This is a genomic window from Sporosarcina sp. 6E9, from assembly GCF_017921835.1.
Lineage (GTDB): Bacteria > Bacillota > Bacilli > Bacillales_A > Planococcaceae > Sporosarcina.
The window spans coordinates 1670157-1785499 of record NZ_JAGEMN010000001.1 but is presented as its reverse complement, the minus strand read 5'-3'; the positions used below and the strand labels follow the sequence as shown (position 1 = coordinate 1785499).

The window sequence follows — 115343 nt, the reverse complement described above, 5'->3', positions numbered from 1 at the left end:
TTTCTCGAGAAGTGCTTTCCGGGTAGATGGGTTTATGAGGCCATTAAGTATTTTGATATGAATGGGGATGGCCGTGAGTTCCTAGTGTTGAAAAAGAAAGGTCGAATCATTGGATTTTGCAGAATGAATGATGCAGATTCACCATTCATTGCACAAAACGTCTATTGGAGCCCTTTGTTCGAAGAACCGGTCGGTGGAATCGGGCCGCTGGGGATTGATCCAGAAGAACAGAAGCAAGGTTACGGACTTGCCATCGTTCAAGCAGCCATGGCTTATTTGCAAGATAGGAAAATCGAAACCATTATTATTGACTGGACCATCTTTATAGAGTTTTATGGGAAGCTTGATTTCACACCGTGGAAAAAGTATGGGGTTTATTTGAAGGATCTAAAATAACAAAAGGTATATGGACAATAAACAGGTGAAGAAGAAATGCTTCCTCACCTGTCCCAAATTATAGTTGCGAAATCTGATATGACTTCGAAATATCTTCACTAATTTGATTGGCGGTTTCGAGTAGGAGTGGGACATAAAATTCTTCGATACTTTCTTCTGTAAATCTCCCTGCATGTGCAGAAATATTAATAGCAGCAATTACTTTTCCATCCTGATTTTTAATGGGTGCTGCAATGGAATGTAGGCCATCCTCAAGTTGTTGTTTAGAACTCGCCCATCCTTTTTTCTTAATCTCAATCAGACGCTCTTTCAACGTGTCTTTGTCCACAATTGTTTTAGTGGTGAATGCTTTCAGTTCGACAGAATCTAGATATTCCTCGAGTTCTGCAGCTGAAAGATTCGCAAGTAATACCATACCCATTGAAGTTGCATAAGCAGGGAGGCGAGAGCCGATATCCAGTGCGATTGTCATAATTCTCTTCGTAGGAATACGGGCCACATAAACGATATCCGTATGATCCAAAACAGATACTGAAGTGGATTCCTCAGTTTGTTCTACAAGTTTTCTCATATGGGGATGTGTGAACTTCCAAATATTTCTCGATGATATGTATGAATAGCCTAGTGAGAGTACACGTGCAGTTAACATATAGCGGCCATTTATTGAGTGTATAAAGCCTAATTCTTCAAGCGTTAAAAAAATGCGCCTTACAGCCGGCCGACTCAAATTGGTAATTTGTGCGGCTTCGCTAACTGTAAGGTCAGGATATTCCGGCGAAAAAGCTTGAATGACTGATAAACCCCGTTCTAGAGATTGGATGAAATCAGTTGATTTGATAGAGTTTTTAGAAATCTCACTTGACATTGAACCATCCTCCGATGATATAATATTGGTAGTGTACGATATAATTAATGATCGTACGTTTATCGTACAACGTGAGAATGATTAATACAACTAAATATATATAAATAATTAATAGGGGGATATAAATGGCTAGAGAAGTAGTGATCGTAGATGCTGTTCGGACACCAATCGGGAGATACAGGGGGCAATTTAAAAATGTTCGTCCTGATGATTTAGGGGCTATTGTTATTAAAGCGTTGCTTAATCGAAACCCTGAACTGGATCCGAAGTTAATAGATGATGTTATTTTAGGAAATGCAAACGGCGCGGGTGAAGACAATCGTAATGTTGGTAGAATGTCTTTGCTTCTAGCAGGTGTGCCGCAAGAAGTGAGCGGCACAACAGTGAATCGTTTATGCGGATCTAGTTTAGATGCCGTTAGCATGGGCGCTCGTTCGATTCTTTCAGGTGAGTGCGATGTCATCATTGCAGGTGGTACTGAAAGCATGACGCGTGCACCATTTGTGATGGGGAAACCTGAACATGAATTTCCGCGAGGTGATATAGGTTTACATGACACGACAATGGGGTGGCGGTTTATAAATCCCAAGTTGAATAAGATGTACGGAACAGAATCAATGCCACAGACAGCTGAAAATGTTGCCAAGAAATTCAATATTTCAAGGGAAGAGCAAGATTCATTCGCATACAGAAGTCAACAGTTAACGAAGACAGCAATTGAAACGAATCGGTTTGAAGATGAAATCATCCCGGTTACTCTGAAAGATAAAAAAGGAAATGAGATTATTATAGATAAAGATGAACATCCAAGACCAAACACGACCGTGGAAAAGTTAGGGAATTTACGTCCGTTGTTTGAAAACGGAACAGTCTCTGCGGGAAATGCTTCAGGCATCAATGACGGTGCTTCCGGTGTCATTTTAATGAGTGCAGAACTAGCCAAGAAATTAAAGCTAAAACCGCTTGTTAAATTTGTCGGTTCTGCAACAGCTGGTACAGAACCTTCACTCATGGGATTAGGTCCAATCTATTCCACGAAAAAAGTGATGAAGCGATATGGTCTAACCTCTCAGGACTTCGATTTGGTTGAAATTAACGAAGCATTCGCTTCGCAATCAATTGAATGTGTAAAACAACTGGAACTGGATATTGATAAGGTCAATGTTAACGGCGGCGCTATCGCATTAGGCCATCCGCTTGGCGCAAGTGGTACACGTATCTTGACGACGCTTATTTATGAAATGAAAAAAAGAGATGCGAAATTGGGATTGGCTTCGATGTGTATTGGAGTTGGGCAAGGGATATCAGTAGTTGTAGAGAATGTAAACTAATTCAAATTAATTCAAATGAAAAAACCGTTCTAACCAAGAACGGTTTTTTGTAATTAATCTCTCATTTCCAAATAGGATAGAGATACTTTTAAATTAGCGTTTCGTTCACGAATCACATTGAGCAATTCTTGATCTTTCGTGTCGACTTTACTGCGTATCGCGAACGTGTACAAAATCATCGTTCCTAGGTTTGTTGTTTCGACTTGACGAAGTTGATAGCTATCCGTTTTTTCTTGTAAAATATCATCGAATAAGTTTTCATCGTTTAAGTTCTCAGGAACAGTTATTTTTAAAATTTGCGTATCCTTGCCTGCACCATAATCAACTTTAAAGAGTAAATAAAACACAAGACTTGCAAATAGTGTTAGGACAATGGCAAGTTCGAATTGGAATAATCCAGCTGTCATACCGACACATAGGCCGAAGAAGATATACGCGATGTCTTTCGCGTTTGTCACCGCACTTCTAAAACGAATGAGGGAAAACACTGCGAATAAACCAAATGCAACACCTGCATTTCCACTAACGACATTCATAACAACCGAAACAATAACGCTCATCATTACAATCGTATGAACGAATGCTTGTGAATAACGCTCGCCTGTAAATGTAATTTGGTACACCTTCGTAATAATTAAACTCAGAATGGCTGCAATCGCCATAGCTCCGATGCTCATCCATATAGTGGGTTCGCCATCTAATCCATTAAATTGAAACAAGTTGTTTATGCTTTCCACCTTTAACGCCTCCAATTGTTGTTGTTTCCATCCACTCATTTTGTGGAAGGACTTCTCCGTATAATAATTCAGTACTTGTGCAAAACTTTGAAGCACTTCGTTGTTCGCAATTTAGTTCCTGTAAAAACCGTGTGAGCCATAAAGGCACGCTATCATTTACTTTAACTTCAAGTACGACCAGGTCTTCGTCGATAAAATTCACGCCGTAAGGACCATTTTCAAGTGCTAAATCTTCATTTCGGCATTTTAGATTCAAGTCAAACGTAATTCGTAATTCTGGATCTGTTGTCCCGTGAAATGCATGTCGGTTGTAGCTAACAATCATCTCAGGATGTAAGTTGTAGAATCTACGAAAATGATCAATCTCTCTTAATACTTGCGTGTTAGATGTTTCATATGTTGATAGATTTTCAGCTTCCTCATTGTCCAAATACCGATATGCTTCATTTAATGGTAAAACTAATCGTCGTTTATTGACTACCTTATTATGCTTTTGTTTCACTTCAAAAAATGCAGTCCCGTTTCTATCGGTATCATCGTAGACCCGTAATCTAAGTTTTTGTCTGTACTTTAATTTGTTTTTCGTTTCAAAGTAGATTTCTTTCTGAGGATTTTCAAAGTACAGACTAGTTACGGTGTATTGACCATCTACCCCGTATTTATCATGTCGCATATAAGGTGTTATCTTTTCGACAAGCTGTTCATACTGCCAGCGCGTGATTAAATACTTTTGTTCTCGCCGGCTAAAAATCTCAATAGCCACAACATCACTCCTCTATGTAATAACAACCATCCTTAATCTGGATTACTCCTATCATAGTATTTACTTATGTGATTTCACTGTGAAGTTTATTAGAATATCATGAGAGTCTGAGGGAAAATACCAAAAATATGCACATAAATATTTGTAACCGTTGGAATTCATTGTATAGTTAAAGTAGATTGTTCATTTCTTTTAAATAAAGGAGCTAATATTATGAAGAAATTTTCGCATGTTGAAAGAAAGAACATTTTAACCAGGCTTAAAGATGAGCAGTACGACGTCATTATTATTGGCGGTGGAATAACGGGGACGGGAATTGCCCTCGATTGCACGACGAGAGGGTTAAGGACTTTATTGGTAGAAATGCAGGATTTTTCAGCGGGTACTTCGAGTCGATCTACAAAACTGGTTCACGGTGGTCTCCGTTATTTAAAGCAATTTGAAGTGAAGATGGTTTCGGATGTCGGTAAAGAACGCGCGATTGTATATGAAAATGCACCCCATGTTACACATCCGCAGTGGATGCTGTTACCGATTTATAAAAAAGGCACCTTTGGCAGGTATTCAACATCGATTGGTCTCAAAGTCTATGATTATTTAGCTGGGGTGAAGCCGGAGGAAAAGCGGAAAATGCTTTCTCAGAAGGAAGTTCTGCGGCGTGAACCATTGCTAGCTAAAAAGGGGCTTTTGGGTGGCGGTGAATATGTCGAGTACCAGACGGATGATGCAAGACTTACAATTGAAGTTGCGAAAAAAGCCTTTGAATATGGCGCTGATCTTCTAAACTATGTCAAGCTAGATCAGTTTGAATACGATGCAAATGGAAAGATAGTGGGCGTATATTTACTAGATAAACTAACGGATAAACCTTACCATGCAACTGGTAGTATCGTTGTTAATGCTGCTGGCCCTTGGGTAGAGAGGGTAATCGATCTGGATGATAAAGTGTTTGGTAAAAGTTTACTTCTGACAAAAGGTGTACATATTGTACTCGACAGAAAACAGCTTCCCCTTCATCAACCCGTTTATTTTGATACCCCTGATGGCCGAATGGTTTTTGCAATTCCGCGGAATGGAAAGACCTATGTTGGGACGACGGATACAGTCTACGAAGGGAATCTGGAACATCCAACAACAACCAAGGAAGATAAGGAATACTTATTGAACTGCATCCAAACCATGTTTCCTCAGACGGCCATTGAAATGGAAAATATCGAATCGACTTGGGCCGGTATTCGTCCTTTAATTCATGAAGAGGGGAAAGGTCCATCTGAAATTTCTCGTAAAGATGAAATCTGGACTTCTAAAACAGGACTTATCACAATTGCAGGCGGGAAACTAACCGGCTATCGAAAAATGGCTGAAACCGTGACTGATTTAATCAGTGCTGAATTGGGGAAAAAAAGCAGCCAATCAATCACTAAAGATTTGAAGTTATCCGGTGGCGACTTTTCTCATCCAGGCGATTATCCGATATTTATCGGAACTAAAGCCAGGAAGCTCTCGATGTTGGGAATGTCAAAGGAAGACGGTGCATCAATTGCCGCAATTTACGGCACGAACACAGATGCAATCATTGATCTGGAAAATGAGCTATTAATAGAATTAGATTTACCGCTGCCAATCAAATTGACATTGCATTATGCAATTCAATTCGAGATGGCGATGACACCGGTGGACTTTTTTGCAAGGAGGACAGGTGCTATCTATTTCGATATTCCTTGGGTGCAAACTTGGAAGCAACCAGTGATAGATTATATGGATCGTTTATTTGAATGGTCTCCGGAAAGAAAAGAACATATGAGAGAAGAACTAGAATTACGTATACAGGAAGCAACTAGCTAACTACCTAAAAAGAACCTAAAACGGTTCTTTTTTTGGTTGGTATAAACTCCTTTTATGCTTGATGCTAGTGGGTTTAGTCACATGAATTAGCAATCAACTTATTTAAATAATATTATTTGTTAATATTTAGGAATAGTACTATGATTATGAATATTAAAATGATATAATAATACTGAATTTAACCCACAATATGGATAATTAAATTCACTAGGTTTTATGAAAACAGATACTGTGGAAAGGAGATCTTATATGGAAAAAAAGTCTCATATTATTTGTGGTGTGACTTCACATACCCCTAGAACAATTAATATGTTGAAATTGGGTGGTGAGAAAAAAATATTTGTACTTGATTACAATCAGACAAGTAAAGTTAGAGAAGAAAACGGCGTTACTTATATCTCAAAAGAAGGGGCTTCGCAATTGGTGATGAATGACCCGAACACGGTTTACCATCACTTTATCTATAAACGTCCTGATCAACCATCAAAAGTAAAAGTTCGTCAATAGCATGCAAACTACCCCGAATTGAATGTTATACTTAGTGATAAGGTAACTACAAAAAAGGGTGGAGTGATAGGTGTGAAGACATTTTTATATGAAAAAGAAGAGGAAATGTTGACGTTCTTAGAAAAGTTAGTAAATATGGATAGTGGGTCAACAGATAAGGAATGCATAGACGCTGTTAGCAACATCTTACAAAAAGAGTATGAAAAACTTGGATTTTTAGTTGAAACTGATTTACAAGAGGTCCAAGGAAACCATCTCGTGATTCGGCACAAAAACGCGAAAAATCCGGAAATAATGTCGGTTGCGCATATGGATACTGTTTTTGCAAAAGGGACCGCTTTAAACCGCCCATTTACCATACGAGAAGGTCGTGCGTATGGTCCAGGTGTGATTGATATGCAAGCAAGTCATGTTTCTCTTTTATATGCATTAAAATCGCTTCAAAAAACAGGGAGAGCTGGCCTTGAAAATATATTAATCATTTTAACGAGTGATGAAGAAATTGGTTCGCCAACTTCAAAAAATCTTATTGAAGAACATACCGTTGGTAAAAAGTATGCACTCATTATGGAGCCTGCACGACAAGATGGATCGCTAGTTACAGCTCGTCGCGGTGCAGGTGAGGTAACGCTTCAGGTTACGGGGAAAGCTGCGCACGCCGGCATTGAGCCACAAGCAGGTAACAGTGCCATAGAAGAACTCGCGCAGAAAATTATTAAATTACATAAGTTAACTGATTATGAAAAAGGGATTAGTGTTAACGTCGGGGTTATAAATGGTGGCAATACCGTTAACACAATCGCTCCATCCGCAGTTGCTCATGTTGATCTTCGTATTAGTAAAATGGAGCAGGCGGATTGGCTTGAACGTGAGATCAAGGAAATTTGTGCGGTTCCAGATGTTAAGGGCACGACAATCAAGGTGACAGGCGGGATTGAAAGACCACCGATGGTGAAAAATCAACAAACAATAGAATTGCTTAATGTGATTAAGTCGATTGGGAGCGAACTCGGAATTGAAATTAAAGACATGGCGACTGGGGGAGGCTCGGATGCATCGTTCACATCTGCGATGGGTGTTGCGACGATTGATGGATTAGGTCCAATCGGCGGAAATGCGCATAGTGAAGATGAATACTTAGAAGTGGATAGTCTTGTAGAACGAACGAATTTGTTAGCACATGTTATCCATCGATTAACAATCGAAAAAGATTAATGAAAAACCGCGGCCCATGGGTCGCGGTTTTTCTATGTTTAAAGAACTTTATCTAGTAATTCAAGATCTCGATCTTCCACCCAAACCATTTGCGTAAATCGTAATCCGAGTGCTGTAGGGTGCATGTGAATATATTCAATCTGTGCTGTTAACGCATTGCTTTCAATCTCTTCATTTTCCTTGGGCTCTTCAGATTTTGCATTAGGTTTGATATCTTGGACGGGAGGCGTTGCAACAGGTTTTGCAACTGCGGCCTTTTCTGACTTTGGTTTTGCAACTACAACTAACGGCTTTTCTGCCTTCGGTTTCTCAGCGGCTTTTTGCATTACTGCAGGTTTGCTAGTTTGTTTAACTTCTTTTTTCACTTCAGCTTTTGGATTTTCAGGTTTCTTCTCGACTTTTTCTTCAGTATTTTCTTCAGTTTTCGGGTTTACGACCGGTTGTGCGTTTGGACGTCGTGCGCCGATATACCGGCTTCCCCAATAATGAGGGTCATAAATTGATGAAATCATAACGCCTTTACTTGTCGAAGCGTGAATAAAGTTAGTGGATCCGATGTAGATGCCCACATGCGAGACGTTTTTTCCGTTCGTGTTGAAAAATACGAGATCCCCTGGTTGTAAATTATCTTTAGATACGGATGCACCCACATTAAATTGCCCGCCCGTCGTTCTAGGAAGTGAACTACCGCCGTCGCTAAATACGCGTTGCGTAAAGCCGGAACAATCGAATCCGGCAGCGGACGTACCGCCGTATACATAGGGGGATCCGATGTAACCTTGTGCAATAGAAATCATTGTAGATGATGAGCTTGCAGCGGCAATCGCTGGAGTAGCCATAGTTAAAAGTAGACACCCAAAAATACCAAAAAAGAATCGCTTCATGTTATTCCCTTTTCCCCTTTCAGTTACCTGTTTATATATTTCATATTTTCCGACTATTTATCTATGATTCATCTTATCAAAAATAAGGAAGGGGACAGTTACAGTTATATTACAACTTAATAACATATAAATCATAGAGAATTCAAGACGAGTACTTGTTGTAACATTATTAATCAAAATAAAAAGAAAGACTGCCAGTTGTAATGGACAATCTTTCTTTTATTATATTACATAAAGAAATTCTCTTCTCCAATCTTATCGTATAAGCCGCCTTTTTTGAACAAAGCCAATTTTTCTTTCGGTAACTTTTTAATAATAACTTGAATATCTTTAGTACGGGCGTCGTCAATAAAAGTGGATAAAGCAGCTTCTCCGGTCGCATCGATCACGGATGTCTGTTCCATGTCGAGGATAATGGTTTTTACATCGCCCGTAAGAATAACTGGATATGCATCTTCAAATATTTTAGCAGTACCAAAAAATAACGGTCCCTCTAGCAGGTATTTCTTCAAGGTAGCAGGATCCTCTTTACCAAACTTGACGATTTCAACGTCAGACGTCTTTGCCACTTTTAAATGAAGTTTATTTACCATTTTACGTAGAAATGAAATCACAGCAATCAAAATACCAACTTGAACTGCAACCGTTAAGTTCACGAATATTGTTAGTAGAAAAGTAGTTAATAAGACGATGGAATCGGCAGAGCGAATCGACAAAATATGGAGAAACGCTTTTCGTGCACTCATATTCCAAGCTACAAACATTAGAATAGGCGCCATGGCCGCGAGGGGTATATGTGATGCATAAGGCGCAAACAACAGCAGGAACCCTAGCACAAACATACTTTGTACGAACCCGGAAACCGGACTTACCGCGCCAGCACGAATATTTGTTGCGGTTCGTGCAATTGCACCTGTAGCAGGTATTCCGCCAAATAAAGGTGTAATAATATTTGCGATTCCTTGTCCGAATAACTCGCGTTTTGAATTGTGGTTTTCTGTTTTTTCCGGTTTCATCCCGTCCGCAACGACAGCGGATAAAAGGGATTCAATTGAGCCAAGTGCCGCAATAACCAGGGCGGGTTGCCAAAGTGCGACTAACTTGGATAATGTAATTTCGGGAAAGCGAAACGTTGGAAGAGAATTTGGAATGCCACCGAAAGCGGTGCCAATTGTTTCAATCTTTCCTTGAAAAAAGAAGAAAGAAATTAGTGTTGGGATGAGGAGCGCGACAAGAAGAACCGGAACGCGCGGTGCAACTTTCGGCAATATGAAAATTACAGCAAGACCGATAACTGCGATAAGAATGCTAAACGGATTGACTGTATGAAACTGTTTGATCAGACCGAGCATATTTTCATGGAAAAATTCTTGTTGTTTCAAACCAGTTAATCCGAAAAAATTACCCAATTGACCAGTGAAGATTATGATGGCAATTCCGGCAGTAAAACCGATTGTGACCGACTTTGGAACGAAATGAATTAAACTGCTAACGCCTGCGTAACTCATGATAACGAGGATAACACCAGCTAGAAATCCAGCGATTAACAGGTCCTCATAACCATATTGAAGAACAATCGCAAGTAAAATAGGGATAAATGCGCCAGTAGGTCCAGCAATTTGAAACCGTGATCCTCCAAGAAGCGCAACTAGAAATCCTGCGATAATCGTTGTATAAATCCCGTACTCCGGTTTTACGCCAGATGCGATTGCGAATGCCATACCAAGCGGTATTGCAACAATTCCCACAGTGATACCCGCAATAAGGTCTTTTCTGAAGCCGTCTGCATTATAATGTAAATATCGATTGTCTTTGAACAAATGGTTCACTCCGTTGAAATAATCTATTATTATTGAAACTTCCATCTATATTATAACTTAAAAACGTTGTAGCTCCAAGGGTTCGGTTTAATATAATAAAACCAGCATCCTACCTTATGAGGATGCCGGTTTCATAGATTCAAAATGAATATTTTTTTAATAAATTTTCAAGTTCTAACGCAAGTCCCACATTACCTTTCACTTTGAGCTTCCCCATCATATAAGAAGCAACAGAGTTTAAGTTTCCACCAAGTAGTTTTTTGAAATCTTTTACACTCATTGAAAGTGCGCAGTCCGATTCATCGGGAGTCCCAATAATCGTTTCGGCATTTCCATCCGAAAATTTCAGACCGAATTGACCGCCATCTTCACCTAAAAGAACAATGGAGTAAATTGCATTCATGTTTTTATAAGGCTCAGGTTTCTCTTTCAGTCTTACATCGATTTCATTCCAAATTTCTTCAAGCGTCATATTGTCAAAATTTGATGTCATCAGGTATCCCTCCAAATGAATATTCATTCATCTGTAATTATACCATTAATTTCTATTCTTTTGGAAGAAACTAATAATTGCGCCGAGAAGTCCACCGGAAATCGCGGGTACAAGCCATCCGATTTTCTGCTCGTACAATGGAAGGTGGGCGAGTAATTTCGTCACCGGCTTCACATCAATCTCTGCTACCAGAAGTCCATCGAAAATACTGACGATAGCGGTTGCGGAAAGCGCAAGAATATAAACAATCGGTTTCCGTCCAAACGATTTATCGATGAAGGACATCAGCATGAGGACAATCGCAATCGGATAAATCATCATCAGGATCGGCAATGAAATGGCGATAAGTTCAGTCAAGCCGACATTCGCGATAATTGCGCTAAATCCAGCAAAAATCAATACATAAATCTTGTATGATAAAACTGGGAAAATCTCATTGAAAAATTGAGCACATGCGGACACGAGTCCGATTGATGTCGTTAAACATGCAAAAATGATTGTGACGGCCAGAATTGTTGTTCCAGCAGAACCGTATAAAACGGTAGATGCCAAAGATAGAATTGCGCCTCCATTTTCTTGCATGCCAATCACATCAACACTTGTCGCTCCGATATAACTTAAGGAAACATAGACGAAAGTTAATCCTGCTGCGGCGACAAGACCAGCTACCATCATAGCTTTTAAAATCGGTCCTTTTTTTGTTACGCCTTCAACTTTTAGTGCGTTAACAATGACGATACCGAAAACGAGCGCTGCAATAACGTCCATCGTCAGGTAACCTTCTACGAAACTACGAAAAAAGGGATGTGTAGCGTAAGCTTCTTTCGCTTGTCCAATCGTTCCAATCGGCGTGAGAATGCTTTTAATCGCCAATGAACTAATGACGATAAATAACACGGGCGTTAGCACTTTACCAATTCTATCGACAAGTTTTGCCGGGTTTAATGCTAAAGCAATCGTCATTAGGAAAAAGAAAATCGTGAATAAAGCAAGCGGCCAATCTGATAAAACGGCCCGGTCAGAAAGAAATGGAACGACTCCGATTTCATACGATACCGTAGCTGTTCGTGGAATCCCGAAAAAGGGGCCAATTGCCATATAAATAATCATTGTGAAAACGATTCCGAAGACTGGGTGGACTCTTCCTGCTATCGTTTGTAAACCTGAATGGCCTCCCGCATTTGCAATTGCGAGGACTGCGATGAGGGGAAGGCCGACAGCTGTAATGAGGAAACCTGCCATCGCAATGAGTAGATTTTCACCAGCCAGTTGTCCGAGTGAAGGGGGGAATATTATATTTCCTGCACCAAGAAATAATGCGAATAGCATTAGTCCAATGAGGAAATTTTTTCGTAAGGTCAATGTAAACACTCCTTGAAATAGTATGAATCTTTATGCCGCATTCTATTATAACAATTACAACGTAAAAGTGGTGAAAAAATGAGGAGTATTATTATTCCGAATTATATAACTTCGATTGTGGCTTAATTCGTGAATGGAAGACTCGGATATGTATAAATATCATCGTTATATACTAATTCAATTTACTGAAGTGCTAAATAGGTGTAAAATGAAATTAGTATTCAAAATTGTGGAGGTCTGAAAATGGAAACAGGCGAATTTATGCGTAATTTAATTATTGAAACCCCGTCTTTACCCGGTAATTTTGCAAAGGTTGCGTTGGCAATTGGAACACTCGAAGGGGATATAGGGGATATCCAAACGATAAAGATTGGTACATTATCAACGATTCGCGATGTTGCGATTCATTGTAGAAATGAAGACCACTTACATACAATTGTTGAAGCAGTGAATGCCATTGGCGATGGCATTGTTGTGCACGCTGTAACGGATGACGTTCTCCAAGCGCATGAAGGTGGAAAAATCCACATGAAGAGTCGAATGGAAATTCGTTCACTCGGTGATTTGCGAAGAGTTTATACGCCTGGCGTGGCCAATGTTTGTGAAGTAATAAAGGAAGATCCCGAACAGGCGAACTATTTTACTGGAATCTCAAATACGGTTGCAATCGTAACCGATGGGACGGCTATTTTAGGGCTCGGAGACATTGGCCCGGTTGCGGGAATGCCTGTTATGGAAGGTAAGGCTGTCTTATTGGATCAATTTGCAGGCATTAGCGGTGTTCCGATATTACTTGGCACGAGTGATCCGGATGAGGTTGTGAATACTGTTAAAAATATTTATCAAGGGTTCGGCGGGATTCTCCTCGAAGATATTGGATCGCCACATTGTTTTGAAATTGAAAGAAGACTAAAGGAAGAACTTCCAATACCAGTCATGCATGATGACCAACATGGAACAGCTGTCGTCACGCTAGCTTCAGTGATATCCGCATGTAAAGCGGCAGGGGTTAAGCTTTCGGATTCCACTGTAGGCCAAATCGGATTGGGGGCAGCCGGTTTAGCAATTAGCCGCATGCTCATGGAATACGGCGTTAAAGAGGTGCGCGGCATTGATCGTAACGAAGTAGCATGCGAACGTCTTAAAGAACATGGTGGAACCGTAGCGGAGTCGTTAGAAGAGGTAATGTCAAGTTGTGATATTATTGTTGCGACAACGGGGGTTGCCGATTTAATCAAACCGGAAATGGTTCAAAAAGGTCAAATCATTTTAGCACTATCGAATCCAAACGCTGAGATTAAACCAGATGTTGCTTTGAAGGCTGGCGCGGCATTTGCAGCAGATGGCCGACTTGTCAACAATGTTCTTGGTTTTCCTGGAATATTCCGCGGTGCTTTAAATGCGAATGCAAAAGAAATTACGTATCCGATGCTTCTTGCGGCTGCAATTGCCATCGTTGAGAGCACTAAATCCGGGGATCTCGTTCCGCATCCGCTAGATCCTTCTGTTCACGAAAATGTAGCAGCAGCTGTTGAACGCGTTGCTTCCAATCAATAATATAAAAGTGCACCGGATTAAAATCCAGTGCACTCTTTTTTTGTTGTTATTTACCAATTGGCCAATCAAATGGCGGTGAACCTGGCGGTGAGTGCTTTAAAATTTCGAACACTGGGATTGTATACGCGAAAAGGATTAAGGCAACCGTAATCGCAATCCAGAGAATCCAGTTTTCTAATAGTTTTGGTGTTGGCTCCGCATCGTCTTCTTCCTCGGCAATCGGATATTCCTCGACGCCGCGCGGTGCAAAGAATGCTAATTGGATGAAGATATAGACCATCAAGATGATGGCGATGAAAAGAATCGATCCGCCAATTGCTTGTGCCATTTGATAACTAATCCATGTGTCCACTTGCGCTCCGCCTGCATATTCAGAGAAATTGGAACGACGTGGTCCCCCCAATAGCCCTTGGATATGCATTGAAGTAGACATGATCAGCATACCGACAGTCCAAGTGAGCGACTGAATAATACCTAACTTGTTTAACTTTGGTGTCAAACGACGTCCCGTTAAATGAGGGACAAGCCAATACGTAATCCCGAAGAAGGTGAGGACGGATGTCATTGCCGCCGTTAGATGGAAATGCCCCGTTACCCAAATGGTATTATGGATTAATGCGTTCATTTGGTGTGATGCGTTAATAATTCCGCCAGCCCCTCCAGGAATGAAAGCAACCATACCGATGAAAGGCGCTAAGAAACGAACATCTTTCCACGGGAGTTTTCTGAACCAACCGAATAGCGTCGTAAATCCTTTCTTACGTCCCGTTGCTTCAAATGTAGCGAAAATCGAAAAGGCTGTCATAAGGGTTGGAATTACAACCATAAATGTCAGGACGACTTGAATGAATTTCCATGTCGGATCGATTCCTGGTTCTGTCAGCTGATGGTGGAATCCGACAGGAATCGAAAACATTAGCAACAGTATGAATGAAAGTCTGGCTAGCGAATCACTGAATATTTTCCCGCCGATTATTTTAGGAACAATCGCATACCATGCCATATAAGCTGGCAGTAACCAGAAATAAACGAGTGGGTGACCGAAATACCAGAATAGGGTACGACTTAACAACACATTAATGGTTGCCGTATAGCCAAGAGACCATGGAATGAATAGAACAAGTACGGAAACCGCGACGCCGAGAGATGCAATTACCCACATAATCATATTGATTGTTACCATATATGCGAGAAGCGGAGATTTCTGTCCTTTATTAGCTTTTTTCCATAGGTATAGCTGACGGAAGTTTATGAATGCTGCAACCCAGCTTCCGATAATGACCAATGCCAATCCGAAATAAAAAATAGGATGCGCACGTAACGGTGCGTAAAAAGTATAGAGTACGGAAGCTTGCCCTGTTAATACCATGACCGAAGCCATTATTGTTCCTGTAAGCATAATCCAGAATGACCACCATGCTGCTTTTCGTTGTTTATCGGTCATTCCAACTGTTTTTCCCATAAGAGAAAATTGGAAACCGATAATGAAAAATGTTGTCATGACTAAACCTAGAATAACGCCGTGAACAGTAAGTATTGTGTAATAATCAATGCCGAACGGTAGTGTATATTTACCTGATCGAACGAAAGTCTGTAACAGTCCCATTAATCCGCCGACTAAAAGAGAAGTGAAAGTTACGTACATAAACGCCATGTACAATGTAGATTCTTTTTTAGAAAAAGTTAGTAGTTTCATGGTTATTCATACACCTCCACTTTCCCAAACATTAAGTGGTGACCGATACCACAATATTCATTACATACAATTGTAAATTCACCATTGTTTTTCATCACTGTTTCGTAACGACTAATATGTCCAGGTTCAACCATCATATTGACGTTCGTTCCGGCAATTTGGAAGCCGTGCACGACATCCGTTGTCGTCACTTGAAAAAGAACAGTAGAACCTTTTGGTATGCGAAGTGTGTCAACGCGGTCCCCATTTTCATCTTTTCCCAAATCATAATTGAATGCGGAAGCAACGATGTTCACTGTGTATTTCCCCTCCGCTTCTTCATTCAATCCAAGATTTTCCGGCTTAAAAGCTTCATGCGCTTCAACATTTTGCGGATCAATCGTTTCGATATGACTTTGTGGATGCGTTCCTTTCCAAAAGGCTGCGAAACCAATAATGACTAAAAATAGGGCAAGTGAACCAATTCCGAAAATCAACCATATTTTTTCATATTTATGCAAATTCATTGTATATCCCCCAATCATTCATTATCTAGATAAAAAGAGTGCGTAGATTCCAAACCAAGATGCCACCATAAACAAACCAAGCAACATGACTGCAATAAATGTGCCTTTAAAATGAATCGTAGAGTCGTTGTTTTTTGTGTGTTGCTGTTTTGAATTTTTGTCTTTCATATCGTCACTTCCTTTCGTCATGCAGTGTTTAGTACCGCTTACCTCTATAATAGGCGGTAGATGTTAAATCGGAATTAGGGATTACCCTAGGTTTAAAGATAACCCGGAATCCTTCACACTTTGTTCACGATTCATTCATAAAGTTGCCATATGCGGATTAGTTTGGTATGCCATTTTTTAGTTGACATGATGCCTAAAAAAAAAATACAATTAATACAAAAAAAAAATTAGTGAAGGTCGGATGAACAAAGTGGAAAATATGAAATTTATTAAAGTTGATAATGCGGAACTGGGCTCAGAAACTACTTTTCAAGTAATTAAAGAAGAGCTTGAAAACAATCGTCTACATTCAATCGGTCTTGCGACTGGAAACACAATGATTCCGGTCTATGAAAAATGGGTAAATTCAGATCTTGATTTTTCAAACGTGATTACGTTTAATTTAGATGAGTATGTGGGGATTTCTGCGGATAGCCCGAATAGTTATGCTTATTTCATGCATGAACATCTTTTCGATAATAAGCCATTCAAAGAAACGTTTTTGTTAAATGGTTTAGCTGAAGATTTAGAGGAAGAGTGTAAAAGGTACGAAGGTTTACTTGAAGAACATGGCCTCGATTTACAATTGCTTGGTGTTGGGGAAAATGGCCATATCGCTTTTAATGAACCAGGAACTTCGTTTGATTCAGTGACGCATGTCGCAAAATTGGCTGATTCTACATTGAATGTGAATAGCCAACTATTTGCGAACGACGAAAAAATTCCTGATACTGCTTTATCCTTAGGAATCGGTTCAATCTTGCGAGCGAAGAAAATTGTGCTGCTTGCATTTGGTGAAAGAAAACGTGCAGCACTTGAAAAGGTACTAGAAGGTAATGTGACTACTGAATGGCCAATCACTAAACTTCTTCACCACGATGACGTTACAATCATTACTGATCTTGAACTAGAACTATAAAATAAACGAATAGAAAAATGCCACACCGTCGTTTTTGAGGCGTGGCATTTTTTCTTCATTATCTATTTATTAACGTTGGTCACCGATATGTCCTCTATATTCAGACCGCAAATCCTCGATGTCTTCCATACGTTCTTCATTTTCCAATAAAACACGATTTTCTTCGTCGATTTGAACATCTATATCCTTATCAGGCACGGGTTCTGAACGGTGTTTTCTAGAATCATCTTGCTCTTTTTGCGTGCTGAAAGTGGGTGTATTTCTTTCTTCTAATGGTTCGTATTCGCCTGCAGCATGATCTCGCTGTGAATTTGAATTCCAACCCATATCCGTAGGTTTTTCGTGATTGGCCATATAGAAGTTATTATTTTCTATCCATTTTTCAACATCGTTTTTCACAGACCCTTTTGCATTATGAAAAATTTTTATCACGTCGTCCGATAAATGATCTTTCTGTTGCATGAGTATACTCCCTCCCTATTTTGTATGACATTTACTTTGATATACCCGAATCGCCAAAATTCAAACTGTTGGATTAACTGAAACATTTAAACAGAAGCTCATACACTTTTTCGAGAACAGTAGAGTCGAAGTGCAATATCTCTTTATTTGTGTTATAATAGTAAAGATTTTAAGACTAGGTTTTTTTAGGAGGAAGGACATGTTATTTCTTGCAATCGCTGTAGCGTTTGTAGCATCCATATTACTGACTCCGCTTGTGAGAAAATTAGCATTCCGTATCGGAGCGGTTGATCGCCCGAATTATCGGAAGGTACATGTGTCTATTATGCCTCGTATCGGAGGCCTTGCCATAATAGGTGGTTTTCTAGTTGGTTATCTATTACTAACACCAGCAGATGAACACGCCACTGGAATTCTCATTGGAGCCCTTATAATTGTGATTACCGGGTTTCTCGATGATATGCTCGAGATTACGGCAAAGGCGAAAATTGTCGGTCAATTAGCAGCCGCTATCGTTGTAGTGACATGGGGCGGTTTACAAATTGAGTTTATTAATTTACCTTTTGGTGGAATAATTGAATTTGGGTTTTTAAGTATCCCCGTAACAATACTTTGGATTGTCGGTATTACGAATGCTATAAATTTACTTGATGGTTTGGATGGTTTAGCAGCAGGCGTCTCAACAATCGCGCTTATATCGCTTTCAGTTATGGCGATGCTTATGGGGGACATGTTCGTTGTAGCAACCACTGCAATTTTAGCAGCAAGTTCACTAGGCTTCTTATTTTACAACTTTTATCCAGCCAAGATATTCATGGGGGATACCGGGGCATTGTTTCTCGGCTTTATGATATCGGTTCTTGCTTTGCTAGGCTTTAAAAACGTGACTTTCATTTCGTTGGTTATCCCTGTTATTATACTCGGAGTACCAATTTCTGATACATTTTTCACGATTGTTCGCCGCGTTCGGATGAAACAACCAATCTCGAAACCTGATAAATCCCATTTGCATCACAGTCTGTTAAATGCTGGATTTTCACATAGACAATCAGTATTAATCATTTATGCGTTCGCTGCGATGTTTGGCGGCGGGGCGATCTTGTTTTCCCAAGCAACCCAATGGGGCGCGCTATTGCTTATCTTTATCATGCTCGTCGCGATTGAACTGTTTGTTGAAATCATCGGACTGGCCGGCTCCAACTACAGACCAATCTTGAATCTGGTTCGGATGATAGGGAAATGATGACAGGATCTATAAACGATTAGACAATCTTCTAAATGGAGATTAGATCTAATCGTTTTTTTATTGGAAAAATGGGGGAAACGACCAAAACGACAGCTCAAACGACCAAAGCTGCTGGCGAACCGACCAAACCACCACTCAAACGACCAAAGCCGCTGGCGAACCGACCAAACCACTGCTCAAACGACCAAAGCCGCCAACGAAACGGCCAAATCCCCTCCCCACAAACCGCAAATCAACTTTAAACAACAAAAAAAGCCCGAAAGTATTTATCGGGCTTCATTCATTCAATATCATTATCTCGAAAAATTTGCATCGTCCGCGGATTCGTTCATGTCAGTAGTACTGTTAAATCCTGAGTTATCATTTACTAGTGAAGAACTTGGAGAAACTTCCAAATGGTTTTGAAGATCTATTTTTAGTTGTTCAAGACCTTCTTCATCAGGCAACCAATAATAAATACCTGTCGACATATCATCCAATCCACTAATGTTGATGGTTTCAACGTCTGGCATGCCGCCTTTTGCATACTCGAAAAATGATTTCATTTCATTGAACGTCATGTTTGTTTTCATGTTATCGCCAACTGCGTCAATTAAATCGCCATACTTTGTGATAGATTTTACTGAAGTAGCTTGACTCATGATAGATTTTAGAATCATTTGTTGTCGCTTACCACGTTCAATGTCACTGTCTAGTTTACGCGTTCTTGCAAGTGCAAGTGCTTGTTTTCCGTTCAATTCCTGTAAGCCTGGTTCCAGATGAACTGTCCGTTTATCATTTTCATCTAATTCCGTTAGTTTATAAGGAACTTCAGCTTCAATTCCGCCAAGCGCGTCAACGACTTCAATAAATGCGTTGAAATTCATCTTTACATAATAATCAATGGGAATATCGAGCATTCCCTCAACCGTTTCGATTGTCCCTGGAACTCCGCCAAAAGCGTGCGCATGCGTTATTTTATCATTGCGACCTCTGTCGGGAACATATACGTAGGAATCACGTGGGATACTGACGAGCTTCACAGACTTTTCTTTGTTGTTAAGCGTGGCGACGAGGAGAGCGTCGGAGCGGCTATTACTATCGCCTTGGTTTCGCTTTTCACTTTCATCGACACCGATAAAAAGGATAGACACATTATCTTTCAATGGCTCAACAACTTCATCGCGCAAATCGGACTTAATTCGATCATCCAACGCCTCATAGGCTCGGTCAGCTGCATCTACAGCCTTCTTTTTCAGTGCGACCGCGTATACGCCAACAACTAACACTGTTGATAATGTAACGAAAAGCGCTATTTTAATCGCAAGTTTTTTTCGGCTGCTTTGCTTTTTCTCCTGTATATACTTACTTCTATTCATACATATTTCCTCCGAACTTATTATATGATGGTGTCTATTATTAAATAAATATAGCAGACAATTAATTTAACCCTAACAATGTGACGTTTTTCTTTGAAGAAAGTTTCATATCTATAAATTTGCATTTCACATTATTATACTCTTTTTTTGTCTTATATACAATTTAATTTAGATATTAAATTCTAGGAACTTAGTAGTCATTGATGAAATCTTCGCTTGACCATTCGTAATTTCGTTCATCCATAATGTAAAGTCATCTTCATCTTCAATCGGAACATATATAAATATATCCACATCTTCCGTATAACTTATATCTTCAAGGATGTAAGTTGATTGTCTAACTTCGTTTTCTACTTTACCTAGCCAATTATACTCAACAGTAACCTTCATCAAATAGTGAAGTCTACATGCCACAATGCCAGCTGCAGCTATCCCATCAGAAGCTGCCCGGCCATAGGCGCGGATGAGACCGCCGCCCCCAAGTTTTATGCCGCCGTAATAGCGAGTCACCACAATTGCAGTATCTTTTAACTTTTGCTTTTTTAACACTTCGAGAATTGGAACGCCAGCAGTCCCAGAGGGTTCGCCATCATCGTTCGCTTTTTGTATATCATCATGTTCACCTATCATATATGCCGAACAGTTATGAGTTGCGGTGTGATGCATTTTCTTTATATTATTAATGAAGTCGAGTGCCTCTTCTTCAGTTTCAACGCGCATAACGAAAGTAATGAATCGTGACCTTTGGATAACGTATTCGCTTTCGCCATACCCTTTTACAGTGCGATAATTTGCACGCATTATTAAAACCTCCTAACTTGTAATACAAACTTAATATTCATTTCGTTGTATAATGATATAATAAATGAAGTGCGTAAGGAATTGATAGCTCTTTTGGCACTCTACATAAAGCGCATTTGTTTATTTTCTAATTGGGGGGGTAATCTATATTGGCAGACCAAAGAGTAGATATTAAAGCTTTAGACACCATCTTTTCAAATATGCTACGTGCGATGGATCAATCCAAGAACGATATATTCATTATAAGTGAACGGAGTCGTAAAAGCTTTGATGACATGAAAGCAGAGCTTGAAATGGTGGAAAATGCGGTTGCTCGTTTGCTAACAGAGAATAGCCAGTTAGAAGAAAAAAGTCGAATTTCACGAAAGCGGCTCGCAGAGGTTTCAAAAAACTTCGCGAGTTATTCAGAGTCGGAAATACGCGAAGCCTATGAAACTGCCAATAATTTACTTATTGAACTATCGGTCAATGAGATGGAAGAAAAACAATTGCAACAAAGGCGTTTCGAACTTGAAAAGCGTATGAATGACCTTCTGGAAACAATGCAAAGAGCCGATCAGCTCGTGAATCGAGTTTCATCAGTTGTGAATTATTTGATGTCTGATTTACAAAATGTCGGCGAAGCACTTCAAGATGCAAGCCTCAAACAGAATTTCGCGATAAGTATAATTGAAGCGCAAGAGGAAGAACGGAAAAGGCTATCTAGAGATATTCATGACGGGCCAGCACAGATGTTAGCCAATGTCTTGCTAAGATCTGGTCTAATTGAAAAGGTATATGCTGAGAAAGGTGCAGATTTAGCATTTCAAGAACTTAACGAATTAAAAGAGACGGTACGGGATGCACTTTCCGAAGTAAGGCGAATTATATACAACTTACGTCCGATGGCGCTTGATGATTTAGGCTTAGTTCCAACGTTGGAAAAGTACCTATCAAGCACTGAAAACTTTGAGAGGGCGACCAAAATTCATTTCATTAGTATTGGGAAACCACTTCGTCTTCCAACGAATATAGAGATATCCGTATTCAGATTGGTGCAGGAATCAGTGACCAATGCAATAAAACATGGGCATTCCAAGGATGTTTGGGTGAAAATTGAATGGCTTCGGGATATACTAAACATAGAAGTTAAAGACAATGGTAAAGGCTTTGAATTACAAGAAGTACGAGATAAATCATTTGGGTTAATTGGTATGAGAGAACGTGTCGAATTACTTAAGGGTGAAATGAAAATTAGTTCCACTCCGGGGAAATGGACGAAAGTAACATTCGGAGTGCCACTTAACAGCGCTGTAATCGACACTATAACCTAAGAATTAGAATTATTGGGAGGAAATGTTAATGACGACGATAAAAATTGTAATTGTGGATGATCACCAACTTTTTCGTGAGGGAGTAAAACGAATTCTGGATTTTGAGGATTCTTTCGAAGTAGTTGCTGAAGGTAATGATGGAAGTGAAGTGGTTGATCTTTATGAAAAACATAAACCAGATGTTATGCTAATGGATATCAATATGCCTCGAGTTAGCGGTGTGGAAGCAACGGAAGCACTTCTTAAGGACTACCCAGAAGCGAAAGTTATTATCTTATCCATTCATGATGACGGGTCATATGTTACGCATGCCCTTAAAACAGGTGCGCTTGGCTATATGTTGAAGGAAATGGATGCAGATGCAATTGTTGACGCGATTAAAGTTGTTTCATCAGGCGGCTCTTATTTACATCCTAAAGTAACACATAATCTTGTGACAGAGTTCCGTAGACTAAGCGAACGTGAACATAAAGGCGCCTTCCAACAAAACGACATTCGACGTCCATATCATTTGTTGACAAAACGCGAATGCGAAGTGCTACAATTGTTAACTGATGGACAAAGTAACCGTACAATTGGTGAGACGTTGTTTATTTCCGAAAAAACAGTGAAAAACCACGTATCAAGCATCTTGCAAAAAATGGCTGTCAATGATAGAACCCAAGCGGTAGTTTCGGCTATTAAAAATGGTTGGGTAGAAGTGAAGTAACGAATTATAATAGAAGAGGGCCATCCGATTTTGGAATGGCCCTTTTCTGTACGCAGGAGGAAAAGTAATGAAAAAGTTTTACATGGCAATAATAGTAGGGATTTTGTTTGTGCTCGGTGCATGTAGTGCAGATAAAGAAAGTTCAACGCAAACCGGTTCAGTAGATGATGGTGAAGCAATTACGAATAACGGCGCGATTGATCACGGAGTGGACGATAAGCAGGTCGGATTCAATATGTCTGGTGGGAAAATTGAGGAAGCCGCAGGTGTACCGGCTGCTGAGAAAGAGCGAATTTTAGAAGCATTTAAGATATATATCGATGCCTTTAACGAAAAAGATATCGATAAGTATATGGATACTCTTTCAAAGCACTCGAAAGTGTTTGATTTAGAGGAAGAACGTTCTTATATGGGAGAACAATTTAAAGCGTATGATTTGAAGCGCGAGGTGTCTAATACAACTATCGTTAAGTACTCTGAAGACGAGGCTCAAGTATTTGCAACGCTAAAGACAAAAGTCAAGCAAATCTCGTCTGGTTTGGAAATTGATCAATTAGGTCGGCAAGTGACGGTATTTACAAAAGATGACGGTAACTGGAAAGTATCAGCCATTCATTATATTGGCGATGAAAAAACTAAATAAAACGTGTGGAAAAACTTCTTGCTCATTGCAGCAGGAAGTTTTTTTTGTTCAACCATCTTTTACAAGTTGATATTTCCGTGTGAAAAGCATATACTAGAACAAATGTTCTATAACGGAGGGAAAAGGTATGGCTCTAATTCCAGTGGAGTCTTTGCAGTACTTCGAAAATATGATTTACTTGCCGATGGTTCTTATCGTTTTGGAACGAGATCGGCAAGAATTTGAAAAGGGTTCATTTAAACTTAAAAGACCATATGTCAACCTGGTTGAAGAAGCGCTAAAAGTTGTGCGAGCGGAACTGAAACAAACATCGATTTATTTGCGGCGAAACAATATGAAAGTCATTCGCGGTAAAACAGATGGTACTTTCACTGAGTATCTTTTTTTACACGGCGGCTATGAAGAGCGCCGCCGCTATCTGAATGTTCGCTTGCGCAATCGGACCGAAGAGCTTATTACAATTTATCTAGCCATGACAGCTACTTAATAGAAAAATAAATTAAGATTAAGACCTGGAGAGTTCCTTGTATTTTCTGATGCGCTCTTTTTCCAAGAGATTACCTAAAGCAACTTGACGATATATCGTCGTAGCAGAGACATTAACCTTGATTTTTTTGCCGTTGATCAAATGGATGATGCATGCGTTTTTCAAGGGTTGGATATTAAGAACTGCATTTAAAGCGATCCAAACGTTATCGGGAGCGCTTGGCGATAAGGTCGGAAAGAATGTGATTGGATTGCCATAATCGAAAGCGACAACAATAGGCGGTTTGTGCAGTTTTTTCAAAAACTTTTTAGAGCTTTCCATTGCGTTTTCTAACGAGTGGCCATAATGTCGACATGAATTTCTAATACTATGTAGCGGTGTTAGTGAATAAGTAAGTTCTTTATCCATTTCGATGATTCGAAACATCTTGCCAGAATCGGTCATCACCGGTTCTAGTACGAGTGTTTTTAAAGAAACAATATACGGCGAACTACGACTATTCACGTGCAAATTAAACAACTTCCTTTCCGATTGGTATATGCCTATAATATATAAAAAAAATTAATATATCAACATATTTTACGCGCAATTCTAAAAATTAATAAAAGATGAATCCTTTAGCCTATTGGCAGTAAACTAAATCTAGATATATGAGGCGTTTATGTCCGGAGGATAGAGATATAGAAAAAAAGCCCACACCGCCATTGCGGGGTGGGCTATTAGTTCTTTTGTATTATGGTTGAAAGTAACTGATTTAAGGGAATAAATCCCACAAACTATTGAAAGTAAAGGTGTTTCAAAAACACCTTATTCTTGGTAATCCAATGCCGCCGCACCTAAAATTTTCGCCGCAATCAACATCGCATTTTCATCGAAATCGAATTTTGGATGATGATGCGGATATGGATTTTCCGGCCTTGCGCCGGTAAAGAAAAATGTGCCAGGTACTTTTTCAAGATAGTAAGCGAAGTCTTCGCCGCCCATATGCGGCTCAGTTTCAACAACATTTTCAATGCCTTGAATTTTTTCCGCTATGGATTTCAAAAATTCGGTTTCATCATCATGATTGACAACGGCGGGATAGCCCCGTTCATAGGTGAATTCTATTTCACAATCATTCGCTAGCGCAGTTCCATCAACGACACGTTTCATTTCGCGTTCCATTAAATCACGTATTTTCGGATTGAAAGTTCGAACTGTGCCACCGATTTTTGCGGAATCGGCAATTACGTTGAACGCATTTTCAGCAACAAAAGAACCGACAGATAGCACTGCTGACTCGGTTGGATTTACGCGACGCGAAACGATTTGTTGCAAGTTTGTAACGAGTTGCGCACCTATTGCGATTGCATCTTTTGTTTGATGTGGCGCGGCACCGTGTCCGCCGGCGCCTTGAACCGTAATGTCGAATTTGTCGGCAGCGGCCATAGTAGGTCCGGTTCGATATTCAATCGTTCCTGCGTCAGTAAGTGACCAAAGATGCGTTCCAAAGATTACATCAACACCATTAAGACAACCATCTTCTATCATTGGTTTCGCGCCGCCTGGGGCATATTCCTCGGCGTGTTGGTGAATAAATACATATTCACCTGCTAGTTCTTCTTGCATCTCATGAATTGCTTTCGCGAGTTGGAGCAGTGTTGCAGTATGACCATCGTGGCCGCAAGCATGCATGACACCAGGAACAGTAGATTTATAGGGAACATCTTTTTCGTCTTGAATCGGAAGTGCATCAAAGTCAGCTCGAAGCGCCACTGTTTTCCCGGGTCTTCCGCCTTTAATACGCGCAACGACACCGTTACCGCCTACACCGGAACGAACATCAACGCCGAGATCTGCGTAAAAGTCAACAATATATTTAGCGGTTTTTTCCTCTTTGAACGATAACTCAGGATTCATATGTAAATAACGACGCATAACAACCATATCTTCATATGAGTTTGTTAACTTTTCAAATAACTTCTCTTTCATGAATATTCCCCCTCATGTACAAAATAGTTTGAAATCTAATTGTACCAATGATAGTGAGTCGCTTCAATGAAAATAAAAATAAAGTATAGGAAGAATTCACTCCCCCTATACTTCATATTATTCTTCGTTGTTTTCTTTCTCCGCTTTCGTTTTATAAGTTGTAACATACGGAGCGCTTAAGAAAATATGTTGCATCTTATCCAATCCGGTTTCATGTTCAATTGATGCGTGCATCTTTTTGTAAGCGGGGGAATCGAGCCAAAGGTTTAGAAACACTTTACTCGTCCACTGCGTCAAGATGATATACGTTTCCGAATTTAATGGACGAAGTAGGCGAAAGGCAACAAAACCCGGTTCCCCGGTGATATCTTGGATTTGACTTTGGAAGCGATGTTCGAAAATCGGCCGGCCTTCATCTGTGATAGGAATATTATTGAAAGCAAAAAATCCATCTTCTGTAAGTGTGCCGGAAGAGCTGATTGCTTCATATCGCCGCGGCGTTTGAAAAACAGTTTTTCCTTCAGTTTCATGAAGGAGTACAGAATTCCCACCACCATGCATGACGATCATCTGTTCATTCGCATAACGTTTTCTAACGGATTCCATAAAACTCATTGTTCCTGATGTTAAAAAAATGTTCATCATAAAACCTCCCCTTATTACTTCATATTTTCCCTTATATGCGAGATTAAAACAAAGATTGACGATTATGTGGCAAGAAATAAAGACAATTGTATGACAATGGGCCGTTCAACTATACAAAATGTCCGGAAAGCTCTACTATTTAAAAGGAGCTATACTATATGAACGATAATATAATTGAAAGTGGGAATAAAATTTATGACTAAATTTAACGACACACTTTTGCGTGCAGCACGCGGAGAAAAAATTGACCATACACCAGCTTGGTATATGAGACAGGCAGGACGATCTCAGCCCGAGTATTTAAAAATTAAAGAAGAACATGGTTCGTTGGAAGATATTGTACGCCAACCTGAACTTTGTGCATACGTAACAAAGTTGCCGGTTGACCAATATAATGTTGACGCGGCTATTTTATATAAAGATATTGTAACACCATTACCGTCAATCGGTATAGATGTGAAGATTAAAGCGGGCGTAGGTCCGGTTATCAGTAACCCGATTCGCTCCGTACAAGATGTTCATAACCTTGGTGAAATTTCACCAGAAGATGATGTACCTTATGTGTTAGAAACAATAAAAATTTTGACGCAAGAACAATTGAACGTTCCATTGATTGGTTTTGCTGGCGCACCGTTTACACTTGCGAGCTATATGATTGAAGGTGGTCCATCAAGAACATACAACTTAACGAAGTCATTCATGGTGTCAGAACCTGAAGCATGGTTTACGCTCATGGATAAGCTTGCTGATATGACAATCACGTATGTGACGGCACAAGTTAACGCTGGGGCGAAAGCAATACAAGTCTTCGATTCTTGGGTCGGCGCATTAAGTGTTTCCGACTATAGAATCTTTATCAAACCTGTTATGGAACGTATTTTCACAGAACTCCGTAAACTAAATGTTCCACTGATTACATTTGGTGTAGGTGCGAGCCATCTTGCAAATGAATGGCATGACCTTCCAGTAGATGTTGTTGGCCTTGACTGGCGTTTACCGATTAAAGAAGCGGGCGAGCGCGGTCTTACAAAAACACTTCAAGGAAACTTAGATCCGACAATACTCATCGCGGATTGGAAAGTTATTGAAGAACGTGTAAAAGTAATCATTGAACAAGGGGTAGAGCATGGTAGTCATATCTTTAACCTTGGACATGGTGTATTCCCAGATGTAAAACCTGCAACATTGAAAAAGTTAACTGAATTAGTGCACACGTACAGTGCTGAATTACGTAAACAAAAATAACTAATTATTAATGAGGTGATAAATATGACGAAAAAGAAAATGGGATTATTGGTAATGGCATACGGAACTCCATATAAGGAAGCTGATATTGAACCGTATTACACGCATATCCGACGTGGTCGTCCGCCAGCTCCAGAACAGTTGGAGGATCTTCAAAACCGCTATGCGGCAATCGGCGGAATATCCCCGCTTGCGCGAATTACCGAAGACCAAGCAAACGCGTTATGCAATCGTTTGAATGCAGTACAAGACACAATAGAGTTCAAAGTATATATCGGCTTAAAACATATCACGCCTTTCATCGAAGAAGCAGTCGAGCAAATGCATAATGACGGCATTACAGAAGCAGCTTCAATCGTTCTTGCTCCGCATTTTTCAACATTTTCCGTTAAGTCGTACAATGGACGTGCCAAAGAAGAAGCCGAGAAATACGGCATTCAAATCACTTCTGTTGAAAGCTGGTACAATCAGCCGAAATTCATTGAATACTGGGCGGATAAAATCCGAGGTACTTATGAAAGTATGAGCGATGAAGAACGCGCGAATGCATGTCTTATCGTTTCAGCTCACTCATTACCTGAAAAAATTGTTGCAAACGGAGACCCATACCCAGAACAATTGCAAGAAACAGCAGACTTAATTGCTGAAGCAGCTGGCATCGAAAATTACGAAGTCGGTTGGCAAAGTGAAGGACAGACACCAGAGCCTTGGTTAGGTCCAGACGTTCAAGATATGACGCGTGATTTGCATAATGATAAAGGGTATACAACGTTTGTTTACACGCCGGTCGGATTCGTATCTGATCATCTAGAAGTTCTTTATGACAATGATTATGAGTGCAAGGTTGTTTGTGATGAAGTCGGCGCATCTTATTACCGCCCGGCAATGCCCAACATTGATCCGCTCTTTGTAGATGCAATGGTGGATGCTGTATTCGGTAAACTTGAAGAACAGAAATAATAGTGAAAGAACGTGATGAAGGACATGAACGAACAACGTAAAAAAGTCGTCATTGTCGGTGGAGGGATTACAGGACTTGCCGCGGCTTTTTATATGCAGAAAGAGGCGCGAGAAAAAGGGCTTGCACTCGATGTACTCCTCATTGAAGCGTCGAATCGTCTTGGAGGAAAAATCCAAACAATTCGACGTGACGGTTTTATTATTGAGCGCGGTCCTGATTCGTTCCTAATACGCAAGAAAAGCATCGGAATTTTAGCAAAAGATCTAGGTATTGAAGATGAACTTGTGAAAAATGCAACAGGCCAAGCTTATATTTTCGTCAATGGTAAACTCCATCCGATTCCAGCAGGATCCGTGATGGGGATCCCTACGCAAATGGGTCCATTTTTAAAAACAGAGTTATTTTCACTAACTGGAAAACTTCGTGCTGCGGGTGATTTCTTCATGCCCCGATCCTCCAGTACCGATGATCAATCGCTTGGCAGTTTCTTCCGTAGAAGGTTGGGCGGTGAAGTTGTCGAGAACTTGATTGAACCGCTTTTGTCAGGTGTTTACTCAGGTGATATCGACCAAATGAGTTTGAAATCGACTTATCCTCAATTCTATGAAGTTGAAAAAAAGCATAGAAGTTTGATTCTTGGGATGAAAAAGTCTAGACCCAAACCAGTACCTGTGAAAGATGGACAACTTGCAAAGAGGGAAGGGGTCTTTCACACATTCAAAAATGGTCTTGAAACATTAGTTGAAGCTGTCGAGGAGAAACTTACTCCGAATTCAGTTTTAAAGGGTGTTCGCGTTGATTCGATTAAACGAGTGGACGATAAAAACGTTCTTCTACTGAACGATGGGCAAATCATAGAGACGGATGCAGTCGTCTTGACCACGGGACATAAAGCGGCAAGTGATTTATTTGCACCGCATGGTTTGTTGCAGGACTTGGGTGCAATTCCGACTACATCGACTGCGACAGTGGCGATGGCATTTCCAGACGAGGCTGTTGTGCAAGATGAGGAAGGTACTGGGTTTCTTGTTTCAAGAACCGAGGATTTCTCCATTACGGCATGTACATGGACGCACCGAAAATGGCCGACGTCGACGCCAAAAGGAAAAGTGCTGATTCGTGCATTCGTAGGCCGAATAGGTGACGAGACGATTGTTGACTTGCCGGATGCTGAAATTGAGAAAATTGTGCTGGCAGACTTGAAAAGGATTATCGATATTAAAGGAAAACCCGATTTCACAGTGATTACTCGTTGGAAAAATGATCGTCCGCAATATAGGGTAGGTCATCAAAAACGAATTGAAGCTGCGCGTGCGGAGATTCAGAGCGAATTTCCTCTCGTGAAATTAGTTGGCGCTTCTTATGACGGTGTTGGATTACCCGATTGTGTCGATCAAGGAAAAGCTGCTGTACAAGAAATAATCGAAAAGCTGTTTTAATCATAACTAAATCCATCTATTGCTTACCCTTCCGGTAGGCTATAGGTGGTTTTTTTTGTGTGCCCGGCATGGGTAATCGCTAGTGGGTGAAAGTCCATTAATGGTTAGTCTCCTACTCGATTAGTTTCTATTGGTACAGAAGGGGAATACAGAAGGTAGGAGGCGATTTCATTGAAAAGAATAATCATTGGGATTGCTAGCGTCATCTTCTGTTTGGCAGGGTGCAGCCAAGAAAAGACCGATACAGAGAGAACACCAGATGAAGATTTTCAAATTATTGCGCACCGAGGAGCATCAGCTTATGCGCCAGAAAATACGCCTGCATCTTTCCAACTCGCGGAAGAAATGAATGCCAATTACATAGAACTGGACATACATTTAACAAAAGACGGCGAAATAGTCGTTATGCATGATGAGGATGTGGCAAAGACGACAGAGGGAAGCGGTGATATCGGGACTTATACACTTGCCCAACTAAAGGAGCTCTCTGTGAACACCGGACATAAGGAAAGAGAAAGAAATCCCGTAGCAGAAGCTTATAAAGTACCCACATTGCGAGAGGTTTTTGATCAATTTGGGGACCAAATGAATTTCATGATTGAATTAAAAGAGTCCAAAAATAATCGTGGCATAGAAGAAAAGCTCGTCGATTTGTTGAAAGAATATGAAATCATAAGCACTGCGGATCAAGACAAGAAACCCAAAGTGGTTGTTCACTCGTTCTATGAAAAAATGTTGAAGCAGGTGCATGAATTGAATGAAGATATTCTGTTGTTGAAATTAATAACATTCGAAGAAGGCGAAACTGCGGAACTCTCAAAGAAAGAATTAGATAATCTATTAACATATAGCTCGGCTATAGGTATCGGCCATAAGTTGCTTAATCAGGATTTCATACAAGAGATGAATGATAAAGGTTTGCTCGTCTATGCAACCGATGTGCAAGATGTAGACGTTGCAAAGAAGATGCAAAAAATCGGAGCAAAAGGAATTTTTACCAATCGACCTGATATATTATATAATGAATAAAAAAAAGCAGCTATCGGAATGTTACTAGTTCCATAGCTGCTAATTATTTTTATCTATATAACTATAAAGCGTTACACGAATCGCATGTATTTCCGTAGCATTCATGTTGTTCAACAATTTCTTCACCGCAATTCGTACATTTTTTTGGAGGCAAGTTTTTAAAGAACTCTATAATGTTTTCAATCATCTAGTTCATCTCCTTTGCTAGTAATGGTTAAAGGGTAGTGGTCTATGTCCTTTATAATACGTTGCATTTGTTGCATTTGTTCGTGTAGCAATCGTGTTGTTCCGCAAATTCTTCTTTGCAGCTAACACAAACTTTCGCAGGTAGACTTTTAAAAAATTCGATAACGTTTACTAACATGGTCATCAACTCCTTTCTGTACTAGCACTGTAACTATTAATAGTAGTGTATTATAACAGCGAATCAAATGTCAATACATTTCTTTAGTTTTCAGATAAAATATAATTGAGTCAATAGAGGAGGAGCGATTGCTATGCATTTCATAGACAATAAAGGAATTACAGATCCGCAAATTAATCTCGCGATAGAGGAGTACGTGCTTCGAACGATGGACATAAATGAAGATTCATTTCTTCTGTTCTACATCAACGAGCCCTCCATCATCATAGGGAAAAATCAAAACACGGTAGAAGAAATTGATACAGACTTTGTTGAAGAAAATGGCATTAAAATTGTTCGACGTCTTTCCGGTGGTGGCGCTGTCTACCATGATTTAGGCAACTTGAATTATAGTTTTATCACGAAAGATGATGGAGAATCATTCCGCAACTTTAAAAAATTCACCGAGCCAGTCGTTGAAGCGTTGGCAAAGATGGGTGTTAAAGCAGAATTGATAGGCCGCAACGATCTCCTCGTAGAAGGACGTAAAATTTCTGGAAACGCACAGTTTGCAACACAAGGCCGGATGTTCAGCCACGGTACTTTAATGTTTGACACGGAAATTGATACAGTAGTGTCTGCCTTAAAAGTGCGAAAAGATAAGATCGAATCGAAAGGCATCAAATCAATACGAAGTCGCGTCGCTAACATTTCTGAATTTCTAGAAGAACCGATGCCGATTGAACAGTTCCGTCAAGAAATCTTGAATTCAATTTTCGGTGGTGAAGAAAATATTAAATACCGTGAATTGACAGAAGAAGACTGGGAAAACATTCATGAGTTATCAAGAGAACGGTATGCAAATTGGGATTGGAACTTCGGTAAATCACCTAAATTCAACATGCAACACTCACACCGTTTCCCTGTCGGTAGCATCGATGTAAGACTTCAAGTGAATAAAGGGATCATTGAAGACGTCGTTATATTCGGGGACTTTTTCGGTGTCGGGGAAGTCGGCGTTATTACAGAGAAGTTAAAAGGCGTTCAATACAACCGCGAAGCAATCAACGAAGCAGTTTCTAATCTAGACATTTCTACATACCTTGGCGGAATAACAAGAGAAGAGTTTTTGCAGCTGATTTATTGATTAGTGAATGTCAGTGTGAGAGATAGCGTTCTTTGAACTCCACTTAGAAGTTGGTTTATCTTGAAAGATTATTGAGGTTTCTACGATCAATCATTGGATGGTGTAACAATCAATATTTCTTTCCATCTTTAGTGAAAGTAGTTGATTGAAGTGGAGGGCAGCGACGAGGAGACCCCGGTGGATGCCCGCAGGAAAGCGTCCGCACGCAACGGAAATCAACGGTTCAATTAAAAGTGAGGATCTGAATAATGGATTTTTCAATTGCTTTTAGGCAGGTACAGAAGGTGAAATCCCTTCTGTACTTTTCTTTTTAACTTTTTTATAAACTAACTTTTCTATACCTTTATTTATATTACAAACATTAAATCCATATTATAGGTGAAAGCGAAGCAGGCATTCAGTGCTAATCTAGGTTATAATAGGAATACTGCTGAAAGGAGATTGAACACATGGAGAAACATCGTATATTCATTGTTGAAGACGATCGTAAAATTGCTCAGTTACTCGCGGAAACACTGCGTAAGTATCAATATGACGTAGCTATCATCGCCGACTTTGATCGCGTAACGGAGGAATGCCTCGCATTTGATCCGCATTTAATCCTTCTCGATATAAATTTACCTTCATACGACGGTTATTATTGGTGCCGTCAATTACGCACACACACCACATGCCCAATCATATTCATTTCCGCACGTTCTGGCGACATGGACCAAGTCTTCGCCCTTGAAAACGGCGGCGACGATTTTATCACCAAGCCATTTCACTATGAAATTGTCCTCGCTAAAATTAGAAGTCATTTACGTAGATCATTTGGGGAGTATGCGTCGGTGCAATCCGAACGAACTATCAAAATCGGCACACTCAACTTATATATCGAACGAATGGAGCTTCATGTCGGTGATGAAATTGTTCCATTGCAGAAAAAAGAATGCGTCATATTAGAACTATTGCTCGAAGCGTCCCCAAAAGTGATTTCACGCGAAATCCTACTCGAGCAACTATGGGACGATCAATCATTTGTCGACGAAAACACGCTAAATGTTAACATGACAAGGGTCCGGAAAAAACTAGCAGATTATAACGTCAAATCGACCATAGAAACAGTACGGGGAGCAGGATATCGCTTCATTCCTGCAGGGGAAGAATTATGATGGCAATCCGCCTTTTTTTAAAAGACCATTTATCGTTTATCGTTTTTCAAATCGCGCTCATATTATTTCTTCTATTATTATTTTGGTTAGACGGTTTTAGGAATTATGATACAGCCATTTATTCGATAATTATTAGTTTATTATTGACCTTTGGCTATCTAAGCGGAAAATATGTCATTCGGCGTTTTTTTTATAAAGCGATTGTCATGACGCCGGTCAAGATGGAAGATGCATTACTTCGCCACACGCAAGGCCCGGAACATATTCGAACTGCGGCTTACACACGAGCTTTATATAAAATTTATCAGGATGAAGTGCAATCGCTGTATTCAGCTCAAAGTCGGCAAACTGAATTCATGAACCATTGGGTGCATCAAATGAAAACGCCAATATCGGTAATAAATCTTTTACTGGAAGAAGAGGAAATTGATCGGGATAGTATAAAGGAAGAAATCGACCGCCTACATATCGGTCTTGACACTGTTCTTGTCAATGCCAGACTCGAAACATTTGAACGAGATATGACAATCGAGCGCGTGAATCTAAAACAACTCGTTCAAGAAGTGGTCACTGAACATAAGCGATTACTAATTACGAATGGGGTGTTTCCCTTAGTTTCCATCGATGAAAACTTTGTGGTGATTACGGATCGAAAATGGATTAAAATTGTTCTCGGGCAATTTATCACGAATGCTGTGAAATACACATTTGAAAAAAACAAAAAACTATTTTTGACTGCAGAAATCTTCGAGGGCAAGATTTGTCTTATGATTCGCGATGAAGGTGTCGGAATTCCGGCATCGGATTTAAATCGTGTCACACAAGCATTTTTCACAGGAGAGAATGGAAGACTTACAGGTGAATCGACTGGCATGGGATTGTATGTCGCTTCAGAGGTTTGCAATAAACTAGGGCACCCGTTGAATATCCAATCGGAATTAGGGGCAGGGACAACTGTATCCTTACTATTTGAAAACGTTGAAGTGAAGGAGGAAGCGCGCAGTGAAACCAATCGTGACATTGAAGGAAGTAACGAAGATTTATGAAGGAAAAGTGATGCACCGCGCATTAAATCAACTGAGTTTTGAAGCGTTAGAAGGTGAGTTTGTCGCAGTAATGGGACCTTCTGGAAGTGGAAAGACGACATTGCTGAACCTTATTTCATCAATTGATTTACCAACATATGGCCGTATATTTATCAATAATATTGAACCAGAAAAGTTAACGGAAAATAATCTAGCACTTTTTCGAAGAAGCAATCTTGGTTTTGTATTCCAAGAGATCAACTTATTGAATATGCTAACAGTTGAAGAAAATATTGTTTTGCCGTTAACTTTAGATGGATTTTCAATCGAAGAAATGGAAAAACGTGTCTCATTGTTAACGAATCGGCTAGGCTTGACTGAAATTCTTGATAAACGACCCGATGAACTCTCAGGAGGACAAGCACAGCGGACGGCTATTGGTCGAGCCCTTGTACATAAGCCAAAGATAATATTGGCAGATGAACCGACTGGAAATCTTGATTCGGCTTCAGCAAAAGAGGTTCTTGAATTATTAAGCGAGGTAAATCAAACAGAAGGAACAACAATCATTATGGTGACTCATGATCCAATTGCGGCAAGTTATTGCGATCGTGTCGTATTCATAAAAGATGGCGAGTTTTTCAATGAAATCTATAAAGACGAGCGCAGACAAACTTTTTTTCAACGGATTTTAAATGTGCTCTCACTTTTGGGAGGCCACTCGAATGACCTTTCGTCAGTTCGCCTACCGTAATGTAGTTCGAAATCGTCGTATTTATGCCGCTTTTTTTATGGCAAGTGTTTTTTCAGTAATGGTGTTTTTTCTGTACTCGATGTTGTTATTTCATCCGACTATTGAAGATCGTTTTATACGAGAGATTGCAATTATGGGCATGGGAATTGCAGAAATTATTTTGTTTGTCTTTACGGCTTTCTTTTTATTTTATTCCATGCGGGCCTTCTTGCAAGCAAGGTCTAAGGAGTTTGGAATACTGTTACATCTTGGGATGGAAAAAAGGCAAATTAATCGACTGATTTTTATTGAAACGCTGTTAATTGGCATTACATCGATTGGAATCGGAATTATTTTAGGTTTCACCTTTTCAAAATTCTTTTTCATGATTGTGAAAGAAATCGTATTGTTGCCAGCGTTGCCGCTTTATTTATCCTGGAAGCCTTTTGTTCTAACAATTGGCGCTTTTTTAAGTTTATTTATTCTAATCTCATTTATTGCGCCGGTGTTTATCAAATCGGGTAAAATAGCAGATCTAATCCGCGGTGACGGAAACGAAAAAGAGCTTTATGCCTATTCGAAAGTTAAAGGTATTATCGGGATTACTTTTCTTGGCGTATCTTATGCCATGGCTGCATTTACCTCGAATTCGATTGTGCTACTACTTCTTTATTTCTTGCCGCCTCTTGCCACAATCGGTACATTTTACTTTTTCACAGACTCGGTTCCCATGCTTTTACATAAGCTAAGAAGTTCTCGTAAATTTTATTGGCGGAATTTCCGTCTATTGTCGTTCTCGGAGGGAATCGTGCGGTTGCGGGAGAATGCTCGTATGTTTTTCATCGTGACGATTGTTTCAACCGTCGCATTTATGTCGGTCGGGACACTAGCATCATTAACATCTTTCGCTTCCCAATACCGTGAAATGAATCCGCTTGGTCTCATTTATATAAGCTATGAAGGAAACGAGCTCGAAGAACAACATACAAGCATGTTGAACAAGGAGCTCGAAGAAAATAAAATTCAATTTACGCGTAAAAAGATTCCGGTATTGAAGCAACGATCCACTTATTCGGGAAGTTCCGTCGACATCATTAGTGTTTCAGATATAAACGAATTAGCGAATGCGTTTAATCATTTGTCTATTCAACTTAATAAAGGACAAGCAATATTTTTACCGCCATCTCCGTCTTCTTATAAAAGCTTAAATAATCGAACTGTAGAAACAAGGCTTCAAAATAGTAACCTATCGATTACGATTGACGGTGCATATCCACATCAATTATTTTCATCGTACTCTATTTCTACCAATGCCATTATTTTAAATGACGAAGATTTTGTGACTATTTCTTCGATAGGAACAATTCATGAAGCGCCGTCGTTTACGTATTATGCATACTACATTCCTGAGTGGCAAAAAACAAAAGATATCGGACTTTCGATTAATGACACGATAAATGATACGTTCATAACTGGCACGTCTAGTTCTCTGTCCTATACATTCGATAATCCGGGGCTAAATTATTCAATCATACGAACGACGTTTTCACTACTATTATTCATTGGCTTATTACTTGCCGCCGTATTTTTGTTGGCTGCAGGCAGCTTCATCTATTTCCGATTGTATACGCGGCTGGAACAAGATAGAAAACAGTTCGAAGTGTTAAAACGCTTAGGCTTAACGGACCGTGAATTCAAAAAGATTGTCAACCGACAGCTCATCCCTCAATTTTTCTTTCCGTGGGGAGTGGCTATGCTGCATAGTTCATTCGCGTTTTTGTCCCTGCAAGTCGTTTGGGATGCACTCGCGGAAATATCCATTGTGAAGGAATTAATGTTGGTGTTAATCGGCTTTACCGTCTTGCAAATCGGGTATTTCTATTTAATTCGTTGGCGCTACCTTGCTCATATTAAAGCACCGGGATAAGTTCTCGGTGCTAAACTCTTGAATTATGATTGTATTATTTTCACTATTCTTATATAATGATAATTGTATAGTTTCTGAATGAATACTCATTCAACGAAAAGGGGATGCGAAGAAAATGAATCTAGTTTCAAGAGTTCACGAAACAGCGACGACACAACCGGATAAGATTGCTTACCATTTCATGGGTCAAGATACGTCCTATGCGGAATTCGATGTGTCAGTTTCAAAATTTGCTTCAGCACTTCAAGATTTGGGGATTGAAAAAGGGGATCATATTGCATTTTTACTTGGAAACACGCCGCATTTTCTAATTTCGCTTTATGCGACGATGCGGATTGGGGCAACTGCGATTCCGGTGAACCCGATTTATACGCCGGATGAAATTTCTTACATTATTCAAAACAGTGATGCGAAAGCAGTGATTGCGCTGGACCAGCTATTGCCACTTGTAGAACAGGCAGCCAGTGCATTTCCTACTGTTGTACATTATATTATTTGCGAGACAGAAGCATCGACCCCGGAAAAGATTGCCGCATTGCCGGCTAGCGTGAAAAATAAAGTACGTTCATTTACTCAACTCATCGGGGCGGGAATAACTACTGTTAATCCAGTTGACGTTGATGAAAATGAAACCGCTATCATTTTGTATACATCAGGAACAACAGGAAGGCCGAAAGGTGCTATGTTGACGCATAAAAACATTTATTCGAATGCGCGTGATGTGGGGGATTATCTCGGCTTTTCTGAAGATGACCGCGTTGTTGCTACATTACCTGTTTTTCATGTTTTTGCACTGACCGTTGTTGTCAATGCGCCGCTTTTAAAAGGCGCGACGATATTGCTTGTACCGCGATTCAGCCCAGGTGATATATTCAAAATTATAAAGGATAAAGAAGCGACGGTATTTGCCGGAGTTCCGACAATGTATAATTTCTTGTATCAGTATCCAGAGGGAAGAAAAGAAGACTTTGAATCCATTCGTCTTTCTATTTCAGGTGGATCTTCATTGCCGGTCGCACTTCTCCATAACTTTGAAAAGAAATTTAATGTTAGGGTATCGGAAGGATACGGCTTATCTGAATCTTCGCCAGTGACTTGCTTCAATCCTACAGACCGTGAACGCATTCCAGGGTCAATCGGGACGAATATTACCAATGTCGTAAATAAAGTCGTTGACGAGCTTGGCAATGAAGTACCCGTTGGTGAAGTCGGAGAACTAATCGTACGCGGTCCAAACGTCATGAAGGGCTACTACAAAATGCCGGAAGAAACAGCGGCGGCATTACGCGATGGATGGCTTTACACGGGCGATTTGGCAAGGCGCGACGAAAATGGGTATTTCTATATCGTCGACCGCAAAAAGGATTTGGTTATTGTGGGCGGTTATAATGTTTATCCTCGTGAAGTTGAAGAAGTATTGTTTGAGCATAGAGATGTTGTCGAAGCCGCAGTCATCGGAGTTCCGGATTCCGATTTTGGTGAAGCAGTTCATGCATTTGTCGTTTTGAAAGACGGTGTCAAGGAAGACGTTGAATCACTTGAAAGCTATTGCAGAAAGCGATTAGCAAAATACAAAGTCCCGCAGCATATCGAGTTTTTGGATGAACTACCTAAAAATACGACGGGAAAAATTTTGAGACGCAATTTGAAAGACCACGTAACAATCTGATTGACAGGACCTCCCTTAGAAATTAGGGAGGACCATTTTTATTTGAAACCTTTTCGAAGAGTTCATTGTACTGGGGTGAAAAAACATATGATGCAAAGCAATTATATATATTTGTTTAGCTGGGCAATACATAGATAAATTGGTAGAATAGATTGATATATACTACTAGTCGAAAGAATTAGGAGGAATTAATGTTGGGAAAACGTAATTTAAAAGTAAATGATTTGTTTACATTAACATCTGTAACAAATCCGCAGTTGTCGCCGAATGGCAAAGAGGCGGTATTTATACAGACACAAATTGATGAAGAAGAAAATAAGTATATCTCGAATTTATTTCATGTAGAATTGGAATCAAATGAAGTAACGCAATGGACGCACGGAAAAGACAGAGTGTCTTCACCGTCTTGGTCATCTGATGGGAAGAACATTGCTTTTTTGTCAAACCGTGAGGAGAAAAATCAAGTGTATATCTTGCCTTCTAGAGGCGGAGAAGCACAGAAGCTGACAGCCCTTGAAAAAGGGGTAACGAGTTTTCTTTGGTCTCCATGCGGTAAAAAAGTATGGGTCAATGCGGTCGTAAAAGAAGGCAAGTCGTTCACGGATAAAGAAGAAAATGATGAGAAGAAAAATCCGGAACCATACCGCGTGACAAAAATGAAATATCAAATGGACGGCATCGGACTACTCCCCGGGGATGCATACCGCCAAATTGGTATTGTAGATATTGAATCGGGTGAAATCACGCAGTTCACAGAAGGAAATCATCAATATGCGCTTCAAGCGATTTCACATGATGGGAAGAAAGTTGTCATCGGCGTTAATCGCAAGGAAAACCAGGACTTCGAATTCCGTCAGCCACTATACATAGTCGATGTTGAATCGAAGGAAGAAACGGTGCTCGTTGATGAAGAAGGGTATTTTGGCGGTGCGACGTTTTCATATGATGATCGATATATTGCTTATACAGGATCCGAAAATACATTCAAAAACGCGACGCAAGCCAAATTATTTGTCTTTGACAGTGAAGACGGAAGCACGGTTTGTCTAACCGAAAGTATAGATTCACCGGTTGGTGATTATGCGGTCGCAGATCACCAGCAAGGTGCAAGTGCACCAGCAGCAGTCTGGACACAAGACAATCAGTTGTATTTCCAATTGACGACAATGGGCGATGTAAGACTCTATTTCGCTTCGCTTGATGGTGCGGTTTATCCGGCATCTCCTGAAAATGAACATATTTATGGCTATGACGTATCGACTGACGGTGAGTTTGCAATTGTGGCGGTTAGTGACGCGGTGAACCCTGGCGAGTTGTATAAACAAACAATCGCGACGGGAGAGCGAGTGACGTTAACTACTGTTAATCGCTCATATTTGGAAGAAGTTGAACTTGTAGAGCCAGAAGCGATTGTCTATAAAGGCGCAAAAGATTGGAATGTTCATGGTTGGTTGATGAAACCCGCGGGCTTTGAAGAAGGTCAAAAGTATCCATTGATTGTTGAAATCCACGGCGGTCCGGCTGCGATGTACGCAAATTCATTTTTCCATGAAATGCAGGTTTTAGCCGCTCAAGGATACGGTGTATTGTACGTCAATCCGCGAGGAAGTCATGGTTATAGTCAAGCGTTTGTTGACGCAGTGCGCGGTGATTACGGCCGCGGAGACTATGAAGACATCATAGCAGGTCTTGATTTCGTCATCGGTCAAAACGAGTGGATTGATACTGACCGACTTGGTGTGACAGGTGGAAGTTACGGCGGCTTCATGACGAATTGGATTGTCGGACACACGGATAAATTCAAAGCGGCCGTTACACAACGCTCAATCTCGAACTGGATCAGTTTCTACGGTGTATCTGATATCGGGTATTACTTTAACGACTGGCAACACGGGGCGGATATGAATGACGTGGAGAAACTTTGGGATATCTCCCCATTGAAATACGCGAAAAATGTTGAAACGCCATTGTTGATTTTGCATAGTGAAAAAGATTTCCGTTGTCCAATCGAACAAGCAGAGCAGCTATACATCACGTTGAAAAGTATGGGGAAGGAAACAGAGTTTGTACGTTTCCCGGACGCAGATCATAACTTATCACGTACAGGTATACCGAACTTGCGCATAGCTAGATTAGATGAAATTACAGGATGGTTTGCAAAATATCTATAGGAATCAAAAAAGGAGAGGGTATCAATCCCTCTCTTTTTTGCTTGTCCCCATTGAAATGTAAAAGGCACCCAGATTCAGTGGTTGAACACGTCTGTTCAGATTAGCAAGGTCCTTCTTCTACTTCTTCGTAATTTCTAAGTTCAATACCGCGATCGATTTTACCAATGACTCGTTTTTCGATACAACAGATTTGTTCTAATACTTGCGAGACAGAAGTATCAACAGAAGCCAATTGGTCAGCTGTAACATCAGGTAAACAAATCGCTGCTCTAATTTTATCTGCTTCAGCGAAAAGAATGTCTGTTAGTGCGAATTCTGTGAGGACAGCGGAAAAGATGACTAGGTCACCCAAGAAATCACCGTTGCCTTCGCTTATACCCATTAAGTTTTGCATATGTGCAAATGCTTGTCTTTGATCCATTTAATTCACCTCCTTCTGGTTGTTTCTGTTTGTCCGAACATACTTACTATATGTGGTTTGAGACGGAGGACGACGGAGGACTTGTACTAATAACCAGATTTGAAAATATACTATAAATAGTTGAGAGAATATTCACTATTAATGCATTGGAGTTTGTTATATTAGTAGTAAGTACTCACTGACGATGAAGGAGAGGTGTGCTGGATGCAAGAGTTAGGAGAAAGTATTTCGATTAATCACGTATCGAAAAAGTTTGGGATACAGCAAGTACTTGAAGACATCAACTTGAAAATTTTTGAGGGAGAAATTTTCGGAATTTTAGGGCCATCAGGGGCTGGTAAAACGACACTTGTAAAACAGTTAACTGGTTTAGACCTACCGACCTCTGGCGAAGTGTATTTATTTCAAGAGAAAATGCCTACATTAAAATTAATTAACAGCATTGGTTACATGGCGCAGTCCGATGCATTGTATGATGACCTCACCACAAATGAGAATTTGCTATTCTTCTCGGAACTATATGGTTTGAAAGGGGAGAAGCAGACGCACAGAATTAAAGAAGTAATGGAACTAGTTCAACTTTCAAATGATGTAACAAAATTGGTGTCCAAATATTCTGGCGGGATGAAAAGGCGATTGTCATTGGCAATTGCCATGCTACATGAACCAAAGGTTTTAATTCTCGATGAACCTACTGTTGGAATCGACCCTGTGTTAAGGCGAAGCATTTGGGAAGCTTTTAGTAAGTTAAAACAAAACGGAATTACCATTATTGTTACGACTCATGTTATGGACGAAGCGGAAAAATGTGATCGACTCGGAATGATTCGGGATGGACGACTAATTGCGGTCGGCACCACCCAAGAATTAAAAAAACAGACAAACTCAAAGTCTATCGAAGAAGCATTTCTCGTTTATGGAGGTGCGTAATGTGAGGATTATCGCTTTAACAAAAAGGATATTACGATAAATTATTCGCGATAAACGGAATGTGGGATTGCTCATTATTGCACCAATATTCGTTCTAACAATGCTCCACTTTGTATTTGGAAATGAAGAATATGTGCCTAAAATTGGATTCGTGGATATACCCAATGAGATAGTCGATCACATGAACGTTAATGGTGCAATTGTCACTACTTATGTTGATGAAAAAAAAGCGGAAAAAGATTTGGCCGCACGAACGATTGACGGCTATTTAGTTTTCGATGGAAATAAACCTACTGTTGTTCTTGAAGGTAGTGATCCAAGTGTCTCCAGTGCGACTATGAAGTGGTTTCAACAAGCAATGCCTACGAGCCAATCAAATAGTAATGTGCATGAGCCGACAATCAAGTATTTCCACGGCTCGAATGACATGGGTATGTTCGATTACTTCGGACCTGTTCTGGTCGGATTTTTCGTATTCTTCTTTGTGTTTTTAATTGCCGGTGTTTCGTTTTTACGGGAACGTACAACAGGCACACTAGAACGTTTGCTTGCGAGTCCGCTTCGTCGATGGGAAATTGTCATCGGCTATGTAATGGGGTTTGGATTATTTACAATGATTCAATCGACAATTATCGTTGCTTATGCAATATATGTTCTCGGAATGGTTATGGAAGGTGCTTTTGGCTATGTTTTACTCATTACATTACTTCTTGCCTTATCCGCGCTGACGCTCGGTATTTTACTGTCATCCTTTGCGAATAATGAACTTCAAATGATGCAATTCATACCTATTATTGTGATTCCGCAAGTGTTTTTTTCGGGATTATTTAATTTAGAGACAATTTCTGATTGGTTAAGTTGGATTGGTTATATCACGCCGCTTTATTATGCGGCTGAGGCATTGCGGAATGTGATGGTTAGAGGATATGGTTGGGAAGCAATCTATTTGGACCTGGTATTCTTAGTCGGTTTTTCGCTACTATTTATCAGCATAAACATCGTTGCACTTCGCAAGTACAGAAAGATTTAGCGGGTAGAACACATGGCTAAAGTAAAAATGAGTACCAGAATCATGAAATACTCTAGTACTCGCTCTAATTATTTATTGAACGGCCGTGTAAATGACGCGGGCGTTTTGGATTCGAAACGCATTGATTCACCAGTTGTTGGATGCTTTAATTCAATGGCATTTGCATGAAGTCCAAGTCGACCGATTACATTATTACGTGAACCGTACTTTTTATCACCGACAACAGGATGCCCGATATCTTGCATATGAACACGGATTTGGTTTTTCCGCCCAGTATCCAAATTCACTTGCAACAACGAGAAGTTCTTGTTGGATTGCAGCACTTTGTAATGAGTGATTGCCTTTTTTCCATCATTCGGTCTAGGACTTGAGTAGACCATGAACATCTTATTTTCAGTCAACCAAGAAGTAACCGTACCGTCTTTTTTCACGGCACCTTCAACGAGCGCGATATAAGCGCGTTCATGAACAGATTCTTGCCATGAATTTTGAAGGGTTTGCTGGGCTTCCTTATTTTTCGCAAATACCATTACCCCTGAAGTGTCACGATCTAATCGATGTACAACAAAAATACGGTTTTTCTGATTAACGTTCCTGACATAATCCGTCAGTTGACGATAGGCTGTCAAGTGTTTTTCATCTTCGGATGCAATCGACAACAAGCCAGGTTCTTTTTCAATAACAATCAAATCATTATCTTCATGCAAAATCGTAACGCCGGTCATTTTCACCTCATTTGTCGCCACCCGCGCATGAATTTGTACCCGATCTCCAGGATTTAAAGGGTCATTAAATTGCGTAGATACTTTTCCGTTTACCAAAACCTGGCCGCGACTTAAAATTCCTTTAACGGAATTACGACTCCGACTGGACAAGACTTCATATAAGTACTTTAATAGTTCATTTGGTTCTTTAACAATCCATTCATCATTTCTATTCATACATAACATCCTTTTATATTTTGATAAAATGATTTAATAATACAATTCATCAACTATGACATGAAATACAATCTATATACTATGCTATAGCTTACCTATCAAACCATTACTTAGGAGGGAAAGAATGGATTTATCACAACTAAGTATTTTAGCAATCGTATTTGCTGTCATTGCCAATATGATTATCGGGGCTTTATGGTATTCGCCGGTACTGTTTGCAAATATATGGATGAAAAGCCTTGGGAAAAGGATGGCAGAACTTCAGACATCCAATGCTAATATCGGCTATGGTCTAACAACGCTTGCTGGCATCATTTCTGCTATCGTTCTATCGCTATTTATATCGATGCAAGATTCGGTGACCATCGGCGGAGGGGCGTTAATTGGATTTTTAGCTGGTTTAGGGATTGCCAGCGCACGCGAATTGTCGCCAACCTTTTTTGAAGGAAGAAAGTACACGTTGTTTATAATTAGTGCCGGCTATCATATCGTTTCCCTTACCGTAATGGGAATTATTATTGCTTTTTTTGTAAAGTAAGGTAAAAAGAGAGGGGATACGACCCCCTCTACATAATTTAAATTAATTTCCTTTAAATTGAGGTTTGCGTTTTTCACTGAAAGCAGTTAATGCTTCTATCCGGTCATTTGTTGGAATTGTAATTTCATAAGCTTTCCGTTCAATCCCAAGACCAGTATGTAGGTCAGCATTCATTCCTTGCTTAATCGCGAATTTCGCTTGTTGCAATGCAATGGGCCCGTTCGCTAACATGGACTCCGCAAATTCTGTTGTTTCACTAATAAGGTTTTCCGGTTCAGAAACTTTCGTCACCATTCCGTAATCTAACGCTTCCATGGCTTTCAGTCGACGGGCAGTTAAAATAAGTTCTAGCGCTTTCGTTTCTCCGATTAATCTTGGCAAGCGTTGTGTGCCCCCTGCTCCTGGAATTATGGCCAAACTTGTCTCTGTTAAGCCCATAACCGCAGTTTCACTTGCAATACGGAAATCGCATGCTAACGCCAGTTCCATACCGCCGCCAAATGCATAACCATTCATCATGGCGATAGTCGGCTGCGGCAATGAAGCTACCGATGAAAAAACTTCGCCGATTTTAAAAACATTGCGTTTAACTTGTATTTCAGTCAACGTTTTTCGTTCTTTCAAGTCTGCGCCGACACTAAAAGCGCGGTCCCCGGATCCCGTGAAGATGACGACGCGAATATCTGGATTAATGCGGATTGCTTCTGTGATTTGCCCTAATTCAACCAACATGTCATAATTAAATGCATTCATTGCTTCCGGTCGGTTTAATGTGACGTAAGCAAGATTCCCCTTTTGTTCATAACGAATTAGTTCCATTTGTAAATCCCCCTTTATTGTCATTTTCCTTATGTAAAACATACCATGTTTCTGCTAGTTCTACCATAACGATTGTATTTTTGAATCCTTCACAGCCTAGAAAGAGCGTGATTTCATTGGCTGATTTTGTTGATATTTCCTTTCAAAGTTTTCTAACGGGGCGCATATGGCTTCGCGATCACATTCCGTTTAATTCAAAAGTAATTGATGCGCATATCTCAGCAGGTTTTGTTCAAACAATTCCTGGTATTAAGAAAAAGAATTCCTTGTTTCATAACACCTTATTTCAATGTAATCGTTGTGAAAACAATACCCAATCAAGATTTACAACTTTCGATTGCGCAAAATGTAAAGGATCTTGTGTTTACTGCAGACATTGTCTCAAAATGGGGAGAGTTTCTTCATGCACGACGCTCGTTACTTGGAATGGACCTGAACCTGTTTATCCCAAGAATCACATATTGGCTTGGGCAGGCAAACTAACCCCACTTCAACAACGCGCATCGGATGAGTTATTTGAAAGCACAGCTAGAAATCGTCCTCATCTGATTCATGCCGTTTGGGCGACCAAAAATGAAGACCGAACATTTATGTTTAAAACGCCCATTCAAAAGTTATGGAGTTACCGTTAACGATAATACCATCCAGTACCTTTTCTACAATTGCTCTTTTCTCGGTAAATTCGAAGTTACTGAAATCGATGATGTAATCGTCCAGTTGCTTTAAATCGATGTGTATTTTTTCCCCTTGTATATCTGATGATTGCTTTTTTAACAGTGCTTTTTTTTCTTCGTTCAGGGTTCCAATTTTACTTCGCAAAACCTCTTTTTCGATGTCACCATCCGAATACAAATCAATCAATCGATTAATTCTTTCTTCTACGCGACGAATCATCAAATCATAATTCTTTTTTTGTTTCGGTTTGGCAGTAGAAGATCTCCTCATAGTTATCATACCTTGTAATTCACTTAAAAATAAAGATTCTATAATATCGTTTTTCATTGTTTCGTTAAAACATTTTTCATCATATTCGCTTGGGAAACGTCGAGCCCGACAGATATATGACCTGACATAATAGTCACCTTTGGTTTGATTCTTTACCCTATAGCTATATGCGGTATACAATTCTCCGCATTTCCCACAAGTGATGAAGGAGCCGAATAAACTTTCTTTTGCTTTTCCGGCATTTTTTCCTGGTGGATGTCTTGCAAGTAATGCTTGTACACGGTCAAATTGTTCTTCTAAAATAATTGGTTCGTGAACCCCTTCATACTCTTCTCCTTTATAGCTTACTTTCCCGATATACAGACGATTGCTTAATATCTGTCGAATTGTGGTAAACCGTCTACCAGCGTAACCTTCTTCTTTTAATTTCCTTTGAATAACGGTGATTGAATGGAACTTCTCATATAAATCAAATATGCGCTTTACTTTATCAGCTTGTTGATCATCAATAATCAAAGTGGATTCGGGACCCCGCTTATATCCAGTCGGCATATGATTACCACCTAACTGGCGATAACCAGACTGCACACGCTTTTGTATACCGGCTTGCATGCGTTCAGTGATTGTTGCTCTCTCCAACTCAGCAAACACGGCCAGAATGCCAATCATAGCCATACCGAATGGTGTTGTAGTGTCGAGCGTTTCAGATACGGATACGAAGGCTTTACCATTCTTTAAGAAATAGTCTTGAATCAATTCCATAGTATCCCTTTGCGAGCGGGAAAGGCGGTCTAATCGGTATACCATTATCACGTCGAATTCATCTAGCCTTGATAATAAACTTTGTAAATCTGGGCGATCCATATTCGCCCCTGAGTATGCAGCATCGCTGAAATAGTCGCCCACAATCCATCCCTTGGACTTACATGTTGCTTCCATTCGTTCTGTTTGTATTTCTATGCTGTAGTTACCGTCCTGTGCATTCGAACTGTAACGACTGTATAGGGCTACTCTTTTCGGCTGTTCCATAGTATTACCTCCATATAAAAGTAAAGAGCAGACAATCCATATGAGGATGCTGCTCTTTTTTTAATTGCTAGCGCTAGTAATTAATCTAATTCCACAATGTACACTACAACTTTTCCGTGAATTTTTAAGCTTTTAGCCTCTTGATATGAAATAGAGTAATCAGTAAAACTTCTATCGGTCGAGTCAGGACTAAATATGATTCTTTCGTTTTCAACATCGTTGTAATAACGTTTAACCGAGTATTCATGTTCATCGCTAAAAACTACAATGTCATCAGTCCTCAATTGTTCAAATTCTACTTTCTTAACAGCTATTAGTGATCCGTGCGGGAAAATATTATTCATCGAATCCCCGTTAACCTTCATCGTGAAAATATCATTATGGTTTGCCCATTTACCCATAACTGCATTTGGTATAGAAATCTTTTGAACGTCATCACTTGAAATCCCTTCAATAGATGTCGGTAATCCTGCTGCGACTGGTATTGGGTAATAATCATATTGACCATCAATATTAGTTTCATGATTGCCGAAGATTTCCATAATCTTATCGGCATCAGTCTGATTAGACAATTCTTCTAATCGCTCTACCGTTATACCCAATCCCTTACAAACTTTAATGATGTTGTCTACAGATGCTTTACCTACTCCTCTCGTAAGTATGGATTGGAGTGTTGTAGGCGGTATTCCTATGTTTTCAGCAAACTTCTTCTTACTTGACCAGTCTCTATCTATTAAACTCTCTATCACTTCGGCCCTTTTCAAAATTTCACCCCCTAACACTTATAATTGTATACGGAATTTCGTATGAAGTCAATGACGTTATACTCATTTTAGTTCATGTTGTGCGAAAATTAGCGAAAAAGCGGTTTTTATGGTTGACTTTATACGCAACTGCGTTTATAGTTTGATTTAATGAAACGCAGTTGCGTATAAAAGGAGGAGGAAACATGTACAGAAATCTTAAAGCCGAAATGGCTAGGTCTGGAATAACTATGGTAGACGTCGCTGAATTTCTGGATGTTCGCTATGCAACAGTGAATGACAAGGTGAATGGGAAATTCCGTTTTTACTACGACGAAGCATACGCAATTAAAAAGAACTTTTTCAACGATTTGTCAATGGAGTACCTGTTCGAAAAATCAGACGTTGAAGAACCGCATCAATAATAAAGAAAGAAGGTGCTCGACATGCACAAAATAGTGGTACCTCACTTAACGTTTGAAGGTGAAAAAATCGAAACACCTGTTGGACTATCGGAATTGTTGGAACCTGCATGGACGTTGAGGGCTGAATGTGAACCGATATCTGATGTTGCGAATGGTTATGAGCGCAGGGTCTACAAAAGGGAGAACGGTTGTTGGACTACTAAATATGAAAAGAAGGTGTCCGAATGCTAAGTCTACTAGATAAGTTATCGATCGTGCTTTACCTAACACCGTTTTTATTAGGTTATGTGATTTTGATGTACAAGCAGACTGAATAAAAAAAGGGAGGAAAATGGTATGAAAAAATATTACTTCACATTCGGACAAGCGCACACGAACAATAATCGCTATCAAGTGATTTTCGCAAAAGATGTCGAAGCGGCTTATGCAAAGATGTTTGATATACACGGCAAAGAATGGGCTTTCGGCTACACACTTGAGGAATGGACAGATATTAAAGCAGATGGATTCTTCAGCAATCTGAAACCGCTTGAAAATGCCTACACGTTTCTAACTTACTTGGACGTCGCATGATAACGGCAAAGGATAAATTAGTTTATGGTCTGATGATTGGCGTCTTTATTGCGGTAGCCATTATTGAAGCGTTTATTGAGGGGTGGTGATAAGTATGGCAATAAATGTTGAAGCAACAGAAACTATTGAACTGGAAGTTTGGCAAGACGAAGAAGGTATGTGGCTGATTAATGTCGACGGTGTAAGTGTAGCAAAGTCGTTTTTCCAAAAGCCTGTAAGGGATCTCGTGAAAAATGTCATTGAATATAATCCAGACGTCAAATTTAGCGTTATTGGTTAATCTATGAAACTTTGAAAGGTGGAGAGAAAGATGGCTATCAATGTTTATGGAAATGCAGTTCTGAAAGCAAGATTTTCGGTCGAGTTAGATATGACAGAAGAAGAATTTGAAGCTTTAACAGAACATCAGAAAGACAACTTAGTAGATTCGAAAATTGACTGGCACAACGCTATGCAAGGCGCGGAAGTTGATGAAATGGATATTTGGGAATATCGCGAAATTAAAAAATAAAAACGACCCTTTGCAGAGGGCCGCTTGTAACAATAAAAATGTCAACTTAATTATAACACGTAAATTAGAAAGGGGAAAAACCGTGATTAAAATTAATAAATTAGAAATTGAAAATGTGAAACGTGTAAAAGCTGTCAAAATCGAACCGACACCAAACGGTTTAACGGTTATCGGCGGCAGAAACGGACAAGGCAAGACAAGCATACTCGATTCAATCGCTTGGGGGCTAGGTGGAAATAAGTATCGTCCATCCCAGGCACAACGAGAGGGAAGCATGACAGCACCATATCTCCACATTGTATTGTCGAATGGACTGGTTGTAGAACGTAAAGGTAAAAATAGCGATTTGAAAGTTGTTGATCCCAATGGTGAAAAGGCCGGTCAACAATTATTAAATAGTTTCGTCGAAGAATTGGCGATTGATTTGCCGAAATTCATTAATTCTACTAGCAAAGAAAAAGCCGACACTTTACTGCAAATCATCGGAGTAGGCGAAAAGCTTTTCCAGATGGAAAAAGAAGAACAAGAGTTATACAACAAACGTTTAACAATCGGTCAAATTGCAGACCAAAAGAAGAAGTTTGCGGATGAACAAACCTTCTATCCGGATGCTCCAAAAGAGCCTATCAGTGCATCAGATTTGATTCAACAGCAACAAGCGATTCTAGCACAGAATGGTGAAAATCAACGAAAGCGCGAACAAGTATCACAAATTCAATATCAGTTTCAACAAGAAGAGAATAGTATCGCTCATTTAAATCAGCAAATTCAAGAGCTTACGAATCAATTGCAAGCCATGAATGAAAAGCATACTCAAACAGCTGCTGACTTGGAAACAGCCCGTAAATCAGCACTAGACTTGCATGATGAGTCAACGGATGAATTACAACGGAATATCCAACAAGTCGATGAAATTAATAGAAAAGTACGCGCTAATTTGGATAAGGATAAAGCGGAAACAGATGCACACGAATACCGTGCTCAATACGACAAATTAACGGTTGCCATTAATGATCTACGTAAACAAAAATCCGACCTACTAACAAATGCAAATCTACCATTAGAAGGTTTGGGTGTAGCAGACGGTGAGCTCATCTATAACGGGCAAAAATGGGACAACATGAGCGGTTCTGACCAACTGAAAGTCTCTACAGCGATTGTCCGCAAGCTTAAGCCTAATTGTGGTTTTATCATCTTGGACAAATTAGAACAAATGGACTTGGAATCGTTAAGAGAATTTGGTCAGTGGTTGGAAGATGAAGGCTTACAGGCAATTGCAACACGAGTAAGCACTGGTGAAGAGTGTTCCATCATTATTGAGGACGGTTACGTGGACGGACAACCTATCATTCCAGAAGTACGAGCAACAGCACCAATAGCACCACCAACAACTACGTGGAAAGCGGGGGAGTTTTAAATGCAAATCACAACAGGCAAAATTGCTAAAGCACAAAAAGTGGTCCTTTATGGTCCAGAAGGAATCGGAAAGTCTTCATTAGCTGCACAATTTCCAGATCCTTTATTTATCGACACGGAAGGAAGTACTTCAAATATGGAAGTAGCTCGAATGGACAGACCTACCTCTATGACCTACCTTGAACAACAAATTGATTTCGTGAAAAATAATCGACCATGCAAGACATTGATTATCGACACGATTGACTGGGCTGAACAAATCGTTATTGATGCTGTCGTAAGTGAAGCGGGTAAGAAAAGCATTACGGGTTTCGGTTACGGTGAGGGATTCATTCAACTATCAGAAAGGATGGGGAAATTATTAAATCGTCTTTCTGACTTGGTGGAAATTGGTATCAACGTAGTTCTTACTGCACATTCTCAAATTGTACGATTTGAACAACCTGATGAAATGGGTGCTTATGATCGTTATGAATTAAAGCTAGGTAATAAAACAACTGCAAGAACTGCGGCACTAGTTAAAGAATGGGCTGACATGGTTCTGTTCCTAAATTACAAAACGTTTAGTGTCGCAACTGACGACAAAGGAAAAAAATATAAAGGACAAGGCGGGACGCGGACTATGTATGCGACACATCATCCTGCTTGGGACGCTAAAAACAGGCACAACTTACCTGATGAAATGCCGATGGATTACGCGCAAATTGCACATATTTTTAATGCGGTACCGCAAGTGGAACCAACACAGGCACCACCAGTTCAACCACAACCGACTATTCAGCAAACAGCACCAAGTCAGTCGTCAGTCGTTGAAACACCACAGGCGCCACCAGTAGCGTCACCAGAACAGGCACCGGTACAGAATACGGCACCATCGCAACAAGGTGGAGGACTAGACCCAAACATTCCACAATCGTTACGTGTATTGATGGAGCAAAACAATGTACTAGAATTCGAGATTCAAACAATAGTAAGCCAAAAAGGTTACTACCCATTAGATACACCGATTATCAACTATGACCCAACGTTTATTGATGGCGTACTTGTTGGGGCCTGGGCTCAGGTATTTGCCGGGATTGAACAATTAAGAAAAGATATGCCGTTTTAAACTATAAAACTATTAGGAGGAACAAATAATGACACAGAATGAAAGAGAATTAGGTTGGGACGATGAGATAGTAAATGATGGTCCCGAATTTATCGTATTACCTGCAGGAGATTACAATTTTACGGTGGCTGGTTTCAAACGTGGACGATTCCAGGGGAGCGAAAAAATGCCTGCTTGTAACCAAGCGAATTTAGAGTTGAAAATTCAAAGTCCGGAGAATGGAGAGGTTACTGTTTTCCACAGATTACTTCTCCACACAAGAACGGAAGGTTTCCTTTCAAACTTCTTTACGGGAATCGGACAGAAGAAAAAAGGCGAACCGCTACGGATGAATTGGAATGCGGTTGTAGGTTCTACAGGTCGATGCAAGTTGATTATCAATAAATATACCGACAAAGAGGGAAACGAACGCACGAATAACCAAGTAGACACGTTTTACGATCCAGCGGAAGTACCGCAAGTGACACAACAACCAACTTATCAACAACCGGCACAGCAAGTACCAACACAGCCACCGGCTCAACCGCAACAACCGACAACACAAGCGCCATTTCCGACAAATACACCACCACAACAAGGTGGAGGGTTTACGCCAGGTCAATTTTAAGGAGGGAAAACAGTGAAACTCAGACACTATCAAGAAGGTGCGAGGGAAGCGATTCAAAAGGAATGGGAGAACGGAATCAAAAACACACTGTTGGTCCTTCCTACGGGCACAGGAAAAACAATTGTATTCAGTAAAGTAATTGAAGACCGGGTGAAGCGGGGCGAGAGGGTTCTCGTCCTTGCCCATCGGGGTGAATTATTAGATCAGGCTGCAGACAAATTGGAACAAGCTACAGGATTGAAAACAGCGACTGAAAAAGCACAAGAAACATCTATTGGTAGTTGGTACCGGGTAGTCGTTGGAAGTGTACAAACGATGATGCGAGAAAAACGACTTGAACAATTCGATAAAGACTTTTTCGACACTATCATTATTGATGAAGCACATCACAGTATTTCCGATAGTTACCAACGAGTGTTAGCGTATTTCGAAAATGCGAACGTGTTAGGCGTGACAGCTACACCTGACCGTGGAGACATGCGAAATTTAGGTGATTACTATGAAAGTTTAGCCTATGAGTACACGTTACCGAAGGCGATTAAAGAAGGATATTTAAGCCCGATTAAAGCATTAACGCTACCCTTGAAAGTTGATTTATCAGCAGTCGGACAACAGGCAGGCGATTTCTCTTCACGAGATTTGGGTAGCGCATTAGATCCTTACTTGGAATCGATTGCGGATGAAATGGTCAAAAATGCAAGTGACAGAAAGATAGTCGTTTTCCTTCCATTGGTTGCGACAAGTCAAAAGTTTACAGAAATATTGAATCGAAAAGGATTTAGAGCTGCAGAAGTCAACGGAGAGTCCAAAGACCGCGCGGAAGTTTTGCAAGATTTCGAGAATGATAGATATAACGTCTTATGTAACTCGATGCTACTCACAGAAGGTTGGGATTGCCCATCAGTGGATTGTGTAGTTGTGTTACGTCCGACAAGAGTTAGAAGCCTATATTCACAAATGGTGGGGCGCGGTACCCGACTATTTGAAGGTAAAACTGAATTATTGTTGCTCGATTTCCTTTGGCATACAGACAGGCATGAACTTTGTCATCCAGCGCATTTAATTGCTGAAAACGATGAAGTCGCCCAGGCAATGACGAAGCAAATTGAAGCTGCAGGCGTTCCTTTAGATTTGGAAATGGTCGAACAAACAGCAGCAGAAGACGTTGTTGCCCAGCGTGAAGAAGCGCTTGCCAAGCAACTAGCGGAAATGAAACGGAGAAAACGAAAGCTAGTGGATCCATTGCAATTCGAAATGAGTATTCAAGCCGAAGACTTATCCAGCTACGTTCCATCATTCGGTTGGGAAATGGGACCACCAAGCGAACAGCAAGTTAAAACGCTCGAAAAGCTAGGCATATTACCCGACCAAGTTGAGAACGCGGGGAAAGCTACGAAACTATTAGAGCGACTGGATAAGCGCCGACAAGAAGGAATGACAACTCCGAAACAGATTCGATTCTTGGAGCAAAGAGGATTTGAACATGTTGGTGCTTGGTCATTCGATGGTGCCAAAAACTTGATTGATAGAATTGCCGGCAATGGTTGGAGAAATCCACCAGGAATCAATCCAAAGGAATACAAACCAGAATGAACATTCGACACATAAGGTTGAGGAGGAGTTCTTATGAATTGGCTAGATAATTACATCATGAAAAATGACAAGGGGTATTTTATCAATGATGTAGGAGATCTATTTGTCAGTGTTGGGGAGCATCATTTCAGGCATGTTAAGGGCGATGATGAGCTTGTTAATCTGGAAGAAATAACTCAAGACGCATTTCTTGATAAGTTAATCAATTAATCAGCAGAACGACTAAACGCCAAACTAAATTTGATACATGAATTTTAAAATAGAAGGTTGTGATAGCCTATGGAAATTAAAATGGATTTGATTCCGCTATTGGAATACATTGACCCTGCTTACTTGAATTACCAAGAGTGGGTCAACGTAGGCATGGCGCTCAAACACGAAGGATATACAGCAGCCGATTGGGATAATTGGAGCAGTTCGGACCCTCGTCATAAACCGGGGGAGTGTTTCCAGAAATGGACGACATTCGAAGGCTCCGGCTCACCAGTGACAGGCGCAACCATTACGCAGTTGGCCAAAGATAACGGCTGGGCTCCTAAAGGAAACCGGGAAGATCATGAGCTCGATTGGAATGACGAAATTTCCGGTAAAGACGATTATGTCGTCATCGATAAGAACTGGATTGAAGGAATGGAAATCAGAGAGCCAGCCACTTGGAATCCAGTTCAAGAACTTACTAGATATTTAGAAACGTTATTCGATGTATCGGAAAACGTAGGCTATGTTACATCGACCTGGGAAACAGAAGACGGTAAGCATTTGCCGACTAAAGGTAATTACGACCGAACTGCAGGGGAATTGATTCAGGCATTAGGTCAATCGAACGGAGATTTAGGCGCAGTATTCGGTGATTACAATCCGGAAGCAGGCGCATGGATAAGGTTCAATCCGCTTGATGGGAAAGGTGTAAAAAATGATAACGTAACGGAATTTAAATACGCATTAGTCGAATCCGACACGATGGATTTGGAGAAACAAAACGCGATAGTTCGTGAATTAGAATTACCTATTGCCGCATTAGTATTCAGCGGTAAGAAAAGCATTCACGCCATCGTAAAAGTTGATGCAGCCAATTACGATGAATACCGAAAGCGTGTCGATTATCTCTACAACATTTGTAACAAGAATGGATTGAACATCGACAATCAGAATCGTAATCCTTCCCGATTATCACGGATGCCGGGTGTTGAACGAAATGGCAAAAAACAGTTCCTTATTGATACGAACATTGGTAAATCAAATTGGGATGATTGGCATGAGTGGATTGAAGGCATAAACGATGATTTGCCGGATCCTGAAAGTTTAACAGATTTTTGGGATGACATGCCTAACTTATCTCCACCTTTAATAGAAGGACTTTTACGGCAAGGTCATAAATTGTTAATGGCCGGACCATCGAAAGCGGGTAAATCATTCGCATTAATCGCGTTAAGTATTGCGATTGCAGAAGGTAAGAAGTGGATTAATTGGGAATGCACGAAAGGAAAAGTTCTCTATGTAAACCTTGAATTAGATAGAGCATCCGCATTGCATCGATTCAAAGACGTATACGCCGCATTAGGTTGGGAGCCCGATAATTTAGCCAACATTGACGTCTGGAACTTACGTGGTAAATCAGTGCCATTGGATAAGTTGGCTCCCAAATTAATCAGACGCGCAGCTAAAGAGAATTACATCGCGGTTATCATTGACCCGATTTATAAAGTCTTAACGGGTGATGAAAACAGTGCGGACCAGATGGCACATTTCACGAATCAATTCGACAAGATAGCGACTGAATTAGGTTGCGGCGTTATCTATTGTCATCACCATAGTAAAGGCTCGCAAGGTAGTAAGAAGTCGATGGATAGAGCAAGTGGTTCCGGAGTATTCGCACGTGATCCAGATGCGCTTATCGACTTGACTGAGTTGGAGCTTACGGAAGATTTAATGAAGCAAGAAGAAAACAAAGTAGCTTGCGCCATTTATCAGAAATACTTCGAAAAATACAATTTCAATTACTTGGACGAACGTATTTCACAAGATGATTTACTTAGTGTGATAGCGATGGGTGACCACGCAACTAAGGCGATTCCCGACCATATAGCCGCGATTAATGAAGAAATGACTACAGCTATCAAACAGACCCGTATTCGCACGGCGTGGCGCGTTGAGGGTACATTGCGAGAGTATCCGAGCTTTGACCCCGTCAATATGTGGTTCCAGTATCCAATCCATAAAGTAGATGAAGTGGGCAGCCTGAAAGACATCGAACCAGAAGGTGAAACTCCACCATGGCAGAAAAAAGGCAAGGGCAAGGGTACGAAAAAGACGGCAGCTGAACGCAAAATAGAGCGACTGCAAGCGCTGGAATTAGCCTATGAAGCATGCTCAATAGATGAAGAAATCACAGTAGAATCGATAGCGGAATTCATGGGCGTGACTGAAAAAACAGTCCGTAGACGGATAAAAGAGCATAAACATTTCGATGTTCACGAAGGAATTGTAACACAAAAACTATGAGGGACAGAAGGGACATTAGCATACTGTCCCTGTCCCTAGAACAAAGGACAGTAAGGACAATTATAACTTTGTCCCTGTCCTTAGAGGGCTTTTCACAATGTCGAGGGACAGGGACATGACGTTTCCGTCTTTGTCCTTTGAAAACCCTATCAAATCAACGTTCGAAAGTTTGTGAAGCGGCTTGGGACAGAGGGACAGACAAACCCTATATTACATATAGGTAAATGTCCCTGTCCCTCTCACGTTCGTCACAGAGGAAAAAGGTGGTGGGCTTTGCTTACGCCCGCCACTCACTTTCCCCTTTACCGTGACAATGCAGAAAAACCAAAATTTAAAAAATGAAATGTGAAAAAGTGGAGGAATGAAATATGTTACAAAGATTAACGCTTGAAATTAAACAGTGGGCGATTGCTAGAAATTTAGATACCGCGGATCCGAATAAACAGATTCTAAAATTAGGTGAAGAATTCGGTGAGCTTTGCGAGGGAATGGCGAAAGGAAAAAATGATGAAGTGAAAGACGCCATCGGTGATATGTTCGTAGTTTTAACGATTCTATCGATGCAGCTTGATTTGGAGATTGAGGATTGTGTTGCGGCAGCTTATGACGAAATACGAAACCGCAAAGGCAAAATGATAAACGGTGTCTTTGTGAAAGAAGATGATTATACATGAGAGTGGAGTTCTTCATGCCACTTAAAAAAGTACCCACGACAACACATCAGCAGAAGGCAGTGCGAGTTGTAAACGGCAAACCTGTGTTCTATGAGCCGAACGATTTAAAAGCAGCACGAGCGCTCCTGATGGCTCACCTGGGCAAACACGTTCCAGAGAAGAAGTTTACAGGTCCCGTTCAATTAATCGTGAAATGGTGTTTTCCGATTACAGGCAAACGACAGAATGGTGAATGGAAAACAACAAGGCCGGACGTGGATAATAGTCAAAAGCTTTTATTCGATTGCATGACTGATCTTGGATTTTGGAAAGATGATAGTTTAGTTGTCAGTTTAATAGCCGAGAAGTTTTGGGCAAGCCTTCCAGGGATTTATATAAAAATCGAAGAGGTGTGAGCGTGTGGATTATAAAGCCTTTTTCGGAGAAGTAGCCGAATGGATAAATCAAGTCAATCAACAAGCGGTCCAGCACGGAATGGAAAGCAATCAGTTTTGGAAGTGGGTTACTCATTCCATGGGCGAAATCGGAAACAAATACGGCAATAACAGTCTAGTCGTAAAGCAAATGGCGATGTTGTACGAATGGCTGGAAGACGTATACGCAGAAGGGAGAAGAGGAAAATGACCAACTACACGTATGAAGAAAAACAGGCAGCGTTAAACCAAGCGAATGAACTGATGAAGTCTGATACGGAACGATTGAAGGACATCAGGGATTATATTAACAGCGCTAAAGAAAGATTCACTACGCCGATTTTGAATGAACAAGATTTAGGATTCTTAGTTAGTTTGGCAGCAAGGGGATGTCGAAATGATTGAACCGATCATCATCAATCCAACGCCAACTGTTAAAATTTTAAAAGTCAAAAAGGGAACACCGACGGTAATTTAGTACGATGGCGAAACTTATGCTTTACGACACAAAAACCAATATCAGGGTGGTGTGCAGAATGGCAAGACACGGACGAAAAAATAACGGCAATCCAAAAGATATTGTGAAATTAGAACAACTCGAGAACGTATTACAAGAAAATGATTTTGATATAACAATTACGGTCAGCACTGCAAATCTAAAATGGCTTGTGGATAAAGCGGGCCGTTGGGTTAGGAGGGAACTCGATGAAACAGTGTCACAAATGCAAAAAGAAAAGCGATAAGGTTACTCGATACTTCGACGGATTGAAATCGGTTGTCATATGTAAAGACTGTAAACAAAAAGTATATGGGGGAGTTGATCGGTTGTGAAACTAAAAGAATCAACTAAAAAGATTTGTGTCGAATGTAAAGCTGATCGAGTTCGAAATTACGGTAAAGAATTGTGTCGCGATTGTTATAGAAAGGCATTAAGGGTTTTATTAAAGGGGTGAATTCAGTAGTGTTAAAACTAGACTACGAGGTGACTGGACCGACGTTTAAATATATCGAATCATTGTGGTTCCGTTACAACGACATGATCACAAAAATGCGTGACATCGAAATGGACGTAATCAATTATGTGGATGACAACGCGGATATCAAAGGCAAAGGGGCGACTAGCAATCCCACAGAAGCACAGGCATTGAAGAAAGAACGCCTAAGAAAAGGCGGGCAGTATAGAACGCTAGAAACTAACGTGAAGGTAATCGAGGACGTGTTCAACAGTCTACCAGATGATTATAAAAAGGTTGCTCGTTCACGATATTTCACGAAGCATTCGAAGAAGTGGGACAAGATAGCGATGGAAACCAACTTCTCAGAAAGACATGCTAGACGTATACGAGATATGATCGTTGTGGCTACTGCAGAAAAATTGGGGCTGTGGTGAATGATGTCCGTTTTGAAGAGTAGAATCGTGTTATTGTGATATTGTGGTAATGTTTCCACACAGTCCCCCTTTCTTTTTTAAATCACACTCGAAGATTCTAACATAAAATTTTAAACTCTATCACACGATGTTTAATAATCAGCGTACGGAAATACGCAACCATGTTGGTGTCTAACTAATCTTCGGGTGTGGTTATTTTTTATAACTACTAAACTAATAGATAAGCAAAATTATCACTACACCATCACTATCTTAGGTGTGGTTTTTTAATGGGGTGATATACATCAGAGCAGATAGAAAAGGAGCCCACCGTGCTAACTATGAACGCAATAGAAAGCGCATCTTTGCTACACAAAACACCTGTGGTATCTGTGGACACCCGGTAGACTTCTCACTGAAGGTCCCCCACCCTATGAGTGCGACTGCCGACCATATCATTCCAGTCGCAAAGAATGGGCATCCGAGTGACATTGACAACCTACAGCTGGCACACTGGACGTGTAACAGGCAGAAGTCAGACAAGATATTCAAGCAAGGACATGAGACTAAGCGGCAAGTAGTAGGCAATAGGAATTTGCCACAAAGTATCAACTGGATGAATTACAACAGTAATCAACCGCAACAAGTACAGGAAGATAAGAAGGAAGAAAAACAAGGGAATAAGAGGACAGTGGTAAGGGTTAGAAGGAGAGTTTAAAGGGGGGCATACCACCCTCCCTCTCTTCTCATTCGGCCTTCACGCTGTCACTGTGCAGATTTTCTCGCGCGACTTTTACAGACCCCCCAGGAAGGAGTGAAAAGGTGAAAGGAATCGAATATTTACGATCTAAATTACAGGTTTATAGGCAAGGCGCATTATATCATCAGAAGGTTTATGACATGAAAAATGATGATGTAAGCCCAGGCATCACAATACCAGAAAGACTAAGACGTCAATATAAAGCGACGTTAGGCTGGGGAGCAAAAGCAGTTGACAGCTTAGCAGACCGATTGGTGTTTCGTGAATTTGCCAATGACCGTTTTAATATCAATGAAATTTTTCAAATGAATAGCGCTGACATTCTTTTCGATGATGCGAAGTTATCGTCATTAATCAACTCATGCAGTTTTATATACATTTCAGAAGGTGATGACATCATCCCTAGATTGCAAGTCATTCAAGGTTCAGAAGCGACAGGCATACTTGATCCAATTACCCGTCTGTTAACAGAAGGATATGCAGTGCTTTCAAGAGACGAATACGGAGAACCAAAAGAAGAGTTGCACTTTTTAACTGACAGAACGGATTATTATCTTAATGGTGATTTGAGGGATTCGGTCAGTCATAGTGCGCCTGCTCCATTATTAGTGCCGATTATTCATCGGCCGGATTCAAGCAAACCATTTGGGCGATCAAGAATAACTCCATCGGCTATGTATTACCAAAAGTATGCGAAACGCACATTAGAACGCGCTGACATTACGGCTGAATTTTACTCTTGGCCACAAAAGTATGTAGTAGGTACTTCACAAGACTCCGATCCAATGGATAACTGGAAAGCAACGGTTGCATCTTTCCTAGAGTTCACAAAAGATGATGATGGAGAAAAGCCGACACTTGGACAATTCGCGGTACCGTCAATGTCTCCATTTGTGGAACAATTAAGAACCGCTGCATCTGGTTTCGCAGGTGAAACAGGATTGACGCTCGATGACCTAGGATTTCCATCTGATAACCCATCAAGTGCCGAAGCAATTAAAGCAAGCCACGAAACATTGAGATTACAAGCAGAAAAAGCGCAACGTGATTTTAGTTCTGGATTCTTAAATGTTGGATATTTAGCTGCTTCGTTGCGTGACAAAGTGCCATATAAAAGAAATCAGTTGTATCAAACAAAGGCAAAATGGGAGCCAGTCTTCAAGCCAGACGCTTCAACCATTTCACTTATCGGCGATGGCGCAATAAAAATAAATCAAGCTGTTCCGGGTTATTTTGATAACGATAATTTACGAGATTTAACTGGAATAGAAGGTGCGAACGATGGCAATTGATATTGTTCCAGATTTATTGGATAACATTCAAAGAGATTTTAATACGGCAATTAAAAGTAATAAAAAAATACAAAAAATCCAAGTGATGATTGAAAATGGAACGGCAACTTATCGACAAGCTAACGAATATGCCGTTGAAGTCGGTGATGCATTAGCACGGACATTCAAGGTGCATATCAAATCAGAAACGTTACCTGATGGCAAAATGTATTACAACATTGCCGAAAGAGTTTTAAGTCCGACGCTAAACAATAATCATGCGATTGTCGCTCGTGTTTCTGCGGAAATACAAGAAAACTTGAATAGATCAGTTGGTTTAGGTTTAAAGGGAATCAAACCACCAGTTAACCAATTAAGAATTGACAGCATTATAAACCGTGTCGTAGCAGAAGAAGTGTTTGATGATGCGGCTTGGATATTACAAGAACCAATTATTAATTTCACTCAATCGATTGTGGATGATGCTATAAAAACAAATGTCGAATTTCAAGGTGAATCTGGATTAAGTCCACGAATTATTAGAACTTCACATGGTAATCCCCCTTGCGATTGGTGTCGTTCGATGCAAGGAGTTTATAAATATCCAGATGTACCTGCAGATGTCTATCGCAGGCATGATAGATGTCGATGCACTGTCGAATATGACCCAAGTGACGTACGTAGACAAAACATCTGGACAAAAGAATGGAGTGGTTAGTTGAAAGGGTGTTGCTAGATGGCTGTGAGAATCGGAGAACAAACTCCTACAAAATCATTAATCTTACCTTATGACGTATCGATGGGCGATGAAGCCATTGAGTTATATGAAAAGTCCGGTCGTAAAGCTTTTGATTGGCAGCGGTTTATTACCAATGCAATATTAGCCAAAAATAAAGAAGGTTTATGGACACATATGAACTTTGGTTATTCTGTCCCTCGTCAAAATGGTAAGAATGAGATTGTGGCCATTCGTGAATTGATTGGTTTAAAAAAAGGAGAAAGAATACTCCATACTGCACATCGAACCAACACTAGTAAAGCGGCTTTTAATAGACTTGTAGCAATACTTGAAGAAAGCGGTTATGAAAATCAAGTTGACTTTACCAGCATAAAAGCGAGAGGTAACGAGAGTATTGAGTTAAATGATGGTGGGCGAATTGATTTTAGAACAAGAACTTCAACTGGTGGTTTAGGTGAAAGTTTTGATTTATTTGTTGTGGATGAAGCCCAAGAATACACAGATGACCAACGTTCAGCTTTGATGTATACGATAGCGGCAAGTCCGAATCCGCAGACAATTTATACAGGTACACCTCCGACGCCTATATCAAGTGGAACAGTCTTTACTCGACTTAGAGAGAATACTTTACATGGTAATTCAGAAGATACTGGTTGGGCTGAATGGAGTGTGGACAAACAGTCTGATGTAAGAGATAAGGACTTATGGTATCAGGCGAATCCCAGTTTAGGTTTGAGGGTTACTGAGCGTAACATTCAAGCTGAAGTTGGCGATGATGACATTGACTTTAATATCCAACGTTTAGGATTGTGGATCCAGTACAATCAGAAATCAGCCATATCTGAAAACGAATGGAATGAATTGCAAGTTGAAACATTACCTAAACTGAAAGGTAAATTATTCGCAGGTATTAAATACGGTTATGACGGGACAAATATAGCACTAAGTATTGCCGTTAAAACAGAAGATGACAAAGTGTTTGTTGAATCAATCGATTGCCAAACGATACGACAAGGCAACGCATGGATTATCCATTTCCTTAGAAACGCAGATGTACAAGAAGTTGTTATTGATGGGGCAAGTGGTCAGAACATATTAGCTGAAGCAATGAAACAGGCAAAATTAAAGCCACCTATCCTACCAACTGTAAAAGAAATCATAGTAGCTAACTCAACATTTGAACAAGCATTATTTCAACAAACGATTGCACATAAGAATCAGCCTTCATTGTTCCAGGTAGTCACGAACTGTGATAAACGAAACATTGGTACACAAGGTGGTTTTGGTTATCGTTCGCAAATTGAAGAACATGATATTGCATTAATGGAATCTATGATATTAGCACATTGGGCATGTTCGGAAGCTAAGCCACCTAAGAAACAGAAAATAAGATATTAGATCGAAAGGGAGCGAGAGGAATGGAAAAACACGAAGTAGAGCGTACGGCTAGCGAATTTGTTAGAAGTGTAGTTGATGCATTTTCGGCAATGGCGAAATCAATTATTCAAGCAGTAAAGGAAATTTGGAACAGAATAAGGGTGCGAATTACCGATTATGTAGAGCGCACAATTCCCGAACCGCGATACGTCCATCCAATCGTTTGGGACACGCGTAGAAATAGCCAAGTGATGACAAGAAAGCCTTTGTCGATTGTTCGCAGAATGAATATGTGAGAGGAGCTTGTTTATATAAAAAACCCCCTCCCTTTACAGGAAGAGGATGATTGCTACTGTCCAGACCAGTTTGGTTAGGAGTTCGCCGGAAATTTTGATGTGGATTTCCATAACCACACCTCCCTGACGAGAAGAGGATTACGGGTATTCTGGATGCCTTTAATAGCACATCTGAGAGGCCCGTCCTCTCGTCTCTTACAAATTCAAAGATATCATTGATTACGTAAGGTGTAAACAAGAGAAAAACGACAATATTCGACAAAGGAAGTGGTCCAATATCTCGGTTGGCTACTCCGTTATGTAGCTATATAGGAGGTTAAAGCATGTTCAGAAAGAAATATGATAACGTTCGTGTTTACGGCGTATACAGAACCGCTCAAACCTTAGAAGTTAGGGTTGTGGAAATGAAGTTTGAATATATAACCAAAAAACAAGCAACTGAAAAAATGTACGATTATTTATTTGTTGCGCCAGAAAGAGGCGGATTAGGAATTGGACATAGAAGCATTCTTAAAATATTTACAGTAGTTTTCTAGAAACTCGTCTTTAAGCAATAGACGCTATAAACAGGCTTATTTTTTATGCATTCATTCGTTCGTACAACGTAAATGTACAAACCTAACGAGGTCGTAACCTCGTAAAAATAACGTAAGGGAGCAATTAAAATGAATAGAGAGTTTTTAAAAGAACTAGGTCTTACTGATGAACAAATTGAAGCGGCTATGAAAGCACACGGTAAAGCAATCCAAGCGGTCAAGCCGGATGACTATGAGGATTTGAAAAGTGCTAAAGCCACACTTGAACAACAACTTACAGGCCTGCAAAACACACTGAAAACAAAAGAAACAGAATTAAGCAGTGTTGATGATTTAAGGAAAGAAGTAGAAACATACAAATTAAAAGATTTAAAAACATCTGTTGCAATACAAGCAGGAATCCCACTCGAACTGGCTGGTAGATTGAGTGGCGTAACTGAAGAGGAAATCAAAGCAGACGCCGAAAATATGGCTGGATTTATTGGCAAAAAGCCACCTACATTGCCACTAAGGACTACGGAACCACCTAAAGCAGATGCAGCAGAAGAAGCATATGAAAAAATGCTAGAAAACTTATGATAAAAGGAGAGAAATAAATTATGACATTGAACAAAGGAACTTTATTTGACCCAGTATTAGTAACGGATTTAGTAAACAAAGTACAAGGTGAATCTTCAATTGCAAAGTTGGCAAAACAAACACCGATCCCTTTTAACGGACAGAAAGAATTCATTTTCACAATGGATTCTGAAATTGATGTTGTTGCTGAATCTGGAAAGAAATCACATGGCGGCATGTCATTGGCGCCACGAACAATTGTACCAATCAAAATCGAGTATGGTGCTCGAGTTTCTGATGAATTTATGTTTGCAGAAAAAGAAGCACGTATTGGAATTTTAAAAGCATTTAACGATGGATTTGCTAAGAAAGCGGCTCGAGGATTAGACCTCATGTCCTTTCACGGTGTGAACCCACGTACAGGCACAGCATCAACGGTAATTGGGGATAATCACTTCGATGAAGCAATTTCACAAGCGGTTGAAGCGCCTTTAGGAGTTGCAGATGCTAACGGTGTTATTGAAGATGCCATTGCATTAGTACAAGGATCAGGCGGAGATATTACTGGACAAGCAATCGCTCCGGCATTACGTACTGCTTTAGCTAAACAAAAAGACCAACAAGGAAACCCAATGTTCCCAGAATTAGCATGGGGGAACGCTCCGGCAACAATTAATGGATTGCCGACAGAGGTCAATAAAACTGTATCGGATATGTCAGATGATGCTCTTGGATATATCGGTGATTTCCAAAACGGCTTTAAGTGGGGGTATGCAAAACAAATTCCGCTAAAAGTTATCGAATATGGTGATCCAGATAACTCTGGATTTGACTTGCAAGGCTATAACCAAGTCTATATCCGCGCAGAGTTATTCTTAGGTTGGGGAATTTTAGATCCAGAATCATTTGCACGAATTACAGAAGCAACTTCATAAGGAGGAATAAATATGAGATACAAAAATATTAGAACTGGGGCTATCATTGATAGTCCTTTTAACATTTCCGGGGACGATTGGGAAGCAGTAAAGACGAAAGCTTTTACAGAAGAAGTAGAAGAAGTCCTTAGTGAAAACGAAGAATATGTCGAAGAAGAAGTCGATTTAGAAGAAATGACAAATAAACAGTTAGATGAATTTGCGAAAAAACACAAAATCGAACTTACTGCTGAAGATAAGAAAAATAAGCCAGCTCGAATCGCTGCTATCGTTGCTGCCTTCGAATAGGTGGTGTAAATATGGCGGATTTCGCAACTATTAATGAATTAATTACATTATGGAGACCATTGCAACAGGATGAAGAAACTCGGGCTGAAGCGTTATTAACAGTTGTTTCTGACCGATTGAGACTGGAAGCTGAAAACGTTGGTAAAGACATTGACGAGATGATTGCTGACAGTGTCGCATACAAGAGTGTGGTTAAGTCCGTAACAGTTGATATAGTCGCTAGGACGTTGATGACCTCCACAAATCAAGAGCCTATGAAACAGTATTCAGAATCAGCGCTTGGTTATTCCGTTTCTGGAACGTTCCTCACGCCTGGTGGCGGATTGTTCATAAAACGTGACGAGTTGAAAGCGTTGGGGTTAAGGAAACAGCGTTATGGGGTGATTGATTTTTATGGCACTAATTAAAGGAATTACAGTTACCTTAATTAATAAAAAAGAAGTTAATAAAGATCCGTTTGGCCAACCAGTTTATGAAGATGTGGAAATCGAAGTCGATAATGTTCTTGTAAATCCAACATCGACAGACGATATTGTAAATCAACTAAATATAGATGGTAAAAAAGCAGTCTATACCTTAGCGATTCCAAAAGATGATGAAAACGATTGGGAGAATGCTGAGGTGTTTTTTTTCGGTAAACGATGGAAAACATTCGGTATTCCAACACAAGGTATAGACCATTTAATCCCACTGGACTGGAACAAAAAAGTGATGGTGGAACGCTATGAGTAAAATAGATTTTAAGTTAAATCGAAAAGGCGTAGCTGAACTAATGAAGTCGGGGAATATGCAAAGCGTTTTAAAGGGTCATGCGACAACTATCAAGGGTAAAGCGGGCAGCGGTTATGAACAAGATATGCATGTGGGTAAAAATAGAGCCAATGCTAGAGTATACCCAAACACGCCACAAGCAAAAGCAGATAACATGAAAAACAATACAGCGTTAAAGTCGGTGAAATAGATGATTGAATTAATTGTTAAAGACTTTTTAGATGTACATTTGTCTGTTCCTGCCTTTACGGAAAAACCAACAGACGCACCAAAGCGGTATGTTTTGATAGATAAAATAGGCAGTGGAGAAAGTAATCACTTGCCGTCGGCTATAATTGCTTTTCAAAGTTACGCTGAAAGCAAGTATAAGGCGGCTAAGTTAAATGAAGAGTTAAAACAAGTAGTAAAACAGTTGGTGGAGCTAAATGAAATCAGAGGGTTATCCTTGAATGGCGATTATAATTTTACAGATACGACCACAAAAGAATACCGTTACCAAGCGGTGTATGAAATTAGATATTATTAGGAGGTATAAATATGAGTAGTGTAGCAAACGTTTCAACAGCAAAACCAAAAGTCGGCGGGGCTGTTTATTCAGCGCCATTAGGTACAGTTTTACCTGTGGACGCTGCAACAGAATTAGACGCAGCATTTAAGAGTTTAGGTTATATTTCGGAGGATGGACTGACTAACGAGAATTCACCTGAAAGCGAAACTATAAAGGCGTGGGGTGGAGACACAGTCGCATCGGTTCAAACTGGAAAAGATGATGTATTCACCTACACATTGATTGAAGCTACTAACGTTGAAGTCTTAAAAGAGGTGTACGGTCAAGATAACGTTACAGGAACACTAGACACTGGAATTACTATCAAGGCCAACTCTAAAGAACACGAAGAGCATTGCCTTATCGTAGATATGATTCTAAAAGGCGGCAACTTGAAAAGGATTGTCATTCCGAATGGTAAAGTATCTGAACTAGGCGAAATCAGCTATGCAGATGCAGACGCTATCGGGTACGAAACGACAGTACAAGCAATGCCAGATGAAGAGGGAAATACTCACTATGAGTACATCCAAAAACCGACACCAGTAGGAGGATAAATCAATGATTACAGGCGAAACGTCATCAGGGTTTAAATACGAGATTCCAGAAGAAAACTTGAATAACTATGAACTAGTTGAAGTTTTGGGCGAACTTGAAGAAAACCCTTTACTTATATCGAAAACAGTGACCTTGTTGTTAGGAAAAGAGCAGAGGGAAAAACTGAAAGACCACCTAAGAACAGAAGGTGGAACAGTTCCAACAGATAAAATTTCAGAGGAAATTATGGAGATTTTCAACAGTCAAAGAGAAACAAAAAACTCCTAATCCTTGCCAGGATGATAAAAACAGACGAGGACGCGCTAGTTTGCGACCTTGCAGAAACTTACAACATATATGACTACAGACAGCATTCTCCTATGAGAGTAGCTGTCTTTTCTTGTGGTTTACGTGACGATTCAAGAATAAAGATGAATTTAAGCGGACAGGTCGTCCCTATGGACACTCTACTTCTAGCGGGAATGTCAGACAGGCTAAGTACTTTGTTGTGGTTTAAGACAGAGGACGGGCAAAAGGGTAAGAACAGACCCGCGTCAATCATCGATATGCTAACAAATAGGAAGTCGGCGGAGACTGAGAGAGATACAGTCATATTTAATTCTGGTGAGGACTTCATAAGAGCGAGAAACGAATTGACAGGTGGTGAATAAATGGCTACTGAATTAGGTCAAGCGTACGTTCAGATTATGCCATCGGCTAAGGGAATCAGCGGATCAATACAAAACGTTATCAATCCAGAAGCAACTGCGGCAGGAAAGAGCGCAGGAAGTCGGATAGCTGAATCGATTGCTAGTTCTATGGGGAAAGCCGGGAAAACCTTGACTAAGGCGATAACCGTCCCAGCATTAGGAGCAGTATCCGCTGTGGGTGGAATTGTCGCGGCGTTCGGATGGAAACGATTAGTGGCGCTCGATTCTGCAAGGGCGCAATTACAAGGGTTGGGCTATGATGCTAAGTCTGTCGATAGAATATCAGAGCAAGTAAGAACCGCAGTACAGGGAACTGTCACAACAATGGCAGAAGGTGTTTCGATTGCCGCTGGTGGTATAGCTGCTGGGGTAAAAGAGGGTAAGGAGTTAGAGCGATACATCAAGCTAGTCGGTGATGCGGCAGTTGGTGCAAATAGACCTGTTGCTGATATGGCTCAAATATTTAACCGTGTACAGGGTTCAGGGAAGCTAATGACGATGGAACTCAACATGATTGAGCAAGGTATGCCTGGTTTTGCAATGGCGATGGCCGAAAGTCTAGGCGTTACACAAGAAGAGTTTAGGAAAATGGTTACAAATGGGGCAGTATCCTCTGAACAATTTCTTGACGTAATGGATGACTTCGCAGGTGAAATGTCTGGCGCTTACGCTAAAAGTTGGGAAGGTATGGTTTCCAATACGAAAGCATGGATCGGAATTATAGGTCAAAATATACTAGGTGGAGTTTTCGAAAAATCTAAAGAATCCATAGCGGGGTTTATGGAGTACTTGAAGTCAGATGATGTACAGAAGTGGGCGGCAGAAACAGGAAAGATGATTGGCGAAGCATTCAATAGAATGATTGAAAGCGTGAAAAGCGCAATTGAATGGTGGACTGGTTTAGATGACAGCACTAAAAGTCTAATTACAAAAATAGCGGGAATAGCCGTAGCAATAGGTCCTGTATTAATGATAGCGAGTAAGCTGATTACCACTGTAATGATGGTAGGTAAATGGTTTGGGATAATAAAGGGTGCGGCTGGTGTTTTAATCGGTGCTATCGGTGCTATATCTGCGCCAGTGTTAATTGTGATAGGTGTTATAGCGGGTTTAATAGCAGTTTTTGTCTCGCTATACAAGAACAACGAAGGTTTTAGAGACTTAGTAATATCAGTTTGGGAAACCATAAAAGAAACATTTTTGAATGTAGTCCAAGCGATCTCTGATTTCGTCATGGAAGTATTCGGAGCAATGGTTGAATGGTGGAATGAAAATAACCAACAAATTCTTGAAACTGTTATGAACGTGTGGCAAGCCATTGTTGACGTTATTATGATAGCGGTTGGAAGTATCGTTGAATTTGTACAAGAAATTTGGTCTGGACTCGTTTCTTTCTGGGAAGAACACGGACAAATGATACAACAAGCGGCAGAAAACGTCTGGAATGTAATTTCGGCTATTATTACAACCGTTGCAGAAGTTATTTGGAATATTATTAAAACAATGGCCGATATTGTTAAGAATATCATGATATTTTTATGGCCATTTATTCAATCGTTAATCATCTCCACATGGAACGCTATTAAAGGAGCCATTCAAGGTGCGATAAAAGTGATAACTGGAATCATTCAGTTCTTCGCGGCGTTGTTCACTGGTAATTGGTCAGCGATGTGGGATGCAGTTAAAACCATTTTAAGCGGCGCGGTTCAGTTCCTAGTCAACTTCGTTCAAATTTCTTTAGTTGGCAGAGTGTTGAAGATTGGAAGAAGTTTATTAACTGGGTTCACAGGAATCATTAGAAGCATGTGGACGAGTGTAACAGGCCTATTTAAAAGTGGTATAGGTAACGCCTATAAGGCTGTTACTGGTATGTTCAGTAAATTTAAAAATGCGGGTAAAAATATAGTCACATCAATCGCCGATGGAATTAAAGGCGCAATAAGCAAGGTTACGGATGCTATTGGTAATGTTGTGCAAAAGGTCAGGGATTTCTTACCGTTTTCGCCACCCAAAACTGGACCATTGATGGATATCATGGATGTAAAATGGGGAGAGAGTATTGGCGGTGGAATTGAAAAGGGTGAGGGAGTTGTGGCAAAGGCGATGGAAGATATATTGGCTTTTGACTTACCTAAAAAGGCAACTTTTAATGACGCTAGGCAAAATAGTGAATCAAACTCTTATTCATCTTCGCGACAAAACCAACCAATCATATTACAAGTTGACGGAAAAACATTTGCACAAATCACGGGTGATTATACAAGTCAAGAAGGTGGAAATCGTATTCGTAGGATAGAAAGGGGGCTTGCTTGATGTATGGTATAGAATTTAACGGAAAACATTCATATCGTGATTTTGGTGTGACTGTATCGGAAAAGAATATCGGCTACCCTGATAAAGAAAAAATCAAGGTAAAAGTCCCCTTTTCAAATGTCGAGTATGACTTTTCCGGAATATACGGTGAACAAACTTACACACCAAGACCATTAACATATACATTCAACGTGTTAAACAGGAACACTGTAAACACGACTGAACGAATTAATGTGCTAGAAACTTCAATCTCGAATTGGTTAATGAACAGCAACGGAAAGCAAAAGTTATATGATGACTCCATCCCAGGTTATTACTATCTTGCAGAAGTAGAGGGCGGGTTAAGTTTTGCTGAACTTTGGAATCATGGAACACTAACAATAGGGTTTACAGCTTATCCCTTTATGATCTCCGAATTACAAGAAGGTCACGACATATGGGATGATTTTAACTTTGAGCTGGATATGGCGCAATCTGTCGAGTTCACAGTTGACGGGTCACTTAATATAACCTTGTTTAATGGTGGTGCGCCAAGCGTAACGCCAGAAATCAAGGCTAGTTCTGCAATGCAGATAAAAAAAGGCAGCGTTACTTACAACGTGCCAAACGGAACGAGTAAGAGCGAAGATTTTAAATTAAATACAGGCGAAAATGATTTAGTTATAACGGGTAACGGTACAATCTCCTTTAAATTTTTTAAGGAGTTGATCTAGTGTATAGAGTTACGATTATTAACGATGGTATAGAGACGGTTATCCATAGTCCACATGCAGACGACTTGAAACTGGTAACTGGAACGATTAAGAAAGAAGTTAATAAGATTGATTATTTCAGTATGTCATTCTATCTAAATAACCCCGCACACGGTAAATTAAAGCCGTTTAAGACGCTTGTAAATGTATTCAATACAAAGACAGGCAAGAATGAATTTGAGGGTCGTGTGCTTAATCCTAACAGTGATATGGATGACGATGGCTTACACTCATACGATTACGAGTGCGAGGGTGTATTAGGTTACTTACACGACTCACAACAAAAACACTTGGAATTTAGAGGTAGACCAGAAGAATTATTTATCGAACTATTAAACTACCACAATTCGCAAGTTGAAGATTATAAAAAGTTTCATCCTGGCATTATGGAAGTTACCACAAGCACAGATAATCTATATGTTTATTTGTCAGCAGAATCTAGCACGTTTGAAGAAATAAAGGATAAAATACTTGATCGTGTTGGTGGCGAGTTACGAATACGAAAAGCTAACGGAATCCGTTATTTAGATGTTTTAGAACGTGTCGGAGAAGATAAGCAAACACCTATTAAAATAGCTAAAAACCTTAGAAGTGTTAGCAGAAGTGTAGACCCAACAGATATCATCACACGTTTAACTCCATTAGGTACACGAATAGAATCAGAGGATGAGGAAGAAACTGATGCATCACAAGCAAGATTAACTATTGAAGAAGTGAACAATGGTTTGCCTTACCTTGATAATCATTCTTTAATAGCTGAATTTGGCATACAAGGTGGATCGGTGACTTGGGATGACATAACGTTACCTAATAGACTATTGTCTACGGGGCAAAACTGGTTAGCAAATCAGAAGGTAGCACATACGCAATATGAAATATCAGCAGTCGATTTATCGTTAATCGGATTGGACATTGATAATTTCGAAGTAGGAAATAGTCATCCAGTTATCAATCCAATCATGGGAATTGATGAAAGGCTACGAATAATCGGGAAAACAACCAACATTAACAGCCCACAAGATGCTAGTTTGAAAATCGGTGATAAGTTTAAAACGTTAGACGAATATCAAGCAGATGCGAATAAATCAGCTAGAAAAGTTGTGGAGTTAGAAAGCATTGTAAATAACCAGTCATCAAAAATAGGTGGTTTACTCGAACAGATCAATAACGTAAACACAGAAATCGGAAACGTAAAAAATATAATTGTTGATGCAGATATAGAAGAACTATCAGGAGCAATCAGCGCCCTAGAAACAGCGATTAACAATCTTAATGATGCTTTAGATAGTATACCTATCTATGACGTTGCCACAAACACACAAGACGGCTTAATGGCTTCTGCTGATAAAGTAAAGTTAGATGGTTTGCTAAATTACTCTGAAGCAACAGAAATATTAGCTGGATTGATGAGTGCGAAAGATAAGCAAAAATTAAATAGATTAACGGTCACGCAGTCAATTGACTTAGACCAACTATATCAAGATGTCCAAACCTTATTAGGTAATTAGGAGGTCTTTTTTTATGCCCAAAACTGCAGCAGAAAGGTTAATTGAACTAGCTGAATTACTCAGTCAAAAAGCAGAGGAAATAAGAACGAAAACAGAAGGAGTTGAGGCTCGTGTCAATACCACAACGTATAAAAGAGTTAGCAAACAAAGTAAGAAATGAGATTTACGGTAAAGATGTTCGGGAATCTATTGCGAAAAGTATGGAAGTTACAGGAGAAACAGCAGAAGATGCGAAACAGCGCTCGATTGAACAAATGGACCGTGTGGATACTTTAATTCATGAAAATCCGCAACCGTCTGAGGTGGTTGATGCTCGTGACGGCGAACCGCTTTTGAAGGATCGTTTAGCTAAAACCGACCAGAAAATAGATCAAAACTACACAGAAGTTAGTCAACACTTGGGGGAAAAGGCGAATCAAGCAGATGTAGTTAGTGGCTTAGAAAATAAAGCAACCTATGACACTGTTTGGTCTATGGCTAATATGGGACAAGATATTAAAGAGTCCATATCAGGCGGTAGTGTTGCAGTAGTTGGAGAAAACGCTGTTATTCCCGTAAACATAACGGAAAGTGCGGTTAGTTTAAAAAAACTAGACAGTAAGATGTCAGAACTTATCGGCGTTGAAAAGTTAAGTTTGGACTGGACGGTTGGGTTGATTCAGTCGGGTAACGTTAACGAAAATATCAAGACGGGTGCTGTAACCAAAAACTTTGTAACGCTTGATAAGGAAGTTGAATTTGCTTTCACTGATGGGACGAATTTCGATTTCCAGTTAGCATACTACACAATTAGCGGAGTTTTTACAGGTTCTTATTCTCCATGGTTCACGGCTACAACAACTATATCGAAAATGAATGACCGAAAAGTTCGCATTGTAATCCAACATAAAGACAAAAGAACAATTACATCTTATCATCCTTTAATTCAAGGGCTTTCAGTAATAAAGCTGAAAGAAAATTCGCTGAAGGTGATTGATGAAAGAGTAACAGCTTTGGAGGGTACAACCATAACAGACCCATCGAATGGTGAAGTTTCCCGGATACCTAGTTATTGGCAAAACCATGTGAAAGAAAAGATTGAGGTAATAAAAACTCATCAAGCAAATGCAGGTATAGATGGTACTAGTTTTGGTTTCGTCACTGATATGCACGTTATTGAAAACGCCAAAAAGAGCGGTGTTATAATGGAAAAAGTGTTGACAGAGTGTGACGTACCTTATTTCTTTAACGGCGGTGACCATGTAGGCGGTGCGGCAGGCGTAACAAAAGAACAGACAATCAAAGAATTAAGAGAAGTGCGAAGTCTTTTTAAGGCTGTTGAGAATAAGTGCATTATGACAATTGGAAATCATGATGATAATTCGATAACTAATAACTACGATAAAACGGTATTTGGAAATGAAATGTATAGCGAAGTTTTTCGTTACATCACAACAGACTCGAAATTCAAGGCAGGGAAAACAGGACAATTCCTGTACGCTGATGACGAGGTTAGCAAAGTTCGTTACATCAGCCTTAACTCATTAGACGTGCCGTATATCAGAAATGAAGACGGAACGCTTGTATATAGAGGTATGGACACTTGGGCATTTCGACAAGAACAATTGGAATGGTTTGGAAACGTTGCATTAAACACGCCTACAGATGAATGGGGCGTTGTTGTATGCTCACATATTCCAATAAATCAAGGGTTAATCAAGAATGATAGTATAGCCATGAGTATGTTACAAGCGTATAACGATAAAACTACTTACACTGGTAGCGGTCAAGTAGGTACTGATTTCGAGGTTAATGTATCTGTAGATTATACAGGTAAAGGTGGAGACGCTATTTGTTGGATAGCAGGTCACTATCACAGAGATCAGTACATTACGTTATCGTCTAACTTCACGTTCAAAGCGGTAGTTACCATAAATGACAGCTTAAACAAAGACGCTCTAGCCCCTCAAAAAACGTTAGGGACAAACACGGAAAATGCCTTCGATATCTTCACCATTAACAAAGCTACTCGGACTGTTAACATCACTCGAATTGGTGTCGGTAGCGATAGGAAGTTTAATTATTAAGTGATATTGGGGGAAAATAAAGTTGACAATATTGGAAAAATCCGCCACTGTATAAGTATTGGATAAATGGTGGTGGGTTAATTTGTTGACATTAGGAAGCTTTATTTTATTGATTATTCTGGGGTATGGGTTACTAAGAAAAAAAGATTATTTGTTGTTTGTAATAAAGATTTTAGTAGTTTTTTCAGTGTATATTAATATGGGCTATTTTTTAAAAGTAGGATCATTCGAGTTGGCGTATTCAGAAGTTTTGCTTGTGTTAGCGATCTTAATTAGCTTTATTAAAATACGGCTAGAGTTTAGAATCCCGACAATAATGTATTTATTGATTTTTGCGATAGTCATTTTCACTGGATTCCTTGCTCTAGTTAATGGGAGTGCACCGATGGTTATCCCTATGGGTAGTAGTTGGGATGATTATTTTTACGGAAGAATTGGTATGACAGAAGCTACTTTGAATATATCTCATGTTATTAGGGTATTTCGTATAATTCTATTTATTGCTGTTTACTATATTATAGATAAATATGTAATTAGGGATGTTGCTAGGTCTAATGAAATAAAAAGATTTATCGTGAAAATAGCTGCGGTATTCGCTTTTATGGGGATATTTGAACAGATAACAAAACTATTCAATTCAAATATCTTCATAGATATTGCAGGACAGATTTTTGGAGTGGGCAATAGCCAATTAACTTGGTTGGTCGAAAGAGGCAGTTCTCCAGTTCTCCAAGGGCTAACCTTAGAACCGGGTCACTACGCTCAATCGTTCATTCCTGCGATATTGATATTATTTACTGATAAATTATTTACAGAGCGACAGAGGTTTATGTATTTCGTATTGTTTGGGTATGTTATATTTTTTTGTGGCTCATTTGCTGGCATTGGGATATTCCTGGTTATGTCTATAATGTATCTGTTTAGCAAAGGAAAGTATATCGTCATTAAAGTAGGAACCTTAATATTTTTCGGACTCATCGGGTTGCTCGTATTCGGACAAAGAAACCCACTGATGTTCCAGTATTATACTTTAAGAATTCAGGCAGCCATTAAAGGTGAAGATATTGGGAGTTCTGACGGTGTGAGAATGCTTACCCTAGAAAATGGATTAGACCTATTCCAACACAATCCGCTAATCGGGGTAGGTTTCGGAACGACAAGCATCAATGGCTTTATCCCAAGTTTATTAGTTAATGTTGGAATAATAGGGACGATTCTGTGGTTTGTTATCATGTTGAAGGGTTTTACGAGAACAGTCATAGTAAATCGTTCATGGTTAGTACTGGTAATTTTGTTGTTTATGCTCGTTGGTGGAATGAAAAACTTTTATGGAGTTGAAATGATATTACTATTCGCTTTAGTTTTCAGAAAACCAGTACTTATTAAAGAAAAAGATGTTTGTTTAAACAAATCAATTGCGCAGTAGGAACATAATGTTGACTAAGAAAATATTAAAATTAAAAGAAGGATTCCCTTTTTCTTTTGTCGAATAACGACGGGGAAAGGGGGAATTTAATTGAAAACAAAAATTACATTGCTAAACAAGGACGTGCATATCCTGGAAGGTGACCCACAGAAAGTCATGAATGAATTACAGAATGGTAACGGGGGATTAACTGTGGAAACCACTACAGGTCCAAAGACAATTGATCCTTATGACATTGTCATGTTTGAAAATGTAAGTGAATAAAAGAGGACTTCCCTTCCAATTGTCGAATGATGATGAAAGGGAGGGGATTGTAATGGAAAAACAAACAGGAAGAAATAGTTATGATGTTGCTATGGAGTTAGTTAATTTACACTTTAGCAAGTTGGCAAGCGCAAGTTATCAAATTACTGAAGAAGAAATTGAAAGAGTTTACTTGAAGTATTATAAGTTGGTAAGAGAAAATCGATAAGAACTAATATTAAAAATGCAACAAATTTAAAGTATCTCAATCGAGGTGCTTTTTCTTATATCAAATACACATGAGAACGTCCTTACCGGGCGTTCTTTTTTGATGAAAAAAAATAGAGGAGTGAAAATCTATGTTATTGGGAGTTGTTAATTTGGAACAATTGGAGATTGTGCATATGTATCTATTTGGGGGAGTTAAGTTTTTACATTTACTTTTATTGCTGATGGCGTTGGATATTATAACTGGGGTGTTTAAAGCTTTTAAGAATAAAAACTTGTGGAGTCGGAAAAGCCTATTCGGTTATGCTAGAAAAATGCTAGTGCTAGTCATGATTATTCTTGCAAATGTTGTGGATCAGGTACTCAATTTAGATGGAATTTTGACGTTGGCGACAGTGTTGTTTTACTTGGCCAACGAAGGATTGTCGATAATTGAAAACATGGCTGAATTAGATGTATTGGTTCCGGCAGGACTGGCCGAAAAACTTCGAAATATTGAAAGTGACAGTCAAACTTTCGGTGAAGAAGTACGTGAGGAATTGACTGGCAGCAAAGTAAATGAACAGTTGAAAGAAAAGGGTGACGAGTAAATCGTCGTTCTTTTTTTATACTAAAAAAGGAGATTGATATAAATGGCAGGTTTATTAAACATACCTAAATTTGTGGATTTTAGAAGCAGAGTTAAAAGACATCCGACTAGAAAGTTTCCAGTTTTATCATTAAAAGGTAAAACTACAATCGCAATCCACCATAGTCTAACGCGTAGAGGATTAGCGGGCTCAAATGCAGAGAGTTATTCTCGATATCATGTTGATACTCATGGGTGGCCAAGCATCGGTTACAACTACGTCATCGAGCCAGATGGCACAATCAAGTTTTGTAACAACATCGAATTGAGAACTTACCACGTCGGAAACCACAATAATTATTGTGTGGGGATCTGTCTGACAGGAGATTTTCGATATGAAGAACCAACAGAAGAACAAAAGGTAAGTTTGCGCAACCTAGTGAATGCGCTGAAAAAAGAATACACTCATTTGAAATACGTGAAAGGACATAATGAATTCAGCGGTTATGAATGGAAACCATGTCCTGTATTTGATTTTAGAAAAGTTCTTTCCGAAAAGGGAACTGTAATAAAAGCTTCAGCATTACCGAATCAATACACGATTCAGCAGGGTGATACGTTCTGGAGTATTGCTAAAGGTTTAAAATTAACTGTTGATGATCTAAATAAAGCGAATCCGGGTGTTGAACCAACTCAATTGCAGATTGGGCAAAAAATAAACTTAGGTAAAACGACAAGTAAACCTTCGCCTAAGCCAGCACCTAAACCGCAAGCAAAAAAGAATACGGTCCATTTACCAAAGTCGGCTAAAACATGGCGCACGTACAAACTTAATGTGCAACCTGTAGCGGCTAACAGCGACTGGTCATTAACGCCTAGCGCATTTGGTGGCTTAACCTATGACATACTGGGTAGACCTTACCCGAACGTTGTGACGATTAATACAGGGCGTGGTAAACGCAACATCTACGTTGGACCTGGTACCGGTGCGGTAATTAAATAAGATGTAAAGAGGCGACTACTCTTAATTGAGCGGTCGCCTTTTTTATATTTCTGAAAATTAAAAAGGGGAAAAGGAATAAGCCTTGCAAAAATCCATCCCTAAGTTAGTATTAATTATAAGGGGGAATTACTATGATCCTTAACAGTAATGCACATAAACTACAATTATCAAGTTGGTTGTCAACTAATCAACCAAAAGATTTTACGCAGAATCTAAAGTTACAAAAGTTTTTATTTTTCTATGAAGCATTCTCCAAGATGGATGGCGAAGACGCTGATTTCAATTACCTAAGAGCCTATCCAAATGGTCCTGTCTTCAGTAACGTATACGGAGATTATATTTATCATGGTCCTGCTTTTTTTCCTGCTGTAGAGTCTATAGAGATTGAATTAATCGATTCTATAAATGAAGAACGTGCAAAGTTGTCAGGATTTCTTGTTAAAATTCTTAATGAAGACGAACTTTCAGATTTAACTCACGAGTTAGATGCTTGGAAAGTTCACGAGCCGGCAATTAGACGTGGAGAAAAAAATATCTCCATTAGAGAAGAGGATTTTACTGAAGACGATTTTCTCTTGTTAAGAACATTGAGAGAAATGTACCCTAGTGAATTAATAGACAACTCTGCAGTGATATCGATTATGGATAAAAACTTTCTTTTATCTATCGGGGATTTTATGCGACTTACGGAAGATCAAAAGAATGTATTCTTAAATTTAGTAGATGAAGACTTAGAGAATCCAGTATATGTTTCTTTGTCTGACGAAGGGGTGCTTTTGATTGATTGAAGTTAAAGACGTAATAATAATGAAAATACCGTATTCTACAATTAAAGCAAGTCTTGCAGTTGCTCCACACATGTATATTTACTTAGATGAAACTAATGACAAGAGACGATTCTTAACGTGTCAATCATTAAAACCTTATCATTTAGGGAAAAATAAATTGCCTTATAAACGTGTAATAGAAGATCCTAATCTACAACGTAACCCATTTCTCAAGAAAACTCTAATAGATTGCGACAAGACTTTTGTAATTGAAAATGCTGAAATTAGTAGAGATTTACTTACTAATAGCCGAAAGGATATATGCCAAAGTCTATACAATCAAGTGAACGATACTTCTAATCATTCTGAGCTCGTTGAGCATCCAATCAATGCTCGAACTCTAAGTGAATTAAACTATAAGATAAAAATAAAAAATTAGGTTATAAAAAAGGCGACTGCTCATTTAATTGAGTGGTCGCCTTTTTTTAATTTAAAAGAAATCTCCCATTCTATCTAGATCGGATTCTTTTCCGTATTGAATCTTATTGAATAACTCATTTAATTCCTTCTTCAATTTTGAAACATTTGTATTTAAATATCCATCGCTTTGAACACCGGTCTTTTCATATATACGTCCATTTTCCAATGATGAAAGAATATACTTTATCCTATCTATTTCCATAACGTAACGATTTTCTATATCGATTATTTTTTCTCCCATTATAAATCCCCCCCCTATTTATCTTCAATTGTAAATAATTCATTCATATCAGTGATATCCAATGCCTTGGCTACTAATGCTGCATGTTCTCTATTAATAGTAGTTCGTTGGTTATTAACCATTTCGCTGATCGCATTTGCTCGCAATCCCGATTTTTCGGCTAACTCTTTTTGTGACATGCCTATTTCATTTAGTGCTTCTTTTAATTTAAATCTTATTTCCAAACCTCCCACCACCTTATTTCATATTTTTATTAATTCAAGTATATCACGATATCGCTATTTGTAAATTAAATGTTGACATATCGATATATTGGTATTAGTATAAGTATAACGACATAGCGACATGTTGATAAACCAAGTAAAAGGAGATGGAAACGGAATGACAAATTTTATGCATGCAATTAGATTACTCAAAAGAGGGATGAAGGAAGAAGAGTCAAGAAGAATTCATTCTTACGAAAATAAAGAAAGGGCGTTGGCATTTAGAAAAGCTATGCTCGTAGAGATGCAACAGGAGTTAGATGCGTTGCTAAAATTAGATTCAGTGGTAATCAGGAATGAAGGCAAGGTGAGAGGGATGGATGTAAGAATTTATTTTTTGAATGGTGAAACGGAAGAAGTAAAAATAGAAACGTATTATTCAGGTGAAAATAATCAATTTTTAATTATTCCAGTTCATGGGATGCCATACACAATGAACGATGTTAAAGAAATGATAAAGATTAAATAACCAATCAGGGGAAATGAAAGCGAGGTGACAACATGTCCACACTATTAAATACAATTGATACTTATAAATTATTACAACCGTTCGCTCATATAGACGAACTTAACAAAAATACGATACACGTACGCGAATTATATGCTGATCAATTAACACCATCCACGAAAGAAGTGCTGGACGTGTTGCACCGTTATTCTTGTAAGTATCCTGGTGTTTGTTATTTGTCGAAAAACAAGATTGCTGAAATGGTGGGTGTATCTCGCCGTACAGTTATTAGAGCGTGTAATCAACTTGAAACGCTTGGCATCATTAGCCAACACGAACTTAAACGCCACAACGGGGACAAGCGTCAATCCAGCAACGCAATCGTATTTGTAGCAGTAGAAAAAGAAGATGATAACAACAATGTCACACCGGAATGTCACACCAAAGAAGCTCTTACAAATACTCAATTAAATTCAAGTAATACTAACGATACTAGAAACATAGATTTTGTGGATAAAAAAGAAGTAGTCAAGATTTCTAAAGAATCAAAGACAAATGAACAAGTCAAAGAAGATTTAAAGCGTGGACTACGCGATAAGATGCCAACGTATCTTTATGATTTGCTGTCCCCATATTTTAACCTGGACGACCTGTACGAAGCGTATGGCACATTATTACGTGGTAAAGCAATCATTGATAAGTCAATCATGTTTGAATCGCATGAAGGCTTGTTTAGTGATGCTGTGCTGTCTGTAATCAATGCATATAAACGTGGGAAAGTACGTAACTTATTTGCTGTACTTTATACTGCAGCCAAAGACACCACCGCACAAATTTATCGTAAATCAAATTATAAAGTTGAAAATTGGCTGGAGTGGTGAATATATTTATTTGTCGAAAATAAAGGATAATTAAAATCAATGTCGAATTAGGCACTTTGAAAAAGGAGGGGGATCTGTTGGACTTAATACAAATGACAATGGGGTTAAAGAAAAAAACCGAACAAGTAAGATGCCAAAACTGTAAACGTGGAAATCTCAAATTTAAGAGTGCGGAGTATGCAGCTGACTTTAAGGATGTAAAAGGGGATATAATAATAGTTGATGCCGTCTGCAGTTTTTGCGAAGTTGGTTTACCTGTTGCAGTTAATGTTATTTAAAGGGAAGTGATCTAGTTGATTCCAAAAGAAGCTTTACCATATTTCAATAATGCTATTTATCTTCCAATGTTAATAAAAGTACTAGAAATGGATTTACATACTATAGAAGAGACTCAACTCAAATTTAAACGACCATATGCAAAGATGATTGACCAGGCACTTGAACATGCACGATTAGAATTGAAGAAAACTAATATTTATCTTGGACGTAATAACATGAAATTGATTAGGTATAAAAGTGATAAAGAGTTTACGGAATTCATATTTTCGAGTGTTTCCTTTGAAGAACGCAAGAGGTATTCCAGTGTCCAATTGAAAGAAGGTACTGAAGAAATAATGAGTGAGTATCTGAATAAGTTTCAAATATAAAAAGAGAGCGTTTGGGCTCTCTTTTAAAATCGATTATGATTCAGTCGTCGTTATTAGTCGCTTGCGGAGCGGGGAAGACTGAAATTCTATTTGATCCAATTTACAAACTGCTAGAAGAGGGAAAACGTGTGTGTATTGCAGCACCCAGAGTCGACGTTATCCTTGAACTAGAACCTCGACTTCGTGCGGCTTTCCCTGCAACCCAAATCGCTGCTTTATATGGCGGAGCCACAGTTGAAAATGAGCTATGCCAATTAATTCTTGCGACAACCCACCAACTATACCGGTTTCAAGCAGCGTTCGATGTCATTTTTGTGGATGAAGCAGATGCATTTCCTTATACAGCTGACGAAACGCTTCGGCGTGCCGTTAAAAAAGCGGCGAAAGATAAGGCTCCGATACACTCAGTTACAGCTACGCCTTCAAAGAAGCTAATCATTCAAATAGAACGAGAAGGCGCGGTTTCAACCATCAATCGACGTTATCACGGGTACGCGCTTCCGGAGGCACGTTATGAATCGTTATGGAATTACGCTTCGAAAATAAAAAAGAAAAAACTTCCTGCGAAGCTTATGAAGTGGACTAAAGAAAGATTAAATAGAAAAGAGCCATTTCTAATTTTCTTCCACAATATTATATTAATGGAAGAAGCGGAACCTTTATTCCAAACCTTGGATAGTCGTATTAAATCCGTACATGCGTCCAATGAAAAACGTAAAGAATTTGTACAAAGTCTTCGTGATTCAGAACTTCCTGGGTTGCTAACGACCACAATATTAGAGCGCGGCATTACAATTCCAAATGTTCAAGTGGCGGTGGTAGGCGCAGAGCATTCCATCGCATTCCATCTTTACTAGTGGCGCGCTCGTTCAAATTGGAGGGCGAGTGGGTAGATCTTCGGCTTATCCTTCGGGAGACTTCGTCCTTTTTCATCACGGGATATCGCATGCGATGGATGATGCCAGAAGAGAGATACTTCGTTTGAATAAAGGTGGTGCTTCCTTGTGACAGAGTGTCTTTTATGTAATGTAGAACTTTTAACGAGGCCATCATGGAAATCTTTATTGGCATTGGATGATGAAATGGTCGTTTGCCTTGAATGTTTTTCAAGATTTAAAAGGTCCAATCAAAAATTTGAAGATACTCTATTGAAAAATATTACAGCTCTTTATGAATACAATGATGCTATGAGGGATTACTTGCATCAATATAAGTTTTTGCAAGATATTGCGCTTGCAAATGTATTTAAAAATGAATTGCGCGATGTTGTTAAATCAAAAGTAAATATTATTCCGATACCCATGCATCCCAAAAGAAAAGTTGCACGCACGTTTTCGCATGTTGAAGAACTACTAAAATGTGCACGTATATCGTATAGTGATGTACTAGAAAAAAAAGACGATGAGACGATGGGCGAAAAATCTAAAAAAGAACGACTGGCAATTTCCCCTTTATTCAACCTAAAATCGAATGCAATAATCGAATATGAACCTTATTTAATAATCGATGATATTTATACAACAGGTACAACGCTTCGTCACGCAGCTGCACTTCTAATCGAAGCCGGTGCAAAGGAAGTAGAAGCGGTCACCCTAATACGGGCTAGATTAAACGACTAATACTTTGAATAATTAGGCGTCAAACTATTCAAACAGCTAAAAGTGTGGTAATTTTAAAGTACGGATGGTGTATCTTTTTTATATAAATCCGCTGATTTGAATGAAAACTGAAAAAACATTACTAGACACTTCGCCAAACAAAACCTTGTGAATATTGTCGAAGATTCATTGATTAGTCATACTTTGCTATTGTAGAAAAAGTGGTACCATCGCTGTGGATTGGAGGGGTGGGGAAAGCTTAATCGATCAATAAGTATTTAAATCAAGTCAAAAATAACGGTTATCGACTAACTTTGGCTTGTCGATGTTTCGACACATTTCGTCAAATAATTAAAACTTTTAAAGGTTTTAAAAAGGACTTTTGGGGGAACGTATAGAAGTGTACAGTAAGGTTAAATAAAGGAGGAGTTCATATGCTAGATTTTAACATTCGCGGCGAGAACATAGAGGTGACTCCAGCGATTCGCGATCATGTAGAAAACAAAGTAACGAAGCTCGAACGATATTTTACAAATGGTGCGAACGCTACTGCAAACGTAAATTTAAAAGTGTACAATGACAAACAAACAAAAGTGGAAATAACAATTCCGATGAAGAATTTAACGTTAAGAGCTGAAGAAAGACATGATGACTTATATGCAGCTGTCGATCTAATCGTCGATAAACTTGAGCGTCAAATTCGAAAATATAAAACAAGAGTCAATCGTAAGTTTCGTGAGCGAGAAGGCGTGGCAGCGTTCTTTGCTTCAGTTAACAAGAGCAAAGCGAATAACGGGCAACAATATGATGATGAAGATGACGAGTTTTCTGTCGTCAGAACAAAGCGCTTTGATTTGAAACCGATGGACGAAGAAGAAGCAATTCTACAAATGAATATGCTCGGGCATAACTTCTTTATCTTTACTGACGCAGAGTCAGATGAAACGAATATCGTTTATAAACGAAAAGATGGTAAGTACGGTTTAATCGAAACAAATTAAATAAGTATATTATAATCCTTCAAGTGTGCTTGTCCACTTGGAGGATTTTCTTTACTCAATATAGAAATAAGTAGTGGTACATTTGCACAGGGCATTTCGCAATGGTAAAATAAAGTGTGAACAAAATGAGGATGTGACCTAAATGCTGGGCGTATTAAGTAAGATATTTGATTCAAATAAAAGAGATTTAAAAAGACTTGAAAAAATTGCTGATCAAGTCGAAGCTTTAGCTACTGAAATGGAACAGTTATCTGATGAAGATTTAACTGCAAAAACCGAAATCTTTAAAGAAAGAATCGCAAATGGCGAGACGCTTGATGATATACAAGTCGAAGCGTTTGCTGTCGTCCGTGAAGCGTCACGACGCGTTCTCGGCATGTATCCATTTCGTGTGCAAATTATCGGTGCGGCTACCTTACATGAAGGTAATATCGCAGAGATGAAAACCGGTGAAGGTAAAACATTGACCTCTACTTTAGCGGTTTATTTAAATGCGCTTGAAGGCAAGGGCGTGCATGTCGTCACGGTAAACGAATACCTTGCGAGTCGTGATGCCGATGAAATGGGCGAACTATATGAGTTTCTTGGCTTATCCGTAGGCTTGAACTTAAATAGCATGACCAAGGAAGAAAAACGTGAAGCTTATGAAGCAGACGTGACTTATAGTACGAATAATGAACTGGGTTTTGACTATTTACGAGACAATATGGTGCTTTATAGTAACGAGAGAGTGCAACGTCCGCTTCATTTTGGTGTTATAGATGAAGTTGATTCCATCTTAATAGATGAGGCTCGAACACCGCTTATTATTTCAGGACAAGCTGCGAAGGCGGCAGACCTATATAGATTGGCAAATATGTTTGTCACGACATTGAAAGTCGAAGAAGATTATTCTTTTGATGAATCCACAAAAGGCGTTGTTTTGACTGAAAAAGGTGTTGAAAAGTCTGAAGCAGCATTCAGTATCAATAATTTATTTGATTTAGAACATGTGACGCTTCTACATGGGATAAACCAAGCACTGAAAGCGCATGTTAGTATGCATATAGACATTGATTATGTTGTTGAAGATGACAGCGTTGTGATTGTCGATTCATTTACCGGTCGTTTGATGAAAGGGCGTCGTTACAGCGATGGACTTCACCAAGCCATTGAAGCCAAAGAAGGCCTGGAAGTGCAAAATGAATCAATGACATTAGCAACGATAACATTCCAGAACTTCTTCAGAATGTACGATAAGCTTTCTGGAATGACGGGTACAGCAAAAACGGAAGAAGAAGAGTTCCGTAATATTTACAATATGAATGTAATTGAGATTCCGACTAACCGCCCAATCATCCGTGATGACCGTGCAGACTTGATCTATTCAACAATGGATGGGAAGTTTAAAGCGGTGGCGGAAGATATTAAGGTTCGTCATGAAAAAGGCCAACCCGTTTTAGTGGGAACGGTTGCGATTGAAACATCGGAAATAATTTCTAATTATCTGAAGAAACTCGGTGTAAAACATAATGTGTTAAACGCGAAGAATCATGGACGCGAAGCAGAAATAATTCAAGAAGCCGGTCATAAAGGATCTGTTACCATTGCCACAAATATGGCAGGACGTGGAACAGATATTAAACTTGGAGAAGGCGTTATTGAAGTTGGTGGCCTAGCAGTTCTTGGTACCGAAAGACATGAATCACGCCGAATTGATAATCAGTTGCGCGGACGTTCTGGTCGTCAAGGAGATCCGGGGATCACACAGTTTTATTTATCGCTTGAAGATGAATTGATGCGACGTTTCGGGTCAGACCAAATGAAGGCAATGATGACCAGACTTGGTATGGATGATACAACGCCTATTCAGTCTAAAATGGTTTCCCGTTCTGTTGAATCGGCGCAAAGACGCGTCGAAGGGAATAACTTTGATGCGCGGAAGCGTCTACTTCAATATGATGATGTTCTTCGTCAACAACGTGAAATTATTTACAAAGAACGTAATGAAGTTATTGAGACTGAAAACATTCGCGAAATCGTTGAAAGAATGCTAATCGATGTTATTGATCGTTCGGTCGATGCTTATACAACGGCAGATGACTCAGCCGAGTGGAACTTGAAAGGTTTTGAAGACTTCATTGGTGCAAATTTACTTCCTGAGGGTCAGATCAAGAAATCTGATTTAGAAGGGAAATCAGTTGAAGAATTAAAAGCATATATTAAAGAGGCTGTATTCGCCCGTTACGATGAGAAAGAAGAAGAAATGTCTGAAGAGCGCATGCGTGAATTCGAAAAAGTTATTTTGCTTCGTGCCATTGATTCGAAGTGGATGGATCATATTGATGCAATGGAGCAACTACGTCACGGAATTCATTTACGTGCCTATGGACAGACAGATCCGCTACGTGAATATCAAAGCGAAGGATTCGCGATGTTTGAAGAAATGGTATTGGCAATAGAGAATGACGCAGCAAGATTTGCGATGAAGGCGGAAATTCGCAATAATTTAGAACGTGAAGAAGTTGTCAAAGGTCATGCAGTTAAACCAGAAGACGACGGCGAACCAGTGAAGAAAAAGCCGGTGCGACGCACGGTGAATGTTGGACGTAACGACCCATGCCCATGCGGTAGCGGTAAGAAATTTAAACAGTGTCACGGTAGAAACTAAGCGACACAACCCATTTCAGGAGGAACTTATTATGATTGAATTATCAGATGTACGCAACGAGCTCGACAATACAGCTAAGAAATTAGTGGACTTTAGGGGGTCTCTTTGACTTAGAAAACAAAGAGGCTCGAATACAAGAACTTGATGAAATGATGGCGGAGCCTGGATTCTGGGACAATCAAGAATCGGCTCAAAAAGTTATTTCTGAATCCAATGGGTTGAAAGACGTTGTTGGCGACTATAAAGAATTAACAGATGAACAAGAAAATCTAGAAATGACGCATGATTTATTACGCGAAGAATTTGACGAGGAGCTTCAAGAAGAGCTTGGCGGTGAATTAAAGGCGTTCCAGAAAAAACTTGCTGCATTCGAATTGCATATGCTTCTCAGTGGCGAATTTGATCGACATAATGCGGTTCTTGAATTGCATTCTGGTGCAGGCGGTACTGAATCTCAAGACTGGGCATCCATGATCCTACGCATGTATACGCGTTGGGCTGAACAACATAACTTCAAAGTTGAAACGCTCGATTATCAAGCGGGGGACGAAGCCGGTGTAAAATCCGTCACGTTATCAATAAAAGGTCATAATGCGTATGGCTATTTGAAAGCTGAAAAAGGTGTCCATCGACTTGTTCGAATTTCACCTTTTGATTCATCTGGACGCCGTCACACATCATTCGTGTCATGTGAAGTCATGCCTGAGTTTGACGGAAATATCGACATTGAGATTCGTACAGAAGACTTGAAAATCGATACGTACAGATCTAGTGGTGCAGGCGGACAGCACGTAAACGTTACGGACTCTGCCGTTAGGATTACACATTTACCGACTGGAGCAATTGTAACGTGTCAAACAGAGCGTTCGCAGATAAAAAACCGAGAGCGTGCGATGAACCTTCTAAAATCGAAATTGTATCAAATTAAAGTTGAAGAAGAACAAGCGCGTCTCCTCGAAATTCGAGGAGAACAAAAAGAAATTGGTTGGGGAAGTCAAATCCGCTCATACGTGTTCCACCCGTACTCTATGGTCAAAGATCATCGGACAGATATGGAGACTGGAAACGTCGGTGCTGTCATGGACGGCGAGCTTGATCCGTTTATTAATGCCTATTTACGTTCTCAAATATCTTGAAAATGTTTATAAAAAGACAAATAGGTAAATATAAGTACCATAGCATAAATATCAGCAGTTCATTTTGGAAAACAGAAAAGCATCAAAAAGATGTGTTCACAGAAATGTGACATGTTTTGGAAAACCTTGTCATGACAATGTTTGTATTAATTTCCAGGAATTATGATTCGGCATGAATAGGTTGAATGCTCCGTGTTTTTGGTATACTGAAATAGAGGAATGTATATTTATATTCCTTTGTTACAAACTATAAATCAAGGGAGGAAACAGCATGAAGAAAAAACTTTTAGCAGCAATATTTGCATCACTTCTTGTGCTCGGTGCATGTGGTGGCGGAGACAAGACAAAGGATGAAGGCGCGACTACAGGCGGAGAAACAGCGAGCGTAGATGCTGAAAAAATCGTCAACAACAAATGTATCGCATGTCATGGTAACAACTTGGAAGGCGGCAGTGCACCTGGACTAACAGATGTCGGCTCGAAACTTTCAGAATCTGAAATCCACGATATTATTATCAATGGTCAAGGCGGAATGCCAGGCGGACTCATCAAAGGTGAAGAAGCAGACGCAGTTGCAAAATGGCTTGCAGAAAAGAAATAAGTAATAAAAAATCACTAGCGGAAACTTTTCCGCTAGTGATTTTTTATTGTAGAAAAATGCATTATTTTAGTGTTTGGAAATATTACTACCCAAATAACTTTCGGTTAAACAAATGAAATATAACTGTAATAATTAGATTGAGAGAAACATGCTATACTGTTGTTGTTGAATAAAATCTATTTATTAAAGATTCAGGTGGTTTTAGCATGATTGTGATGAAAGATGTCTATAAAAAATATACAAATGGTGTAGTTGCATCAAATGGTATTAATATAGAAATTGGACGCGGAGAGTTTGTTTACGTTGTTGGTCCAAGTGGTGCAGGAAAATCTACATTCATTAAAATGATGTACCGCGAGGAAGTACCAACTAGCGGTGATATAATTATAGATGGTATTAATTTAGCTACATTGAAAAGAAGAAAAGTTCCTTATTTACGCAGACGAATTGGTGTCGTATTTCAGGATTTTAAGTTATTACCGAAACTTAACGTATATGAAAATGTCGCATTTGCCCTAGAAGTAATCGAAGAAACTCCTACTAGAATACGAAAAAAGGTTACTGATGTGCTGGAATTAGTCGGATTAGCACATAAAGCGCGGATGTTTCCCAATGAATTATCTGGCGGAGAACAGCAGCGAGTAGCAATTGCGAGATCAATAGTGAATGTTCCACAATTAGTTATTGCAGATGAACCTACAGGAAACCTCGATCCAGAAACGTCTTATGAAATAATGGATATTTTCGAACGAATAAACGCAAGAGGTACTACAATCATTATGGCTACCCATAACAAAGATATCGTCAATACTTTGAAACACAGAGTGATTGCAGTTGAAGGCGGGCTTATCGTACGCGATGAACACGGAGGTGCATACGGCTATGAAATTTAGAACATTTAGCCGGCACTTAACCGGAAGCTTTAAAAGCCTTGGTCGAAATGCTTGGATGACATTTGCCTCTGTAAGTGCAGTAACTGTAACGCTTTTACTTGTTGGTGTCTTTATCGTCATCATGATGAATTTAAATAAAATTGCAGATAATATCGAAAAAGATGTTGAAATTAAAGTAATCGTTGATTTAGCTGCAGATGAAGAAGCAATTAGCGAATTGGAAAAAGAAATACGTGAAATAAAAGGTATACAGGATTTGAAGTATTCTTCAAATGAACAAGAATTAGGCAAAATGATTAAAGGATTTGGAGATGAACTTGGTTTATACAAACAAGATAATCCACTTCGACATGCGTTTTATCTGAAAGCAGTCGATCCCCATCAGACAGCTGAAATTGCGAAAAAAATTGATACATTTGAATATACTTACGAAGTGATTTATGGAGCAGGGAAAGTTGAGAAGTTATTCGGTTTTCTTGAATCGGGTCGAAATGTTGGACTCGGTTTAATTATTGCCCTATTATTCACAGCAATGTTCTTAATCTCAAATACGATTAGAGTGACGATTAATGCAAGAAGAAATGAAATTGAAATCATGAAACTTGTTGGTGCGACAAATAACTTTGTTAGAATTCCCTTTATATTAGAAGGGATTTGGCTTGGAATTTTAGGCGCACTTATACCGATGATACTTTTAACAGTTGCTTACTTTAATCTATACGATATCATCGAGCCTAAAATCGAAGGAGATTTATTTAAACTACTTGAGGTAACTCCTTTTATTTACCAATTAAATGCCCTGATTCTCGGTTTGGGGATCTTCATCGGTATATGGGGTAGTTTTATGTCAGTTAGAAAGTTTTTGAGAGTTTGATAGATAAAGAGATAAAGGAATCGAAAGGGGAAATAATCAGTTGAGAATGTCAAAATGGATGCTGCCGTTTTTGGTTGCAATATTAATTTTAACAACCACAATAGAAAATCCTTCAGCTTTTGCTAGCTCTTTGAACGATATGAAAGAGGAAAAACAAAATTTAGATAAGAAAAAAGAGGAATTAAATACCGGTATTAAAGTGAAAGACTCTGAAATCAGTAAAGTTGAATCGAAAGTCGAAGCAATTCGTACTCAAATTAATGAATTGACGAATAAAGTAAATAAAACGAATGCTGATATCGAACAAGTCGAAGAGGAAATTGCTCAGACTACGAAAGAAATCAAAGAACTGCAAGAATCCATTGTGCAACTTGAAAAGCGAATTGAAGAGCGCGACGTTGTATTGCGTGATCGTATTCGTGCGATGCAAGTCACGGGCGGACAAGTAAACTATTTGGATGTACTACTGGGCGCAAACAGTTTCTCAGATTTTATCGATCGATTTTCTGCTGTTAGCACATTAATGGAAGCGGATCGCGATATTATGAAGCAGCAAAATGAAGATAAAGAACAGTTAGAAGTAGAGAAGAAATTAGTTGAACAGAAACTTAGTGAGCAAGAAAAGAAAAAAGATGAACTAACGAGATTAAAAGCATCCCTTGATTCTCAGAAAAAAGAAAAGGCTCAACTGGTTAATGAATTAGAAGCAGAGCAAGCGAAATTGGGTAAAGAAAAGAAAAAGTTAGAAAAAGAATATCATGAAGCACATAAAGTCAGTAAAGAAGTTGAGCAAGCGATTGCTGCTGAAGAAGCACGCATAGCGGAACTAGCTCGTCAAGCAGAGATTGCTAGAAAGAAAGCAGAGGAAGAAGAACGGAAAGCAGCAGCTGAGGCAGCTCGCAAAGCATCGGCAAGTAAAAGCAACGGGAATTCGTCTAAACCGGCTGCACCTGCAGCTACACCAGTGGCACCTGCACCATCTGTATCAGCTGGAAATTGGACAAGACCGGCAGCGGGGCGTATATCATCTGAATATGGATATCGTAACATTGGTTTTGCATCGTCTAATCATCGTGGAATCGATATCGCAAATTCTCCTGGAACGCCAATACTAGCGGCGGGACATGGCGTTGTTCAGCGTACGGGTGTACTTGGTACATACGGAAATATAATTATGATTAAGCATTCTGTTGACGGAAAAATTTATACGACATTATATGCACATCTATCGAGTGTAAATGTCAGCTCAGGTCAAGTTGTTGCTAAAGGCCAGGTTATTGGCGGAATGGGAAATACAGGAAGATCATCCGGACCACATCTTCATTTTGAATTCCATGTTGGCGGTTGGACTGGTTATGGAAATTCAGCGGCAAACCCTAGAAGTTACGTACCATTTTAATAAACACTAAGCCCTCCTAGTGAGGGCTTTTTCGTGGGCAAAAATATCGCCAAGTAACTGTGTTTTCGATAAGCTGTATAGGAGCAAAGCATATTAAGGAGATAATATTAATGACTGTAACGAAATTGTTTTTAATCGGGAACACAACAGTGCCATCCTCATGGGTAGCTTTAGTGCTGGCCTTCGCAATAACTTATTTCGTGATTCGATTGCGTTATGGAAAACGAATTTCGGGTGTGTTGTCCGATTCAATTTTTTATTTTGTTATCGTTTGGAAATTAAGCGTAATCCTAACTGATTTTGAAAATGTCATAAAATCGCCATTATCCATAATCTATTTCAACGGGGGGCAAATTGGGCTTTATTTAGGGATTATTGCAGGAATGGTTGCAATCTTAATTGAATTGAAAAAGAACGGTATGCATACGATCGAAAAACAAGCATTATTTTTGGGATTCATAACAATTCAATCAATCTTTCAACTAGCCATGGTATTCTTAAATGAAGGAGCGAAGTCAGCTGAAATTGTTACAATCATCATGTTCACGCTAGTGGCCGTGTTCATATGGATGAGTATTAATAAAATGGACAATGCAATTATTCAGTTAACATTATTATTTGCAGCAAGCCATTTTTTCACGACGCTATTTCAACCTTCAAGTTATATGAGTAATTCACTTTTTATCACAATCTTGGCAACGGTTTTCATAGTGATATTCTTAGGACAAAATGAGAAAAATATATCGGAGGGACATTTATGAATAAAAAGATGATCGGTTATCTAATCGCTATCTTGGTTATCGGATCAATGATTGTGATAACAGTACAATCAAATATGAAAAAAAATGCGCCAACTGATCAAGTTGTATCTGGCGATGAATCAAATGGCACGGTGGGACTTGATGAAGGGGATTTGCCGCCGGATTTTGACCTTACGACAATTTCAGGCGATCAGGTAAACTTAGCGGACTTAAAAGGAAAGAAAGTTATTCTTAACTTTTGGGCTTCTTGGTGTGGTCCGTGTAAAGCAGAGATGCCTCATATGGAAAAGTATTATGAAGAGAATAAAGAAACCGCAAATGTTGAGATTATCGCCGTTAATATGACAAATACAGAAAGAAGAGGACTCAAAGGCGTCGAAGAATTTATAGATGACTATGGTTTAACTTTTCCAATCCCTTTGGATAAAGATGGGGAAGTAGAAAGAATGTATGAAATCGTATCAATACCTACGACATTTATGCTTGGAACCAACGGAGAAATCGTCCATAAATTCGTAGGGCCGATGGATCAAAAAATGATGGAAGCTCTTGTAAATAACTTAAAATAAAATTAGCCAGTTTCTGTAGTTGTAATGTTTATTTTCCGTTCATATAGTAAACGGAGGAGGGAGCATTCTGCGAAGAAGCTGGTTTTTACTATTTTTAATACTTGTTGTGGCAGCAACATCCATAGTCTTCTTTTTTAACAAGGAGAAGGGTGACAAAAGTATTGAGAAAAGCTCGTTTGACGTTATCGATGAAGCCTTTGCAATAATTAAGGAGCAAGGTGTCTATCCTGTAGAAGGAGAGCTTCTAATTGAAGGTGCGTTAAGAGGGATGACGGAAGTGATTGGTGATCCATATTCAACTTATTTATCTGAGGAAGAAGCCGCAGCACATGAAGAGTCGCTTGCGGGTGAAAGAATTGGCATCGGTGCTGAAATTACAAGGTCGAACGGTAAATTCGTGATTGTGGCGCCAGTAAAATCTTCTCCAGCAGAGAAAGCTGGATTACGCCCTTATGATGAACTGATTCGCATTGATGGCGAAAATTTAGACGGTGGTACATTAAAAGATGTTGTTCAAAAAATCCGTGGAAAAAAAGGGACAGCTGTTACTTTGACGATATATAGACCGGAATTAAATAAACATCTTGAAATATCGATTATACGTGATGTTATACCTGTTACGACAGTGAATAGTGAATTGATTGAAGAGAAGGAACGGAAAGTCGGTTACATATCGATTACGACCTTCGGAAGTGAAACTGCTAAGGAATGGGCAATTGCAACTGAAAAGTTGATTGGGGATGGGGCTGAGGCTATTGTAATCGACGTCCGCGGTAACCCAGGCGGTTATTTACACAGTGTCGGCACAATTTTATCAAGCTTACTTCAAGAAGATACGATATATGCTTATTTGCAAGATGCCACAGGTGCGTTGACACCACTACTCGCGGACCAAGATGAAAATTTAAAATTTAATAGCCAACTGAAACAAGTTCCGCTTGTTCTGCTTCAAGATAAGGGAAGTGCATCGGCTAGTGAAATGTTAAGTGGCGCGCTAAAAGATTTACGAAGGGCATCCATCGCTGGAACGGAAAGTTTCGGAAAAGGGACTGTTCAAGACACAAAGGATTTGGTAAATGGCGGTAAAGTGAAGTTATCAACTGCAAAATGGCTGACGCCAAAAGAAAAATGGATTCACGGCAAAGGTGTTGAGGCTGATCTTAAAATAGATCAAGATGATTTGTTTGAGGAGCATATTCGATTAATATCTGCTGAATACGTTGAAGGTGATTTTAATGATGATGTGGCATATAGCCAAAAGTTACTGAATGGGCTAGGATATGAAATTGGCCGCGATGATGGTTATTTCGATGAAGCTACGGCAGATGCGGTTACAGAGTTTCAAGTGCATTCCAAAGTGAAGGAATCAGGTAAAATGGATCGGCAATTTTTCACAGCATTACAAAAAGAAATTGAAACATATCGAGAAAATCCAGAAAATGACGTTCAATTACAAATGGGGCTAGATTACTTACTGCATCTACTGAAAGAATAGAAGTTAAACTATTAAATTTAGGCTGTCGACTGATTGAATGCCAATTAGCCGACAGCCTATTTTAATTTTTTTAAAAAATATTCAGCAAGGATTCACCTAATCTGCCAATCATTTGTTACAATAAAGAAGAATGCAGTTCAATTCTTCCTTAGAGAGAAATAGTGTAGTAATGAATAGGATGGTGTCGGTTCATGGTGAATGATGTGTTACTAGAAGTTCTAACAGCTGCATCGTTATTTTTTCTGAATCCACTATTTGTGGCCACACTAATCGCAGCAGTGTTTTTGGGCTATATGCGGGTGAAGCGAGAACGACGTAATTTCAGAGTTCGTTTAATGCCAGGGTTCACGGAGTTAAAACGGCTTTTATCTGAATCATGGCCTTATGCGATTATCTTATCTATAATTATATCGGGTATTGGCCTAATAGTAGATTCGGGTTGGCTCGTATTATTTTGCATAGCAGCGTTTGTTGGACTTCTGTCTTTTAATTATAAAATAATGTCGCCCATTTATTTTGTCACGGTTGCCTATTTTACAATTTATTTCATGGAACGTTATGCGGTTGACTTTGTTTATCGTGGATGGTCGCCAAAAAGCGTTGATTTATTTGGCGAATTAGCCGTAACAGTAGCAATCATTGCGGGCTTATTCCTGTTAGCTGAAGGCCTTCTCGTTAGTCGATACGGCAGCAAAGATACGTCGCCATTTTTGAAAAAGACAAAAAGGGGACTATACGCTACAGTATTTAAAACAAAGAGACTCTGGCTATTGCCGGTCTTGTTTCTCGTTCCTGGTGATATTATTCCGGCATATTTACCATATTGGCCGCAATTTACGCTGGGTGAGGCCGCATTTACTTTTATTCCGATTCCGCTAATCATTGGATTTTCCCAAGTGATTCGATCGTCATATCCGAATATCGCATTTCCTAAAATTGGACGTGGCATAATAAGTCTTGGTGTTGTTGTTTTGGCACTTGGCATTGGTTCAATCTGGATGCCTATTTTAGGCGTAGCTGCTTTAATCATCGGCGTGGCAGGACGTGTAGTACTCTCGATTGTTGCATCGATTAAAGAACGCGGCGGGGCTTTTGTAGTTGCTCCAAAATCGACTGGTGTTGTTATCGCAGGTGTTATACCAGATTCACCAGGGGATAAAATGGGATTACTTCCTGGAGAATGTATCCGTTCCGTCAATGGGCTAAATGTAACGAATGAAAAAGAATTATACGACGCCATTCAAATTAATGCCGCGCATTGCAGATTGCAAGTCTTAGGGCGTGATGGTGAAGTACGGCTTATGCAACAAGTGATTTATCGTCATGATCATCATCGCCTGGGAATTTTGGTTATTCAGTGAGGAGAACCGTTTGTTTGTTGGGGAAGGTTGTTGCTAAATGGATTCATTCATAACGAAATTCATACTTGCGGCTATCATGCCTGCATTATTAGTCGTATTATTTACACGCATAACATTCCATCATGTAGTAGGCCTTTTATTAACGGCAGGGTTAATCGCAGCTTCTGTTTACGCGGGTTATACACATAACTGGGTATTATATACGGTAGATGCAGTATCGTTAACAGTTGGCTTTTGGTATGCAAGCCGGATGGTCAAGCGAGCACGTGAACATTTGGATATAGAATAATGAATAAAAGGTATGAGCGGAATTTTATTATTCCTTCTCATACCTTTTTTTACTTGCATGATCCTTTATTCAGGTAGGAGAAGATATAGTTCAATCTTCCCTCAGGCACTTACATAAACAAACTATAAACAGCGAGCACACCAATTGTACCTAATACGACAGGCATGACGCCGCCGCCTAATAGTGCGATTAAAAATGCCACACTTGCACCGATAACGCCGAAAAGAATATTTCCTTCTTGTACGAACAAAATGCCGGGGAAGATAAGTGCACCAAGAACGGCGTATGGGATATTCCGAAGGACTCCGGATACAATTGGCGGTAATTCTTTACCGTCTAGAAAAGTTAGGGGAATCATTCTAGGAATATACGTAACTAGCGCCATTCCAAATAGCATCCACCAATAAATTGGTCCCAATTTATTCCTCCTCCTTTGAATAAACCATCGTTGATTTCTTACGATAATTCGCATAAATAACTTCAACGAAGATTGATGAGATTAATGTTGCGACAAGGATTGCCCAGCCGGTTGATAAAAGATTCGTAAAATAAAAAAAACAATGAATGACGGCTGCTATACTTGCTAGCATGACAACTTTTCGGTTCCCCTTCATGGACGGCACAAGCAGTCCAACAAACATTGCAAAGAGAGCGATTGACATTGCGGCTTGCAAAAAAAGTGGCAAATTGGCACCGACAACATGTCCGATTGCAGTGAAAATAACCCAACTTCCATATGCTACCAATGTAACTCCAAAAGTAAAAGCTGTTGTTATTTTTTTGTTTTTACTTGTGGCAAGCATTGAAAATGATTCATCAGTTATCCAAAATGAATAAATGGCTTTGATCCAACGTTTTTCAGGCTTCAATTTCTCATTTAATGAGGCTGTCATGAGGAAATGACGAATGTTCACGACGAAGGTATTCATGACAATCAGCATAGGATTGACAGCATCAGCTATCAGGCTTAAAGCTATGTATTGGGAAGCACCTGCGTAAACGAAAATACTCATAGCCGTCGCTTCTAGCATTGAGAGCCCAGCAGTTTTTGCTAGCAGACCAAATGTGAGCGCAACGGGAAAATAGCCAATTGCAATGCTTGTTCCGGCTTTTATACCAGAATAAAACGTATTATTCTCCATTTTGTCACATCTTTCTATTCGTTTTTCTGATTATACTATACTTTCGTGTGAAATTGATAAAATAGGTGATAAAATTGATATATTGGGTATACTTAGAAATAAATCTCTAGATGCTGCGAGGGTGATTTGGGTGAATGAATGGTTTGATGTCGATAAAGTTATAGAATTGTCTCAACACTATAGAGCTTTTGGACCATTGATTGGAATACTGCTACCGTTTATCGAATCGTTTCTTCCTTTCTTACCTTTATTTGTATTTGTTTTTGCAAATGCCAGTGCTTTTGGGTTAGGGTATGGGATTCTTCTATCATGGGCGGGCACGACAGCTGGTTCATATGCGGTATTTTTATTAATTCGAAAATATGGTGAAAACCGCGTGTTTCGTTTTTTAACAAAAAGCACACGAGTACAAAAACTTATTAAATGGGTAGACCGCAATGGATTTGGCCCGTTATTCATATTCATCTGCTTTCCTTTCACACCATCTGCCTTAGTGAACTTGGTGGCTGGTTTATCGGGTATAAGGAAAACGCATTACTTATTTACGCTTATGGCTGGAAAAATTGTCATGATTTGTACTGTAAGTTTTATAGGATATGATTTAAAAGCTTTGCTTACACAACCGATTCGAACTGCGATTGTAGCAGTTGTCGTTGTTTTGCTTTGGCTGATTGGAAAAAGACTGGAGCATCGTTTAACTAAAAAAGTAGAGGCAGAAGAATATCACGTGAAAGAAATCCATAAAAAAAAGGAAACCTACTAATATAGTACCTGCATCCCCTTTCCTGTACAATGGAGAGAAAGGATTGCAGGTTTTTTTACGTTTAAAGGAGGGGAAATCTGTGTCATTACGTTTTATTACTGGGAGATCGGGATCCGGAAAAACAACATATATCCAAAGAGAAATTGCTGAAGAACTTAAAAGGGATCCTTTAGGCGCGCCTATATTTATCATCGTTCCAGACCAAATGTCTTTTTCAGTCGAACATAGCTTATCCGTGAATTACGGATTGAATGGAATCATTCGTGCTCAAGTTGTAACGTTTAAACGTTTGGCTTGGCGAATTCTTCAAGAAGTTGGCGGGATTACGCGTAAAGAGGTCAATGGTTTTGGTTACCGCATGCTCGTTCGAAGTGTTTTAGAAGAGCATCATGATGAATTCAAGCTCTTCCGTCAAGCAGCGAATAAACGTGGATTTACAGAGCAAATAGGTGATTTATTGCAGGAGTTTGGTCGTTATGCTGTCGATTTTACGAAGATGAATGAACTTCATGACCAATTACGCGCTGCAAATGCACCGCGGACATTAATCGATAAAGCAAGTGACTTATTATTGTTGCTTACAAAGATTGAAGAAAAGCTTGGTACGACATATGTCGATAGCGAAGGCCACTTGGCTCTTCTTGCGATGCAAATTCATCATGCGGATATAGTAAAAGGAGCCAATATTTACATTGATGGTTTCGAAAGCTTTACTACAAGAGAATACGAAATAATTACAGAACTATTAAGATATGGAAATCGCGTGACAGTAGCATTGCCTATGGAATCGGATTTAACGGGATCAGCGGATCATGAATTGTTTTTCAATCCAGTGCGGACTTCTTTGCGTTTACGCGGAATCGCCTACTTGGAGTCTATTGATGTTGAAGAAGACATTCATATGGGGGACATTAGGCGTTTTAATAATGAAGATTTAATACATCTGGAAGAAGCGTTCGATCAGTATCCGACTAGTTCAAAACCGTCGAATGGGCACGTCGCGTTTATAGAAGCAGCCGATCGACGCGCTGAGATTCATGCTGTAGCGAGAAAGATTCGTGAGTTGATGTTGTCGGGTAAAAGATATAAGGATATTGCGATATTGTACCGCCAACCAGAAAAGTATGATGAATTGATCGAGACAATTTTTCCGCATTATGAGATTCCGGTCTTCATCAGCCGAAAAAAGCCAATGTTGCACCATCCGCTCATTGAATTATCGCGTTCCGTATTGGAAGCCGTTACTTCGGGTTGGTCCTATGAATCGATATTTCGCGCAGCGAAGACAGATTTGTTTTTTCCGCATGGAGAAGATTTGAATCTATGGCGTGAACGAGCAGACCGCCTTGAGAATTATGTTCTTGCACGCGGGATCTACGGGTCTCGTTGGTTTGATGATTCACGCTGGATCGTAAAGCGTTATCGCGGCCTTGAATTACATTCCGACGTGCAAACCGATGAGGAACTCGCAATGCAAGTAGACTTGCATCGTGTTCGTGATTTAATCAGAGAACCACTTCAAAAATTTGAAAAGCAAGTGAAAAAGTCGAAGACCGGTAAAGAAGTAGCAGAAGCGTTATTTTTATTCATCGAGCAACTGCGTGCTTATGATAAAGTCATTGATTTGCGAGCGGAAGAAGAGCGCGCGGGAAGACTTCTCGGCGCAACTGAACATGAACAAGCGTGGAACGGATGGATAGATGTTCTGGACCAGTTTGTGTTGATGTTTGGCGATAAAGAGTTGAAACCGAGTGATGCGGCCCGCATTTTAGATGAAGGGTTCGACTCATTGGAATTTACTCGAATCCCTCCGTCGTTGGATCAAGTGACTGTATCATCGATTGAAGTTTCGAGTTTAATGAATATCGATGCGGTCTTTATCTTGGGTGTCAACGACGGTGTGCTTCCAAAAAGAATCGATAATGAAGGAATTTTATCAGATGTCGACAGGGAATGGTTTTCTCAAGTTGGTTTTGAACTTGCACCGACATCGAAAATGAAGTTAATGGACGAGACATTTATCGCGTACCGCGCATTCACTGCGCCGCGGGAAAAGCTATACATTTCTTACCCAATCGCAGATGAGGAAGGGAAAGCGCTTCTCCCATCTTTATATATTGCGCGAATCTCGCAACTTTTCTCGGGAATTAAAACAGAATCCGCGGTCATTGATCCAACAGAATTGGACGGAGAAGAAGACAGATTTGCGTATATCAGTCACCCAAGGGCAGCATTGCCGTTTGCAGCGATGAAACTTAAACAGTCGGCGCATACGAAGGAAATTACGCCTGAATGGGTAGCGGTGCTGGCATATTATGAAAGAGATGTCTATTGGTCTTCCGTCCTTGGTCGTATTCGTCGCCCGTTGGAAGTTGGCAATAAGACTGATAGATTAACGATTGATTTGACGAAAGGATTATACGGTGAATCTTTCGTATCTAGTGTTTCGCGAATTGAATCCTATTATAGTTGTCCGTTTCAACATTACGCTTCTTTTGGACTTGGCTTGCAAGACCGATCGGAGTATACGCTTGAAGCACCGGCTATTGGTGATTTATTCCACGCGGCGCTCAAGTGGATTTCGGATGAAACAATGCGCCTAGGAAAGTCTTGGGCTGAATTGTCGAAAGAAGAATGTTGGCGATTAGCATCTGATGCAGTCGATGATATTACGCCGTATTTTTTCAACAAGATATTGTCATCAACGAATCGTTATGTATACATTAAGCGGAAATTAGTGCAAGTTATTCAGCGGACAATTTATTCGCTAAGTACACAAGCTAAATCGACAAACTTCAAGCCGATTGCAATTGAGGCTGGATTTGGACCGGGCGAGAAGTTACCTTCATTGGAAATCCCACTTCGAATGGGGAAACCGTTGCAACTACGCGGACGAATCGACCGAATCGATGCTTCTGAAGTTAAAGGTAAAAACTACATCCGCGTGATTGATTATAAGTCTTCGGCTAGGGAACTGGACTTAGCTGAAGTGTATTATGGGTTGTCGTTACAAATGATGACGTACCTTGATGTAGCGCTTGAGCATGTTGACGAATTGCTTGGTTTTCATGCGGATCCGGCAGGTTTGCTGTATGTGCATGTCCATAATCCAATGATTCGCCCAGTCGAAGAGCTTTCTTCCCAGTTATTAGAGGATGAAATTGCAAAGTCATATAAAATGCGCGGATTTTTACTAGAACATCCGGAAGTAGCAGAAGCGATGGACGTTGAAATCGGAAGTTCGTCAAAAATTATTCCAGCGGCATTCAGAAAAGATGGCTCATTTACAAAACGGTCGAGAGTGTTGGCACCGGATGATTTACAAATGATGCGCTCGTACGTAAGAACACGACACCAAATGGCCGGAAATGCAATGCTTGCAGGAGATACTAGGGTTTATCCGTATAAGTTGAAGGATAAAATGCCTTGCCAATTTTGTTCGTACCGATCTGTTTGTCAATTCGACCAAACCGACCCGGCACAACAATATCGAAATTATGAAATGTTGGATGCAGATGCATCACTTGAAAAAATGCGTGAGGAGGTGGTAGGAGATGCTGAACATACCCGTGAAACCTGAAGGATTGACTTTTACAGATGAACAATGGAAGGCAATTTGGGCTTCCGGCAGAGATGTTCTCGTTTCTGCCGCTGCGGGTTCAGGAAAAACCAAAGTACTCATATCGAGGATGATTGAAAAAGTTGTCGATGATAAAAATCCAATCGATGTCGATCAATTACTTGTCGTTACATTCACAAATGCAGCAGCTGCTGAAATGCGCCATCGAATGGCTGAAGCGCTTGAAGAAGCCATTACAGCAAAACCAGAATCTGTTCATTTGCGCAGGCAATTAAATTTATTGAATAAAGCTCAGATTTCTACGCTTCACTCATTTTGTCAAAACGTCGTTCGGCAATATGCTTATTTGCTCGATATCGATCCGGGTTTTAGAATCGCGGACAGCACAGAAGTTGCGCTTCTTCGTGATGATACGATTGGTGAAATCCTCGAAACTGCGTACAGTTCAGAAAACCCAGAATCGATTTATCGACTGGCGGATAGTTTTACTTCCGATAGAGACGATCAAATGATCGAGACACTTATTAGTCGATTATACGATTATTCTAGGGTTCATCCGTCTCCAGAAAAGTGGTTGCGCCTCATCCCGACACAATATGATATTAGGGAAATTGACTCTGTCGATGAACTTGAATTCATTGAGCCCTTAAAAACCTCGATTCGCCATACCCTTGAAGAGGCGGCTGCGCTGACGGGCGATTTACGACGAATCGCTTTGATGCCAGATGGACCGGCGGCACTTGCTGGGACTGCCGAAACCGATTTGATGTGGATAGATGAAGCCATCAGACGCATTACTGTTGGAACTTGGGAAGAAACATACGAATTTTTCGGGACGCTAAAATGGGTTAGGGCAGGCGCGATAAAAAAGGATTCCTGCGATGAGGGGCTTGCTGATCGTGCGAAAAAGATTCGAGATGTCGTTAAAAAGATTGTCAATGATCTTAAAGAAAAGTATTTTATTCGAACGCCGGCTCGACTCTTGGATGAAATTAGATTAATGGCGCCGGCCATGCATACGTTAATTGACTTGGTGATTGACTTCGGAAGACGCTATGAAACCGTGAAAATTGACCGGGGAATTGTGGATTTTTCGGATTTAGAACATTATGCCTTACGGATTTTGTCCGTTGAAATTGATGGGAATCTACTACCGTCGGATATTGCGATTGAGTACCGAAAAAGATTCTCCGAAGTGCTTGTAGATGAATATCAAGATACCAATTTACTGCAAGAAACCATCGTAAATTTGGTGAAAAACGGCGGTGAAAAAGATGGAAATCTATTTATGGTAGGAGATGTCAAACAGTCTATTTATGGATTTCGACTTGCTGAACCCAATCTATTTCTTGGTAAGTATAAAAATTTTACCACAACCGGCGAGGAGTCTGGCTTGAAAATCGATTTGAATGCGAATTTCAGAAGTCGAAAAGAAGTATTGGATTCCACGAATTTCATCTTTTCCCAAGTGATGGGGGCCCGTGTCGGTGATATCGATTACGATGAGGCGGCTGCACTTAAATATGGCGCACAGTACCCAGTTAAAGAAGTACCCGCAGAATTGACCGTCCTTTACGAAGATGATGAAGAAAATACAGTAGAAGTTGACGAAGGCGAACAGAGCATTAAAAGCTCTCAAGCAGAAGCACGATTTATCAGTAAACGTATTAAAGAATTAATGGCGTCGGGTGCAGAAGTTACAGATGCATTTTCGGATGAAAAACGTCCGCTTGAGTATAGGGATATCGTTATATTAATGCGGTCGATGACTTGGTCAGCTGAATTCGTTGAAGAGTTTAAGCTTGCGGGAATTCCAATCCATGCAAACTTATCACGTGGTTATTTTGAAGCGCTCGAAGTGATGATCATGTTAAATACATTGCGTGTCATCGATAATCCATACCAGGATATTCCATTGGCGTCTGTACTTCGGTCGCCGTTTATCGGTATGACTGAAAATGAACTTGCTAAAGTACGATTAGCCGATAAGAGTGCACCATTTTTTGAAGCGTTAAAGTCTTTTATGGCAACTGGCGGTACTGGTATTGAACTAAAGACACAAGAGAAATTGCAACGATTTTTCGGACAATTTAATGAGTGGAGAAACTTGGCGCGACGTGGATCATTATCAGAACTGATTTGGCAAGTTTATACGGATACGCATTATTATGAAATGGTTGGTGCCATGCCTAATGGCCAACAGCGGCAGGCAAATCTTCGCGCACTTCATGATCGTGCGATTGATTATGAAAAAACGTCTTTCCGTGGATTATTCCGCTTTCTTCGATTTATCGAGCGGATGAGAAAACGGGGCGATGATGTTGGGGAAGCACGGTCACTTTCTGAAACAGAAGATGTGGTTCGATTAATGACGATACATTCATCCAAAGGCCTTGAATTTCCATACGTTTTCATATCAGGTATTGCTCGGCAGTTCAATAAGATGGATTTCAACGAAGCTTATTTATTCGACCAACATTTTGGTTTAGCAGTAAAAGCAATTGATCCTGATAATCGAATTACCTACACATCTCTGCCATTCTTGGCGATGAAAGAGAAAAAAGAACTCGAAATGCGCGCCGAAGAAATGCGGATATTATATGTTGCGATGACGAGAGCGAAAGAATATCTCGAGCTGATTGCATCTGTTAAAGATATTGAGCGAGAAATCGGCAAGTGGCAAGATGCTCAATTGGTGGATCCATCATTGATGCTGCCTGAGTACACACGGTCCAGGGCAAATAGTTATCTTGATTGGGTTGGACCTGCAGTCGCTAGACACCCAGACTTCGGTAAGTTTGATGTGCTCCCGGGTGGGCAATTCGTTGTCGATTCATCGAAGTGGAAGATAGATGCGCTTCCTTTTTCATCGGTAATGAATCTTCATTTGCAGCAAGAAAGTGTCATCGCTGACGACGATTTTATTCCTGACGGTGGAGATGGGAAATCAGAAGAGGTTGATGAAAAGCTTTATGAAGAAGTGAAACGGCGTTTTGATTGGTCTTATGAATACAGCAATTCAGTTACAAAACGTTCGAAGCAAACAGTTAGCGAATTGAAAAGACTCTCGATTCTCGCGCAACAAGAAGATGAGGATCCCTTTATGGAAAAAGGGGATGAAGTCAGTACGGCATATCTCCATGCACGACCTAACTTCATGCAAACTCGGACGCTAACGCCTGCGGAAATCGGTACGGCGATGCATACTATCATGCAGCATATAGATTTTCAAATCGAACAAAATTCGGATACCATTAAGAAATTAATCTCGACGCTACAAACGCGTCAATTATTAACTAGAGAAGAAGCAAACGCTGTAGATATCCATCAAGTCACACAGTTTTTTAAGTCAGATATGGCAAACAGAGTAAAACAGTCACCACAAGTATTGCGTGAATTGCCGTTTACCTATGCACATGATGGCGATGACGGCGATTATCAAATTATCCAAGGAATCGCGGATTGTTTATTTCAAGATGAAGATGGTTGGGTTTTACTTGATTATAAGACTGACCGGGTTCAGGGAAGATTCGCTTCAGCCGGCGAAATTGGAAGAGAAATGCAAGAACGTTACGGCGTTCAGTTGAATTTATACAAACGTGCAATCGAATCTATTATCAATGTTGAAATTAAAGAAATGGCGCTTTATCTTTTTGACGGGGAAAGTACTGTGCGTATTCAGGGAGACGAAGCTTTGTGAAATTGTCACCAACGACTAAAGAACATCGAATTGAAACACTTGATATCACACGAGGATTTGCACTTTTAGGGATTTTTATCGCGAATATGTTGTTTTTTCATACGCCTTATTTACATGTGGATCCATACACGTGGTTTACAAATGGCGATGCGGTAACTTTCAAGTGGATCGATATCTTGGTGCAAGGCAGTTTTTATCCGATATTCGCTTTGTTATTCGGTTACGGGATTAACATGCAATATGAAAAATCTATTAAGCGAAATAAACCATTCGTCCCTATTATGGCGAGGCGATTGGGGATATTGCTTGGCATTGGCTTATTGCATGGCCTCTTTATCTGGTCTGGCGATGTATTGTTCACGTATGCGATCATGGGCTTTTTGTTATTACTATTTGTTCGAATTCCTGCAAAATGGCTTGCCTTATTTGCAGGAGGTCTATACATTATTCCGGCTGCTTTCATGTATATCGTGACGAGTTTGTTATTGAAAGCGAATTCCAATCTATTGATGAGTGATTACATTGATACGAAACAGATCGAACGTTCAATTAAAGTATTTACAGAAAGTACTTTCGGTGAAATTTTCACTTTCAGGTTTTTCGAATGGCTAGTCATAGGACTTGGTGGTACATTTATGGGGTTATTCATTGTATTGCCAATTATTATGTTCGGGGCAGCATTATCTAAATGGAAAATTATCGAACGCGCGAGAGAATTTAAAATTCAATTGGCAATTTTTACGGTATTTTCTTTGACTGCGGGAATCTGGATTAAATTCCTCCCGTATGTGAAAAAACCTACATTTGATGTAATTCAACTACAAGATACGTTTGGCAACGTCATTCTAGCTGCAGGTTATGTCAGCCTGCTCTTATTATTTTGTACCGTTCCATTGTTCCGTGCCGTATTTAGACCTATTGGAAAAGCTGGCCGAATGTCTTTAACAATCTATATCACACAATCGGTTGTCGCGACGCTAATTTTTTATTCGTATGGTTTTGGATTGTACGGCAAGGTTGACCTATTAGCGGGAACGTGGATAGCACTTGGCGTCTTTGTGGTTCAAGTGCTATTCGCGGAACTATGGCTTTCGAAATTTCGTATGGGTCCGCTTGAGTGGTTATGGAGAAAAGGGGTTTACGGAAGAAATTTGCTGAAAAAAGAGGAATAAGCAATACGCTTGTCGAAATAGTGTCATAACAAGGGAATTATTTTATGGGAGGATGGGTTAAAAAGATGAAATTGCTATCATTTCAATTGGAAGGTCAGATATTGTACGGTCCGAAAGTAAAAAGAGAAGAAGCGGTATGGGACGCATTCGGATTAGCAACCCATTACGGAGAAACTCGTTTCCCTAAAACAATCATCGAAGGTGTTTCATTGGGGTTAGATTTTGTTGAATTAATCCGTAAACTTGTTACCCGCGCAGAAAAAGAGGGGGATGCGGGCGAGTATAAATATTCATTCTCATCTATTGAATGGCTTGCGCCAATCCCTAGAACACCGAAGAATGTCATTTGCGTCGGGAAAAACTATTTTGATCACGCAACCGAAATGGGTGACGAAGCCGCGCCAGAAAAGTTGATGATCTTCACGAAATCACCAACAACAATTACCGCGGATGAACAACAATTACCTATCCATTCCGAAGTGACGGAGAACCTTGACTATGAAGGGGAACTAGCGGTTGTCATCAGTAAAAAAGGCCATAACATACCTAAACAATTGGCGTATGATTATATTTTCGGTTATACAATTGCGAACGATATTACCGCACGCGATATTCAAAAAGCGCACGGACAGTTTTTTCTTGGAAAAAGTTTAAATGCGAGCTGTCCAATGGGGCCCTATTTGGTCACCAAAGATGAACTGCCAAACCCGAATAACTTATCAATTGTTACGAAAGTAAATGATGAAATTCGGCAAAATAGCAATACAGACGCCATGATGTTTAAGGTCGATGAAATTATTGCTGAAGTTTCTCGATTTGTAACATTGGAGCCTGGTGATGTCATCTTGACGGGTACCCCAGCAGGTGTCGGGAAAGGCTTGAATCCGCCTGTGTATTTGAAAGAAGGGGATACGGTTAATATTTCGATTGAGGGGATTGGCACACTTTCAAATCGATTTGTATAAGCGTGTTTGCTTAAGCCTTATACGAATATATGATAGGATAATATAGTAAGATATTTTTTATGAGGTGAAGTTGATGATACATTTTCATATTTTTACTTGGGTTGTTGGAATTATTTTATTCCTTATAGCTGCTGTAATGGCGAATGGCTCAAAGGGACGAAAAATTGTTCATATGAGCAGTAGACTATTTTATGTGCTAATTTTAGTGTCAGGTTTCATGTTGTTCATGAATTCTTCTAGTTTGGATCCGGCTCTATACGGAGTTAAATTCTTACTAGGATTAGTTACCATCGGTCTAATGGAAATGGTGCTAGTTCGTTCGAGCAAAGAGAAAAACGTTACGACATTATGGATTTTCTTTTTCATCTTTTTATTCGCAACTATGTTCCTCGGATTTAAACTGCCGATGGGAATTACCTGGTTCGCTTAATTTAGAAAGAATGCTGGACAATTTAATAATTAAAAAGCAAAAGCATGGTAGGAAGTTTTATATTCCTGCTATGCTTTTTATTTGTGTCAAAAAAGGAAATAGTGTTGGAGAAGACTTGTGTATTCCACTATTCAAGAAATAGTTATTATTTTGTTTGTTGATTTCCGTTGCGGGCGGACGCTTTCCTGCGGGCGAGCGCCGAGCCGCTTCGTCGCTAAAACCGTGCTCTCAAACGCTACGCTTTTAGGTCGCAAAAGCCGTTCTTCGTAACGGCTCTTCCTGCAGGGTCTCGGCTGTCTCGCTGATTCCGCTGGAGTCGCCGCCCTGCACTCCAATCCAATCCACTAATTCAATATACAAGGTGATTTATGTTGCGTTATTTTATCTGATCTTATCTGCAGAGTTGCTTGAACATCAGATTTTTATACAGGTGGAAGGTCTCGACTTGCAAGCAAAAACTTTTAAGTGCAAGCAAACTAGAGACAACTACAGTAAGCAAATATCCGCCTATTCTTGACGGCTTTCACTTCATTTCCTTAAATAAATAGAAACATCAACTATCTACCAAGCAAAACCAGCATAGGCGCCTTGCCAGTGGGAGCCGGAGCGATAAGACTGACAGTGTTTTTCTTGTCAGGCTTATCGCGGGAGGCATCCACCAGCGGCGAAGCGGAATATAATGAGAAACTCTTAGTTGACCTATTCAGTTTTCGTTTATTTCACATATCCGCCCCATTTCTGCAATCAACATTGGATTTATTGATTAAAGAATAGCCACTCTTCATTTCATTTGTTAAAATGAAGTGTGATAGTTCGTTAATTAGGAGGCTTTATTTGTGAAAAGTAATAAATGGTTTGGGCTACTATTATCAATGACTTTGATTTTATCTATAATTTATCCAACAGGGGCATTCGCAAAAAATGTTGGAACACTACAAGATGAAAGTATATACGATTTACTTGTGGACCGATTTAATGACGGGAATTACGACAATAATGAAGGCGTTAATCCTCGAGATTTGAACGCATTTAGCGGTGGAGACTTCGCAGGGATTACCTTAAAAATGGAGTATCTCGTCGATATGGGATTTACCTTGATTTCAGTGGGGCCAGTATTTAGCACAGCTACTTATGACGGGAGTCAAGCCCTTGATTACGAAACGTTAGAACCGCATTTCGGAACTGAAGAAGAGTTTGCTGACATGATTGCATCCTTGGAAAAGGAAAACATCGGTGTTGTCGCAGATTTTCCAATGAGCGGGGTCAGTGAAAATCATACTTGGGTAAAAAATGATCTTGTCCCGTCTATTCCTGCTGAAGATGGAACTATTGACTGGGATACCTCAAATCCAACTACAAAAGAAATGATTCTTGATGCTGTTGTTTCATTCGTGGATAAGTATGAGTTAGCTGGAATTCGTTTAACAAAAATTGGCGATTTCGAAGAAGACTTTTTAAATGAAGTCATCGCAGCAATTAAACAAGCTGATGAGAATATATATGTAATATCAACAGAAGAATCGAATGCAAATTTCGATACAGTGCCTAATATCGAAAAAATGGAAGCACTCCAACAGTCATACGTACAAGTCGATCCTGATTCATCACCACTTCAGTTATTTGAAGATAAAAACGAAACGGACATTATCCAATTCGATGAATTAACAGGACCGCGTTTTACATATGAAATGTTTACATTAAGAATGTTTCCACCGACAAGATGGAAGATTGCAGCGACTGCATTATTCACATTGCCGGGTGTTCCTATGATGCCTTATGGATCTGAGATAGCAGTAAACGGACAAGAAGCGCCTGAAAGCCATCCAATTTCTAACTTTAAGACGGATATGGAATTACAAGAGTATATTGGTGATTTAAACACATTACGAAACAAGTCAGACACACTTCGTAATGGCGACTTCGAGTTACTGCATAACAAAGATGGCTTCACAGTTTTCAAACGTTCTTCTGATGAAGAGACGTGGATTGTTGCATTGAATAATACATCGAAAACCGATAATTTAGTAATCGATGAGGACGTTATAGGTGAAAATAAAAGATTGCGCGGCGTTGTCGGTGGCGATATGATTAAACAAGGAAAAGACGGTAAATATAGAGTTGTTCTCGAACGAGAATTGGCTGAAGTATATATCGTAGATGAAGACAAAGGGTTTAACATCCCGTATTTAATCGCCTCTATTCTGATTTACACATTGTTCTTAGGATTCCTATTAGCAGTGTGGAGAAGAGGGAAGAAAAACAGGGTAGAAGAGAAAAAATAAGTAAAATCCCAAGACAGCATATCAGTCTTGGGATTTTTTTACTTCGCTTTATATCCGAGCATGTTCACCGGATCTTTCGGTGAGGAGTAGGGCGGAGAATAGCTAAGCTCTAGTGCGGATAAATCATCCACAGTCATATTGCCCATCATTGCAGTTGCAAGTACATCTATGCGCTTGTCGACGCCTTTGTTGCCAACGGCTTGACCACCTAAGATCAAACGTGAATGACGGTCATAATGGACGCGTATATAGATTGTGCCGTGATTGGGGTAGTAGCCTGCATTGGTCCGCCCTTCATAGGTAACCGTTTCAAATTCAATTCCCTCGTTCAGCAAGCTTTGTTCCGAGTGACCCGTCATGCCTGCTGTCAATGAAAATAATTTAGTTATTGTTGAGCCCAGAAATCCATTGATTTTCACAGGTTTTCCATTTAGATGACTTGCCACAATATAAGCTTGACGATGTGCATGCCAAGCAAGTTGGACCATTTTAGGTTTACCTGTATGCCAATCAGAAGTTTCCGCGACATCGCCAATCGCATAAATATCGGGGTCACTTGATTGCATATAGTCATTTACGACAATACCTTTAGTTTCGCCGATTGTCAGACCAATTTCTTCAGCTAGACTTGTATTCGGAATGATACCAATGCTCGCAGCGACAAAATCAACATCAAAATTCATCCCGTTTTTCATAATCAATTTCTTGTCTTCCACGCGCTCAATCTCATCGTTAAAATAAAATTCGACGCCGTTATCTGCCATTTCCTTGTATAAGATATCCGATATTTCTCTATCCATCGCTTTCATGACTCGATCATTTCGTTCAATTAGCGCAGTTTTTATTCCCAAATGCCTAAAGTTCTCGGCAAGTTCGACGCCTATAAATCCACCGCCGATAATGGCGCATGATTTTGGCTGTTCTCGTTCAATAAACTCTTGGATATATTCCATATCGGTATAACTTTTTAAAGTGATTAAAGGTAACTTTCCTATACCTTTAATATCTGGTATACGTGACTTTCCACCTGTCGACAAGATAAGTTTATCGTATTCAAGCGTGAAAACTTCATCTGTTTCAAGGTTTTGGACTTGCACTGTTTTCGTTTCACGGTTAATAGACGTCGCATCATGGCGAGTGAGTATTGAAATATTACGTTTCTCACCAAACTTATCAGGAGAAGGCCCACCCACTTTTGTCTTATCTTCTATTAAGCCTCCGATAACATACGGTAATCCGCAGGTACCGTAACCGATTTTCTTTTCATGACCTATTAGTGTGATATCAGCATTGGGAAGCACGCGCCTAATTTGCGATGCAACGGTAGATCCTCCAGCGACAGCACCAATTATAACTACTTTCACAATATCACCCTTTATGACTTAGTATTATTCAAGTTTATTCAGGAAAAAGATTGACACCGTGCCAGGTCCGGCATGTGCTCCTATAACTGATCCAATCATGTGAATTTCAATATTTCTTGGTTGAAACTTTTCTTCCACTAACGCTTTCAATTCGAGCGCAATTGTTTCATCATCGCCATGACTGATTGCAATGGTTTGTTTGGTTAAATTGTCCCCGCGTTCTTCCATTAACTCAACGATGCGACGCAATACTCTTTTACGCCCGCGATGTTTTTCAATGGGAACTAACTTTCCACCTTCTACATGCAATAAGGGTTTAATATTTAATAATCCACCGATAAATGCGCTAGCCTTTGAAACTCTACCCCCACGTGCCATATAATCGAGATCCTCAACGGTAAATAGATGTTCCATATGGTCGGCCATAAATTGAATCTTTTCTTCAATTTCTTCCAGCGTTTCACCTGCATTACGAAGTCTAACGGCTTCTTTTATAAGAAGTCCATATCCAAGAGATGCGCATTTTGAATCCAGAATGAGCAAATTCAAATCTTTGTTTTCCTCTTTGACCTGGTCACGCATCATTACCGCGGTATTGTAAGTACCCGATAATTCAGATGAAAACGCAATATATATACCTTCTTCGCCAGAATTCGAAAGCTCGGTCCATCTTTCCAACAATTCTTCAGGGGAAACTTGTGATGTTTTGGGTTGTCCGCCGTTTCGAATCGTTTTGTATACTTCACGGGAATCTATTTCAACGATATCTTCATACTCTTTCCCATCAATTAAAACATGTAATGGAATTAACGTAACATCATTTTTATCGAAAAATGCTTTGGGTAAATCTGATGCACTATCTGCATATATTCTCATTTACTAATCCCCCTTATCTCTATTTGGTTAAATATTCTTACTTTAATTGTAACCGTTCATCTAGTACTTGTGAAATCCCATCTTCATTATTCGATTTTGATGTCACTTCATCAGCAATCGATTTTAACTCGTCAATCCCGTTTGACATTGCGACACCAACCCCTGCAAATTCAATCATTTCTAAATCATTATTTTCATCACCGAAAGCAATGATGCGTTCTTTCGGAATATCCATCCACTTCGCGACATGTGATAATCCTGCTGCTTTACTGAGACCACTGCGAAAAACTTCGATTACATGACCGAAAGGCGAGTCCCATATACGATTACCCACAACTTCAGCATGAATATGGTCGAGATGTTGAACAATCGTATCAACATTATTTTCATTGGCTTGAATAAGCAAGGACGTCGGATCTTCTTTTAAATAGTTTTGGATCTCCCCAGTTGTTACTTTTGGAGTTCCCATCTTGAAGTTGTCCAAAACTTTTTCATCATGATAATGCAGATAAACATCATCCTTTACTTCGGCAACCATATTGTTCCAAGGAAACTTTTGCATCGCTTCCAAGACTTCTTTCACAACGGAAAGGGAAAGTGTTTCATGAATTGTTTTCCAAGCACGGTTGTCGGGATGATGCACAAAAGCACCATTAAAATTGACAATAGGCGTAGTTAGTCCAAGCTGGCGATAATAAAACTCAGTCGCACGAAACGGTCTGCCTGTTGCAATCATTACATGATGACCTTCATTTTTAGCTTTTTGCAAAGTTTCAGCTGTCTTTTTTGTTATTATTTTATCATCTGTCAATAGAGTCCCATCGAGATCAAGAACGATTAAATGTGGCTTCAAAATAGACCCCCCCTTTATAAGTAAGTTTACCGTTAAGTCATTATGCAAGTCAAAGAAGCAAGCAGCTAAAACAACCTTTTTGTTTTTCTAGAAAAACTTTGGTACGCTGAAACTAAAAGAAAAAGGTTGTGTTTGTATGATTATGAATGAAGAAACTTGGGGAACAATCCCCTTATTACATATAGTAGAAAATGAAAATGAACAAAAAGAAGTCCCAGTCGTTGTCTTTTTCCATGGATTTACAAGTGCGAAAGAACATAAT

Annotated in this window: 129 protein-coding genes (2 of these 129 cut by a window edge); 99 read left to right on the top strand and 30 right to left on the bottom strand. The window is 39.7% G+C overall.

Going from position 1 to position 115343, the window contains the following annotated elements:
* Nucleotides 1-396: the 3' portion of a GNAT family N-acetyltransferase gene (locus tag J4G36_RS09265; protein WP_210469723.1), read on the top strand. 555 nt of this gene lie to the left of the window's left edge; the window shows 396 of its 951 coding nt (coding positions 556-951); the start codon falls outside the window, past its left edge; it ends in the stop codon at nt 394-396.
* A 58-nt stretch (nt 397-454) separates the two neighbouring features.
* Here J4G36_RS09265 and J4G36_RS09260 read toward each other — a convergent pair whose 3' ends face one another.
* A complete protein-coding gene (locus J4G36_RS09260; RefSeq protein WP_246880457.1) occupies nt 455-1261 on the bottom strand; it encodes an IclR family transcriptional regulator domain-containing protein in 807 nt (268 codons plus the stop codon).
* A 125-nt stretch (nt 1262-1386) separates the two neighbouring features.
* Between J4G36_RS09260 and J4G36_RS09255 the strand changes: the two genes are divergently transcribed.
* Entirely contained in the window at nt 1387-2592 is a 1206-nt protein-coding gene (locus J4G36_RS09255) for an acetyl-CoA C-acyltransferase (RefSeq protein WP_210469722.1), read from the top strand.
* A gap of 53 nt (nt 2593-2645) precedes the next feature.
* Here the strand turns inward: J4G36_RS09255 and J4G36_RS09250 are convergent, their stop codons facing one another.
* Both J4G36_RS09250 and J4G36_RS09245 read right to left on the bottom strand, forming a co-directional pair.
* Nucleotides 2646-3329 carry a DUF4956 domain-containing protein gene (locus tag J4G36_RS09250; protein ID WP_368668745.1) on the bottom strand — a complete coding sequence of 228 codons (684 nt, stop codon included), beginning with the start codon at nt 3327-3329 and terminating at the stop codon, nt 2646-2648.
* Complete coding sequence (locus J4G36_RS09245; protein ID WP_210469721.1) at nt 3298-4092, bottom strand: polyphosphate polymerase domain-containing protein; 795 nt, start codon at nt 4090-4092, stop codon at nt 3298-3300. The genes J4G36_RS09250 and J4G36_RS09245 overlap by 32 nt, the downstream gene beginning before the upstream one ends.
* 213 nt (nt 4093-4305) lie before the next feature.
* Here J4G36_RS09245 and J4G36_RS09240 point away from each other — a divergent pair, with 213 nt between their 5' ends.
* The 3 genes from J4G36_RS09240 to J4G36_RS09230 all read left to right on the top strand — a co-directional run bounded on the left by J4G36_RS09240 (nt 4306) and on the right by J4G36_RS09230 (nt 7659).
* Entirely contained in the window at nt 4306-5937 is a 1632-nt protein-coding gene (locus J4G36_RS09240) for a glycerol-3-phosphate dehydrogenase/oxidase (protein ID WP_210469720.1), read from the top strand.
* Nucleotides 5938-6186: 249 nt separating this feature from the next.
* Nucleotides 6187-6444: a hypothetical protein gene (locus tag J4G36_RS09235; RefSeq protein ID WP_210469719.1), complete on the top strand. Its 258-nt coding sequence runs from the start codon at nt 6187-6189 to the stop codon at nt 6442-6444.
* 72 nt (nt 6445-6516) lie between these two features.
* Nucleotides 6517-7659, top strand: a complete 1143-nt coding sequence (locus J4G36_RS09230; RefSeq protein ID WP_368668744.1) for a M20 family metallopeptidase — start codon at nt 6517-6519, stop codon at nt 7657-7659.
* Nucleotides 7660-7697: 38 nt separating this feature from the next.
* Here the strand turns inward: J4G36_RS09230 and J4G36_RS09225 are convergent, their stop codons facing one another.
* The 4 genes from J4G36_RS09225 to brnQ all read right to left on the bottom strand — a co-directional run bounded on the left by J4G36_RS09225 (nt 7698) and on the right by brnQ (nt 12218).
* On the bottom strand, nt 7698-8543 hold the full coding sequence (locus J4G36_RS09225) for a C40 family peptidase (protein ID WP_210469718.1): 846 nt from the start codon (nt 8541-8543) through the stop codon (nt 7698-7700).
* Nucleotides 8544-8770: 227 nt separating this feature from the next.
* Nucleotides 8771-10372, bottom strand: a complete 1602-nt coding sequence (locus tag J4G36_RS09220; protein ID WP_368668743.1) for a SulP family inorganic anion transporter — start codon at nt 10370-10372, stop codon at nt 8771-8773.
* Nucleotides 10373-10502: 130 nt separating this feature from the next.
* Nucleotides 10503-10856 carry an SCP2 sterol-binding domain-containing protein gene (locus J4G36_RS09215; protein ID WP_210469717.1) on the bottom strand — a complete coding sequence of 118 codons (354 nt, stop codon included), beginning with the start codon at nt 10854-10856 and terminating at the stop codon, nt 10503-10505.
* A 45-nt stretch (nt 10857-10901) separates the two neighbouring features.
* Nucleotides 10902-12218: a branched-chain amino acid transport system II carrier protein gene (gene brnQ, locus J4G36_RS09210; RefSeq protein ID WP_256439572.1), complete on the bottom strand. Its 1317-nt coding sequence runs from the start codon at nt 12216-12218 to the stop codon at nt 10902-10904.
* A 243-nt stretch (nt 12219-12461) separates the two neighbouring features.
* Between brnQ and J4G36_RS09205 the strand changes: the two genes are divergently transcribed.
* Nucleotides 12462-13775, top strand: coding sequence for an NAD-dependent malic enzyme (locus J4G36_RS09205; protein ID WP_210469716.1), 1314 nt, complete (start codon nt 12462-12464; stop codon nt 13773-13775).
* 46 nt (nt 13776-13821) lie between these two features.
* Here J4G36_RS09205 and J4G36_RS09200 read toward each other — a convergent pair whose 3' ends face one another.
* The 3 genes from J4G36_RS09200 to J4G36_RS18500 are packed head-to-tail and all read right to left on the bottom strand — an operon-like array spanning nt 13822 to nt 16166.
* Entirely contained in the window at nt 13822-15471 is a 1650-nt protein-coding gene (locus J4G36_RS09200; protein ID WP_210469715.1) for a b(o/a)3-type cytochrome-c oxidase subunit 1, read from the bottom strand.
* 2 nt (nt 15472-15473) lie between these two features.
* Entirely contained in the window at nt 15474-15977 is a 504-nt protein-coding gene (locus J4G36_RS09195; RefSeq protein ID WP_210469714.1) for a cytochrome c oxidase subunit II, read from the bottom strand.
* A 21-nt stretch (nt 15978-15998) separates the two neighbouring features.
* Nucleotides 15999-16166, bottom strand: a complete 168-nt coding sequence (locus J4G36_RS18500) for a cytochrome c oxidase subunit 2A (protein WP_246880456.1) — start codon at nt 16164-16166, stop codon at nt 15999-16001.
* A 238-nt stretch (nt 16167-16404) separates the two neighbouring features.
* On the opposite strand from J4G36_RS18500, the gene J4G36_RS09185 reads away from it, so the two are divergent.
* Complete coding sequence (locus J4G36_RS09185) at nt 16405-17103, top strand: glucosamine-6-phosphate deaminase (RefSeq protein WP_246880455.1); 699 nt, start codon at nt 16405-16407, stop codon at nt 17101-17103.
* Between the two features lie 69 nt (nt 17104-17172).
* On the opposite strand, the gene J4G36_RS09180 is transcribed toward J4G36_RS09185, so the two are convergent.
* On the bottom strand, nt 17173-17565 hold the full coding sequence (locus J4G36_RS09180; RefSeq protein ID WP_210469712.1) for a hypothetical protein: 393 nt from the start codon (nt 17563-17565) through the stop codon (nt 17173-17175).
* A gap of 199 nt (nt 17566-17764) precedes the next feature.
* Between J4G36_RS09180 and J4G36_RS09175 the strand changes: the two genes are divergently transcribed.
* Together J4G36_RS09175 and J4G36_RS09170 are read left to right on the top strand one after the other, a co-directional pair.
* Nucleotides 17765-18808: a glycosyltransferase family 4 protein gene (locus tag J4G36_RS09175; protein WP_210469711.1), complete on the top strand. Its 1044-nt coding sequence runs from the start codon at nt 17765-17767 to the stop codon at nt 18806-18808.
* Between the two features lie 35 nt (nt 18809-18843).
* A complete protein-coding gene (locus tag J4G36_RS09170) occupies nt 18844-19053 on the top strand; it encodes a hypothetical protein (protein WP_210469710.1) in 210 nt (69 codons plus the stop codon).
* Between the two features lie 51 nt (nt 19054-19104).
* Here the strand turns inward: J4G36_RS09170 and J4G36_RS09165 are convergent, their stop codons facing one another.
* Both J4G36_RS09165 and J4G36_RS09160 read right to left on the bottom strand, forming a co-directional pair.
* Nucleotides 19105-20169: an LCP family protein gene (locus tag J4G36_RS09165; protein WP_210469709.1), complete on the bottom strand. Its 1065-nt coding sequence runs from the start codon at nt 20167-20169 to the stop codon at nt 19105-19107.
* A 168-nt stretch (nt 20170-20337) separates the two neighbouring features.
* Nucleotides 20338-20970 carry a YigZ family protein gene (locus J4G36_RS09160; protein ID WP_210469708.1) on the bottom strand — a complete coding sequence of 211 codons (633 nt, stop codon included), beginning with the start codon at nt 20968-20970 and terminating at the stop codon, nt 20338-20340.
* 149 nt (nt 20971-21119) lie between these two features.
* Between J4G36_RS09160 and J4G36_RS09155 the strand changes: the two genes are divergently transcribed.
* The 4 genes from J4G36_RS09155 to J4G36_RS09140 all read left to right on the top strand — a co-directional run bounded on the left by J4G36_RS09155 (nt 21120) and on the right by J4G36_RS09140 (nt 24122).
* A complete protein-coding gene (locus J4G36_RS09155) occupies nt 21120-22283 on the top strand; it encodes a sensor histidine kinase (RefSeq protein ID WP_210469707.1) in 1164 nt (387 codons plus the stop codon).
* A gap of 28 nt (nt 22284-22311) precedes the next feature.
* Complete coding sequence (locus J4G36_RS09150) at nt 22312-22992, top strand: response regulator transcription factor (RefSeq protein ID WP_210469706.1); 681 nt, start codon at nt 22312-22314, stop codon at nt 22990-22992.
* Between the two features lie 67 nt (nt 22993-23059).
* On the top strand, nt 23060-23635 hold the full coding sequence (locus J4G36_RS09145) for a Cif family virulence factor (protein WP_210469705.1): 576 nt from the start codon (nt 23060-23062) through the stop codon (nt 23633-23635).
* 127 nt (nt 23636-23762) lie between these two features.
* Nucleotides 23763-24122, top strand: a complete 360-nt coding sequence (locus J4G36_RS09140; RefSeq protein ID WP_210469704.1) for a YhjD family protein — start codon at nt 23763-23765, stop codon at nt 24120-24122.
* 18 nt (nt 24123-24140) lie between these two features.
* On the opposite strand, the gene J4G36_RS09135 is transcribed toward J4G36_RS09140, so the two are convergent.
* The 3 genes from J4G36_RS09135 to J4G36_RS09125 all read right to left on the bottom strand — a co-directional run bounded on the left by J4G36_RS09135 (nt 24141) and on the right by J4G36_RS09125 (nt 26735).
* The gene (locus J4G36_RS09135; RefSeq protein WP_210469703.1) at nt 24141-24626 is read right to left on the bottom strand and encodes a competence protein ComK; all 486 of its coding nucleotides are present in this window, start codon (nt 24624-24626) and stop codon (nt 24141-24143) included.
* Between the two features lie 303 nt (nt 24627-24929).
* Nucleotides 24930-26093, bottom strand: a complete 1164-nt coding sequence (locus tag J4G36_RS09130) for a M20 metallopeptidase family protein (protein WP_210469702.1) — start codon at nt 26091-26093, stop codon at nt 24930-24932.
* Nucleotides 26094-26210: 117 nt separating this feature from the next.
* Nucleotides 26211-26735: an antibiotic biosynthesis monooxygenase family protein gene (locus J4G36_RS09125; RefSeq protein ID WP_210469701.1), complete on the bottom strand. Its 525-nt coding sequence runs from the start codon at nt 26733-26735 to the stop codon at nt 26211-26213.
* A 198-nt stretch (nt 26736-26933) separates the two neighbouring features.
* Between J4G36_RS09125 and hemE the strand changes: the two genes are divergently transcribed.
* The 4 genes from hemE to J4G36_RS09105 all read left to right on the top strand — a co-directional run bounded on the left by hemE (nt 26934) and on the right by J4G36_RS09105 (nt 31412).
* Entirely contained in the window at nt 26934-27983 is a 1050-nt protein-coding gene (gene hemE / locus J4G36_RS09120; RefSeq protein WP_210469700.1) for a uroporphyrinogen decarboxylase, read from the top strand.
* 24 nt (nt 27984-28007) lie between these two features.
* A complete protein-coding gene (gene hemH / locus J4G36_RS09115) occupies nt 28008-28943 on the top strand; it encodes a ferrochelatase (RefSeq protein ID WP_210469699.1) in 936 nt (311 codons plus the stop codon).
* Nucleotides 28944-28967: 24 nt separating this feature from the next.
* Nucleotides 28968-30383: a protoporphyrinogen oxidase gene (gene hemY, locus J4G36_RS09110; protein WP_210469698.1), complete on the top strand. Its 1416-nt coding sequence runs from the start codon at nt 28968-28970 to the stop codon at nt 30381-30383.
* A 171-nt stretch (nt 30384-30554) separates the two neighbouring features.
* Nucleotides 30555-31412: a glycerophosphodiester phosphodiesterase gene (locus tag J4G36_RS09105; RefSeq protein ID WP_210469697.1), complete on the top strand. Its 858-nt coding sequence runs from the start codon at nt 30555-30557 to the stop codon at nt 31410-31412.
* Nucleotides 31413-31473: 61 nt separating this feature from the next.
* Here J4G36_RS09105 and yhfH (J4G36_RS09100) read toward each other — a convergent pair whose 3' ends face one another.
* Both yhfH (J4G36_RS09100) and yhfH (J4G36_RS09095) read right to left on the bottom strand, forming a co-directional pair.
* Nucleotides 31474-31599: a protein YhfH gene (gene yhfH / locus J4G36_RS09100; RefSeq protein ID WP_210469696.1), complete on the bottom strand. Its 126-nt coding sequence runs from the start codon at nt 31597-31599 to the stop codon at nt 31474-31476.
* A 51-nt stretch (nt 31600-31650) separates the two neighbouring features.
* The gene (yhfH, locus tag J4G36_RS09095; protein WP_210469695.1) at nt 31651-31776 is read right to left on the bottom strand and encodes a protein YhfH; all 126 of its coding nucleotides are present in this window, start codon (nt 31774-31776) and stop codon (nt 31651-31653) included.
* A 133-nt stretch (nt 31777-31909) separates the two neighbouring features.
* Between yhfH (J4G36_RS09095) and lplA the strand changes: the two genes are divergently transcribed.
* From lplA to J4G36_RS09060, 7 genes are all read left to right on the top strand, one after another.
* On the top strand, nt 31910-32902 hold the full coding sequence (gene lplA / locus J4G36_RS09090; RefSeq protein ID WP_210469694.1) for a lipoate--protein ligase: 993 nt from the start codon (nt 31910-31912) through the stop codon (nt 32900-32902).
* A gap of 449 nt (nt 32903-33351) precedes the next feature.
* A complete protein-coding gene (locus J4G36_RS09085) occupies nt 33352-34056 on the top strand; it encodes a response regulator transcription factor (RefSeq protein ID WP_210469693.1) in 705 nt (234 codons plus the stop codon).
* On the top strand, nt 34053-35102 hold the full coding sequence (locus J4G36_RS09080) for a sensor histidine kinase (protein WP_368668742.1): 1050 nt from the start codon (nt 34053-34055) through the stop codon (nt 35100-35102). Before J4G36_RS09085 ends, J4G36_RS09080 begins: the two co-directional genes overlap by 4 nt.
* Nucleotides 35103-35112: 10 nt before the next feature.
* Nucleotides 35113-35835 carry an ABC transporter ATP-binding protein gene (locus J4G36_RS09075; RefSeq protein ID WP_210470501.1) on the top strand — a complete coding sequence of 241 codons (723 nt, stop codon included), beginning with the start codon at nt 35113-35115 and terminating at the stop codon, nt 35833-35835.
* Nucleotides 35807-37741, top strand: coding sequence for an ABC transporter permease (locus tag J4G36_RS09070; RefSeq protein ID WP_210469692.1), 1935 nt, complete (start codon nt 35807-35809; stop codon nt 37739-37741). The genes J4G36_RS09075 and J4G36_RS09070 overlap by 29 nt, the downstream gene beginning before the upstream one ends.
* Before the next feature lie 115 nt (nt 37742-37856).
* Nucleotides 37857-39410, top strand: coding sequence for a fatty acid--CoA ligase family protein (locus J4G36_RS09065; protein WP_210469691.1), 1554 nt, complete (start codon nt 37857-37859; stop codon nt 39408-39410).
* Between the two features lie 194 nt (nt 39411-39604).
* Nucleotides 39605-41581, top strand: coding sequence for a S9 family peptidase (locus J4G36_RS09060; protein ID WP_210469690.1), 1977 nt, complete (start codon nt 39605-39607; stop codon nt 41579-41581).
* A 100-nt stretch (nt 41582-41681) separates the two neighbouring features.
* Here J4G36_RS09060 and J4G36_RS09055 read toward each other — a convergent pair whose 3' ends face one another.
* Nucleotides 41682-42002, bottom strand: a complete 321-nt coding sequence (locus J4G36_RS09055) for an alpha-helical endospore appendage domain-containing protein (protein WP_210469689.1) — start codon at nt 42000-42002, stop codon at nt 41682-41684.
* A 204-nt stretch (nt 42003-42206) separates the two neighbouring features.
* On the opposite strand from J4G36_RS09055, the gene J4G36_RS09050 reads away from it, so the two are divergent.
* Both J4G36_RS09050 and J4G36_RS09045 read left to right on the top strand, forming a co-directional pair.
* Nucleotides 42207-42932 (top strand): ABC transporter ATP-binding protein, encoded by a 726-nt coding sequence (locus tag J4G36_RS09050; RefSeq protein ID WP_210469688.1) that lies wholly within the window; start codon nt 42207-42209, stop codon nt 42930-42932.
* Nucleotides 42933-42972: 40 nt separating this feature from the next.
* Nucleotides 42973-43962, top strand: a complete 990-nt coding sequence (locus J4G36_RS09045; RefSeq protein ID WP_368668768.1) for an ABC transporter permease — start codon at nt 42973-42975, stop codon at nt 43960-43962.
* A 68-nt stretch (nt 43963-44030) separates the two neighbouring features.
* Here J4G36_RS09045 and J4G36_RS09040 read toward each other — a convergent pair whose 3' ends face one another.
* The gene (locus J4G36_RS09040) at nt 44031-44903 is read right to left on the bottom strand and encodes an RluA family pseudouridine synthase (protein ID WP_246880454.1); all 873 of its coding nucleotides are present in this window, start codon (nt 44901-44903) and stop codon (nt 44031-44033) included.
* A gap of 124 nt (nt 44904-45027) precedes the next feature.
* On the opposite strand from J4G36_RS09040, the gene J4G36_RS09035 reads away from it, so the two are divergent.
* Nucleotides 45028-45441 (top strand): DUF1761 domain-containing protein, encoded by a 414-nt coding sequence (locus J4G36_RS09035; RefSeq protein ID WP_210469686.1) that lies wholly within the window; start codon nt 45028-45030, stop codon nt 45439-45441.
* Nucleotides 45442-45483: 42 nt separating this feature from the next.
* Here the strand turns inward: J4G36_RS09035 and J4G36_RS09030 are convergent, their stop codons facing one another.
* Nucleotides 45484-46260 carry an enoyl-CoA hydratase-related protein gene (locus J4G36_RS09030; RefSeq protein WP_210469685.1) on the bottom strand — a complete coding sequence of 259 codons (777 nt, stop codon included), beginning with the start codon at nt 46258-46260 and terminating at the stop codon, nt 45484-45486.
* Between the two features lie 386 nt (nt 46261-46646).
* On the opposite strand from J4G36_RS09030, the gene J4G36_RS09025 reads away from it, so the two are divergent.
* Nucleotides 46647-46892 carry a hypothetical protein gene (locus tag J4G36_RS09025; RefSeq protein WP_210469684.1) on the top strand — a complete coding sequence of 82 codons (246 nt, stop codon included), beginning with the start codon at nt 46647-46649 and terminating at the stop codon, nt 46890-46892.
* Here J4G36_RS09025 and J4G36_RS09020 read toward each other — a convergent pair.
* Together J4G36_RS09020 and J4G36_RS09015 are read right to left on the bottom strand one after the other, a co-directional pair.
* Nucleotides 46855-48234: a recombinase family protein gene (locus tag J4G36_RS09020; protein ID WP_210469683.1), complete on the bottom strand. Its 1380-nt coding sequence runs from the start codon at nt 48232-48234 to the stop codon at nt 46855-46857. The two genes, J4G36_RS09025 and J4G36_RS09020, sit on opposite strands and share 38 nt — an antisense overlap.
* A gap of 80 nt (nt 48235-48314) precedes the next feature.
* Nucleotides 48315-48998 carry a LexA family transcriptional regulator gene (locus J4G36_RS09015; protein ID WP_210469682.1) on the bottom strand — a complete coding sequence of 228 codons (684 nt, stop codon included), beginning with the start codon at nt 48996-48998 and terminating at the stop codon, nt 48315-48317.
* 185 nt (nt 48999-49183) lie between these two features.
* On the opposite strand from J4G36_RS09015, the gene J4G36_RS09010 reads away from it, so the two are divergent.
* The 45 genes from J4G36_RS09010 (at nt 49184) to J4G36_RS08790 (ending at nt 80806) form a co-directional block, all read left to right on the top strand.
* Complete coding sequence (locus J4G36_RS09010; RefSeq protein WP_210469681.1) at nt 49184-49402, top strand: helix-turn-helix domain-containing protein; 219 nt, start codon at nt 49184-49186, stop codon at nt 49400-49402.
* 21 nt (nt 49403-49423) lie between these two features.
* A complete protein-coding gene (locus J4G36_RS09005; RefSeq protein WP_210469680.1) occupies nt 49424-49633 on the top strand; it encodes a hypothetical protein in 210 nt (69 codons plus the stop codon).
* Nucleotides 49634-49738: 105 nt separating this feature from the next.
* Nucleotides 49739-49975 carry a hypothetical protein gene (locus J4G36_RS09000; RefSeq protein ID WP_210469679.1) on the top strand — a complete coding sequence of 79 codons (237 nt, stop codon included), beginning with the start codon at nt 49739-49741 and terminating at the stop codon, nt 49973-49975.
* Between the two features lie 94 nt (nt 49976-50069).
* Nucleotides 50070-50255 carry a hypothetical protein gene (locus tag J4G36_RS08995; protein WP_210469678.1) on the top strand — a complete coding sequence of 62 codons (186 nt, stop codon included), beginning with the start codon at nt 50070-50072 and terminating at the stop codon, nt 50253-50255.
* Nucleotides 50256-50285: 30 nt separating this feature from the next.
* Nucleotides 50286-50486 (top strand): hypothetical protein, encoded by a 201-nt coding sequence (locus J4G36_RS08990; protein WP_210469677.1) that lies wholly within the window; start codon nt 50286-50288, stop codon nt 50484-50486.
* Between the two features lie 82 nt (nt 50487-50568).
* On the top strand, nt 50569-51903 hold the full coding sequence (locus J4G36_RS08985; RefSeq protein WP_210469676.1) for an AAA family ATPase: 1335 nt from the start codon (nt 50569-50571) through the stop codon (nt 51901-51903).
* Entirely contained in the window at nt 51904-53010 is a 1107-nt protein-coding gene (locus tag J4G36_RS08980) for an ATP-binding protein (RefSeq protein WP_210469675.1), read from the top strand.
* Between the two features lie 28 nt (nt 53011-53038).
* Nucleotides 53039-53617, top strand: a complete 579-nt coding sequence (locus J4G36_RS08975; RefSeq protein WP_210469674.1) for a hypothetical protein — start codon at nt 53039-53041, stop codon at nt 53615-53617.
* A gap of 12 nt (nt 53618-53629) precedes the next feature.
* Complete coding sequence (locus J4G36_RS18845; RefSeq protein WP_210469673.1) at nt 53630-55210, top strand: DEAD/DEAH box helicase; 1581 nt, start codon at nt 53630-53632, stop codon at nt 55208-55210.
* A gap of 33 nt (nt 55211-55243) precedes the next feature.
* Nucleotides 55244-55420 carry a hypothetical protein gene (locus J4G36_RS08965; protein ID WP_210469672.1) on the top strand — a complete coding sequence of 59 codons (177 nt, stop codon included), beginning with the start codon at nt 55244-55246 and terminating at the stop codon, nt 55418-55420.
* Between the two features lie 69 nt (nt 55421-55489).
* A complete protein-coding gene (locus tag J4G36_RS08960; protein WP_210469671.1) occupies nt 55490-57712 on the top strand; it encodes an AAA family ATPase in 2223 nt (740 codons plus the stop codon).
* Between the two features lie 368 nt (nt 57713-58080).
* Complete coding sequence (locus J4G36_RS08955) at nt 58081-58386, top strand: MazG-like family protein (RefSeq protein WP_210469670.1); 306 nt, start codon at nt 58081-58083, stop codon at nt 58384-58386.
* Nucleotides 58387-58400: 14 nt separating this feature from the next.
* Complete coding sequence (locus J4G36_RS08950; protein ID WP_246880452.1) at nt 58401-58781, top strand: RusA family crossover junction endodeoxyribonuclease; 381 nt, start codon at nt 58401-58403, stop codon at nt 58779-58781.
* Between the two features lie 4 nt (nt 58782-58785).
* Nucleotides 58786-59010 (top strand): hypothetical protein, encoded by a 225-nt coding sequence (locus tag J4G36_RS08945; protein WP_210469668.1) that lies wholly within the window; start codon nt 58786-58788, stop codon nt 59008-59010.
* A complete protein-coding gene (locus tag J4G36_RS08940; RefSeq protein WP_210469667.1) occupies nt 59007-59204 on the top strand; it encodes a hypothetical protein in 198 nt (65 codons plus the stop codon). Before J4G36_RS08945 ends, J4G36_RS08940 begins: the two co-directional genes overlap by 4 nt.
* Before the next feature lie 131 nt (nt 59205-59335).
* A complete protein-coding gene (locus J4G36_RS08935) occupies nt 59336-59542 on the top strand; it encodes a hypothetical protein (RefSeq protein WP_210469666.1) in 207 nt (68 codons plus the stop codon).
* A 218-nt stretch (nt 59543-59760) separates the two neighbouring features.
* Complete coding sequence (locus J4G36_RS08930; RefSeq protein WP_210469665.1) at nt 59761-60189, top strand: DUF722 domain-containing protein; 429 nt, start codon at nt 59761-59763, stop codon at nt 60187-60189.
* 256 nt (nt 60190-60445) lie between these two features.
* Nucleotides 60446-60886 carry an HNH endonuclease gene (locus J4G36_RS18840; protein ID WP_368668741.1) on the top strand — a complete coding sequence of 147 codons (441 nt, stop codon included), beginning with the start codon at nt 60446-60448 and terminating at the stop codon, nt 60884-60886.
* A gap of 104 nt (nt 60887-60990) precedes the next feature.
* Nucleotides 60991-62220: a phage portal protein gene (locus tag J4G36_RS08920; RefSeq protein ID WP_210469663.1), complete on the top strand. Its 1230-nt coding sequence runs from the start codon at nt 60991-60993 to the stop codon at nt 62218-62220.
* On the top strand, nt 62210-62917 hold the full coding sequence (locus tag J4G36_RS08915) for a hypothetical protein (RefSeq protein WP_210469662.1): 708 nt from the start codon (nt 62210-62212) through the stop codon (nt 62915-62917). The genes J4G36_RS08920 and J4G36_RS08915 overlap by 11 nt, the downstream gene beginning before the upstream one ends.
* A gap of 18 nt (nt 62918-62935) precedes the next feature.
* Entirely contained in the window at nt 62936-64336 is a 1401-nt protein-coding gene (locus tag J4G36_RS08910; protein ID WP_210469661.1) for a terminase TerL endonuclease subunit, read from the top strand.
* Between the two features lie 20 nt (nt 64337-64356).
* The gene (locus J4G36_RS08905) at nt 64357-64611 is read left to right on the top strand and encodes a hypothetical protein (protein WP_210469660.1); all 255 of its coding nucleotides are present in this window, start codon (nt 64357-64359) and stop codon (nt 64609-64611) included.
* 323 nt (nt 64612-64934) lie between these two features.
* A complete protein-coding gene (locus tag J4G36_RS08900; protein ID WP_210469659.1) occupies nt 64935-65147 on the top strand; it encodes a hypothetical protein in 213 nt (70 codons plus the stop codon).
* A 129-nt stretch (nt 65148-65276) separates the two neighbouring features.
* On the top strand, nt 65277-65726 hold the full coding sequence (locus J4G36_RS08895) for a phage scaffolding protein (protein WP_210469658.1): 450 nt from the start codon (nt 65277-65279) through the stop codon (nt 65724-65726).
* Between the two features lie 20 nt (nt 65727-65746).
* Complete coding sequence (locus J4G36_RS08890; RefSeq protein WP_210469657.1) at nt 65747-66640, top strand: phage major capsid protein; 894 nt, start codon at nt 65747-65749, stop codon at nt 66638-66640.
* Nucleotides 66641-66652: 12 nt separating this feature from the next.
* Nucleotides 66653-66928 (top strand): hypothetical protein, encoded by a 276-nt coding sequence (locus tag J4G36_RS08885; protein WP_210469656.1) that lies wholly within the window; start codon nt 66653-66655, stop codon nt 66926-66928.
* A gap of 11 nt (nt 66929-66939) precedes the next feature.
* On the top strand, nt 66940-67335 hold the full coding sequence (locus J4G36_RS08880) for a phage Gp19/Gp15/Gp42 family protein (protein ID WP_210469655.1): 396 nt from the start codon (nt 66940-66942) through the stop codon (nt 67333-67335).
* Complete coding sequence (locus tag J4G36_RS08875) at nt 67322-67660, top strand: hypothetical protein (protein ID WP_210469654.1); 339 nt, start codon at nt 67322-67324, stop codon at nt 67658-67660. The genes J4G36_RS08880 and J4G36_RS08875 overlap by 14 nt, the downstream gene beginning before the upstream one ends.
* Nucleotides 67653-67889 carry a hypothetical protein gene (locus J4G36_RS08870; protein ID WP_210469653.1) on the top strand — a complete coding sequence of 79 codons (237 nt, stop codon included), beginning with the start codon at nt 67653-67655 and terminating at the stop codon, nt 67887-67889. Before J4G36_RS08875 ends, J4G36_RS08870 begins: the two co-directional genes overlap by 8 nt.
* On the top strand, nt 67890-68225 hold the full coding sequence (locus J4G36_RS08865) for a hypothetical protein (RefSeq protein WP_210469652.1): 336 nt from the start codon (nt 67890-67892) through the stop codon (nt 68223-68225).
* An 11-nt stretch (nt 68226-68236) separates the two neighbouring features.
* Nucleotides 68237-68803, top strand: coding sequence for a phage tail tube protein (locus J4G36_RS08860; protein ID WP_210469651.1), 567 nt, complete (start codon nt 68237-68239; stop codon nt 68801-68803).
* A gap of 4 nt (nt 68804-68807) precedes the next feature.
* Nucleotides 68808-69071, top strand: coding sequence for a hypothetical protein (locus J4G36_RS08855; protein WP_210469650.1), 264 nt, complete (start codon nt 68808-68810; stop codon nt 69069-69071).
* 170 nt (nt 69072-69241) lie between these two features.
* On the top strand, nt 69242-69454 hold the full coding sequence (locus J4G36_RS18485; RefSeq protein WP_246880451.1) for a DUF5361 domain-containing protein: 213 nt from the start codon (nt 69242-69244) through the stop codon (nt 69452-69454).
* On the top strand, nt 69455-71806 hold the full coding sequence (locus J4G36_RS08845; RefSeq protein ID WP_210469648.1) for a phage tail protein: 2352 nt from the start codon (nt 69455-69457) through the stop codon (nt 71804-71806).
* Nucleotides 71806-72519: a phage tail family protein gene (locus J4G36_RS08840; protein WP_210469647.1), complete on the top strand. Its 714-nt coding sequence runs from the start codon at nt 71806-71808 to the stop codon at nt 72517-72519. The genes J4G36_RS08845 and J4G36_RS08840 overlap by 1 nt, the downstream gene beginning before the upstream one ends.
* Nucleotides 72519-74066, top strand: coding sequence for a phage tail protein (locus J4G36_RS08835; protein WP_210469646.1), 1548 nt, complete (start codon nt 72519-72521; stop codon nt 74064-74066). The genes J4G36_RS08840 and J4G36_RS08835 overlap by 1 nt, the downstream gene beginning before the upstream one ends.
* A 13-nt stretch (nt 74067-74079) precedes the next feature.
* The gene (locus J4G36_RS08830) at nt 74080-74226 is read left to right on the top strand and encodes a hypothetical protein (protein WP_210469645.1); all 147 of its coding nucleotides are present in this window, start codon (nt 74080-74082) and stop codon (nt 74224-74226) included.
* The gene (locus J4G36_RS18835; RefSeq protein ID WP_210469644.1) at nt 74177-76132 is read left to right on the top strand and encodes a metallophosphoesterase; all 1956 of its coding nucleotides are present in this window, start codon (nt 74177-74179) and stop codon (nt 76130-76132) included. The genes J4G36_RS08830 and J4G36_RS18835 overlap by 50 nt, the downstream gene beginning before the upstream one ends.
* Before the next feature lie 82 nt (nt 76133-76214).
* Nucleotides 76215-77558 (top strand): hypothetical protein, encoded by a 1344-nt coding sequence (locus J4G36_RS08820; RefSeq protein ID WP_210469643.1) that lies wholly within the window; start codon nt 76215-76217, stop codon nt 77556-77558.
* 90 nt (nt 77559-77648) lie between these two features.
* Nucleotides 77649-77822 (top strand): hypothetical protein, encoded by a 174-nt coding sequence (locus J4G36_RS08815; RefSeq protein WP_210469642.1) that lies wholly within the window; start codon nt 77649-77651, stop codon nt 77820-77822.
* Nucleotides 77823-77874: 52 nt separating this feature from the next.
* Complete coding sequence (locus J4G36_RS08810; protein ID WP_210469641.1) at nt 77875-78030, top strand: hypothetical protein; 156 nt, start codon at nt 77875-77877, stop codon at nt 78028-78030.
* Nucleotides 78031-78160: 130 nt separating this feature from the next.
* Nucleotides 78161-78619 (top strand): phage holin family protein, encoded by a 459-nt coding sequence (locus tag J4G36_RS08805; protein ID WP_210469640.1) that lies wholly within the window; start codon nt 78161-78163, stop codon nt 78617-78619.
* 42 nt (nt 78620-78661) lie between these two features.
* Nucleotides 78662-79600, top strand: coding sequence for an N-acetylmuramoyl-L-alanine amidase (locus J4G36_RS18475; RefSeq protein ID WP_246880450.1), 939 nt, complete (start codon nt 78662-78664; stop codon nt 79598-79600).
* Between the two features lie 131 nt (nt 79601-79731).
* Nucleotides 79732-80388, top strand: a complete 657-nt coding sequence (locus J4G36_RS08795; protein ID WP_210469639.1) for a Panacea domain-containing protein — start codon at nt 79732-79734, stop codon at nt 80386-80388.
* Nucleotides 80381-80806, top strand: a complete 426-nt coding sequence (locus J4G36_RS08790; protein ID WP_210469638.1) for a hypothetical protein — start codon at nt 80381-80383, stop codon at nt 80804-80806. Before J4G36_RS08795 ends, J4G36_RS08790 begins: the two co-directional genes overlap by 8 nt.
* 51 nt (nt 80807-80857) lie before the next feature.
* On the opposite strand, the gene J4G36_RS08785 is transcribed toward J4G36_RS08790, so the two are convergent.
* Together J4G36_RS08785 and J4G36_RS08780 are read right to left on the bottom strand one after the other, a co-directional pair.
* Complete coding sequence (locus J4G36_RS08785) at nt 80858-81088, bottom strand: hypothetical protein (RefSeq protein WP_210469637.1); 231 nt, start codon at nt 81086-81088, stop codon at nt 80858-80860.
* A 14-nt stretch (nt 81089-81102) separates the two neighbouring features.
* A complete protein-coding gene (locus J4G36_RS08780) occupies nt 81103-81312 on the bottom strand; it encodes a helix-turn-helix domain-containing protein (protein WP_210469636.1) in 210 nt (69 codons plus the stop codon).
* Between the two features lie 157 nt (nt 81313-81469).
* Here J4G36_RS08780 and J4G36_RS08775 point away from each other — a divergent pair, with 157 nt between their 5' ends.
* The 18 genes from J4G36_RS08775 (at nt 81470) to J4G36_RS08690 (ending at nt 97954) form a co-directional block, all read left to right on the top strand.
* Nucleotides 81470-81820 carry a hypothetical protein gene (locus J4G36_RS08775; protein ID WP_210469635.1) on the top strand — a complete coding sequence of 117 codons (351 nt, stop codon included), beginning with the start codon at nt 81470-81472 and terminating at the stop codon, nt 81818-81820.
* Between the two features lie 32 nt (nt 81821-81852).
* Nucleotides 81853-82680, top strand: a complete 828-nt coding sequence (locus J4G36_RS08770) for a helix-turn-helix domain-containing protein (RefSeq protein WP_210469634.1) — start codon at nt 81853-81855, stop codon at nt 82678-82680.
* Between the two features lie 77 nt (nt 82681-82757).
* Complete coding sequence (locus J4G36_RS08765; protein WP_210469633.1) at nt 82758-82958, top strand: hypothetical protein; 201 nt, start codon at nt 82758-82760, stop codon at nt 82956-82958.
* A gap of 15 nt (nt 82959-82973) precedes the next feature.
* Nucleotides 82974-83327, top strand: coding sequence for a YhjD family protein (locus J4G36_RS08760; RefSeq protein ID WP_210469632.1), 354 nt, complete (start codon nt 82974-82976; stop codon nt 83325-83327).
* Between the two features lie 35 nt (nt 83328-83362).
* The gene (locus J4G36_RS08755; RefSeq protein WP_246880449.1) at nt 83363-84184 is read left to right on the top strand and encodes a DEAD/DEAH box helicase family protein; all 822 of its coding nucleotides are present in this window, start codon (nt 83363-83365) and stop codon (nt 84182-84184) included.
* Between the two features lie 147 nt (nt 84185-84331).
* Nucleotides 84332-84946 (top strand): ComF family protein, encoded by a 615-nt coding sequence (locus tag J4G36_RS08750; RefSeq protein ID WP_368668740.1) that lies wholly within the window; start codon nt 84332-84334, stop codon nt 84944-84946.
* A gap of 413 nt (nt 84947-85359) precedes the next feature.
* Nucleotides 85360-85926, top strand: coding sequence for a ribosome hibernation-promoting factor, HPF/YfiA family (gene hpf, locus J4G36_RS08745; protein ID WP_210469631.1), 567 nt, complete (start codon nt 85360-85362; stop codon nt 85924-85926).
* Nucleotides 85927-86068: 142 nt separating this feature from the next.
* Nucleotides 86069-88576: a preprotein translocase subunit SecA gene (gene secA, locus J4G36_RS08740; protein ID WP_210469630.1), complete on the top strand. Its 2508-nt coding sequence runs from the start codon at nt 86069-86071 to the stop codon at nt 88574-88576.
* Nucleotides 88577-88610: 34 nt separating this feature from the next.
* A protein-coding gene (prfB, locus tag J4G36_RS08735; protein ID WP_210470498.1) for a peptide chain release factor 2 occupies nt 88611-89712 on the top strand; the annotation gives its coding sequence in 2 pieces (ribosomal slippage) (nt 88611-88682 and nt 88684-89712; 1101 coding nt in all).
* A gap of 271 nt (nt 89713-89983) precedes the next feature.
* A complete protein-coding gene (gene cccB / locus J4G36_RS08730) occupies nt 89984-90313 on the top strand; it encodes a cytochrome c551 (RefSeq protein ID WP_210469629.1) in 330 nt (109 codons plus the stop codon).
* Nucleotides 90314-90519: 206 nt separating this feature from the next.
* A complete protein-coding gene (ftsE, locus tag J4G36_RS08725) occupies nt 90520-91206 on the top strand; it encodes a cell division ATP-binding protein FtsE (protein ID WP_210469628.1) in 687 nt (228 codons plus the stop codon).
* The gene (gene ftsX, locus J4G36_RS08720) at nt 91196-92080 is read left to right on the top strand and encodes a permease-like cell division protein FtsX (protein ID WP_210469627.1); all 885 of its coding nucleotides are present in this window, start codon (nt 91196-91198) and stop codon (nt 92078-92080) included. The genes ftsE and ftsX overlap by 11 nt, the downstream gene beginning before the upstream one ends.
* A gap of 46 nt (nt 92081-92126) precedes the next feature.
* The gene (locus J4G36_RS08715; protein ID WP_210469626.1) at nt 92127-93479 is read left to right on the top strand and encodes a murein hydrolase activator EnvC family protein; all 1353 of its coding nucleotides are present in this window, start codon (nt 92127-92129) and stop codon (nt 93477-93479) included.
* Nucleotides 93480-93589: 110 nt separating this feature from the next.
* A complete protein-coding gene (locus tag J4G36_RS08710) occupies nt 93590-94240 on the top strand; it encodes a hypothetical protein (RefSeq protein WP_210469625.1) in 651 nt (216 codons plus the stop codon).
* A complete protein-coding gene (locus J4G36_RS08705; RefSeq protein ID WP_210469624.1) occupies nt 94237-94809 on the top strand; it encodes a peroxiredoxin family protein in 573 nt (190 codons plus the stop codon). Before J4G36_RS08710 ends, J4G36_RS08705 begins: the two co-directional genes overlap by 4 nt.
* A gap of 106 nt (nt 94810-94915) precedes the next feature.
* On the top strand, nt 94916-96304 hold the full coding sequence (locus J4G36_RS08700) for a S41 family peptidase (RefSeq protein ID WP_368668739.1): 1389 nt from the start codon (nt 94916-94918) through the stop codon (nt 96302-96304).
* Nucleotides 96305-96495: 191 nt separating this feature from the next.
* Nucleotides 96496-97665: a PDZ domain-containing protein gene (locus J4G36_RS08695; RefSeq protein ID WP_210469623.1), complete on the top strand. Its 1170-nt coding sequence runs from the start codon at nt 96496-96498 to the stop codon at nt 97663-97665.
* A 37-nt stretch (nt 97666-97702) separates the two neighbouring features.
* Nucleotides 97703-97954 carry a CsbA family protein gene (locus J4G36_RS08690; protein ID WP_210469622.1) on the top strand — a complete coding sequence of 84 codons (252 nt, stop codon included), beginning with the start codon at nt 97703-97705 and terminating at the stop codon, nt 97952-97954.
* 109 nt (nt 97955-98063) lie between these two features.
* Here J4G36_RS08690 and J4G36_RS08685 read toward each other — a convergent pair whose 3' ends face one another.
* Together J4G36_RS08685 and J4G36_RS08680 are read right to left on the bottom strand one after the other, a co-directional pair.
* A complete protein-coding gene (locus J4G36_RS08685; RefSeq protein ID WP_210469621.1) occupies nt 98064-98372 on the bottom strand; it encodes an AzlD domain-containing protein in 309 nt (102 codons plus the stop codon).
* Between the two features lies 1 nt (nt 98373).
* Nucleotides 98374-99096: an AzlC family ABC transporter permease gene (locus J4G36_RS08680; protein WP_210469620.1), complete on the bottom strand. Its 723-nt coding sequence runs from the start codon at nt 99094-99096 to the stop codon at nt 98374-98376.
* A gap of 130 nt (nt 99097-99226) precedes the next feature.
* Between J4G36_RS08680 and J4G36_RS08675 the strand changes: the two genes are divergently transcribed.
* The 7 genes from J4G36_RS08675 to J4G36_RS08645 all read left to right on the top strand — a co-directional run bounded on the left by J4G36_RS08675 (nt 99227) and on the right by J4G36_RS08645 (nt 111988).
* Complete coding sequence (locus J4G36_RS08675; protein ID WP_210469619.1) at nt 99227-99859, top strand: TVP38/TMEM64 family protein; 633 nt, start codon at nt 99227-99229, stop codon at nt 99857-99859.
* Between the two features lie 79 nt (nt 99860-99938).
* The gene (gene addB, locus J4G36_RS08670; RefSeq protein ID WP_210469618.1) at nt 99939-103439 is read left to right on the top strand and encodes a helicase-exonuclease AddAB subunit AddB; all 3501 of its coding nucleotides are present in this window, start codon (nt 99939-99941) and stop codon (nt 103437-103439) included.
* Nucleotides 103414-107139 (top strand): helicase-exonuclease AddAB subunit AddA, encoded by a 3726-nt coding sequence (gene addA / locus J4G36_RS08665; RefSeq protein WP_210469617.1) that lies wholly within the window; start codon nt 103414-103416, stop codon nt 107137-107139. The genes addB and addA overlap by 26 nt, the downstream gene beginning before the upstream one ends.
* Nucleotides 107136-108311, top strand: coding sequence for a DUF418 domain-containing protein (locus J4G36_RS08660; protein ID WP_210469616.1), 1176 nt, complete (start codon nt 107136-107138; stop codon nt 108309-108311). Before addA ends, J4G36_RS08660 begins: the two co-directional genes overlap by 4 nt.
* 65 nt (nt 108312-108376) lie before the next feature.
* Nucleotides 108377-109276 (top strand): fumarylacetoacetate hydrolase family protein, encoded by a 900-nt coding sequence (locus J4G36_RS08655; protein WP_210469615.1) that lies wholly within the window; start codon nt 108377-108379, stop codon nt 109274-109276.
* A 73-nt stretch (nt 109277-109349) separates the two neighbouring features.
* On the top strand, nt 109350-109706 hold the full coding sequence (locus J4G36_RS08650; RefSeq protein ID WP_210469614.1) for a YisL family protein: 357 nt from the start codon (nt 109350-109352) through the stop codon (nt 109704-109706).
* 836 nt (nt 109707-110542) lie between these two features.
* Complete coding sequence (locus tag J4G36_RS08645; RefSeq protein ID WP_210469613.1) at nt 110543-111988, top strand: alpha-amylase family glycosyl hydrolase; 1446 nt, start codon at nt 110543-110545, stop codon at nt 111986-111988.
* A 38-nt stretch (nt 111989-112026) separates the two neighbouring features.
* Here J4G36_RS08645 and J4G36_RS08640 read toward each other — a convergent pair whose 3' ends face one another.
* From J4G36_RS08640 to J4G36_RS08630, 3 genes are read right to left on the bottom strand one after another with little or no spacing between them, the layout of a single operon-like run.
* Nucleotides 112027-113352 carry a CoA-disulfide reductase gene (locus J4G36_RS08640; RefSeq protein ID WP_210469612.1) on the bottom strand — a complete coding sequence of 442 codons (1326 nt, stop codon included), beginning with the start codon at nt 113350-113352 and terminating at the stop codon, nt 112027-112029.
* A gap of 24 nt (nt 113353-113376) precedes the next feature.
* Nucleotides 113377-114228 carry a DegV family protein gene (locus J4G36_RS08635; protein WP_210469611.1) on the bottom strand — a complete coding sequence of 284 codons (852 nt, stop codon included), beginning with the start codon at nt 114226-114228 and terminating at the stop codon, nt 113377-113379.
* Nucleotides 114229-114265: 37 nt separating this feature from the next.
* Nucleotides 114266-115081 carry a Cof-type HAD-IIB family hydrolase gene (locus J4G36_RS08630; protein ID WP_210469610.1) on the bottom strand — a complete coding sequence of 272 codons (816 nt, stop codon included), beginning with the start codon at nt 115079-115081 and terminating at the stop codon, nt 114266-114268.
* A gap of 142 nt (nt 115082-115223) precedes the next feature.
* Here J4G36_RS08630 and J4G36_RS08625 point away from each other — a divergent pair, with 142 nt between their 5' ends.
* Nucleotides 115224-115343 carry the 5' end (the start) of a prolyl oligopeptidase family serine peptidase gene (locus J4G36_RS08625; RefSeq protein WP_368668738.1) on the top strand. 645 nt of this gene lie beyond the right edge of the window, so the window shows 120 of its 765 coding nt (coding positions 1-120); its start codon is at nt 115224-115226; its stop codon lies beyond the right edge, outside the window.

Bases quoted from the DNA above. Each gene is read 5' to 3' on its own strand.
- J4G36_RS09005 (WP_210469680.1), top strand. From the start codon at position 49,424: ATGCACAAAATAGTGGTACCTCACTTAACGTTTGAAGGTGAAAAAATC.
- J4G36_RS08840 (WP_210469647.1), top strand. From the start codon at position 71,806: ATGTATGGTATAGAATTTAACGGAAAACATTCATATCGTGATTTTGGT.
- J4G36_RS08885 (WP_210469656.1), top strand. From the start codon at position 66,653: ATGAGATACAAAAATATTAGAACTGGGGCTATCATTGATAGTCCTTTT.
- J4G36_RS09050 (WP_210469688.1), top strand. From the start codon at position 42,207: ATGCAAGAGTTAGGAGAAAGTATTTCGATTAATCACGTATCGAAAAAG.
- ftsE (WP_210469628.1), top strand. From the start codon at position 90,520: ATGATTGTGATGAAAGATGTCTATAAAAAATATACAAATGGTGTAGTT.
- J4G36_RS09140 (WP_210469704.1), top strand. From the start codon at position 23,763: ATGGCTCTAATTCCAGTGGAGTCTTTGCAGTACTTCGAAAATATGATT.
- J4G36_RS09165 (WP_210469709.1), bottom strand. From the start codon at position 20,169: ATGAATAGAAGTAAGTATATACAGGAGAAAAAGCAAAGCAGCCGAAAA.
- ftsX (WP_210469627.1), top strand. From the start codon at position 91,196: ATGAAATTTAGAACATTTAGCCGGCACTTAACCGGAAGCTTTAAAAGC.
- J4G36_RS09225 (WP_210469718.1), bottom strand. From the start codon at position 8,543: ATGAAGCGATTCTTTTTTGGTATTTTTGGGTGTCTACTTTTAACTATG.
- J4G36_RS09195 (WP_210469714.1), bottom strand. From the start codon at position 15,977: ATGAATTTGCATAAATATGAAAAAATATGGTTGATTTTCGGAATTGGT.
- J4G36_RS08680 (WP_210469620.1), bottom strand. From the start codon at position 99,096: ATGGAGAATAATACGTTTTATTCTGGTATAAAAGCCGGAACAAGCATT.
- J4G36_RS08715 (WP_210469626.1), top strand. From the start codon at position 92,127: ATGTCAAAATGGATGCTGCCGTTTTTGGTTGCAATATTAATTTTAACA.
- yhfH (WP_210469695.1), bottom strand. From the start codon at position 31,776: ATGTTAGTAAACGTTATCGAATTTTTTAAAAGTCTACCTGCGAAAGTT.
- J4G36_RS09070 (WP_210469692.1), top strand. From the start codon at position 35,807: ATGACCTTTCGTCAGTTCGCCTACCGTAATGTAGTTCGAAATCGTCGT.
- J4G36_RS09035 (WP_210469686.1), top strand. From the start codon at position 45,028: ATGGATTTATCACAACTAAGTATTTTAGCAATCGTATTTGCTGTCATT.
- J4G36_RS18500 (WP_246880456.1), bottom strand. From the start codon at position 16,166: ATGACGAAAGGAAGTGACGATATGAAAGACAAAAATTCAAAACAGCAA.
- J4G36_RS09065 (WP_210469691.1), top strand. From the start codon at position 37,857: ATGAATCTAGTTTCAAGAGTTCACGAAACAGCGACGACACAACCGGAT.
- J4G36_RS08875 (WP_210469654.1), top strand. From the start codon at position 67,322: ATGGCACTAATTAAAGGAATTACAGTTACCTTAATTAATAAAAAAGAA.
- J4G36_RS08770 (WP_210469634.1), top strand. From the start codon at position 81,853: ATGTCCACACTATTAAATACAATTGATACTTATAAATTATTACAACCG.
- cccB (WP_210469629.1), top strand. From the start codon at position 89,984: ATGAAGAAAAAACTTTTAGCAGCAATATTTGCATCACTTCTTGTGCTC.
- hemE (WP_210469700.1), top strand. From the start codon at position 26,934: ATGACTAAATTTAACGACACACTTTTGCGTGCAGCACGCGGAGAAAAA.
- J4G36_RS08775 (WP_210469635.1), top strand. From the start codon at position 81,470: ATGACAAATTTTATGCATGCAATTAGATTACTCAAAAGAGGGATGAAG.
- J4G36_RS08975 (WP_210469674.1), top strand. From the start codon at position 53,039: ATGACACAGAATGAAAGAGAATTAGGTTGGGACGATGAGATAGTAAAT.
- J4G36_RS09185 (WP_246880455.1), top strand. From the start codon at position 16,405: ATGAAATTTATTAAAGTTGATAATGCGGAACTGGGCTCAGAAACTACT.
- J4G36_RS08895 (WP_210469658.1), top strand. From the start codon at position 65,277: ATGAATAGAGAGTTTTTAAAAGAACTAGGTCTTACTGATGAACAAATT.
- J4G36_RS08830 (WP_210469645.1), top strand. From the start codon at position 74,080: ATGCCCAAAACTGCAGCAGAAAGGTTAATTGAACTAGCTGAATTACTC.
- J4G36_RS08870 (WP_210469653.1), top strand. From the start codon at position 67,653: ATGAGTAAAATAGATTTTAAGTTAAATCGAAAAGGCGTAGCTGAACTA.
- J4G36_RS08650 (WP_210469614.1), top strand. From the start codon at position 109,350: ATGATACATTTTCATATTTTTACTTGGGTTGTTGGAATTATTTTATTC.
- J4G36_RS08910 (WP_210469661.1), top strand. From the start codon at position 62,936: ATGGCTGTGAGAATCGGAGAACAAACTCCTACAAAATCATTAATCTTA.
- J4G36_RS08905 (WP_210469660.1), top strand. From the start codon at position 64,357: ATGGAAAAACACGAAGTAGAGCGTACGGCTAGCGAATTTGTTAGAAGT.
- lplA (WP_210469694.1), top strand. From the start codon at position 31,910: ATGCATTTCATAGACAATAAAGGAATTACAGATCCGCAAATTAATCTC.
- J4G36_RS08900 (WP_210469659.1), top strand. From the start codon at position 64,935: ATGTTCAGAAAGAAATATGATAACGTTCGTGTTTACGGCGTATACAGA.
- J4G36_RS08785 (WP_210469637.1), bottom strand. From the start codon at position 81,088: ATGGGAGAAAAAATAATCGATATAGAAAATCGTTACGTTATGGAAATA.
- J4G36_RS08890 (WP_210469657.1), top strand. From the start codon at position 65,747: ATGACATTGAACAAAGGAACTTTATTTGACCCAGTATTAGTAACGGAT.
- J4G36_RS09200 (WP_210469715.1), bottom strand. From the start codon at position 15,471: ATGAAACTACTAACTTTTTCTAAAAAAGAATCTACATTGTACATGGCG.
- J4G36_RS09085 (WP_210469693.1), top strand. From the start codon at position 33,352: ATGGAGAAACATCGTATATTCATTGTTGAAGACGATCGTAAAATTGCT.
- J4G36_RS08635 (WP_210469611.1), bottom strand. From the start codon at position 114,228: ATGAGAATATATGCAGATAGTGCATCAGATTTACCCAAAGCATTTTTC.
- J4G36_RS08965 (WP_210469672.1), top strand. From the start codon at position 55,244: ATGAATTGGCTAGATAATTACATCATGAAAAATGACAAGGGGTATTTT.
- J4G36_RS09175 (WP_210469711.1), top strand. From the start codon at position 17,765: ATGTTATTTCTTGCAATCGCTGTAGCGTTTGTAGCATCCATATTACTG.
- J4G36_RS08915 (WP_210469662.1), top strand. From the start codon at position 62,210: ATGGCAATTGATATTGTTCCAGATTTATTGGATAACATTCAAAGAGAT.
- addA (WP_210469617.1), top strand. From the start codon at position 103,414: ATGCTGAACATACCCGTGAAACCTGAAGGATTGACTTTTACAGATGAA.
- J4G36_RS09040 (WP_246880454.1), bottom strand. From the start codon at position 44,903: ATGAATAGAAATGATGAATGGATTGTTAAAGAACCAAATGAACTATTA.
- J4G36_RS09075 (WP_210470501.1), top strand. From the start codon at position 35,113: ATGCACCGCGCATTAAATCAACTGAGTTTTGAAGCGTTAGAAGGTGAG.
- J4G36_RS08980 (WP_210469675.1), top strand. From the start codon at position 51,904: ATGCAAATCACAACAGGCAAAATTGCTAAAGCACAAAAAGTGGTCCTT.
- J4G36_RS09020 (WP_210469683.1), bottom strand. From the start codon at position 48,234: ATGGAACAGCCGAAAAGAGTAGCCCTATACAGTCGTTACAGTTCGAAT.
- secA (WP_210469630.1), top strand. From the start codon at position 86,069: ATGCTGGGCGTATTAAGTAAGATATTTGATTCAAATAAAAGAGATTTA.
- J4G36_RS09255 (WP_210469722.1), top strand. From the start codon at position 1,387: ATGGCTAGAGAAGTAGTGATCGTAGATGCTGTTCGGACACCAATCGGG.
- J4G36_RS09125 (WP_210469701.1), bottom strand. From the start codon at position 26,735: ATGAACATTTTTTTAACATCAGGAACAATGAGTTTTATGGAATCCGTT.
- J4G36_RS08860 (WP_210469651.1), top strand. From the start codon at position 68,237: ATGAGTAGTGTAGCAAACGTTTCAACAGCAAAACCAAAAGTCGGCGGG.
- J4G36_RS09145 (WP_210469705.1), top strand. From the start codon at position 23,060: ATGAAAAAGTTTTACATGGCAATAATAGTAGGGATTTTGTTTGTGCTC.
- J4G36_RS08955 (WP_210469670.1), top strand. From the start codon at position 58,081: ATGTTACAAAGATTAACGCTTGAAATTAAACAGTGGGCGATTGCTAGA.
- J4G36_RS09160 (WP_210469708.1), bottom strand. From the start codon at position 20,970: ATGCGTGCAAATTATCGCACTGTAAAAGGGTATGGCGAAAGCGAATAC.
- hemH (WP_210469699.1), top strand. From the start codon at position 28,008: ATGACGAAAAAGAAAATGGGATTATTGGTAATGGCATACGGAACTCCA.
- J4G36_RS08880 (WP_210469655.1), top strand. From the start codon at position 66,940: ATGGCGGATTTCGCAACTATTAATGAATTAATTACATTATGGAGACCA.
- J4G36_RS09170 (WP_210469710.1), top strand. From the start codon at position 18,844: ATGGAGATTAGATCTAATCGTTTTTTTATTGGAAAAATGGGGGAAACG.
- J4G36_RS09025 (WP_210469684.1), top strand. From the start codon at position 46,647: ATGGGGAGAGTTTCTTCATGCACGACGCTCGTTACTTGGAATGGACCT.
- J4G36_RS08695 (WP_210469623.1), top strand. From the start codon at position 96,496: ATGGTGAATGATGTGTTACTAGAAGTTCTAACAGCTGCATCGTTATTT.
- J4G36_RS08690 (WP_210469622.1), top strand. From the start codon at position 97,703: ATGGATTCATTCATAACGAAATTCATACTTGCGGCTATCATGCCTGCA.
- J4G36_RS08960 (WP_210469671.1), top strand. From the start codon at position 55,490: ATGGAAATTAAAATGGATTTGATTCCGCTATTGGAATACATTGACCCT.
- J4G36_RS08990 (WP_210469677.1), top strand. From the start codon at position 50,286: ATGGCTATCAATGTTTATGGAAATGCAGTTCTGAAAGCAAGATTTTCG.
- J4G36_RS08940 (WP_210469667.1), top strand. From the start codon at position 59,007: ATGACCAACTACACGTATGAAGAAAAACAGGCAGCGTTAAACCAAGCG.
- J4G36_RS08755 (WP_246880449.1), top strand. From the start codon at position 83,363: ATGATTCAGTCGTCGTTATTAGTCGCTTGCGGAGCGGGGAAGACTGAA.
- J4G36_RS09260 (WP_246880457.1), bottom strand. From the start codon at position 1,261: ATGTCAAGTGAGATTTCTAAAAACTCTATCAAATCAACTGATTTCATC.
- J4G36_RS09180 (WP_210469712.1), bottom strand. From the start codon at position 17,565: ATGCAACAGAAAGATCATTTATCGGACGACGTGATAAAAATTTTTCAT.
- J4G36_RS08995 (WP_210469678.1), top strand. From the start codon at position 50,070: ATGGCAATAAATGTTGAAGCAACAGAAACTATTGAACTGGAAGTTTGG.
- J4G36_RS08935 (WP_210469666.1), top strand. From the start codon at position 59,336: ATGGCAAGACACGGACGAAAAAATAACGGCAATCCAAAAGATATTGTG.
- J4G36_RS09215 (WP_210469717.1), bottom strand. From the start codon at position 10,856: ATGACATCAAATTTTGACAATATGACGCTTGAAGAAATTTGGAATGAA.
- J4G36_RS09130 (WP_210469702.1), bottom strand. From the start codon at position 26,093: ATGAAAGAGAAGTTATTTGAAAAGTTAACAAACTCATATGAAGATATG.
- J4G36_RS08810 (WP_210469641.1), top strand. From the start codon at position 77,875: ATGGAAAAACAAACAGGAAGAAATAGTTATGATGTTGCTATGGAGTTA.
- J4G36_RS08805 (WP_210469640.1), top strand. From the start codon at position 78,161: ATGTTATTGGGAGTTGTTAATTTGGAACAATTGGAGATTGTGCATATG.
- J4G36_RS09235 (WP_210469719.1), top strand. From the start codon at position 6,187: ATGGAAAAAAAGTCTCATATTATTTGTGGTGTGACTTCACATACCCCT.
- J4G36_RS08865 (WP_210469652.1), top strand. From the start codon at position 67,890: ATGATTGAATTAATTGTTAAAGACTTTTTAGATGTACATTTGTCTGTT.
- J4G36_RS18485 (WP_246880451.1), top strand. From the start codon at position 69,242: ATGGACACTCTACTTCTAGCGGGAATGTCAGACAGGCTAAGTACTTTG.
- J4G36_RS09000 (WP_210469679.1), top strand. From the start codon at position 49,739: ATGAAAAAATATTACTTCACATTCGGACAAGCGCACACGAACAATAAT.
- J4G36_RS09205 (WP_210469716.1), top strand. From the start codon at position 12,462: ATGGAAACAGGCGAATTTATGCGTAATTTAATTATTGAAACCCCGTCT.
- J4G36_RS08845 (WP_210469648.1), top strand. From the start codon at position 69,455: ATGGCTACTGAATTAGGTCAAGCGTACGTTCAGATTATGCCATCGGCT.
- J4G36_RS08710 (WP_210469625.1), top strand. From the start codon at position 93,590: ATGACTGTAACGAAATTGTTTTTAATCGGGAACACAACAGTGCCATCC.
- J4G36_RS08795 (WP_210469639.1), top strand. From the start codon at position 79,732: ATGATCCTTAACAGTAATGCACATAAACTACAATTATCAAGTTGGTTG.
- J4G36_RS09240 (WP_210469720.1), top strand. From the start codon at position 4,306: ATGAAGAAATTTTCGCATGTTGAAAGAAAGAACATTTTAACCAGGCTT.
- J4G36_RS09080 (WP_368668742.1), top strand. From the start codon at position 34,053: ATGATGGCAATCCGCCTTTTTTTAAAAGACCATTTATCGTTTATCGTT.
- J4G36_RS08950 (WP_246880452.1), top strand. From the start codon at position 58,401: ATGCCACTTAAAAAAGTACCCACGACAACACATCAGCAGAAGGCAGTG.
- J4G36_RS08855 (WP_210469650.1), top strand. From the start codon at position 68,808: ATGATTACAGGCGAAACGTCATCAGGGTTTAAATACGAGATTCCAGAA.
- hpf (WP_210469631.1), top strand. From the start codon at position 85,360: ATGCTAGATTTTAACATTCGCGGCGAGAACATAGAGGTGACTCCAGCG.
- J4G36_RS18475 (WP_246880450.1), top strand. From the start codon at position 78,662: ATGGCAGGTTTATTAAACATACCTAAATTTGTGGATTTTAGAAGCAGA.
- J4G36_RS09150 (WP_210469706.1), top strand. From the start codon at position 22,312: ATGACGACGATAAAAATTGTAATTGTGGATGATCACCAACTTTTTCGT.
- J4G36_RS08655 (WP_210469615.1), top strand. From the start codon at position 108,377: ATGAAATTGCTATCATTTCAATTGGAAGGTCAGATATTGTACGGTCCG.
- J4G36_RS09010 (WP_210469681.1), top strand. From the start codon at position 49,184: ATGTACAGAAATCTTAAAGCCGAAATGGCTAGGTCTGGAATAACTATG.
- hemY (WP_210469698.1), top strand. From the start codon at position 28,968: ATGAACGAACAACGTAAAAAAGTCGTCATTGTCGGTGGAGGGATTACA.
- J4G36_RS09030 (WP_210469685.1), bottom strand. From the start codon at position 46,260: ATGGAACTAATTCGTTATGAACAAAAGGGGAATCTTGCTTACGTCACA.
- J4G36_RS09055 (WP_210469689.1), bottom strand. From the start codon at position 42,002: ATGGATCAAAGACAAGCATTTGCACATATGCAAAACTTAATGGGTATA.
- J4G36_RS08705 (WP_210469624.1), top strand. From the start codon at position 94,237: ATGAATAAAAAGATGATCGGTTATCTAATCGCTATCTTGGTTATCGGA.
- yhfH (WP_210469696.1), bottom strand. From the start codon at position 31,599: ATGATTGAAAACATTATAGAGTTCTTTAAAAACTTGCCTCCAAAAAAA.